This window comes from Halomonas sp. Mc5H-6 (assembly GCF_024124705.1).
GTDB classification, from domain to species: Bacteria; Pseudomonadota; Gammaproteobacteria; order Pseudomonadales; family Halomonadaceae; genus Vreelandella; species Vreelandella subterranea.
Window position 1 is genome coordinate 114257 of sequence record NZ_JAMXSI010000002.1, and the last position, 114990, is coordinate 229246.

107 protein-coding genes (2 of these 107 only partly in view) are annotated in these 114990 nt (G+C 59.1%); 65 read left to right on the plus strand and 42 right to left on the minus strand.

The window, feature by feature from the left end:
• The 5 genes from NH395_RS03970 to NH395_RS03990 all read right to left on the minus strand — a co-directional run.
• Window positions 1-292 carry the 5' portion of a heme-binding protein gene (locus tag NH395_RS03970; RefSeq protein ID WP_092826340.1) on the minus strand. The gene continues 110 nt to the left of window position 1, outside the view, so the window shows 292 of its 402 coding nt (coding positions 1-292); its start codon is at window positions 290-292; the stop codon falls past the left edge of the window.
• Window positions 293-364: 72 nt separating this feature from the next.
• Window positions 365-1594 carry a glycolate oxidase subunit GlcF gene (gene glcF / locus NH395_RS03975; RefSeq protein WP_092826338.1) on the minus strand — a complete coding sequence of 410 codons (1230 nt, stop codon included), beginning with the start codon at window positions 1592-1594 and terminating at the stop codon, window positions 365-367.
• Window positions 1595-1608: 14 nt separating this feature from the next.
• Entirely contained in the window at window positions 1609-2709 is a 1101-nt protein-coding gene (glcE, locus tag NH395_RS03980; protein WP_253022577.1) for a glycolate oxidase subunit GlcE, read from the minus strand.
• 33 nt (window positions 2710-2742) lie between these two features.
• On the minus strand, window positions 2743-4242 hold the full coding sequence (gene glcD / locus NH395_RS03985; RefSeq protein WP_253022579.1) for a glycolate oxidase subunit GlcD: 1500 nt from the start codon (window positions 4240-4242) through the stop codon (window positions 2743-2745).
• A gap of 143 nt (window positions 4243-4385) precedes the next feature.
• Window positions 4386-6083, minus strand: coding sequence for an L-lactate permease (locus NH395_RS03990; protein ID WP_253022581.1), 1698 nt, complete (start codon window positions 6081-6083; stop codon window positions 4386-4388).
• Window positions 6084-6472: 389 nt separating this feature from the next.
• Here NH395_RS03990 and NH395_RS03995 point away from each other — a divergent pair, with 389 nt between their 5' ends.
• Complete coding sequence (locus NH395_RS03995) at window positions 6473-7168, plus strand: glutathione S-transferase family protein (RefSeq protein ID WP_253022583.1); 696 nt, start codon at window positions 6473-6475, stop codon at window positions 7166-7168.
• Window positions 7169-7294: 126 nt separating this feature from the next.
• Window positions 7295-7651: a phasin family protein gene (locus NH395_RS04000; RefSeq protein WP_092826330.1), complete on the plus strand. Its 357-nt coding sequence runs from the start codon at window positions 7295-7297 to the stop codon at window positions 7649-7651.
• A gap of 105 nt (window positions 7652-7756) precedes the next feature.
• Here the strand turns inward: NH395_RS04000 and uraD are convergent, their stop codons facing one another.
• Window positions 7757-8305 (minus strand): 2-oxo-4-hydroxy-4-carboxy-5-ureidoimidazoline decarboxylase, encoded by a 549-nt coding sequence (gene uraD / locus NH395_RS04005; protein WP_092826328.1) that lies wholly within the window; start codon window positions 8303-8305, stop codon window positions 7757-7759.
• Window positions 8306-8429: 124 nt separating this feature from the next.
• On the opposite strand from uraD, the gene uraH reads away from it, so the two are divergent.
• From uraH to NH395_RS04030, 5 genes are all read left to right on the plus strand, one after another.
• The gene (gene uraH, locus NH395_RS04010; protein ID WP_066322625.1) at window positions 8430-8783 is read left to right on the plus strand and encodes a hydroxyisourate hydrolase; all 354 of its coding nucleotides are present in this window, start codon (window positions 8430-8432) and stop codon (window positions 8781-8783) included.
• Window positions 8784-8798: 15 nt separating this feature from the next.
• Entirely contained in the window at window positions 8799-10022 is a 1224-nt protein-coding gene (locus tag NH395_RS04015) for a urate hydroxylase PuuD (RefSeq protein WP_253022585.1), read from the plus strand.
• Between the two features lie 16 nt (window positions 10023-10038).
• Window positions 10039-10755, plus strand: a complete 717-nt coding sequence (locus tag NH395_RS04020) for a GntR family transcriptional regulator (protein ID WP_253022586.1) — start codon at window positions 10039-10041, stop codon at window positions 10753-10755.
• 151 nt (window positions 10756-10906) lie between these two features.
• Window positions 10907-11152 carry a type II toxin-antitoxin system CcdA family antitoxin gene (locus NH395_RS04025; protein ID WP_253022587.1) on the plus strand — a complete coding sequence of 82 codons (246 nt, stop codon included), beginning with the start codon at window positions 10907-10909 and terminating at the stop codon, window positions 11150-11152.
• Window positions 11152-11469 (plus strand): CcdB family protein, encoded by a 318-nt coding sequence (locus tag NH395_RS04030; RefSeq protein ID WP_253022588.1) that lies wholly within the window; start codon window positions 11152-11154, stop codon window positions 11467-11469. Before NH395_RS04025 ends, NH395_RS04030 begins: the two co-directional genes overlap by 1 nt.
• A gap of 154 nt (window positions 11470-11623) precedes the next feature.
• Here the strand turns inward: NH395_RS04030 and NH395_RS04035 are convergent, their stop codons facing one another.
• The 3 genes from NH395_RS04035 to NH395_RS04045 all read right to left on the minus strand — a co-directional run bounded on the left by NH395_RS04035 (window position 11624) and on the right by NH395_RS04045 (window position 15385).
• Entirely contained in the window at window positions 11624-13105 is a 1482-nt protein-coding gene (locus NH395_RS04035; RefSeq protein ID WP_253022589.1) for an NCS1 family nucleobase:cation symporter-1, read from the minus strand.
• A 28-nt stretch (window positions 13106-13133) separates the two neighbouring features.
• A complete protein-coding gene (locus NH395_RS04040) occupies window positions 13134-14504 on the minus strand; it encodes an NCS1 family transporter (protein ID WP_253022590.1) in 1371 nt (456 codons plus the stop codon).
• Between the two features lie 122 nt (window positions 14505-14626).
• Entirely contained in the window at window positions 14627-15385 is a 759-nt protein-coding gene (locus tag NH395_RS04045; protein WP_281244517.1) for an aspartate/glutamate racemase family protein, read from the minus strand.
• Window positions 15386-15699: 314 nt separating this feature from the next.
• Here NH395_RS04045 and puuE point away from each other — a divergent pair, with 314 nt between their 5' ends.
• The 13 genes from puuE (at window position 15700) to NH395_RS04110 (ending at window position 26822) form a co-directional block, all read left to right on the plus strand.
• Window positions 15700-16629 (plus strand): allantoinase PuuE, encoded by a 930-nt coding sequence (puuE, locus tag NH395_RS04050; RefSeq protein ID WP_253022591.1) that lies wholly within the window; start codon window positions 15700-15702, stop codon window positions 16627-16629.
• Between the two features lie 23 nt (window positions 16630-16652).
• Window positions 16653-17528 (plus strand): MurR/RpiR family transcriptional regulator, encoded by an 876-nt coding sequence (locus NH395_RS04055; protein WP_253022592.1) that lies wholly within the window; start codon window positions 16653-16655, stop codon window positions 17526-17528.
• A 305-nt stretch (window positions 17529-17833) separates the two neighbouring features.
• Entirely contained in the window at window positions 17834-18688 is an 855-nt protein-coding gene (locus NH395_RS04060; protein ID WP_253022593.1) for a transporter substrate-binding domain-containing protein, read from the plus strand.
• A gap of 8 nt (window positions 18689-18696) precedes the next feature.
• Window positions 18697-19374, plus strand: coding sequence for an amino acid ABC transporter permease (locus tag NH395_RS04065; RefSeq protein ID WP_092826302.1), 678 nt, complete (start codon window positions 18697-18699; stop codon window positions 19372-19374).
• Window positions 19371-20027 (plus strand): amino acid ABC transporter permease, encoded by a 657-nt coding sequence (locus NH395_RS04070; protein WP_092826300.1) that lies wholly within the window; start codon window positions 19371-19373, stop codon window positions 20025-20027. Before NH395_RS04065 ends, NH395_RS04070 begins: the two co-directional genes overlap by 4 nt.
• Window positions 20008-20736, plus strand: coding sequence for an amino acid ABC transporter ATP-binding protein (locus NH395_RS04075; RefSeq protein ID WP_253022594.1), 729 nt, complete (start codon window positions 20008-20010; stop codon window positions 20734-20736). The genes NH395_RS04070 and NH395_RS04075 overlap by 20 nt, the downstream gene beginning before the upstream one ends.
• An 86-nt stretch (window positions 20737-20822) precedes the next feature.
• A complete protein-coding gene (locus NH395_RS04080; protein ID WP_253022595.1) occupies window positions 20823-21665 on the plus strand; it encodes a bifunctional allantoicase/(S)-ureidoglycine aminohydrolase in 843 nt (280 codons plus the stop codon).
• A gap of 9 nt (window positions 21666-21674) precedes the next feature.
• A complete protein-coding gene (locus NH395_RS04085) occupies window positions 21675-22166 on the plus strand; it encodes an ureidoglycolate lyase (protein ID WP_253022597.1) in 492 nt (163 codons plus the stop codon).
• Between the two features lie 82 nt (window positions 22167-22248).
• Complete coding sequence (pyk, locus tag NH395_RS04090; RefSeq protein WP_092826292.1) at window positions 22249-23733, plus strand: pyruvate kinase; 1485 nt, start codon at window positions 22249-22251, stop codon at window positions 23731-23733.
• A gap of 2 nt (window positions 23734-23735) precedes the next feature.
• Window positions 23736-24518, plus strand: a complete 783-nt coding sequence (gene modA / locus NH395_RS04095; protein WP_253022599.1) for a molybdate ABC transporter substrate-binding protein — start codon at window positions 23736-23738, stop codon at window positions 24516-24518.
• A gap of 20 nt (window positions 24519-24538) precedes the next feature.
• The gene (gene modB, locus NH395_RS04100; RefSeq protein ID WP_245748397.1) at window positions 24539-25186 is read left to right on the plus strand and encodes a molybdate ABC transporter permease subunit; all 648 of its coding nucleotides are present in this window, start codon (window positions 24539-24541) and stop codon (window positions 25184-25186) included.
• On the plus strand, window positions 25179-26285 hold the full coding sequence (locus NH395_RS04105; protein WP_253022601.1) for an ABC transporter ATP-binding protein: 1107 nt from the start codon (window positions 25179-25181) through the stop codon (window positions 26283-26285). The genes modB and NH395_RS04105 overlap by 8 nt, the downstream gene beginning before the upstream one ends.
• A gap of 15 nt (window positions 26286-26300) precedes the next feature.
• Window positions 26301-26822, plus strand: a complete 522-nt coding sequence (locus NH395_RS04110) for a DUF192 domain-containing protein (RefSeq protein WP_253022603.1) — start codon at window positions 26301-26303, stop codon at window positions 26820-26822.
• On the opposite strand, the gene NH395_RS04115 is transcribed toward NH395_RS04110, so the two are convergent.
• Entirely contained in the window at window positions 26819-27679 is an 861-nt protein-coding gene (locus NH395_RS04115; RefSeq protein WP_253022605.1) for an EamA family transporter, read from the minus strand. The two genes, NH395_RS04110 and NH395_RS04115, sit on opposite strands and share 4 nt — an antisense overlap.
• Window positions 27680-27905: 226 nt before the next feature.
• On the opposite strand from NH395_RS04115, the gene NH395_RS04120 reads away from it, so the two are divergent.
• From NH395_RS04120 to NH395_RS04165, 10 genes are all read left to right on the plus strand, one after another.
• Window positions 27906-28916 (plus strand): DctP family TRAP transporter solute-binding subunit, encoded by a 1011-nt coding sequence (locus tag NH395_RS04120; protein ID WP_253022606.1) that lies wholly within the window; start codon window positions 27906-27908, stop codon window positions 28914-28916.
• A gap of 61 nt (window positions 28917-28977) precedes the next feature.
• Complete coding sequence (locus NH395_RS04125) at window positions 28978-29457, plus strand: TRAP transporter small permease (RefSeq protein WP_066322587.1); 480 nt, start codon at window positions 28978-28980, stop codon at window positions 29455-29457.
• The gene (locus NH395_RS04130; RefSeq protein ID WP_253022607.1) at window positions 29447-30754 is read left to right on the plus strand and encodes a TRAP transporter large permease; all 1308 of its coding nucleotides are present in this window, start codon (window positions 29447-29449) and stop codon (window positions 30752-30754) included. The genes NH395_RS04125 and NH395_RS04130 overlap by 11 nt, the downstream gene beginning before the upstream one ends.
• A gap of 280 nt (window positions 30755-31034) precedes the next feature.
• Entirely contained in the window at window positions 31035-32021 is a 987-nt protein-coding gene (locus NH395_RS04135) for a TAXI family TRAP transporter solute-binding subunit (RefSeq protein ID WP_253022608.1), read from the plus strand.
• 151 nt (window positions 32022-32172) lie between these two features.
• On the plus strand, window positions 32173-34776 hold the full coding sequence (locus NH395_RS04140) for a TRAP transporter permease (RefSeq protein ID WP_253022609.1): 2604 nt from the start codon (window positions 32173-32175) through the stop codon (window positions 34774-34776).
• Window positions 34777-34788: 12 nt separating this feature from the next.
• Window positions 34789-35217, plus strand: a complete 429-nt coding sequence (locus NH395_RS04145) for a universal stress protein (RefSeq protein WP_253022610.1) — start codon at window positions 34789-34791, stop codon at window positions 35215-35217.
• A 21-nt stretch (window positions 35218-35238) separates the two neighbouring features.
• A complete protein-coding gene (locus NH395_RS04150) occupies window positions 35239-35751 on the plus strand; it encodes a molybdopterin-dependent oxidoreductase (RefSeq protein WP_366065131.1) in 513 nt (170 codons plus the stop codon).
• Window positions 35741-37975 carry an ATP-binding protein gene (locus tag NH395_RS04155; protein WP_253022611.1) on the plus strand — a complete coding sequence of 745 codons (2235 nt, stop codon included), beginning with the start codon at window positions 35741-35743 and terminating at the stop codon, window positions 37973-37975. The genes NH395_RS04150 and NH395_RS04155 overlap by 11 nt, the downstream gene beginning before the upstream one ends.
• Window positions 37956-39119: a nitric oxide-sensing protein NosP gene (gene nosP, locus NH395_RS04160; protein ID WP_253022612.1), complete on the plus strand. Its 1164-nt coding sequence runs from the start codon at window positions 37956-37958 to the stop codon at window positions 39117-39119. The genes NH395_RS04155 and nosP overlap by 20 nt, the downstream gene beginning before the upstream one ends.
• Window positions 39091-40491: a hybrid sensor histidine kinase/response regulator gene (locus NH395_RS04165; RefSeq protein ID WP_253022613.1), complete on the plus strand. Its 1401-nt coding sequence runs from the start codon at window positions 39091-39093 to the stop codon at window positions 40489-40491. The genes nosP and NH395_RS04165 overlap by 29 nt, the downstream gene beginning before the upstream one ends.
• On the opposite strand, the gene NH395_RS04170 is transcribed toward NH395_RS04165, so the two are convergent.
• Window positions 40488-41177: a response regulator transcription factor gene (locus NH395_RS04170; protein ID WP_253022614.1), complete on the minus strand. Its 690-nt coding sequence runs from the start codon at window positions 41175-41177 to the stop codon at window positions 40488-40490. The two genes, NH395_RS04165 and NH395_RS04170, sit on opposite strands and share 4 nt — an antisense overlap.
• Window positions 41178-41294: 117 nt before the next feature.
• Here NH395_RS04170 and NH395_RS04175 point away from each other — a divergent pair, with 117 nt between their 5' ends.
• Both NH395_RS04175 and adhP read left to right on the plus strand, forming a co-directional pair.
• Window positions 41295-42815 carry an aldehyde dehydrogenase family protein gene (locus NH395_RS04175; protein WP_253022615.1) on the plus strand — a complete coding sequence of 507 codons (1521 nt, stop codon included), beginning with the start codon at window positions 41295-41297 and terminating at the stop codon, window positions 42813-42815.
• A 122-nt stretch (window positions 42816-42937) separates the two neighbouring features.
• Window positions 42938-43966 (plus strand): alcohol dehydrogenase AdhP, encoded by a 1029-nt coding sequence (adhP, locus tag NH395_RS04180; RefSeq protein ID WP_253022616.1) that lies wholly within the window; start codon window positions 42938-42940, stop codon window positions 43964-43966.
• 72 nt (window positions 43967-44038) lie between these two features.
• Here adhP and dauA read toward each other — a convergent pair whose 3' ends face one another.
• Window positions 44039-45787, minus strand: a complete 1749-nt coding sequence (gene dauA, locus NH395_RS04185; RefSeq protein ID WP_253022617.1) for a C4-dicarboxylic acid transporter DauA — start codon at window positions 45785-45787, stop codon at window positions 44039-44041.
• 81 nt (window positions 45788-45868) lie between these two features.
• On the opposite strand from dauA, the gene NH395_RS04190 reads away from it, so the two are divergent.
• Complete coding sequence (locus NH395_RS04190) at window positions 45869-46036, plus strand: hypothetical protein (RefSeq protein WP_253022619.1); 168 nt, start codon at window positions 45869-45871, stop codon at window positions 46034-46036.
• The gene (locus tag NH395_RS04195; protein ID WP_253022621.1) at window positions 46033-46698 is read left to right on the plus strand and encodes a methyltransferase domain-containing protein; all 666 of its coding nucleotides are present in this window, start codon (window positions 46033-46035) and stop codon (window positions 46696-46698) included. The genes NH395_RS04190 and NH395_RS04195 overlap by 4 nt, the downstream gene beginning before the upstream one ends.
• Here NH395_RS04195 and betT read toward each other — a convergent pair.
• Window positions 46695-48734, minus strand: a complete 2040-nt coding sequence (gene betT, locus NH395_RS04200) for a choline BCCT transporter BetT (RefSeq protein WP_253022623.1) — start codon at window positions 48732-48734, stop codon at window positions 46695-46697. The two genes, NH395_RS04195 and betT, sit on opposite strands and share 4 nt — an antisense overlap.
• A 247-nt stretch (window positions 48735-48981) precedes the next feature.
• On the minus strand, window positions 48982-49368 hold the full coding sequence (locus NH395_RS04205; protein WP_253022625.1) for a hypothetical protein: 387 nt from the start codon (window positions 49366-49368) through the stop codon (window positions 48982-48984).
• Between the two features lie 176 nt (window positions 49369-49544).
• On the opposite strand from NH395_RS04205, the gene NH395_RS04210 reads away from it, so the two are divergent.
• The gene (locus tag NH395_RS04210; RefSeq protein WP_253022627.1) at window positions 49545-50426 is read left to right on the plus strand and encodes an alpha/beta hydrolase; all 882 of its coding nucleotides are present in this window, start codon (window positions 49545-49547) and stop codon (window positions 50424-50426) included.
• Between the two features lie 13 nt (window positions 50427-50439).
• On the opposite strand, the gene NH395_RS04215 is transcribed toward NH395_RS04210, so the two are convergent.
• The 4 genes from NH395_RS04215 to NH395_RS04230 are packed head-to-tail and all read right to left on the minus strand — an operon-like array spanning window position 50440 to window position 56891.
• Window positions 50440-51138: a response regulator gene (locus NH395_RS04215; RefSeq protein WP_066322555.1), complete on the minus strand. Its 699-nt coding sequence runs from the start codon at window positions 51136-51138 to the stop codon at window positions 50440-50442.
• A 31-nt stretch (window positions 51139-51169) separates the two neighbouring features.
• Window positions 51170-52588, minus strand: a complete 1419-nt coding sequence (locus NH395_RS04220) for an ATP-binding protein (protein WP_253022629.1) — start codon at window positions 52586-52588, stop codon at window positions 51170-51172.
• Window positions 52588-55686: an efflux RND transporter permease subunit gene (locus tag NH395_RS04225; protein WP_253022631.1), complete on the minus strand. Its 3099-nt coding sequence runs from the start codon at window positions 55684-55686 to the stop codon at window positions 52588-52590. Before NH395_RS04225 ends, NH395_RS04220 begins: the two co-directional genes overlap by 1 nt.
• A complete protein-coding gene (locus tag NH395_RS04230; protein WP_253022632.1) occupies window positions 55686-56891 on the minus strand; it encodes an efflux RND transporter periplasmic adaptor subunit in 1206 nt (401 codons plus the stop codon). Before NH395_RS04230 ends, NH395_RS04225 begins: the two co-directional genes overlap by 1 nt.
• Before the next feature lie 214 nt (window positions 56892-57105).
• On the opposite strand from NH395_RS04230, the gene NH395_RS04235 reads away from it, so the two are divergent.
• Window positions 57106-57696 (plus strand): TetR/AcrR family transcriptional regulator, encoded by a 591-nt coding sequence (locus NH395_RS04235; protein WP_253022634.1) that lies wholly within the window; start codon window positions 57106-57108, stop codon window positions 57694-57696.
• On the opposite strand, the gene NH395_RS04240 is transcribed toward NH395_RS04235, so the two are convergent.
• Entirely contained in the window at window positions 57693-58493 is an 801-nt protein-coding gene (locus NH395_RS04240; protein WP_253022636.1) for a helix-turn-helix transcriptional regulator, read from the minus strand. The two genes, NH395_RS04235 and NH395_RS04240, sit on opposite strands and share 4 nt — an antisense overlap.
• Window positions 58494-58601: 108 nt before the next feature.
• Window positions 58602-59612, minus strand: coding sequence for a zinc-binding alcohol dehydrogenase family protein (locus NH395_RS04245; RefSeq protein WP_253022638.1), 1011 nt, complete (start codon window positions 59610-59612; stop codon window positions 58602-58604).
• A 285-nt stretch (window positions 59613-59897) separates the two neighbouring features.
• Between NH395_RS04245 and NH395_RS04250 the strand changes: the two genes are divergently transcribed.
• The 3 genes from NH395_RS04250 (at window position 59898) to NH395_RS04260 (ending at window position 64860) form a co-directional block, all read left to right on the plus strand.
• Window positions 59898-62081, plus strand: coding sequence for an OsmC domain/YcaO domain-containing protein (locus tag NH395_RS04250; protein ID WP_253022640.1), 2184 nt, complete (start codon window positions 59898-59900; stop codon window positions 62079-62081).
• Window positions 62082-62330: 249 nt separating this feature from the next.
• Window positions 62331-63794 (plus strand): alanine/glycine:cation symporter family protein, encoded by a 1464-nt coding sequence (locus NH395_RS04255; protein WP_253022642.1) that lies wholly within the window; start codon window positions 62331-62333, stop codon window positions 63792-63794.
• A gap of 43 nt (window positions 63795-63837) precedes the next feature.
• On the plus strand, window positions 63838-64860 hold the full coding sequence (locus NH395_RS04260) for an asparaginase (protein WP_253022644.1): 1023 nt from the start codon (window positions 63838-63840) through the stop codon (window positions 64858-64860).
• Between the two features lie 13 nt (window positions 64861-64873).
• Here the strand turns inward: NH395_RS04260 and NH395_RS04265 are convergent, their stop codons facing one another.
• The 7 genes from NH395_RS04265 to NH395_RS04295 all read right to left on the minus strand — a co-directional run bounded on the left by NH395_RS04265 (window position 64874) and on the right by NH395_RS04295 (window position 73008).
• Window positions 64874-65806: a lysine exporter LysO family protein gene (locus tag NH395_RS04265; RefSeq protein ID WP_253022646.1), complete on the minus strand. Its 933-nt coding sequence runs from the start codon at window positions 65804-65806 to the stop codon at window positions 64874-64876.
• A complete protein-coding gene (locus tag NH395_RS04270) occupies window positions 65807-66523 on the minus strand; it encodes a hypothetical protein (RefSeq protein ID WP_253022647.1) in 717 nt (238 codons plus the stop codon).
• 53 nt (window positions 66524-66576) lie between these two features.
• On the minus strand, window positions 66577-67926 hold the full coding sequence (locus NH395_RS04275; protein ID WP_253022649.1) for a nicotinate phosphoribosyltransferase: 1350 nt from the start codon (window positions 67924-67926) through the stop codon (window positions 66577-66579).
• The gene (locus NH395_RS04280) at window positions 67923-68492 is read right to left on the minus strand and encodes a nicotinamidase (RefSeq protein ID WP_092826229.1); all 570 of its coding nucleotides are present in this window, start codon (window positions 68490-68492) and stop codon (window positions 67923-67925) included. The genes NH395_RS04275 and NH395_RS04280 overlap by 4 nt, the downstream gene beginning before the upstream one ends.
• Window positions 68493-68569: 77 nt before the next feature.
• On the minus strand, window positions 68570-69505 hold the full coding sequence (locus NH395_RS04285) for a glyoxylate/hydroxypyruvate reductase A (protein WP_253022651.1): 936 nt from the start codon (window positions 69503-69505) through the stop codon (window positions 68570-68572).
• Between the two features lie 122 nt (window positions 69506-69627).
• On the minus strand, window positions 69628-71670 hold the full coding sequence (locus NH395_RS04290; RefSeq protein ID WP_253022653.1) for a CocE/NonD family hydrolase: 2043 nt from the start codon (window positions 71668-71670) through the stop codon (window positions 69628-69630).
• Window positions 71671-71706: 36 nt separating this feature from the next.
• The gene (locus tag NH395_RS04295) at window positions 71707-73008 is read right to left on the minus strand and encodes an ATP-grasp domain-containing protein (protein WP_253022655.1); all 1302 of its coding nucleotides are present in this window, start codon (window positions 73006-73008) and stop codon (window positions 71707-71709) included.
• Window positions 73009-73370: 362 nt separating this feature from the next.
• On the opposite strand from NH395_RS04295, the gene doeA reads away from it, so the two are divergent.
• The 15 genes from doeA (at window position 73371) to NH395_RS04370 (ending at window position 90301) form a co-directional block, all read left to right on the plus strand.
• A complete protein-coding gene (doeA, locus tag NH395_RS04300; RefSeq protein ID WP_253022657.1) occupies window positions 73371-74570 on the plus strand; it encodes an ectoine hydrolase DoeA in 1200 nt (399 codons plus the stop codon).
• Between the two features lie 14 nt (window positions 74571-74584).
• Window positions 74585-75616, plus strand: a complete 1032-nt coding sequence (gene doeB / locus NH395_RS04305) for a N(2)-acetyl-L-2,4-diaminobutanoate deacetylase DoeB (protein ID WP_253022659.1) — start codon at window positions 74585-74587, stop codon at window positions 75614-75616.
• Between the two features lie 8 nt (window positions 75617-75624).
• Entirely contained in the window at window positions 75625-76095 is a 471-nt protein-coding gene (locus NH395_RS04310; protein ID WP_092826211.1) for an Lrp/AsnC family transcriptional regulator, read from the plus strand.
• A gap of 306 nt (window positions 76096-76401) precedes the next feature.
• A complete protein-coding gene (locus tag NH395_RS04315; RefSeq protein ID WP_066322515.1) occupies window positions 76402-77280 on the plus strand; it encodes a carbon-nitrogen hydrolase family protein in 879 nt (292 codons plus the stop codon).
• Between the two features lie 32 nt (window positions 77281-77312).
• Window positions 77313-78941: a biotin carboxylase gene (locus NH395_RS04320; RefSeq protein WP_253022661.1), complete on the plus strand. Its 1629-nt coding sequence runs from the start codon at window positions 77313-77315 to the stop codon at window positions 78939-78941.
• Between the two features lie 2 nt (window positions 78942-78943).
• A complete protein-coding gene (locus tag NH395_RS04325; protein ID WP_253022663.1) occupies window positions 78944-79981 on the plus strand; it encodes a C45 family peptidase in 1038 nt (345 codons plus the stop codon).
• 60 nt (window positions 79982-80041) lie between these two features.
• Entirely contained in the window at window positions 80042-82819 is a 2778-nt protein-coding gene (locus NH395_RS04330) for an aminotransferase class I/II-fold pyridoxal phosphate-dependent enzyme (protein WP_253022664.1), read from the plus strand.
• A 195-nt stretch (window positions 82820-83014) separates the two neighbouring features.
• Window positions 83015-84511, plus strand: coding sequence for an NAD-dependent succinate-semialdehyde dehydrogenase (locus NH395_RS04335; protein ID WP_253022665.1), 1497 nt, complete (start codon window positions 83015-83017; stop codon window positions 84509-84511).
• 71 nt (window positions 84512-84582) lie between these two features.
• The gene (locus tag NH395_RS04340) at window positions 84583-86016 is read left to right on the plus strand and encodes an aminotransferase (RefSeq protein WP_253022666.1); all 1434 of its coding nucleotides are present in this window, start codon (window positions 84583-84585) and stop codon (window positions 86014-86016) included.
• Window positions 86017-86131: 115 nt separating this feature from the next.
• Window positions 86132-86809, plus strand: coding sequence for a haloacid dehalogenase type II (locus NH395_RS04345; protein ID WP_253022667.1), 678 nt, complete (start codon window positions 86132-86134; stop codon window positions 86807-86809).
• A gap of 16 nt (window positions 86810-86825) precedes the next feature.
• Window positions 86826-87284 carry a DUF302 domain-containing protein gene (locus NH395_RS04350; protein ID WP_253022668.1) on the plus strand — a complete coding sequence of 153 codons (459 nt, stop codon included), beginning with the start codon at window positions 86826-86828 and terminating at the stop codon, window positions 87282-87284.
• Window positions 87285-87371: 87 nt separating this feature from the next.
• Complete coding sequence (locus NH395_RS04355; RefSeq protein ID WP_092826199.1) at window positions 87372-87719, plus strand: antibiotic biosynthesis monooxygenase; 348 nt, start codon at window positions 87372-87374, stop codon at window positions 87717-87719.
• A 52-nt stretch (window positions 87720-87771) separates the two neighbouring features.
• The gene (locus NH395_RS04360) at window positions 87772-88239 is read left to right on the plus strand and encodes an S-ribosylhomocysteine lyase (RefSeq protein ID WP_253022669.1); all 468 of its coding nucleotides are present in this window, start codon (window positions 87772-87774) and stop codon (window positions 88237-88239) included.
• Window positions 88240-88442: 203 nt separating this feature from the next.
• Window positions 88443-89495: a CNNM domain-containing protein gene (locus NH395_RS04365; RefSeq protein ID WP_253022670.1), complete on the plus strand. Its 1053-nt coding sequence runs from the start codon at window positions 88443-88445 to the stop codon at window positions 89493-89495.
• A gap of 155 nt (window positions 89496-89650) precedes the next feature.
• On the plus strand, window positions 89651-90301 hold the full coding sequence (locus tag NH395_RS04370) for a peroxiredoxin (RefSeq protein WP_253022671.1): 651 nt from the start codon (window positions 89651-89653) through the stop codon (window positions 90299-90301).
• An 89-nt stretch (window positions 90302-90390) separates the two neighbouring features.
• Here the strand turns inward: NH395_RS04370 and NH395_RS04375 are convergent, their stop codons facing one another.
• From NH395_RS04375 to NH395_RS04410, 8 genes are all read right to left on the minus strand, one after another.
• The gene (locus NH395_RS04375) at window positions 90391-91662 is read right to left on the minus strand and encodes a PAS domain-containing methyl-accepting chemotaxis protein (protein WP_253022672.1); all 1272 of its coding nucleotides are present in this window, start codon (window positions 91660-91662) and stop codon (window positions 90391-90393) included.
• A 224-nt stretch (window positions 91663-91886) separates the two neighbouring features.
• Window positions 91887-92543, minus strand: a complete 657-nt coding sequence (locus NH395_RS04380) for a DUF3047 domain-containing protein (RefSeq protein WP_253022674.1) — start codon at window positions 92541-92543, stop codon at window positions 91887-91889.
• A 10-nt stretch (window positions 92544-92553) separates the two neighbouring features.
• A complete protein-coding gene (locus NH395_RS04385) occupies window positions 92554-92754 on the minus strand; it encodes a zf-HC2 domain-containing protein (RefSeq protein WP_092826187.1) in 201 nt (66 codons plus the stop codon).
• Window positions 92738-93340, minus strand: coding sequence for a sigma-70 family RNA polymerase sigma factor (locus NH395_RS04390; protein ID WP_253022676.1), 603 nt, complete (start codon window positions 93338-93340; stop codon window positions 92738-92740). The genes NH395_RS04385 and NH395_RS04390 overlap by 17 nt, the downstream gene beginning before the upstream one ends.
• 95 nt (window positions 93341-93435) lie before the next feature.
• Window positions 93436-93993 carry a carboxymuconolactone decarboxylase family protein gene (locus NH395_RS04395; protein ID WP_253022678.1) on the minus strand — a complete coding sequence of 186 codons (558 nt, stop codon included), beginning with the start codon at window positions 93991-93993 and terminating at the stop codon, window positions 93436-93438.
• Between the two features lie 261 nt (window positions 93994-94254).
• On the minus strand, window positions 94255-94806 hold the full coding sequence (locus NH395_RS04400; protein WP_253022679.1) for a DinB family protein: 552 nt from the start codon (window positions 94804-94806) through the stop codon (window positions 94255-94257).
• A 77-nt stretch (window positions 94807-94883) separates the two neighbouring features.
• Complete coding sequence (locus NH395_RS04405) at window positions 94884-95111, minus strand: hypothetical protein (RefSeq protein ID WP_253022681.1); 228 nt, start codon at window positions 95109-95111, stop codon at window positions 94884-94886.
• A gap of 57 nt (window positions 95112-95168) precedes the next feature.
• Window positions 95169-97460, minus strand: coding sequence for a PqqD family peptide modification chaperone (locus NH395_RS04410; RefSeq protein ID WP_253022683.1), 2292 nt, complete (start codon window positions 97458-97460; stop codon window positions 95169-95171).
• Between the two features lie 252 nt (window positions 97461-97712).
• Between NH395_RS04410 and NH395_RS04415 the strand changes: the two genes are divergently transcribed.
• The 3 genes from NH395_RS04415 (at window position 97713) to NH395_RS04425 (ending at window position 100306) form a co-directional block, all read left to right on the plus strand.
• Window positions 97713-98669, plus strand: coding sequence for a sulfurtransferase (locus NH395_RS04415; RefSeq protein ID WP_253022685.1), 957 nt, complete (start codon window positions 97713-97715; stop codon window positions 98667-98669).
• A 223-nt stretch (window positions 98670-98892) separates the two neighbouring features.
• On the plus strand, window positions 98893-99477 hold the full coding sequence (locus NH395_RS04420) for a TetR/AcrR family transcriptional regulator (RefSeq protein ID WP_253022686.1): 585 nt from the start codon (window positions 98893-98895) through the stop codon (window positions 99475-99477).
• 49 nt (window positions 99478-99526) lie between these two features.
• Window positions 99527-100306, plus strand: a complete 780-nt coding sequence (locus tag NH395_RS04425; RefSeq protein ID WP_253022687.1) for a ZIP family metal transporter — start codon at window positions 99527-99529, stop codon at window positions 100304-100306.
• A gap of 12 nt (window positions 100307-100318) precedes the next feature.
• Here NH395_RS04425 and NH395_RS04430 read toward each other — a convergent pair whose 3' ends face one another.
• The gene (locus NH395_RS04430; protein WP_253022688.1) at window positions 100319-100783 is read right to left on the minus strand and encodes a helix-turn-helix domain-containing protein; all 465 of its coding nucleotides are present in this window, start codon (window positions 100781-100783) and stop codon (window positions 100319-100321) included.
• A 68-nt stretch (window positions 100784-100851) separates the two neighbouring features.
• On the opposite strand from NH395_RS04430, the gene NH395_RS04435 reads away from it, so the two are divergent.
• Window positions 100852-103005: a heavy metal translocating P-type ATPase gene (locus NH395_RS04435; protein WP_253022689.1), complete on the plus strand. Its 2154-nt coding sequence runs from the start codon at window positions 100852-100854 to the stop codon at window positions 103003-103005.
• Here NH395_RS04435 and NH395_RS04440 read toward each other — a convergent pair.
• Window positions 103002-104015 (minus strand): isocitrate dehydrogenase, encoded by a 1014-nt coding sequence (locus NH395_RS04440; RefSeq protein WP_066322444.1) that lies wholly within the window; start codon window positions 104013-104015, stop codon window positions 103002-103004. The genes NH395_RS04435 and NH395_RS04440 overlap by 4 nt on opposite strands.
• A gap of 534 nt (window positions 104016-104549) precedes the next feature.
• Between NH395_RS04440 and NH395_RS04445 the strand changes: the two genes are divergently transcribed.
• The 4 genes from NH395_RS04445 (at window position 104550) to NH395_RS04460 (ending at window position 109284) form a co-directional block, all read left to right on the plus strand.
• Window positions 104550-106040 carry a SulP family inorganic anion transporter gene (locus NH395_RS04445; protein WP_253022690.1) on the plus strand — a complete coding sequence of 497 codons (1491 nt, stop codon included), beginning with the start codon at window positions 104550-104552 and terminating at the stop codon, window positions 106038-106040.
• 35 nt (window positions 106041-106075) lie between these two features.
• Complete coding sequence (locus NH395_RS04450; RefSeq protein ID WP_253023075.1) at window positions 106076-106936, plus strand: universal stress protein; 861 nt, start codon at window positions 106076-106078, stop codon at window positions 106934-106936.
• 151 nt (window positions 106937-107087) lie between these two features.
• Window positions 107088-108248 carry a cyclopropane fatty acyl phospholipid synthase gene (gene cfa / locus NH395_RS04455; protein WP_092826169.1) on the plus strand — a complete coding sequence of 387 codons (1161 nt, stop codon included), beginning with the start codon at window positions 107088-107090 and terminating at the stop codon, window positions 108246-108248.
• Window positions 108249-108312: 64 nt separating this feature from the next.
• On the plus strand, window positions 108313-109284 hold the full coding sequence (locus tag NH395_RS04460) for an arsenic resistance protein (protein ID WP_253023077.1): 972 nt from the start codon (window positions 108313-108315) through the stop codon (window positions 109282-109284).
• A 21-nt stretch (window positions 109285-109305) separates the two neighbouring features.
• Here NH395_RS04460 and NH395_RS04465 read toward each other — a convergent pair whose 3' ends face one another.
• Window positions 109306-109689, minus strand: a complete 384-nt coding sequence (locus tag NH395_RS04465; protein WP_253022691.1) for a CrcB family protein — start codon at window positions 109687-109689, stop codon at window positions 109306-109308.
• The gene (locus NH395_RS04470; protein WP_253022692.1) at window positions 109686-110075 is read right to left on the minus strand and encodes a CrcB family protein; all 390 of its coding nucleotides are present in this window, start codon (window positions 110073-110075) and stop codon (window positions 109686-109688) included. The genes NH395_RS04465 and NH395_RS04470 overlap by 4 nt, the downstream gene beginning before the upstream one ends.
• Before the next feature lie 149 nt (window positions 110076-110224).
• Between NH395_RS04470 and NH395_RS04475 the strand changes: the two genes are divergently transcribed.
• Window positions 110225-111079, plus strand: coding sequence for a universal stress protein (locus tag NH395_RS04475; RefSeq protein WP_253022693.1), 855 nt, complete (start codon window positions 110225-110227; stop codon window positions 111077-111079).
• Here the strand turns inward: NH395_RS04475 and NH395_RS04480 are convergent.
• Complete coding sequence (locus NH395_RS04480) at window positions 111076-112269, minus strand: MFS transporter (RefSeq protein ID WP_253022695.1); 1194 nt, start codon at window positions 112267-112269, stop codon at window positions 111076-111078. The two genes, NH395_RS04475 and NH395_RS04480, sit on opposite strands and share 4 nt — an antisense overlap.
• A 91-nt stretch (window positions 112270-112360) precedes the next feature.
• Between NH395_RS04480 and NH395_RS04485 the strand changes: the two genes are divergently transcribed.
• Window positions 112361-112702, plus strand: a complete 342-nt coding sequence (locus NH395_RS04485; RefSeq protein ID WP_253022697.1) for a TraR/DksA C4-type zinc finger protein — start codon at window positions 112361-112363, stop codon at window positions 112700-112702.
• Window positions 112703-112739: 37 nt separating this feature from the next.
• The gene (locus tag NH395_RS04490) at window positions 112740-113099 is read left to right on the plus strand and encodes a RidA family protein (RefSeq protein WP_066322422.1); all 360 of its coding nucleotides are present in this window, start codon (window positions 112740-112742) and stop codon (window positions 113097-113099) included.
• Here the strand turns inward: NH395_RS04490 and NH395_RS04495 are convergent.
• Window positions 113096-113956 (minus strand): MurR/RpiR family transcriptional regulator, encoded by an 861-nt coding sequence (locus NH395_RS04495; RefSeq protein ID WP_066322417.1) that lies wholly within the window; start codon window positions 113954-113956, stop codon window positions 113096-113098. The two genes, NH395_RS04490 and NH395_RS04495, sit on opposite strands and share 4 nt — an antisense overlap.
• Window positions 113956-114990: the 3' portion of an EAL domain-containing protein gene (locus tag NH395_RS04500; RefSeq protein WP_253022699.1), read on the minus strand. Its footprint extends 723 nt past the window's final position; only the last 1035 of its 1758 coding nucleotides appear in the window; its start codon lies off the right edge, out of view — the gene reads right to left on this strand; its stop codon occupies window positions 113956-113958. The genes NH395_RS04495 and NH395_RS04500 overlap by 1 nt, the downstream gene beginning before the upstream one ends.

The following is a 114990-nucleotide window of genomic DNA, read 5'->3' on the forward strand; positions in this document are numbered from 1 at the left end:
CGCCCGAGAGCAGCCCCTGAAGCGGTGCGGATACAAAGGCGGTGCGGCCGCCGTTGATCATTTCTTCAAAGACCTGGGTCTCTTTACGACCCACTGCCGCGCTGCGCGCTTTCTGGGTAGCCACATCGGCGCTGAAGGGTGCCGCGCCATCCAGGCGGCGCAGGGCAAGCAGGTGGCCGCCGTCATCAGCGACGGCAATGGTTACCGCCCAGCCATTGCTGTCGGCTTCTTTCTGGGCGGCATCAAGTACCTGGGTAACGTCTGCTTGGGATAAGACTGCTTTAGTTTGCATCAGGTTGTCCTTTGGTGGGTTTGCCGTTAAAAAAGCCCGTGCCATTCGCTGGGCACGGGGTGATGTGTGGAATCAGTGTAACGCAGCATCGACGATTTCCACCCAGTGGCGAACCGGCGTGCGGTTGGCACCGGCCAGATGGGTTTGGCAGCCAATGTTGGCGGTAACAATCATTTCCGGGTTGCCCGCTTCCAGGGCGTTGAGTTTATTGTCGCGCAGCTGGGTGGCCAGTTCAGGCTGGGTAATCGAGTAGGTGCCCGCCGAGCCACAGCAGAGGTGAGCGTCCTGCACCGGGGTCAGCGCAAAGCCAAGCTTGGTCAGTACGCCTTCTACCGCGCCGTTGAGCTTCTGGGCGTGCTGCAGCGTACAGGGGCAGTGAAACGCCAGGCGCTGGCTGGCTTGCACATCCAGTGACTCAAGCGGTTCGTCGCGCAACACTTCGACGATGTCCTTTGCCAGGGCGCTGATTTTCTCGGCCTTGTCGGCATAGTCCGGGTCGTCTTTGAGCATTTCGCCATACTCTTTGACGAAGGCGCCGCAGCCGCTGGCGGTTTGCACGATGGCCTCGGCACCTTGCTCAACGTGTGGCCACCAGGCGTCAATATTGGCCCGCACCCGGGCGAGGCCGGCTTGCTGGGCATTGAGGTGGAAATCAATCGCCCCGCAGCAGCCCACCTCGGATACCGGCGTCACGCTGATGCCCAGGCGGTCCAGAATCCGCGCGGTGGCGGCATTGGTGTTGGGCGATAACCCCGGCTGCACGCAGCCTTCCAGCATCAGTACCTGGCGGCTGTGTTGGGTGCTGGGTCGCTGACCCGCGTCGACCGGCGCGCCCGGCATCTTGCTGCGCAGCTTGCCGGGTACCAGCGGTTTGAAGGTTTGACCCAGCGCCAGCAGTGCCTTGAAGCGCTGCGGGTCGACCAGCATCTTGCGCAGTGCATAACGCTGCGCCCGTTCAGCCGCGGGTCGCGGTACGCGGCGTTCGATTTCAGCCCGGCCAATGTTGAGCAGCTTGTGATATTCCACGCCAGACGGGCAGGTGGTCTCACAGTTAAGGCAGGTGAGGCAGCGGTCCAGGTGCAGGCGGGTTTCCTCGGTCACCTGATCGTCGTCATCACGACTCTCAAGCAGTTCCTTCATCAAGTAGATGCGCCCACGGGGGCCGTCGCGCTCATCGCCCAGCAACTGATAGGTCGGGCAGGTGGCGTTACAGAAGCCGCAGTGCACACAGGTGCGCAGCACCCGGTCGGCTTCCTGGATGTGCGGCTTTTCAAGGTCGGCATCGGTAAACTGCGTTTGCATGTCAGCTCTCCTGATTAAAACGCCGCATAGAGACGTCCCGGGTTAAAAATACCCTGGGCGTCCAGTTCTGCTTTCAAGTTACGGTGGTATTTCTCCACCATGCTGGGCAGCGGCGTGAAGGGGCTCTGCGCGCCACCCTGCGCATAGGGGGTATAGCAGGTGGCGTGGCCTCCAGCGGTGCGGCAGGCATCGCGCAGCGTATCGGCATCCAGCGAGGTCTTCACCCAGCGCTGGCTGCCGCCCCAGTCGTAGAGCATATCGGCGTCAGGGATATCAAGCGCCAGAGGCGGCGTGTTAGGGGGCAGCGACAGCCGCCACAGCGCCTGGCCTTCGCTTGGGGTGAAAAATGCCTGCTGATGGTCGCGCAACTGCTGCCAGAAGCTGGCATCAAGGTCGTCACCCCCCAGGCGTTCACGCGTGGCTTTCACCGAGCTATGGCCCCCTTCCAGGCGGATAAAAAGCTCGTTCTGGTGCCATGCCGCCGCGGTGATTGGCAGCGGCTGACGGCCCAGTTCGGCGAGTTTTTTCAGCGCATCATCGATGCCCATGGACAAGCGCAGGCTGTGGCTGGCGCTGGGCAGCGGCAGTACCTTGAAGGAAATATCGGCCAGCACGCCCAGCGTGCCTTGGGCGCCTGCCATGAGGCGGGAGAAATCGTAACCGGCGACGTTCTTCATGACCTCGCCGCCAAAGCGCAGCAGTTTGCCTTCCTGGGTAATGACTCGTGTGCCGAGCACGAAATCGCGAGCGGCGCCTGCCCAGGGACGGCGTGGGCCGGAAAGCCCGGTAGCCACAGCGCCGCCAATGGTGCTGGCCTCGCCAAAGGCGGGGGGCTCGAAGGCGAGCATTTGGTGGTTCTTGGCCAATTCGGCGTCTAGCGCACTTAACCGGGTGCCGGCGCGAACGGTGACCACCAGCTCGACCGGGTCATAGTCGACAATGCCGCTATGACCGGCAAGGTTGAGCGCCTGGCCTTCCACCGGGCGGCCGTAAAAGGCCCGTGTGTCGCCGCCGACAATGCGCAGCGGGGTGCGCGAAGCATGGGCCTCGCGGACCTGGTCGCACAGCGCCTCGGCGATGTCGCCATCTGCAGTCTGAGTCACGGTGTTAGTCATGGTCTTTCCTAGTCAGGGTCTTTGCCTGGCGCGTTAGAAACGTGGCAGTTCAGGATGCGGTAATTCGTTGTTATGGACATGCATCGCGCCGAACTCGGCGCAGCGCGCCAGAGTAGGAATGTTTTTACCCGGATTGAGCAGCCGCAGTGGATCAAACGCCGCTTTCAGGGCATGGAAAACGCTCAGCTCGTCGGGCTGAAACTGGCTGCACATCTGGTTGATCTTTTCGCGGCCTACGCCGTGCTCGCCGGTGATCGACCCGCCAGCGGCCACGCACAATTCCAGGATCTTGCCGCCGACGTCTTCCGCCAGCGCCAGTTCGCCCTCCTTGTTGGCATCGAACAGGATCAGCGGATGCATATTACCGTCGCCAGCGTGGAACACGTTGGCCACCAGCAAGCCGCTTTCTTCGGACAGCGCGGCAATGCCCTTGAGCACCCTGGGCAGTTCACGGCGGGGAATAGTGCCGTCCATGCAGTAGTAATCCGGTGACATCCGGCCAACCGCCGGGAAGGCATTCTTGCGGCCCGCCCAGAACTTGGCGCGTTCGGCCTCGTCGCGGGCCTGCTGAATGTCGGTGGCCCCGGCATCGGTGAGCACCCGGCGAACGGTATCGCAGTTGTCGTCCACATCGGCTTCCACTCCGTCGAGCTCGCATAGCAGGATGGCCTCGGCGTCCAGCGGATAGCCCGCCTTGACGAAATCCTCGGCAGCCTTGATGGCCAACTTGTCCATCATCTCCAGGCCGCCGGGAATAATGCCCGCGGCAATGATATCGCCCACTGCGCGACCTGCTTTCTCGACGTCGTCGAAGCTGGCCATCAGGACCTTGGCGGTTTCCGGCTTGGGCAGCAGCTTGACGGTGATCTCGGTGACGACCCCGAGCATGCCCTCGGAGCCGTTCATCAGCGCGAGCAGGTCAAAGCCGGGGGCATCCAGCGCCTCGGAACCCAGCGTCATGTGTTCGCCTTCGATGGTCAGTATGTCGACGCGCATCACGTTGTGAACGGTCAGGCCGTATTTCAGGCAGTGAACGCCACCGGCGTTTTCCGCCACATTGCCACCAATCGAACAGGCGATTTGCGATGAAGGGTCCGGCGCGTAGTAAAGCCCATAGGGGGCGGCGGCTTCGGAGATCGCCAGGTTGCGTACGCCGGGTTGCACCCTGGCCAGGCGAGCCTCGGGGTCGACCTTGACAATCTGATTGAAGCGGGACATGACCAGCAGGACGCCCCGCTCAAGAGGCAGTGCACCGCCGGATAGCCCGGTGCCAGCGCCGCGGGTGACCACGGGAACGCTCAGCGCGTGGCAGCGTTTCAGCAAGCCCTCGACCTGTTCGAGGGTCTCCGGAAGAGCGACCAGCATCGGCAAAATACGGTAAGCGGCAAGACCGTCGCATTCAAACGGGTGCAGGTCCTCCTCGCGGTGGAGCAGAGTCAGCGTGGGGACTGCTTGCTGCAGGTCGGTCAACACCTCGGTTTTATCGCGGCGAACCAGTTCGCCGTCGAGGCGCTCATCAAAGAGGATATTCATGATAGCTCCTGAAGATGAGGAGAGCGTGGGAAAGCCAGTGGCTCTATGTTATGGAAAAGATTTCCATAAATCCATCCTGTGATGGTGGAAAGCTTTTGCATAATGTCGCCGGGGTTCTCCCGGCGACGTTATGGGGTCGAGTCTTACGATCCGACGAGCGGGTCGGTAACGCCGAATACATAAAAGGCAATCAAGCCGATCAAGCCTGTGGCAACCAGGTAGTAGATCGTCGGCAGGATCGTCTTACGAATGGTAGCCCCTTCGCGGCCTAATAGCCCAACGGTTGCCGACGCAGCGACCACGTTGTGAATCGCGATCATGTTACCGGCGGCTGCCCCAACGGCTTGCAGCGCCACCATCATGGCGGTGGACAGGCCAAGGGTTTCCGCGACACTGAACTGGAACTCTGCCAGCATCAGGTTGGACACGGTGTTCGAGCCGGCAATAAAGGCGCCCATGGCACCGACGGCAGGTGCAAAGAACGGATAGATATCACCCACACCGCTGGCAACGGCCTGCGCCATCATCACCGGCATGGAGGCGATATCGGCGCCGTTAACCCCTGAGTTGATCAGAATCCGCACCATCGGCACGGTAAAGATCAGCACGAAGCCTGCACCGAAGATGGTCTTGGTCGACTCCGAGAGCGCCGCGCTCATGTTGCGTGTGCTCATCCGGTGCAGGAAGAAGGTAACGGCGACCACGGCGATGATGATACCGCCGGGCAGGTAAAGCGGCTCGATGCTGCCGCTGATGCCTTCTTCGCCGAGAATGTTCGACCAGCTCATGCTGATCGACGTCAGCGCCGCTTTCAGCGGTTCGATGGTGCGTGAAGCGACCAGGAAAACGGCCAGCAGCACATAAGGCACCCAGCCCTTGAAGGTCGACATCGGTGCCTGCCCGACAACGTCTTCAAGCTTGATCTGCAGGTTGCCGATCCACTCGTCGGGCCATGAGGTCGACTCGGGGAAGTCCCAGGTGTCCTTGGGCAGCAGAAAGCCTTTGCGTGCCGCCGGTACGACGATTGCGAGACCCACCATGGCACCGATCATGGACGGGAACTCTGGCCCCAGGAACACGCCCACCAGCATATACGGAACCACGAATGAAATACCCGTGAAAATAGCGAAGGGCACAATCGACAGACCCTCTTTCCACGATTTGTTGGCACCGAAGAAGCGCACCATGATCGTGACCAGAATCAGTGGCATCAGGATGCCAACAATACCGTGGGTGATGGCAACACCGCTGGTTACCTGCTGGAAAAATATATCCCAGGTGGAGCCGGCGGCTTCGAGCTCTGAGGTAATGCTCGAGCGGTTAAGGCCACTACCCACGCCCACCACGATAGGCGTGCCCACGGCACCGAATGATACCGGCGTGGACTGGATCATCATGCCGACCACAACCGCTGCCAGCGCCGGGAAGCCTAAAGCAACCATCAGCGGTGCCGCTACAGCCGCGGGGGTACCAAAGCCGGACGCCCCTTCAATAAAGCAGCCAAACAGCCAGGCAACGATCAGCGCCTGGACGCGACGGTCAGGGCTGATGCCCGAAAAACCGTTACGAATAGCAGTGATACCGCCCGAGTGCTTGAGCGTATTGAGAAGCAGGATGGCGCCGAAAATAATCCACAACAGCCCCGCCGTCTGGATCAGTCCCTGGATTGTCGAGGCAGCTATCCGCGAGAAGGACATGTCCCAAGCGGTCAGGCCGATAATGGCCGCCGCGAGGAAGACGATAGGCATGGCGATCCTGGCGGGTATTTTAAAGCCAATGAGCAATATCCCCGCCAATAACAGCGGTGTGAATGCCAGAAGTGCAAGAAATGATTCATTCATGGGAAGAACTCTACTCCTTGTTGTTGACCGTTTACTCCACAATGATGACTCGCCGTATTCAAGGCATCAGACGTCAGGACGAAAGATACGGCGCCACCGATATAATGACTACTGGTGGAAAATTGGTAAGACCAATAATGATCAGTCCAAATATTCGCTGATAACCTGAGGAATGTTATTTAATTATTTGTTTTTATTTACTTTTATTGAACCATGTTAAGCAGCTATACAGCGCTTCTCATTAGACTAATAGACAGTACGGTTAGCCTATCAAGCGTAAGTGCCATACCGCTGATCGTGGATGCTTGCGCCGTGGAAGACTTGCGGCCATGGTTAGTGGGTTAAGGTGTCCTACCATTATGACCAACAGCAACAAGGAGACGATGAAGGTGGCAATAAAACTTTATGACCTGTGCGGTCGCGACGAGCGACTACGTTTTTCCCCCTTCTGTTGGCGAGTGCGCATGGCGCTTGCCCACAAAGGCCTTGAATTTACCACTCAGCCCTGGCGATTTCTCGAAAAGGAAGCTATTGCCTTTGCCAATCACGACAAGGTGCCGGTGCTGGTGGATGGTGAGCAGGTAGTGACCGATAGCTTTGATATCATGCGCTACCTTGACGATGCCTACCCCCAGGCACCGCTTTTTGGCAAAGGGGCCTGCTATCAGCGGGCGCGGTTCTTCAAGCATTATGTTGAACGTAGCGTGACGCCAGCATTGTTCAGGATAGTCGCGCTCGACTTGCTGGCGGCGATCCATCCCGATGACCGCGACTATTTCCGTGAAACCCGCGAGGCGCGTTTTGGCTGCACGTTGGAAGCGCTTCACCAGCCAGAGCAGGGGCGTGGGCTGCTCAAGCAGGCGCTAGCCCCGGTTTACGCTCAATTGAAAGACGCCGACTTTATCGATGGCGATTCGCCAGCGGGCGCTGATTACCTGTTGTTTGGCAGCATGATGTGGGCATATACCGTGTCCCAAGAGTCGCTGGTTGAGGACGAAGACGAGGTGGATCAATGGTTTAAGCGTATGCTCGCAGTACACGATGGCATTGCGGGAAAGGCCACCACGGTACGGGACATCGCCTAGCCAAAAATTTATGTTGCACTGCACAAAATCGACTGCTAACGTGTGGTGTAGCAGAGGCGCTGACCTTACTGATGTTTCCTTTTCAAGGCGCGCCTATGTCGTTTCTCACTTCAAGGAGATAGCGCGATGAATAAAGCCGCCGAAAAAGCCAGCCAGCAAGTCGAGTCCATCTTTGTATCGCCGATGCGTTCTTACACGCTGACAGCGCTGGACTATTATGATCAGATCGTTAGTGCGCAGCTTGACGCTGTTCGTGCCTACTCGGATCTGAGCATTGCCCAGGCTCGCACCTGGCTGGACGTGAAAGATGCCGACAGCTTCAAGAAGGCAATAGAAAGCCAGCAGAAAGCCACCAGCGATCTGATGGAGCGCATGAAGGGAGATGGCGAAAAAGTCACTTCCATCAGCCAAAGCTTCATGAAAGACAGCCAGAAAATGGCCGAAGACACTACCAAGAAAGCGGTAGAGACGGCCAAGCAGTAAGCCTGGTCACTATCGTTTAACCGCTTGGTTTAATGACTGCGCTCTTTTTAGAGCGCAGTTTTTTATGCTGGGTGCTGTATACAACCGGGTGATAGGCCGCCATGCCTATTGCTGTTGTTCCGCGGCCCGCGCACGCAGGCGCAGCCGGGCAATGCGAATAATTTGCTCGATGGCGGTTTTGCGCTCCGTTGCCACGTCGTTCTCAAGGCGCTTTGCGAATGCCTCCAAAATGGCGTGTCGGTCCAGCCCTTTCACGGCGATCACAAAAGGAAAGCCGAATCTTTCCTTGTAGTCGGCGTTAAGCTGCTCGAAGCGGGCAAATTCTGCAGGCGTGCATTGATCAAGCCCCGCCCCTGCCTGTTCACTGGTGGAATCCTGGGTCAATTTACCTGCCATGGCGGCTTTGCCCGCGAGGTCGGGGTGTGCCTGTATAACGCGGATCTGCTGGTCGCTACCTGCCTGCTGCAGTTGAAGGCCCATCGCGTCGGCCAGGGCATCCGGGTGGTCGTGTGCCGAGGTCAGGCCGGTTTCCCAGGCGGCCTGTGCGACCCAGGGGGAATGCTCGTAGATATCGCCGTAGTGTTTGATGAAGGCGTCACGGGATAGTCCGCTCGGGCGGGGCTGAAGGCATAATTCGGCGGCAGGTGACGACATGGGGCGCTCCGGGCTAGGCTGAGAGTGTGATGGCTCAATGTATACAATAAAACAAGCTGGCGGTACTCTAAAACCATCGACACACGACGCTTAAACCACGATACAAAAGCAACAAGGAGCCACCATGGGATATCTGACAACGCACGTGCTGGATACCGCACTCGGCTGCCCTGGTCAGGGTATTGCCATCGACATACTGCGGCTAATCGGCAGCGAGCGGCATCATCTGCGCACCGTGATCACCAATCAGGATGGCCGTTGTGATGCACCGCTTCTTGAAGGCGATGCCTTTACACCCGGCGAGTACGAGCTGTGCTTCCACGCCGGCGACTACCTCCGCGCCAAGGGCGTCGACGCCGCTGAACCGCGCTTTCTGGATGTCATTCCCATCCGCTTCGGCGTGGCTGATGCCGAGCAGCACTACCACGTACCGCTATTGCTCTCGCCCTATGGGTACTCGACCTATCGTGGCAGCTGATGGCGGAGGCCTTTGATGCAAGCATATTTGATAGACGCGGTGAATGTCCTGCTGCGCTGGTTGCACGTGATTGCGGCCATCGCCTGGATCGGTGAATCCATCTATTTCGTGATGCTGGACAACAGCCTGCGTACGCCAAAGGCAGCAGCGGACCGCGAGAAGGGGATTTTTGGCGAGATGTGGGCCGTCCATGGCGGCGGCTTCTACCATAACCAGAAGTACACCACGGCCCCCGACAAACTTCCCAACGACCTGCACTGGTCGTTCTGGAAAGCCTACACCACCTGGCTATCCGGGTTTGCCCTGTTCGTCATCCTCTACATGGCCAACCCTGGCTTCTACCTGATAAACCCGGATAGCCCCTGGCAGTGGGCGGCCACCATGTCAGGCTGGCAGGCCAATCTGCTGGCGCTGCTGTTCCTGCTCGGCGGCTGGGTGGTTTATAACGAGCTGTGCAAACGCATCAGCCCCACCATGCAGCGCGACGGCCTGTTGAGCATCGCCGTGGCGGTGATGATGGTGGTGGTTGCCTATTTAAGCACCCAACTGTTTGGCGGGCGGGCCGCCTTCCTGCTCACCGGGGCGGTGATGGCCACCGCCATGTCGGCGAACGTGTTCTTCTGGATCATCCCCGGCCAGCGACGCATGGTGAAGGCCATGAAAGCAGGCGATGCGCCCAACCCTGTGGATGGCAAGCGTGGCAAGCAGCGCTCGGTGCACAACACCTATTTCACCTTGCCCGTGGTACTGCTGATGGTCAGCAACCACTATTCGTTTCTTTATTCCCATGAGCTTGCCTGGGTAGCGATGTCGCTGTTTATCTTCGCGGGCGCACTGATCCGTCAGTTCTTCGTGCTCATGCACGCCGGAAAGTGGCAGTGGGGCTACCCGGCCGCCGGGGTGGCGCTTATTGTGCTGGCGTTTTGGGTGGCAGCACCAGATGCCCGCACCGCCGACTCGGCCAGCTCAGATCAGACGAGCGATGCCCAGACAAGCGACGCCCCCGAAAATCAGATAAGCGGCCTGATAGAGGAACACTGCGTGCAGTGTCACGCAAGCGACCCGGAACATGCTGGTTTTTCTGCGCCGCCGGCGGACTATGCGTTCGACGACTGGGACGACATCCTGGCCCACAAAGCTGCCATTCAGCAGGTCGTTGAAAGCCGGTACATGCCGTTAGGCAATGTGACCAAGATGAGCGATGAAGAACGCGCTACCATAGCGGCCTGGGAAGAATGATCAACGAGGAGAGTCAATGAGCGATGCGCAGGCGGCGGTGAAAAGATCTGCATCAAAAGCGGAGGGCGATGAGCGCCACGAGGCGATTTATCGCGCGGTCAGCGACGCGATTGTGGAGCAGCGGCTCAAGCCCGGCGCGCGGCTGCGCGAAGATGCCCTGGCCGAGGTATTCGGCATCAGCCGCACCGGGATTCGCAAGATCTTGCAGCGCCTGGCGCTGGAGCAGCTTGTCACCCTGACGCCGCGCCGCGGTGCCAGCGTTACCCGGCCCACCGCCGACGAAGCCAAGGACGTTTTCGATGCGCGCCAGTTGATCGAGTGCGGGTTAATGCCCGACGTGGCAAGGCGCATGGGCGACAAAGAAGCAGCGGAACTGCGCGACATGGCCAAGCGCGAGCGCCAGGCGTTGCGCAACGGCGAGCAAAGTGTGGCGATACGCCTTTCGGCGGATTTTCACGTTCGCATAGCGCAGCTTTCGGGCAATGCGACCCTTGCGGCCTTCGTGGAAAGCCTGTGTTCCCGCTCATCGCTGATCCTGGCCGTCTATGGCCATCCCGGTCACCTGGGCTGCGAATCCCACGACCACGACGACCTCATCGGCTATCTGGAAGCCGGCAATGGCGAGCGGGCAAGCGCGTTTATGAGTCGTCACCTGAAAGCCATTGAAGCTTCGCTCTCCATGGTCGAGGAAGAAGACAGCGCGCCCGATTTGCATCAAATATTCGGGGGGTGAAAAGCCCTATCGCATAATTAAATGATACGGAGATGACACATACATATCAGGGGCTGGACGAGGGGGATTACGCCTGGGTTAAGCGCTTGAATGCGCATCGCTGTGCGCATAGACTGATGGTTGTGCATCAACCAGCTATTTGGAGGCTCTGATGGCCGAACTCTACAATGCAGCAGCGCCCAAAAAATCGGCAAACCTCTCCATCAACAGCGATCTTCTCCGCAAAACCAGGGACCTGAACATCAACCTGTCAGCAACCTTGGAAAGAGCCCTGAAAGAAGAGCTTTCCAAACGCGAAGCAGCCCAGTGGGCCGAAGAAAATCGCACGGCAATAAAATCTTACAACGATTTTGTCGAGCAACATGGATGCTTCGGCGACGACTTCAGAGCGTTTTGATGGCGCAGTTCGATGTGTACCCGAACCCAAGCAAAACCAGCAAAGGGCAATACCCTTACCTTATCGATATTCAGAGCAGCCTTCTAAACGAGCTGGCTACTCGCATTGTCATCCCTTTGAAAAAACGGTCCGCCTTGGGTGGGGACGCCATGCGAGGACTCACGCCGGAAATCAGGTTTGCCGACCAGGAGTTTCTGCTCCTAACCCCACAAATCTCCGCTATACCAGTGAAGCATCTCAAAAGCCCTGTTGGTTCGCTCTCACATTTCAGAGATCAGATTATTGGCGCTCTGGACATGGCGATTACAGGTGTTTGACGCCTTACACGCCCTTGAACTTGAATTCGAACAGCGAATTCACGTTGCGCCCCAAGGTGTTCTTTAGTCTTCGTGAAACAACAAAAAGCGCCATCGGACGTTTGCCGATGGCGCTTGTTCGAGCCGCTAAGCCTTCAGTGACAGATCAAAAGCCTCAACCTGCCTTCTGCTCAGCAAGGGTAGGGGTTGCCTTAAACTGCCGCATCAAACCGTAGTAGAAAAGCCCGCCAAGGCCCGCGCCCATGAGCCAGCCGTAGCCATTCAGGCTTGCAAGCGCGGGTACCAGCACGGTGGAAATCGAGAACAGTGCCGCTACGCCAAAGGCGATCAGCGCCCGGGTATTCCAGCCGTTGGTGTAGTAGTAGGCACCGCCTGGGTCGGAGGAAAACAGTTCCTGCATATTCAGGTGCTGGCGCTTGATCAGGTAGTAGTCGACCACGATGATGCCGTAGAAGGGCGCGACGATGGCCCCGACCGCATTCACAAAGCCGGGTACCCCAATCTGGCTGATGACCGAGACCCACAGCGCGCCGACAAAAAACGCGATGATCGCCGTGATCAGGCCACCCAGTTTGAAGCTCACCTTGCTGGGAAACAGATTGGCCAGGTCGTAGGCGGGTGGAATAAAGTTAGCCACCAGGTTGATCCCCACGGTGGCGGCGAAGAAGGTCAGGGCGGCGACGATCGTCAGCGCCAAGTTATCCACACGCTCGACGATATCGGACGGGTTGGTCAATGCGTCGCCGAACAAGACCAGCGTGCCTGCAGTGATGATCAGCGCGATAAACGAGAAGAACGCCACGTTAAGCGGCAAGCCCAGCAGGTTGCCCAGCTTCATCTGGCGTTCGGTTTTCACAAAGCGGGTAAAGTCGCCGAAATTGATCACCACCGCCGCGAAGTAGGCCACCATGGTGCCCACAATGGCCATGAAGGCACTAACCGGATGCGTGGTGGTATCGGCTTCGCCACCGCTGAAAATCGTGTCGATCGCAGGCAATAATTCGCTGCCAGCCTTGACCCAGACAATGACCATGAGCGCGATCATTACCAGATACACCAGCGGCCCCGCCCAGTTGAGAAAGTGCTTGATGCGCTCGATACCCGCCCAGAAGATCGCGATCTGGAACAGCCAGACGATGACGAACGACACCCAGGCCACACCGGATAATCCGAGGAAGGTGGCGCCGTCGCCGCCGCCGAATAGCGCAGCCAGCAGAAGTGTCATGGCGGTCGAGGCAAAATAGGTTTGTACCCCGTACCAGAAAATCCCCACGATCGCCCGCAACATGGCGGGCAGGTTGGCTCCACGCACGCCCATGCTGGCACGCACCATCACCGGGAAGGGAATGCCGTACTTGACGCTGGGCTTGCCGGTGAGGTTGACCAGGAACATCACGATCACGCCCGCCAGGATGATGGCGGCCATGACCGCCCAGCCATTGAGGCCGTAAGTCAAAAACAGCGAAGCGGCCAGGGTATAGCCAAACAGGCTCTGGATGTCGTTGGACCAGACGTTGAATATCTCGAACGCTCCCCAGTTGCGGTCCTGGGGCTTCAGTGGCGCGAGGTCCTCGTTATATAGCGTCGGATCGATATGCTTGATATCCAGATCGCCGACGTCGTTACGCTTGTTCATGGCATTAGCTCTTGTAGTGGCGAAGGATTCATGGGTTAAAGCGCTGGCAGGCTGGCCAGTGCTTCATCAGCAGGAAGTAGGTCAGCCCTGCGGGAATCAGGCTGGCGTACCAGGAAACGGCTGAGAACAAAAGCGCCGCCACAATGCCCACGGCGGTGGCGATCAAGGCCGCCGCATTAACGCCTCGGTATGGGCCGCTGGCATCGTAAAGCTTGTCAACATCCAGCGTACGGCGACGAATCACGTAATAATCCACCACCAGAATGGCGAAGATCGGGCCAAGGAAGGCAGAGTAGGTTTGCACGAAGAGCTGCAACCCTTCCGCAGACCCCGGCTGCACCAGCTTCCAGGGAAAGGTGGCGAATGCCAGCAGGCCGACGATCACGGTGGCCACAGGGAACTTGAGCTTGAAGATATCCATCAGCACGTAGGTGGGCGGAACGACATTGTTCAGCACGTTGGTCGTTACCTGGGCAAAGGCGATGAACAGTAGCGTGGTCATCAGCAGCGGGGTGTTATCCACGGCGTTGGCGAAGACCTGGATGGGATCGGCGGTGCCGGTGGCTTCCGAGACCATGAAGCCAATCAGCCCCATGAACAACGTGCAGGGCAGAATCGACATGGCGTAAAGCGTGGTCAGCAAGCCCGGCCCCGAGCCGGTTTTATGCTCGCGGGAGTAGTCGCTGACGTTAAGCATCATGGTGCTGTAGATACCCAGGAACAGCATGGTGGCGCCCCAGAACGGCATGCCCCAGGAGCCTTCCATGGTCAGCAGGTTTGCCGAGAGCTCATCGCCGTAGCGCTGAATGGTAGCCACAAACATGTAGACCAGTGACAGGAGAATGAACCCGCTGCCCAGGTTTTCCAGCCACTTGATGCCCTGAAAGCCGGTCACCGACAGAGCGATTTGCAGCAGTTGGAAGGTAATGAAGTAGAACACCAGATTATCAAAGCCAAACAGTGTCGCTGATACCATGTTCAGCGCCCCGGCGCCGATCCAGCTTTGAAACCCGTACCACACGATCGCCGGTACCGCCCGAACCAGCCCCGGCAGTCGGGTGCCCGCAAAGCCAAAGGCGCTGCGCGCCTGGACCATGAAGGGAATGCCGTATTTATAACCAGCGGCACCGTTGAGCGCCAAGGCAATGCCGATCACAAAGCAGCCAATGGCAATCGCCAGCGTCGCCTGAATCAGGTTGAGCGTGCCGACCACACTCGAGCCCATGGCGAAGGTGCCGATGGACACGCAGCCGCCAAACCAGGCCAGAAAATAAGAGGCGCGCCCCATTATTCGCGTACTCTGGGGCGCGAGCGATTCGTCGCCTATGCTTTTCCGGCCGTCGCTGGGTGCGACGGTCGCTGGGTCGTCCGACGTCAGACCCGATGGTGATGCACTCATGGTGTGAACCTCGCAAGATGGCTGTTATTGACCCTCAGCGGTGCTGGGGATGCTTGCGGCTGGCGTGTGTTTTCGATGCGATCATTGTTATTGGCTGGCATCGTGATGGTGTTGTTTGTGGGTTAGCCTCCGGGCGGCAGCGTCAGGTTTGAAAAATCGGCAAACTGACCGGTAAACGGTTTGGGCCGCGGGTAAGCCAGGTCGCCGTGTTTGCTGGTAAAGAGCCCCAGGCCGATAAGGGATTCAGCAAGTTTGAGCCCTGCGCTGACCCCTTCGACAATGGGCAGGCCCACCTCGCGGCTGATTTCCTGGGTGAGGTTGGCCATGCCGCCGCAGCCCAGCACAATGGCGCCAATGCCGTCTTCATCGCGGGCTCGGCAGCATTCCTGCACGATGCGTCGATAGGCGGCTTCGGGGTGGTGTTCAAGGTCAAGAACGGGGATTTCGGCGGCGCGAATGCGTCGGCAGTGCTGCCGAAAGCCGTACTGTTCCAGCAGGTGCTCGGCAATGATGCCGGTGCGGCCAAGCGTGGTGACAATCGAAAACCGCGTGCTGATAAGCGTCGCCATATGAAAGGCGGCTTCGGCAATGCCCACCACCGGGGCTCGGGTCAGCTCGCGGGCAGCGAGCAGCCCAGGGTCGCCAAAACAGGCCACGACGTAGGCATCGATGTTGCCTTCCTGCTCGCCCTTGATGACTTCCTGAGCGACGCCGACGGCGCTGATCGCTTCATCGAAATGACTTTCAATCGACACCGGGCCTGCTTCTGGCTGGCAGGCGCTGACCTGTGTGCCCGTGGCGGCGTAGTCGTTGGCGGCACGGTAGATCGAGGCAGTCATCGAGGCCGTCGTATTGGGATTGATAAGGCGAATATGGGCCACCCGATTATCCTCTTGGTCGTGATATTTGAAGTTCAGGTAAACAATTTATCGATTCTTGTATACAAAATAGGGCGGTTTTTTGCCAATCGCAAGTGCGGAATTGCGTCGAATATCAAGTTGTTAGTTGACCGATTGATCAACTTTTGGGCTTTTGGCGGCGTTTCTACGTACAAAAATGCTTCTGTCTCAAGCCAATAGCTGTGCTGTGCGTTGCGGTTAAGGTTTGATCGGGCTATTTTGTATACAAGTTAATAAAGCGTTGCTAATGATCACCTTACGTCGACGCATGTCAGGATTCATCCAAGGAGCCGTCTATGACACAGCCCCATTACCCTCGTGACTTGATCGGTTACGGGCGCAACCCGCCCCACGCCAACTGGCCCGGCAACGCCAAAATAGCGGTGCAGTTCGTACTCAACTACGAGGAGGGCGGCGAGAACTGCGTGCTGCATGGTGACTCAGGTTCCGAGCAGTTTCTGTCAGAAATCATCGGCGCACCGTCCTACCCTGATCGCCATCTGAGCATGGAGTCGATTTATGAATACGGCTCCCGCGCCGGGGTGTGGCGCATACTGCGCGAGTTCGAGAAGCGCGATCTGCCGCTGACGGTGTTTGGCGTGGCCATGGCGCTTGAGCGCAACCCGGATGTCGCCCAGGCGTTCAAGGAACTGGGCCATGAGGTCGCCTGCCACGGCTACCGCTGGATTCACTACCAGGAAGTGCCCGAGCACGTTGAGCGTGAGCACCTACAACAGGCCATGGAGATTTTTCAGCGTCTGTATGGAGAGAAACCGCTGGGCTGGTACACCGGCCGCGATAGCCCCAACACCCGGCGCCTGGTGCTGGATGAAGGCGGTTTCCTTTACGATAGCGATTATTACGGCGACGACTTGCCTTTCTGGACCCAGGTAACCGATAGTCAGGGCAGTGATCATGATCACCTGATCGTGCCTTACACACTGGACAGCAATGACATGCGCTTTGCTGCCCCTCAGGGGTTTAATACCGCGGATCACTTTTTCACCTATCTGCGGGATGCCTTCGATGTGCTCTACGCGGAAGGGGAAGAGGCGCCCAAGATGCTATCCATTGGCATGCACTGCCGTTTATTGGGCCGCCCGGGACGTTTCCGTGCCCTGCAGCGCTTTTTGGATCACATTGAAACCCACGACCGCGTTTGGGTGGCCCGGCGGGTCGATATCGCCCGCCATTGGGCGGCACACCACCCGGCGCCCGCACGCTAACCAAATAGTTCAAACAGGATGCCATGACGCCGCATATCGGACAGCGAATTACCGCCCAGTTTGACGCGCTAAGTGCCCAGGAGCAGCGCGTGGCAAGCTTTATCCTCGATCACTTCGATGATCTGGCGGTATATAGCGCCGCCGATTTGGCGCGCTTGACCGGGGTCTCAAAGTCGACGGTCAGTCGCCTTTTCAAGCGGTTGGGGTTCGAAAGCTACCGCAGCGTTAAAGACCACGCCCGCCAACTGCGCAACCTGGGGGTGCCGTTGGTGATCGATGCCAATGCTATGCAGGATGAAGCGGGCGCGCCATTTCAACGCCATTTGCAGCGCGAGCAGGATAACCTGCAGCGCTGCCTGAATGGCATCGCGGCGGATCAGTTTGCCGCGCTGGTAGAACGCCTGGCTAACGCGCGGCATGTGGTCATGATCGGGTTCCGTAACAGCTATCCCTTGGCGCTGCATTTTCGCCAGCAGTTGATTCAGGCGCGCTCCCAGGTGCGGGTGGCCCCTCAACCCAACCAATCGTTGGCTGAAGAGATTGTCGATCTCAACGATCAGGATGTGGTGGTGCTGTTTGGCTTTCGCCGCCGTCCGGCAGCATTTGCCTCGCTGGTGAATGCCCTCGAGCGCTCGCCTGCCAAGGTGGCGCTAATTGCCGACCCCACTGCGATAAATTTCGCCTCCCAGGTCGACTGGCTGATGGAAGCACCGCTGGAAAGCCTCTCGGCATTTGACAGTTACGCCACGGCCAATAGCCTGATCTGCCTGCTCGCCAACGGCGTTTTGCATCGTCGCCTTGGTGAGGGACGAGAGCGGATCAGTGCGATCAGCGATAGTTACGCCGACCTTGGTGAACTGGAATCACCCATCATGAGTGTTGATTGGAACGCCCAGTAGACGTCCCTCCTGTCGTAGTGCATACCGTTCTTTTGCTGGGTTGAAACTGCACCAACACCATGCAGGCCTCCTTCCTTCCTGGCGCAGCGACCGCAGCGTCATCGCCCGTGGTTTCAATAAAGTGCTGTTATAAATGTGGTTAGCGACTTCTGGCATCGCCATTGCTTCTATGTGAGTAGGTGAAACGAAAGTTTCTTGTTACTACTTTATGAAACAAAGCTTTCATTAGCCTTACGTGAATTGCCGCTTCGGCTTATGACAGACAACGCATCACTAAAAAAACGCGTCCCTGCCAGGAGAGTCCTATGAAATTGTTATCGCAGCGTCTCAACCACACTTTTAATGGCCGCTTAAAGCGACTGCAGTCCGGCATTCTAGCAACGGGCTTGAGTGCCGCTGTTGCTTTAGGGGCTGTCGCCACAAGCCCGGACGTTCAGGCGGATGCCCTTGAGGATATCGAGTCCCGGGGGACTGTTCGCATTGCCGTGCCGCAGGATTTTCCGCCATTCGGCTCGGTGGGTACCGACCTGGAGCCGCGTGGCTACGATATCGATATGGCCAACTACCTCGCCGACGAGATGGGCGTGGAGCTTGAATTGATTACCGTGACCAGCGCCAACCGCATTCCCTATTTACAGACCGGTCAGGCGGACTTGGTGATTTCCAGCCTGGGTAAGAACCCGGAACGCGAAGCGGCGATTGATTTTTCAGACGCCTATGCGCCGTTCTTTTTGGGTGTGTTCAGCGCCGATGAAGATGAAAGCGTGGAGAGCCCGGAAGGCTTGGCCGATAAAACCATCGGTGTAACCCGTGGTGCCGTGGAAGATATGGAGCTTTCCGAGATTGCACCAGACTCCACCACGGTGCAGCGCTTTGAAGATAACGCCACCACCATTTCTGCGTTTCTTTCCGGCCAGGTCGACTATGTCGCCACCGGGAATGTGGTAGCGGCCGAGATCGCCGAGCGCAACAGCGACCGAGCGCCCTCGCTGGTGTATCAGTTGAAAGATTCACCCTGCTACGTGGGTATGAACAAGAACGAACCGGCGTTGATGGAAGAGGTGAACCGCCTGATCGCCCAGGCGCTTGAAGATGGCACCTTGAATGAGATGTCCCAGCGCTGGTTCAGTGCCGACCTGCCTGAAAACTTCGGTAGCTGAGGGTCATCATGGGGCCAACACTCGATTTTCTTACCCTGTTGCCCTACGTCAGTGAGCTGCTCAAAGGTCTTACCACCACGGTCATCTTGACCGTGGTGACCACCTTGACGGGGCTGGCACTGGCGGTGGTCGTGGCCTACATGCGTGCGAACGCGCAGCCCTGGGTGCGTTGGGGGCTCGGCGGTTACGTCGAATTGACCCGTAACACACCCTTTATCGTGCAACTGTTCTTTATCTTCTTCGGGCTACCGGGGCTCGGCATCAAAATCGATGCCATTACTGCGGCGTTTATCGCCATGACGCTCAACCTGGCTGCCTACAGCGCCGAGATACTACGTGCCGGTATCAGTGCCACGGCCAAAGGGCAGCTGGAGGCCGGGCGGGCGCTGGGCATGACCACGCTGCAAAGCTATCGCCACGTGGTGCTGGTGCCCGCCTTTGCGCGGGTTTACCCCGCGCTCATCAGCCAGTCGATTATCGTCATGCTGGGTTCGGCGGTGGTGTCGCAGATTTCGGTGTTTGATCTGACCTACGCGGCGAACTTTATCCAGTCGCGCAACTTCCGCAGCTTTGAAGTCTACCTGCTGATCACGTTGATCTATCTGCTGCTCGCCTTTGGCATGCGGCGTAGCTTCATGCTGGTGGGCAAGCGCGTATTCGCCTATCAGCAAGGAGAGCAACGATGATCGAGTTCACCTTCTGGGATATTTTGCGCAACCTGCTGCTGGCGACTCGCTGGACCATCTTGCTATCGCTGATCGCGTTTGTCGGTGGCGCCACGGTGGGGTTGCTGTTGACCTTCATGCGCCTTTCCAGCAACCGCTGGCTGCAACGTTTGACCTCACTTTATGTCGACCTTTTCCAGGGCACGCCGTTGCTGATGCAGCTGTTTCTGATCTTCTTTGGCGCCGCCGCCATGGGCCATCAGATTTCAGCTTGGCTTGCGGCCTCCATTGCGCTCACGCTATTCACCAGCGCCTTTCTTTGCGACATCTGGCGGGGGTGCCTGGAGGCGGTGGCCAAAGGGCAGTGGCATGCATCGCAGGTGCTGGGGATGAACTATTTCCAGACCATGCGGCATGTGATTCTGCCCCAGGCGCTGCGCCTGTCCATTCCGCCCACGGTGGGGTTCTCTGTGCAGGTCATCAAAGGCACGGCACTGGCGTCCATCATCGGTTTTGTCGAGCTGACCAAGGCCGGCACCATGCTCAACAACGCCACCTTTGAACCCTTCACCATCTTTGCCCTCGTGGCCCTTCTTTACTTCGCGCTGTGCTACCCGCTTTCCTGCTATGCGCGCTATCTGGAGAAAAAGCTCTATGACGCTGGTCTGCGTTGATAACGTTCATAAAGCCTTTGGCGACCTGGAAGTGTTGAAAGGCATTAACCTTTCGGTTGCGCAAGGCGAAGTCGTCGCCATTATTGGCCGCAGCGGCTCGGGTAAAAGCACCCTGCTGCGCTGCCTGAATCAGCTCGAAAAACACGACAGCGGCCAGATCACCATTGCCGATAAAAAGCTTGATGCGGCTTCCATGTCACCCAAGGAACTGAGTGAAAATGTCGGCATGGTGTTCCAGAGCTTCAACCTGTTTCCCCATAAGACCGTGGGTGAAAACGTCTGCCTGGCGCCCATCGTGGTGCGCGGCGAGGGAAAGGCTGACGTTGAAAAAATCGCTGATGAAGTGCTTGAGAAAGTTGGCCTCTCGGATAAATACGATGCTTACCCGGCGCAGCTTTCCGGTGGTCAGCAGCAGCGCGTTGCCATTGCCCGGGCGCTCGCCATGCGCCCCAAGGTGATGCTATGCGACGAGGTGACCTCGGCGCTTGACCCGGAACTGGTCGGCGAGGTGCTGCGCGTACTGGAAACGCTGGCGGCCGAAGGCATGACGCTGATTCTGGTCACCCACGAAATGAGCTTTGCCCGGGACGTGGCCGACCGCGTGGTGTTTATGCATGAGGGACGCATCCACGAAGAGGGAGCACCTGGCGAGCTGTTTGCCGCGCCTCAAACGGCTGAATTGAAGCAGTTCATCTCGGCGGTCCTCTAGCGTAATATCGTATACAAGGACGCATACATAACAATGCTGCGCTGGCTGGCGCAGCCCATGACATATCGCTAGCTGATGAGGATAAAATGCCTGAAACGCCTTCTCCTACCTACTACGCGCCCACCGGCGGGCATCCGCCGCAAACCCAGATAACCGCGGACCGAGCAGTGTTTACTGAAGCCTACGCGCTGATCCCCAAGGGCGTGATGCGCGATATCGTCACCAGTAATCTGCCGTTCTGGGAAGGTACCCGGCTGTGGGTGCTGGCGCGGCCGCTGTCCGGGTTTGCCGAGACCTTCTCCCAATACATCATGGAAGTGCAGCCGGAGGGGGGCAGCGACAAGCCGGAGCTGGACCCTCAGGCCGAGGGTGTGCTGTTCGTGGTCGACGGGGAGTTAACCCTGACGCTGGCAGGCGAGCGCCATACCATGCGACCCGGTGGCTATGCGTTTATCCCGCCGGGTAGCCATTGGCAGGTGCGCAACGAAAGCCGTGACCCGGTGCGCTTTCACTGGCTGCGCAAGGCCTACGAGTATGTGCAAGGGCTGGAGGTGCCCAAGGCGTTTGTCACCAACGAGCAGGATATAGCCCCCATCGAAATGCCCGGCACCGAAGGCCGCTGGGCGACCACGCGCTTTGTTGACCCGGCGGATGTTCGCCACGATATGCACGTCAATATCGTCACCTTCCAGCCCGGGGGCGTGATTCCTTTCGATGAAACCCATGTCATGGAGCATGGCCTTTATGTGCTGGAGGGCAAAGCCGTTTACCACCTCAATCAAAACTGGGTGGAAGTCGAAGCCGGGGATTTCATGTGGCTACGTGCCTTCTGTCCCCAGGCCTGCTACGCCGCTGGCCCAGGGCCGTTCAGGTACTTGTTGTATAAAGATGTCAATCGGCATGCCTCTCTTAAACTGTCATCTCGCTAAGGAGCCGCAATGCTGGAACTCAAAGCCGAGCCGTTGACGCCGGAGGCCTTTGCCCCTTTTGGCGATGTGATCGATGCGCGTACTTCCGCGTCGTTTCCCATAAATGCCGGGCGCACCCAGCGCCACCATGACTTGGCCAAGGTGGAAACTCTGGGCGAAAACGCCCGTACCCTGATTAACATCTTCGTCAGCCAGCCGGTCACTCTGCCGTTGGAACTCACCTTCCTGGAGCGGCACCCGCAGGGCAGCCAGGCGTTTATGCCGCTGCATGAAGAGTGGTTTATTGTCGTGGTCGCTCCGCCGGGAGAGGTTATTAAGCCTGGCGATGTGCGTGCCTTTGTGACCGATGGCCGACAAGGGGTGAACTACCACGCGGGCACCTGGCACGCCATTCAATCGGTGCTGGACCGCGAAGGCGAGTTTTTGGTGGTGGATCGGGGCGGCGATGGCAACAACTGTGACGAATATCCGTTGTCGTTGCGTATTCACCTCGCCGATTAACTTGAGGTGTTGCATAGCGGTCATGTTTCGAGCGTTATACTGTTAGGCTAGTGATCATCAACGTCAAGCGCCTGGGAGCTTTATGAACGCACTGCACCATTCCTCCATCCGCCGCACCAAAATCGTCGCCACCTTGGGGCCCGCCAGCGACCGCGAGGGCGTGCTGGATGCCATGCTCGCCGCGGGCGTCGATGTAGTGCGGCTGAACTTTTCCCACGGCAGCGCCGAGGATCATCGGCGCCGACTTCAAGAAGTGCGTAAAGCTGCCGCCAAGCTGGGCAGAAGTGTGGCCGCACTGGGTGACCTCCAGGGGCCGAAGATCCGCGTCGCGCGCTTCAAAGAGGGCGCGGTCACCCTTAAGGAAGGTCAGCCGTTTATTCTCGATATGGCAATGGACGGCGAGGCGGGCGACAGCGCCCGGGTCGGTTGCGACTACAAGACGCTTGCCGATGACGTGGTGGCGGGCGACCGCTTGTTGCTCGACGATGGCCGCGTGGTGCTGGATGTCACCGGCGTCGAGGGCACGCAGATTCACACCCAGGTCGTGGTGGGCGGCAAGCTGTCCAACAACAAGGGCATTAACAAGCAGGGCGGGGGGCTCTCGGCCCCGGCCCTCACCGAGAAAGACAAGGAAGACCTGAAAACGGCGGTCGAGATCGGTGTGGATTACCTGGCCATCTCCTTCCCGCGCTCGGCTGACGACATGCTCGAAGCACGTCGACTGCTGGGTGAGGCAGGGAAAGATATCGGCCTGGTTGCCAAGGTGGAGCGCGCCGAGGCGGTGGCCGATGACGCCACGCTGGATGGCATTATCGAAGCCTCCGAGGCGGTGATGGTTGCGCGTGGCGACCTTGGCGTCGAGATTGGCGATGCCCAACTGGTGGGTGTGCAAAAGCGCATGATCAAGCGGGCGCGTACGCTCAACCGCGCGGTCATCACGGCCACGCAAATGATGGAAAGCATGATTGCGTCACCGTTGCCAACGCGTGCCGAGGTGTTCGACGTGGCCAACGCCGTGCTGGACGGCAGCGACGCGGTGATGCTTTCGGCGGAAACCGCTGCGGGGGATTATCCCGTCGAGACCGTCGACGCCATGGCACGGGTATGCCTGGGGGCCGAGCGCGAAAAAACCGCCCAGGAGTCGGGCCACCGCATCCACGAAGGTTTCACCCGCCCGGACGAGACCATTGCGCTCTCAGCCATGTACGCGGCCAACCACATGCAAGGTGTCACAGCCATCGCCTGTATGACCTCGTCGGGCTATACCCCGCTGATTGCCTCGCGAATCCGCTCGGGGCTGCCGATTGTCGGTCTGGCGCATAACCCCATCGCCCAGCGGCGCATGGCGCTCTACCGCGGTGTGGTATCACTGCCGTTTGATACCTCTGAAATGAGCGCCACTGAGCTTAATGACCGCGCCCTTGAGCTGTTGGTAAAACAGGGGGTCGCCAAGCCTGGCGATTACGTGATTCTGACCCGCGGTGATCATATGAATGCTCATGGCGGTACCAACACCATGAAAGTGATGGAGATTACCGAACAACACCTTCCCCCACAGGCGGGCTAAGCGTGCGTGGCTTGTGTGGGTGTGGCCTGTGGATGGCGTGGCTGCTGGCGGTGGCGATGCCCGCATCGGCGGGGACTGCAACGGTGGCGGCGGCTTCGGATTTGCAGTTTGCGCTGACGGAGGCCGCCGAACGCTTCGAGCATGAAACCGGCCACACGCTGCGGCTGAACTTTGGCTCGTCGGGCAATTTTCGCCGCCAGATTGCCCAGGGCGCGCCCTTCGAGCTTTTTCTCTCCGCCGATGAGCGCTACGTAGAAGCGCTGCACGACGAGGGTTATACCCGTGATGAGGGTGTGATTTACGCCGTCGGGCGTTTGGTGTGGCTGCAGCGGGCGGGGCAAGGCGAGGCGCCTGGCGAAGACATGCCATTGGCCGGGGTTGAAAAGGCGCTGGCGCGCTATGCGAACGGTGAACGGCCGCGCATTGCGCTTGCCAATCCCGAGCACGCACCCTATGGCGTTGCCGCGAAGCAAGCGCTTACCCATGCGGGGCTTTGGTCTCAAACCGAACCGCTGCGGGTGCTGGGCGAAAATGTTTCCCAGGCGACGCAGTTCGCGCTTTCCGACGATGCCCAAGGCGGACTGGTGGCCTATTCACTGGCGCTGGCGCCGCCGTTAGCGGAGCGAAGTGAGTACATGCTCATTCCGGAGGGCTGGCATGAGCCACTGCGCCAGCGCATGGTGCTCACCCGCCAAGCGGGCGAGGCAGCGCAGGCCTTCTATGCCTGGCTCCAGCAGGCAGAGGGGCGGGCGATCTTTCAACACTATGGGTTTAGTACAGACTGATGGATTGGTCGGCGCTTTCTGTGTCATTCCGCCTGGCGGCGCTGACGTGTGCTTTTTTGCTGCCGTTGGGGATCTTTCTGGGCCGCTGGTTAGCGAGTGCCCGCTTTCGCGGCAAAGGCCTCTGCGAGGCGCTGGTGGCACTGCCGCTGGTGCTGCCGCCAACCGTATTGGGGTTTTATCTGCTGCAGAGTTTTGGCCGCGAAGCGCCGGTCGGCCAGCTATGGATGTCGCTCACTGGCGGGGGGCTCAACTTCACCTTCAGCGGTATCCTGCTGGCCTCACTGGTCGCCAACCTTCCCTTTGCCGTGCAGCCGATTCAGCGCGCCTTTGAGAATATCCCCCATAACCTGCGCGAAGCGGCGTGGTGCAGCGGGCTAAGTCCGTGGCAAACGCTGCTGCGCATCGAGTTACCGCTGGTGTGGCCGGGCATCCTGTCCGCTACCGCGCTGACCTTCGCCCACACCCTGGGCGAGTTTGGCGTCATTCTGATGGTCGGTGGGGCAATAGACGGCGAAACCCGCACGCTGGCGATTGCCATTTACGACCGGGTGCAGGCCTTTGACGAGCAGGGGGCGGCCCTGATGGCAGCGTTGTTGCTTTTGGTGTCGTTCACCACCCTGGGCGTGGTCTATGGCCTGGCGGGTCGCCGGAGGTGGGGGCGTGGCTAGGTTGATGGTGAGTGCCCAGCAAAGCGGGCCGATTCCACTCAACGCCGAGTTCAGCTGCTTGCCCGGCGAGCTGTTGGCCCTAGTGGGGCCGTCGGGGAGCGGTAAAACCACCCTGCTGCGCGCCGTTGCCGGGCTTTACCGCCCGCAGCAGGGGCGCGTTGAGTGTGCAGGGCAGACGTGGTTTGATTCCCGGGGTAAGCGCTCGCTATCGCCCCAGCAGCGCCGGGTCGGCATGGTGTTTCAGGACTATGCGCTGTTTCCTCACTTGACCGCCCTGGCCAACATTGCGCTTGCGCTGCGGCATTTGCCGTCCGCCAGGCGCCGCCTTCAGGCGGAACAATGGCTTGAAACGGTGCGCCTGAAAGGCCTGGAAAATCGCTATCCCAGCGAGCTCTCCGGCGGCCAGCGTCAGCGTGTGGCCCTGGCCCGTGCGCTGGCTCGCGAGCCTCAGGTGCTGCTGCTCGACGAGCCGTTTTCGGCGGTGGACCAGGTAACCCGGCGACGGCTGCAGCGCGAGCTGGCCAGGCTTCGCCAGCAAATCTCGATCCCCATCGTGTTGGTCACCCACGACCTGGAAGAAGCCGCCGCGCTGGCGGATCAGGTCTGTGTGCTGCATAACGGTCGCAGTTTGCAACAAGCGTCGCCTGACACCCTGTTCAGAACCCCTGCCTCGCCTAACGTCGCCCGGCTGCTGGATCGGCATAACGTCTTTGAAGGCCAGGTGGTCGAGGTCGGTGGAGCGCGCCGTTTGCGCTGGGGCAACGATCAACTGGACGTTGCCTCGGGGCTCGACGGGCTTAATATCAATGAGCATGTGGCATGGTACCTGCCACCCTCGGATATCGTGCTCCATCGTCGCGGCCGTCCTTCGCTTGGCGATCGGGAAAACCCGATTGCCGCGACGGTCGATGAGCTGGTCGTGCTAGGCGGCATGACCTCGGTGGCATTGCGCGTTCAACACGGCGATCTGCTACGTTTCGATATTGCCACCCATGCGGCACGACGTAATCAATTGACCCCCGGCGCGGCGGTGCATGTATCGCTATTGGCAGGGGGCATTCACCTGATGCCCGGACACGGCGTTAATAGCGCCCGATAAGACAAGGAAAACATCATGACCATGAACCGCCGGTCGCTGCTGAAAGCATCCATCATACTACCGCTGTCGTTATGGCTACCCGGGGCGTCACTGTGGGCGCAAGCGACGCCGGACGACGCCGAAACGCTGTCGTTGGCGATCCATACCCAGCAAGGCCCGCATCGCCTCGATGTCGAACTGGCCGATACATTGGCTGAACGTCAGCGGGGGTTGATGCAACGCGAGCACCTCCCCGCAAAGCGCGGCATGCTGTTTGTTTTCGACAACGAACGGTCGGCCAATAATGGGTTCTGGATGTATCAAACGCTGATTCCGCTGGACATCGCCTTCATCGACGCCGCAGGGCGTATCGTCGCCATTGATACCATGCAGCCCTGCGAATCGTCGTCGCCAGCTGACTGCCCCTCTTATGCGCCGGGGGCTGCCTATCATGCGGCCCTTGAGGTCAATGCGGGTTACTTTGCTGAACGGGGAATTGGCGTGGGTGACTGTGTATCGGTACCCGCCCTGACCGGGTTTTGTCAGCCGGAAAATTAAGTTGGCCGGGGGCGAGGGCCGATATTAAGCACAATCAGGGCAATGCCTGCGACCACCAGGCCGCCGCCCGCCAGTTTATGCACACCCAGACTGTCACCCATCAATAGCGCCCCGAGGCCGACCGCCAAAACCGGTACGAGCAGCGTCATGGGGACCACGCGATTGACCGGGTGGCGGCGTAACAGGGCGTACCAGATGCCGTAGGCAACAATCGATGACATCACGGCGGTGTAAATCATCGCCCCCCAGCCCAACCAGCTCGCCTGCTGAATTGCCTGCCATTGGCCGCTCTCAAACAGCCAAGACCCCAGCCCTACCTGAGGTACCGCGAACAGCGCGACCCAGCCCGCCAACGCCAGCGGCGCAATGGGTGGGCCGCGTTTGATTAACAGCTGCGATACCGCCCAGCCCATGGCACTGCACAGAAGAATCGCCAGGGGGAGAGGCGTCGGTAAGGTGGGGCCACCCGCCAATACGATAATGCCCGCAAACGAGAGCAGCAGCCCAATAACGCGTTTGGGGCCGAGCTTTTCTTTCAGAAAGATCACCGCCAGTAGCGTGGCAAAGGGCGTGCCCATCTGCACTAAAAGCGCACCCGTACCCGCCTCGGCCTGCTGTAAGCCAATAAACAGCAGGCCAAAATGCAGGCTGCCGAAGGTGAAGGAAAGTAATAGCAAAAATGGCAGTTGGGCTCGCGACACAGGATAAAAGGGCACCAGCAGTACAGCGACCAGCGTAAAGCGCAGCGTGGTCAGCAGCAGCGGCGGGAGTTCTGTGACACCGACCTTGATGACGATGATATTCAACGCCCAGACAGTGATGACAAAGAGGCCGAGCAGCAGGTCGCGTAGGGGCACGTTAATGTCCGTTGACAGATGGAGATGCTCGCCATTGTATCAGCTTGGGAGACTGCCAAAATGATAGTGCCGTAAGTCACCGCATTTCCGTCTCCTTCTAGGTGAACGATGCCGACCTTCGGTGTCTTCCTTTTGTTAGTGAAGTGCTTACAATGAAGCGGGGCACTGTCAGCGGCGTTGCGCCGTTGAACACGCCACCATAAAAACCGATAAAAAAGGATCTATCATGACGCTGACACGCTCAATGGCTTGCCTGTCTACCGGCTTGGCCGGTGCAATGTTGCTGTCTTTCTCGCTATCTGCCCAGGCGCGCGAACTCTCGGTTTCAACCGTTTTGTCTGACGCTTTCCCTTGGGGGCAGGCGGCGGAGAAGTGGGCAGAACTGGTCGAGGAACGCAGCGATGGCGAACTGACAATGCGGGTGTATCCCAACTCTCAGTTGGTATCCGGTGATCAGACCCGCGAATTCTCGGCCATGCGGTCGGGGCTTATTGACGCTGCTGTGGGCTCGACCATCAACTGGTCGCCGCAGGTGCCCGAGCTCAACCTTTTCTCGTTGCCGTTTTTCATTCCTGACGAAGCCGCGGTGGATGCGGTCACCGGTGGTGAGGCCGGAGAAATGGTATTTGAAGCGATTGAGTCACGGGGAGTTATTCCGCTGGCCTGGGGTGAAAATGGCTTTCGCCAGGTATCCAATTCACAAGGCCCCATCAGTGAGCCGAGTGATTTGGACGGCTTGAAAATCCGCGTAGTGGGCTCGCCGCTGTTCCAGGATACGTTCTCCGCGCTGGATGCCGACCCGACACAAATGAGCTGGACCGACGCTCAGCCAGCGTTGACGACCGGTGCGGTTGATGGCCAGGAAAACCCGCTCTCGGTATTTGATGTGGCGCGCATTGACCAGGTCGGCCAGGAGCATCTGACGCTCTGGAACTACATGAATGACCCGCTGATTTTTGCCGTCAACCAGCAGGTGTGGCAATCATTGAGTGAAGAACAGCAAACGCTGCTGCGCGAAACCGCGGTTGAAGCCGGCGAGTGGGAAATCGCCATGACCCGTGAACAGGAAAGCGAGCGGCTTGAGGCCATTAAAGAACGCGGCGTGACGGTGACTGAGCTTACCGATGCGCAGTACCAGGCGTTTGTCGACGCAACGCAGTCCGTCTACGAAGAGTGGGCACCCCGCATTGGCGAAGACCTGGTCGAGGCCGCACAAGCCGCTATCGACGCACGTTAGTCACCCTTGATGTTGTGTCTCCCAGTCGTCAAGGCTGGGAGTTTTTCGCTGTGAGGCTGCCATGAAAGGCTTTCCTGATGCGCGACCTGAGCGCTGGCTGGGCGCGCTGGCATTGATCATTATTGCATTGATTAGCCTGGGCAACGTGATCACGCGCTATTTAACCGGCGGGTCGTTTTCCTTCACCGAGGAGTTTTCGGTGTTCCTGCTGGTCGTGCTGACCTTCGCCGGGGCGTCGGTGGCGCTGCGGCGTAACCGCCATATCCGGATCAGCTTTCTGGAACGCGCACTGCCGCTCAAATATCGACGTGCCCTGATTTTTTTTCAGGCGCTATGTGGTGCCATCGTACTGGGCTTGATCACTTGGTACGGCGGCAAGCTTGCCTGGCAGGAATACCAGTGGGAGTCGCTGTCGCCTGGGCTTGGCCTGCCGCAGTGGTGGTATATCGTTTGGCTGCCGGTGTTGTCTGCCGCCATGCTGTGGCGTTTGCTGGAGCAAACACGCGATCGTCTGACCGGGAGGTTTGGCGATGACGCCTGACGTGTGGATGATTCTGGCGTTCGCCGGATTGCTGATCGCGGGTGTGCCGGTGGCGTTTTCGCTAGCGCTTTCGGGGGCGGTGGGGATCGTTATAGGGCTGTCGCCGGATATGCTGGCGACCCTCGGCACCAACACCTACAACAGTATTGCCAAATACCCGCTGATCGCGATTCCGCTATTTATCTTAACCGGGCTGATTTTCGAGCGTGCCGGTGTCGCGCTGCGCCTGGTGCGTTTTGCCCAGGCGTTGATTGGCCCGCGCCATGGCGGTTTGGCGCTGGTCGCGGTGCTGGTATGCATGATTATGGGGGGCATGAGCGGTTCTGGTCCCGCAGATGCGGCGGCGGTGGCGATGGTGATGCTGCCGAGCATGACCAAGGCGGGCTACCCAAAGCCGTTTTCTGCCACCCTGATTGCGGCTTCGGCCTCCACCGCGATTCTCATACCTCCCTCCGTTGCGTTGATTCTCTATTCCATTGTCGTGCCGGGTGTCGATCTGCGTGCCTTGTTTGCCGCCGGGTTGTTTCCGGGGGTGCTCGCTGGCCTGGCGCTGTTGCTACCGGCACTGCTGGTAGCCAGACGCTACGGATGGGAAGGGGGGACACCATTGGAGGGCGCTGAGCGGCTGACGGTAAGAGACACCTTCAGGCAGGCTTTGCCCGCATTATTCGCACCGGTGCTGATCCTGGGCGGGCTACGCTCCGGGCTCTTTACTCCGACGGAAGCCGCGGTGGTGGCGGTCGCCTACGGCGCCGTCGTCGGGCTTTTTCTCACTCGCGAGCTGTCATGGCGGGACTTATGGGAGCTGTTTGGCGAAGCGGCCATTATTTCAGGCGTGGTGATGCTGATTATCGCTCTGGCGGGTATCTTTGCCTGGGCGGGCACCATGCTGGGCACGTTTCGCCATTTGGCGGAGTGGATTATTGGCTTGACCGATAACGGCGTGCTGCTGCTGATTCTGGTGATGCTGGCCGTGCTGGTGGCCGGAATGCTGCTGGATGCGATCTCGATTTATCTGATCATGATGCCGATCCTGATTCCGGTCATGCAGCACTTTGAATGGAATCCAGTGTGGTTCGGCATATTACTCGCCATGAATATTGCCATCGGGCAGTTTACACCACCAGTGGCCGTGAATTTGATGGTCACCACGGAGGTGGCCAAAATCCGTCTTGAACAGACACTGGGCTGGGCCTTGTTGTTCGTGGTGGCGATGGGCTGCGCGTTGGCACTGGTGGCCATTTTCCCGAGCATCGCGCTGTGGCTGCCGCGTGTGCTGGGCTATAACGTTGACTGATACCCCACGGCCCATGCCAAAGCGGAATAGTGGTTAACGCTCCCTAAACGGTGAAGACCGCTACACTGAACCTATAAATGGGTAAACGAAGTTTGCTGTCAGGTGTATCTGATTTCGCCAACGAGGTTTTTTTTCGCTAAAGTAGTGAAAGCCGACAGAAACTGTCGATGCTGATAACAGATTGTCTTGAAAACGTTTTGGATCCATCAACCTGCACAAATAAGGCGCAGGTGGGGGCCAACGCACAATCCTCATAACATCAAGATAAAGAGGTGTATTCATGAAACGCCATGCATTTTCTACCGCTGCCTTCTCAGGCTCGCTACTTGCTGCTACTGCCTTTGCTTCTCCCGCAATGGCACAGGAAGACGAACAATTCATTACCATCGGTACCGGTGGCCAGACCGGGGTTTATTACGTCGTCGGCCAGTCCGTCTGTCGCCTGGTCAATCGCGGCAGCGACGAGCACAACATCCGTTGTAACGCACCATCGACCGGTGGCTCGGTTGCCAATATTAACGGCATCAAATCCGGCGAGCTGGATATGGGGGTTGCCCAGTCCGACGTTCAGTTCCAAGCCTACAACGGTACCGGGAATTTCGAGGGAGATGCGTTTGAGGAACTGCGTGCCGTCTTCCGTATTCATGGCGAGCCGTTGACACTGCTGGCCCGTGAAGACTCCGGTATCGAAACGCTGGATGACCTCGAAGGCAAACGCGTTAATATCGGCAACCCGGGCTCAGGTCAGCGCAACACTATGGAAGTTGTGATGGATGCCAAAGGCTGGGACGAAGACACCTTCTCCCTGGTCTCCGAGCTGGATGCCGCTGAGCAGGCTGCTGCACTGTCTGACAACAACATCGATGCCATGGTGTATGTGGTCGGCCACCCGAACGGTTCCATTCAGGAAGCGACCACCACGGTGGACTCACGCCTGATCCCGATGAACGACGACGATATTCAGGGCATTGTTGACGAATATCCCTACTACTCCACGTCTGTGATTCCCGGCGGTCTGTATAAAAACAACCCCGACGATGTCGAGACGTTCGGTGTGGCTGCGACGTTCGTGACCTCCGCGGATGCCGACGACGATGTGGTCTACGAAACCGTTAAAGCGGTATTCGACGACTTTGACCGTTTCAAGCGCCTACACCCTGCCTTCGAAAATCTGGATGCTCAGGACATGGTGACGCAAGGCCTGTCTGCACCTCTGCATGATGGTGCCAAGCGTTACTACGTCGAGCAGGGCTGGATCGAAGAGTAAGGTTATCGGTACTGGGTGTTAATCACCGATTGAAAGATGTGCGCGCGGTCTCTCACGGGGCCGCGCGCTGTGTTTGGAATGTCGCCTGGATTGCTCCAGGGCCTCTTATTGGCATTCCTCATTGTCATCCATATTTTTGCAGGGCATGCATATGACAACGGATAACACCAAGACCGGTGGGTCAAATGTTGATCTTGAAGATCTGGTGGCTTCTACGGATTCCGGGTCTCGTAAACCGGCGGGAATGCCTGGCAAGCTGCTGGTAGGGATCGCCGCGGTGTGGTCACTTTTTCAACTGTGGATCGCGTCGCCGTTGCCTTACATCGTTGGCTTCGGGGTATTTAACGCAACTCAATCCCGTTCGATTCATTTGGCTTTTGCGCTGTTCTTGGCGTACATGGCATACCCTGCGCTCAAGCGTTCGCCCCGCGATCGTATTCCATTGCAAGACTGGGTGCTGGCGGCGGTGGCCGCGTTTTGTGGCGCCTACATGTTCATCTTCTACGAAGGCTTGTCGGAGCGCCCTGGCGCGCCATTGTTGATCGATGTCGTCGTCGGGGTGGCGGGGATTTTGCTGTTGCTGGAAGCGACACGACGTGCTCTAGGGCCGCCGCTAATGATTGTTGCCTCCGTGTTTTTATTCTATTCGCTGGCCGGGCCCTGGATGCCAGGCATGCTGGCCCACGGTGGTGTCAGTCTTTATGGACTGGTTAACCATCAATGGTTAACCACCCAAGGGGTGTTCGGTATTGCGCTAGGGGTGTCCACCAGCTTTGTCTTCCTGTTCGTATTGTTTGGTGCCTTGCTGGATAAAGCGGGCGCCGGTAACTACTTCATTAAAGTCGCGTTTTCGCTGCTTGGGCACTACAAGGGCGGCCCGGCCAAAGCGGCGGTGGTGGCGTCGGGCATGACCGGCTTGATTTCGGGCTCCTCGATTGCCAATACGGTGACCACCGGTACCTTTACCATTCCCATGATGAAACGCGTGGGCTTCTCCTCGGAGAAGGCCGGTGCTGTCGAAGTCGCCTCCTCGGTCAACGGGCAAATCATGCCGCCCGTGATGGGGGCCGCCGCGTTTCTGATGGTCGAGTACGTGGGTATTTCGTATGTCGAAGTCATCAAGCACGCATTTCTGCCCGCGCTGATATCCTATATCGCGCTGATTTATATCGTTCATCTGGAAGCCCTGAAAGCCAATATGCAGGGGCTTGAAAGCAGCAACCCACCCAAGCCGCTCGTCCGCAAGGTGACGGGCTTTTTGGCTGGCCTGTTGCTGATGATGATCACGGCGTTTGCGGTGTATTACGGCCTGGGCTGGTTGCAACCCGTGCTGGGACCGGCTGCGCCCTGGGTCATCGGTCTGGCGTTGGCGGCGGTTTATGTCGCATTGCTCAAACTGGCTTCGGGCTATCCTGAGCTGGAAGTCGATGACCCCAATGAGCCGGTGCTCAAACTGCCGCAAACCCGCCCCACGGTGCTGGTCGGTTTGCAATACATTCTGCCCGTGATCGTATTGGTATGGTGTTTGATGGTCGAGCGCCTGTCGCCAGGGCTATCCGCTTTTTGGGCCACGGTGTTCATGATCTTTATCATGCTGACCCAGCGCCCGATTACCGCGTATTTTCGTGGTCGCAGCGATATTGCCTCCGACCTGCGTGAAGGCGCTCTGGATCTGTGGAACGGGCTGGTGACCGGTGCCCGTAACATGATCGGTATCGGCATTGCGACGGCGACGGCGGGTATCATTGTCGGGGCGGTTTCCCAGACCGGGGTCGGGCTGGTGTTGGCCGATGTGGTCGAAACCCTGGCAATGGGCAACCTGTTGCTGATTTTGCTGTTTACCGCGGTACTCAGCTTGATTCTCGGCATGGGGCTGCCTACTACTGCCAACTACATTGTGGTATCGGCCTTGCTGGCGCCAGTGATCATTCAACTGGGGGCTCAAAATGGCCTGCTGGTACCGCTGATCGCCGTGCACCTGTTTGTGTTTTATTTCGGCATCATGGCGGATGTTACGCCACCGGTGGGGCTTGCCTCGTTTGCAGCGGCTGCAGTGTCCGGGGGCGATCCGATTCGCACCGGTTTCCAGGCGTTTTACTACAGTCTGCGCACCGCAGCCCTGCCCTTCCTGTTCATCTTCAACACCGACCTGCTCTTGATTGACGTGACACCGCTGCAAGGGGTGTTGATCTTTGTGGTGGCGACGGTGGCGATGCTGATTTTTGCGGCCGCGACTCAAGGCTTCATGATTACGCGTAACCGCTGGTATGAGTCGGTCGTATTGCTTGTGGTGGCCTTTGCGCTTTTCCGTCCAGGCTTTTTCATGGATATGATTCACGATCCTTATCGGTCTACCGAGCCCACCGAGTTCGTTGAAACCCTGGGTAATGTCGATGAGGGATCGTCGCTAAGAGTCCAGATTAGTGGCCAGGATGATTATGGCGATCCCTTGACCACCTACATTTTGGTGCCGGTGCCGGAAGGTGATAGTGGGCAGGAGCGCCTGGATAACCTGGGACTGATGCTGCTGACAGAAAACGATGAAGCCATCGTCGATATGGTGACCTACGGCAGTGATGCAGCAGACCTGGGCTTTGATTTCGATCAGGAAATCGTCGAAGTGCTGGCACCGGTGGACCGCTGGACAAAAGAGTGGATCTGGATACCCGCTCTCGCCATGTTCGCTCTGATCGTCATGCTACAGCGCCGTCGGCGGGACGCCGAGGGTCGCACTACCAAGGCCAATGCCGCGTGAGGAGGGGCTGTCATGTACTACAAAATTTTACTGCCCGTTGATCTCAATGAAGAGAGTTCATGGGGCAAGGCGTTGCCCACGGCCATCAAACTGTGCCAGACGTTTGACGCGTCGCTACACGTGGTGACGGTGCTGCCGGACTTCAAGATGCCCATGGTGGGGGCGTATTTTCCTAAAGACTTCTCCAAGAAGGCGCATGAGGCCGTCAAGGACGCCCAACATGCTTTTATAGAAGAGCACGTGCCTGAAACAATCAATACCCAAAGCGTGATTGTCGACGGTTCACCATGGGAGGCGATCATCAAGGTCGGTAAACAGCTGGATATCGACCTGATCGTCATGGCCTCGCATACCAAGCGCAAGTTTGTCGATTACGTACTTGGGCCCAACGCCGAGCACGTGGTACATCATGCCAAGATGTCGGTCATGATTGTCCGCTAGTTGCCCGAAGGGGATATCGCAGTGAAGGCATTTTTATTGAGAGCCGTCCTGCTGGCGTTCAGCATTCCGCTGGCGGGGGTCGCGTCCTCGTCAGTTGAAAGCCATGCGCCGACGGGGCCGGTGATTCTGAAAGTTGTGGGTGATATTGCCCACACGAATGTCGATGACGAAGCGCATTTTGATCGCAAGATGCTGGAGCAACTGCCGCAGCATGATTTTGCCACGAGCACGCCCTGGACCGACAGCCGGAATCATTATGAAGGCCCGCTGATGCGCGACTTGCTGGCACACTTGGGCGTGGAGGAGGGCAACGTCAATGTCCTGGCGCTGAATGGCTACGAGGCTGAAATCCCGGTCAGTGATTTTTATGACTACGATGTCATTCTGGCACTCAAACGCGATGGTGAGGCGATTCCAGTCCGAGAATACGGCCCGCTTTGGGTCCTGTATCCCTTTGATCAGGATGACGCCCTGCTGAGTGAGAAAATGCGCTTTCGAGCCGTCTGGCAGGTGATGCTGATTAATGTCCTCTAGCGTTCCCTTGACGCATTATCCTCGTTTGCTGCGCTACCCTTGGCGCTTCAAACTGGTTGCCATGGCCGCGGTAGTGCTGTTTGCGGCAGCCCTGGTCGTGGCGACAATCGCCGCCTGGCGGCAGGATAACCTGACCCAAACACTGCGTGAAGACACTTCCTGGGTGGTTTATAAGCTGGACCGCGATGCGGTCCAGTTGCTCAATCAGCTACTCAACGCAACCCGGGGGCCGATAGCGCCGAGTGCTCAGGATGAATTGGAACTGGGATTTGAGCTGCTCTATAGCCGCCTTACCTTGCTCAATGAAGGAGAGGTCAGCGAGTTGCTCAACCGCATGGAGCCTGCGCGCCAGCTACTCGATGATATCCAGCAGCAGCTTGACACTCTCGACCCGATGTTCGAGCCCCACGAAACTCTCGAGCAGATGCCGATCACCGCGTTGGAAACCGAGCTGCAAGCGCTGACTCGGCTCACCGAACGGCTGGTGATCACCATCAATGGTTATCTGGCAGAGTCTGCCACGGAAGAGCGCGCCCAGCTTAGCCTGCTGTACAAGCTGTTGATGAGCCTGATTATGGCAATGAGCCTGGCGGCATTGCTGGTGGTGGTCTTTCTGGTGCGGGAAATGCGCGAGAGCGCCGCTGCACGGCGAGACCAGGAAGCGATGAGCCGCCAATTGGAAGTCACCGCCGAGCAGGCCCAGGCAGCCAATCAGGCGAAATCCGACTTTCTCGCCATGGTGAGTCATGAAATTCGCACGCCGCTCAATGGCGTCATCGGAATGAGCGAATTGTTGCGGGAGCCCGCCAATCGGAGGCAGGTCGAAGATTACGCCAATACGATCTATGACAGTGCCAATCAGTTATTGGCGATGATCAATGAAATTTTGGACTTTTCCAAAATTGAAGCCGGTCATCTTCGTCTTGAGACGACAGCCACTGCGGTCAAGCCGCTGCTGGAAAGCGTCGTGGCGCTGTTCAAGCCAAGGGCTGAAGCCAAGGGGCTGATGCTCACGACCGAGGTGGATGAACAGGTGCCTACCTGGGTAATGGTGGATGCCGGTCGTCTACGGCAAATTCTGCTCAACCTGCTGGCCAACGCCATCAAGTTCACCGATGACGGGGCGGTCTCTGTGCGGGTCTCGGCCACGGCTGACCATTTACTCTTCGACGTCAGTGATACGGGCTGCGGCCTGACCGATGTACAACAACAGCGTCTGTTCGAGCCTTTCCAGCAGGCCGATGCATCGGTCGCCCGGCGTTTTGGCGGCACCGGCCTGGGGCTGGCCATTTCCAAGCGGTTAAGCGATGCCATGGGGGGCCAGTTGAGTGTTGATAGTCAGCCGGGTGAGGGCAGCACCTTCCGCTGCCAACTACCCCTGGAGGAAGCGACGCCCCAGCAGCGCACGGAGCTTCCAGCCCCTTCGGCCCAGCCACATTTCGCCGGTACGTCACTCCTTCTGGTGGAAGACAACGCTATCAACCGCAAAGTCGCCACTGAATTGCTGGCGCGTCTGGGCTGCGATGTGGTCTGTGCTGAAAGTGGCCATGATGCGCTGGCCATGGTGGCGGCTCAGCGTTTCCACCTGATTTTTATGGATATTCAGCTCCCCGATATGGATGGCCTGGATGTCACCCGCAAGCTGCGTGCACAGGGCGGTTGGCTGGCCGAGGTGCCCATCGTGGCCATGACCGCCGGTGGTGTTGAGGACGACCGGCAGCGTTGCCTGCAGGCGGGCATGAACGACTACATCACCAAGCCGCTATCAACGAATGCGTTGAGCAACGTTCTCGCGTTTCAGTTGGGTGAGGCTACGGACGCTTCTCTGCAATCCACTGCGTCTTCAAGCGATGACACTCTGCTCAATGGGGACACCTTGGCCAGCCTTTCCAGTAACCTTGACGAGGATCATCTGCGCGAGCTTATTGCCCTGTACCACCGGCAAGTCGAGGATTATCTGGCACAGTTTACGGCTTACCTCGAGTTTGACACCTTGTCTGACGAGCACACCCAACAGGTTGCACGTCTGGCCCATCAACTGCGCGGTGAAGCGCTGAGTATCGGGGCGCATCAGGTGGCGAAGCACGCCAAGCGGCTCGAGATACTGGTCGCCAAGACGACGGCTACCGGCGAGCTGAATCACGCCCTGGGTGAGCTGCGTCAGACGGCCGCCCGTACGCATTTGGCGTTGGAGAAATGGCAGCGTGACGACTTCTCTCGCTAACCACGGCACTGTGGTGGTCGCCAGCCGATCGGCAAATGCCGAGCAGGCAGTGCAAGCATTGGCCGAGGGCCTCAGCCATGCCGATCTTGGCGGCGTCATTTTTTTCTGCAGTGCCGAGTATGATCTGGATCGTTTATCGGCCGCGCTGGACCGCGCTTTTCCGACGGTACCGGTCAGTGGCTGCACCACAGCAGGCGAGATTACCCCCGAGGGATATGATCGCGGCAGCATTGTAGCGATTGGCTTTGATCAGCGGGTATTCGCCATGGAAGCGTCGCTGGTCGACGATCTGGACCGTTTTGCGCTGAGTGACGCCCAGCCGCTGGTCGATGACTTGACCGAGCGCTGCCGTCGTCGGGCGCTGGCACCGGTGAACGAGCACAGTTTTGCGCTGACCTTGCTGGACGGGCTTTCAAGCCGTGAGGAGCAGGTGTTGGCGACCCTGGACGCAGCCCTGGGGCGTATACCCAGCTTTGGCGGCTCCGCCGGTGACGATAACCACCTTGCCCACACCCATGTGTATGCCAACGGGCGCTTTCACAGCCGTGCCGCCGTGGTCGTCATGATCAATACGTGTCTACCGTTTGAAGTGTTCTCGACCCATCATCTGTTGCCGTTGGTGCATAAGCTGGTCGTGACCGAAGCGGACCGCGATCGCCGCCGCGTGGTGGAACTGAACGGCCTTCCCGCGGCCAGTGTCTACGCTGACTTGGTCGGCGTCTCGCTAGAGGCCCTCGTGCCCGAGGTATTTGCACGGCACCCCCTCGCGGTACAACTTGGGGGACAGCATTTCGTGCGCTCGATTCAGCGCGTGAACGACGACGGTAGCCTAAATTTTTACTGTGCGGTGGAAAACGGCATTGTCCTGACGGCAATGCAGCCTGCTCCGTTACTGGATGATCTCAATCGCATGCTTGAGGGGGTGACGGCACGGTTGGGGCCACCATCGCTGATGATTGGCTGCGACTGCTTCTTACGCCGCATGGAGCTGGAAGCGGTCGACCATCTAGAGCAGGCCTCGGCACTGCTGCGCCGCTCGCGGGTGGTGGGGTTTAACACCTACGGTGAGCAGCACCACGGCATGCATGTCAATCAAACCTTTACAGGAGTGGCACTTGGCACTCTTCCAACTCTCGACGAGTGACGACACGACACTCAGCCCCGAGGCTTTACGCGAAGAAAATCGCCGTCTGCGCAAAGTGTGCCAGGCGCTGATGAGCCGCGTGGAATCGGGCAGCGGTGCCGATGGCGCGCCTTACGCGGCTTTCGAGCGCTCCGTTCTGCTGGCCGAACAGGTCAAGGAACGCACCGATGCGCTGCACCGTGCTCTGGACGAGCTGGGGCAGGCCAACGCCCGTCTGCAGGCGGCAAAAGCCGACGCCGACGCCGCCAATCTGTCGAAAACCAAGTTTCTCGCGGCCGTCAGTCACGACCTGCTGCAGCCGCTTAACGCCGCCCGGCTGTTTGTCAGTGCCCTGGAAGCTCATTCCTTGCCCGAGGCATCGACTACCCTGGTCGGCCATGTGGGGCGCTCGTTGAAAGATGTCGAAGGCTTGCTGGGCACGCTGGTGGATATTTCGCGTCTGGATGCGGGGGTGCTGCACGCCGACAAGGCACCCTTTGCGGTCAGCACTCTGCTGGATGCCTTGGCGGAGGAGTACCGCCAGGTGGCGGCCGTGCGAGGCTTGAGCCTGCATTACGTGCCGTCGCATGTCATGGTGGAGTCAGACCTGGCGCTGCTGGCAAGGGTGATCCGTAACTTCTTGAGCAACGCCGTGCGCTATACCGAGCAAGGCCACGTGCTGTTGGGCTGCCGCCGCCGCCCAGAAGGCGTGGAGATCATGGTCGGTGATACCGGCCCAGGGATTGCCGAACAGCAGCGCGAAGCGATCTTCCTCGAGTTTCAGCGCTCCCCGGAGGCCCAGCGCCATCACAGCCGAGGGCTGGGCCTCGGCTTGGCTATCGTCGACCGCATCAGCACCATGCTGGAGCAGCCGGTAACGCTGGCCTCTCGGTCCGGGCATGGCTCGCTGTTTTCAATCACCGTGCCGTATGCGTCTTCCCATGCCGCTTCGTCTCGACGCAGTGCTGAGCCGAGAGGTGCCGTGGCAGACGATGACCCCGGGTCGCCGCTTGCTGAGTGCGTGGTGTGGGTCATCGATGACGATGAGGCGATTATCGACGGCATGCAGGCGCTGCTGGGGAGCTGGGGCTGCCGGGTCAGGGCGGCGGCCACGGCCAGTGCGCTTGAAGCCACCAGTGATGGCGAGACCCCTGACGTCTTGCTGGTTGATTATCATCTTGGCGATCACCGGGAAACAGGCTTGGCGCTGGCGGCGCGCCTGCGCCGTCGCTATCCAGGCTTGGCAGCGGTGGTGATTACCGCCAACCATGATGCGCAACTCAGCCGTTCCGCCCGCGAGGCGGGCATGCACTGCTTGTTGAAACCGTTAAAGCCGATGCGCCTGAGGATGCTGCTGGTCAGCCTGTTAATCCCACAGGGCAGCCAGGGTTAGCGCGTCGTGCGGCTGGCCAAGTAAAGCGGCAGGTTCGCCTCGCCCGCCATCACGATGGCATGGACGCGGCTGGTGGCTTCCAGTTTGCGCAAGATCGCCGAGACGTGGGTTTTGACGGTCGTCTCGGCAATGCTTAGTTCGCGGGCGATCAGCTTGTTCGACATGCCCTGGGTCATGCAGCTCAACACCGCAAGCTGCTTGTCGGTCAACCGGGCGAGCTTGTCACCGGCCGGGTGTTCGGTGGCTGCCGATGGCCTGGATTCGGCCGGCGGCCTTGCGGAGGGAGGGCGGCGCATGACATCGGAAGGCAGGTAGAGCTGCCCTTCGAGAATCTGGGTGAGCGCACTAATCATGGCCTCTCTAGGGGTTGATTTGGGGATGTAACCCACAGCGCCCAGGCTGATCGCATCCAGTACTAGCTGACGCTCCTGATGCGCCGAAATAATCGCCACCGGCAGCCAGGGAAACGCCTCGCGCAGGTGGGTCAGGCCGTCGAGGCCTTCCGCATCGGGCAAGCTCAGGTCGAGCAGCAGCAAGTCCAGGCCGTCGTGCTCGCTAATCAGGGGGATGGCAGAGGCGAGGCTATCGGCTTCCAAAAGTTGACTATGCGGCAAGCCGCTGCTGACGACCACCTGCAGCGCGTCGCGAAACAGCGGATGATCGTCTGCCACCAATAACGAATACATGGCGTCTCCTACCAAGGGATGAGGGCGCATCCTGCCAACGGGGTATATCGCGTTGCGCCCGTCTGACCAACACTGCATGAGCAACCTTTAATAATCATAATACGCAGGAGCTCAATAATGATATACGCCAATCCTGGTGATGCTGGTTCACTGGTATCGTTCGAAAAACGCTACGGCAATTACATCGGCGGCGAGTTTGTCCCCCCGGTGAAGGGCCAATACTTCGATAACGTCAGCCCGGTTAACGGCCGAGTGTTTTGCGAAATTCCCCGCTCAAGTGCCGAGGATATCGACAAGGCCCTGGACGCGGCCCACAGCGCGGCACCTGCCTGGGGCAAAACGTCGGCACAAGAGCGCAGCAATATCCTGCTCAAGATCGCCGACCGCATCGAACAGAACCTGGAAATGCTGGCCGTTGCCGAAACCTGGGATAACGGCAAGGCGGTGCGCGAAACCCTGAACGCTGACCTCCCGCTTGCCGTTGACCACTTCCGCTACTTTGCCGGCTGCATACGCTCCCAGGAAGGCACGGCGGCGGATATCGATGCCAACACGGTTTCTTATCACTTCCACGAGCCGTTGGGCGTGGTAGGCCAGATTATCCCCTGGAACTTCCCGATTCTAATGGCGGTTTGGAAGCTGGCACCTGCACTTGCGGCGGGTAACTGCGTGGTGCTCAAACCTGCCGAGCAGACGCCAGCATCGATTTTGAAAGTCGTCGAATTGATTGGCGACCTGCTACCTCCAGGCGTGCTCAATATCGTCAACGGCTTTGGTGCCGAAGCAGGCCAGGCACTGGCCAGCAGCAAACGTATCGCCAAAATCGCCTTTACCGGCTCCACCCCGGTCGGCTCGCATATTCTGAAGTGCGCAGCGGAGAACATCATTCCCTCCACCGTGGAGCTGGGCGGCAAATCCCCCAATATCTACTTCGCCGATATCATGAACGCCGAGCCGACGTTCATTGATAAAGCGGTCGAAGGCCTGGTGCTGGCGTTCTTTAACCAGGGCGAGGTGTGTACCTGCCCCTCTCGAGCGCTGATCCAGGAAAGCATGTACGATGAGTTCATGGCCAAGGTCATCGAGCGTACGCAGACCATCAAGCGTGGTAACCCGCTGGATACCGACGTACAGGTAGGCGCGCAGGCGTCTCAGGAACAGTTCGACAAGATCATGTCGTACATGGATATTGCCCGCGACGAAGGCGCCGAATTCCTCACGGGTGGTAACAAAGAGACCCTGGACGACAGCATCAACAGCGGTTACTACATTCAGCCAACGCTGCTGAAGGGTAATAACCAGATGCGTGTCTTCCAGGAAGAGATCTTTGGCCCGGTGGTAGCGGTCACCACCTTCAAGGACGAAGAAGAAGCGCTGGCGATTGCCAACGACACCGAGTTTGGTTTGGGCGCCGGCGTGTGGAGCCGCGACATGAACGTCGCTTTCCGCATGGGTCGGGGCATTCAGGCCGGGCGTGTCTGGACCAACTGCTACCACCAGTACCCCGCCCACGCGGCCTTCGGTGGCTACAAGAAGTCTGGCGTTGGCCGCGAAACCCACAAGATGGCACTGGAACACTATCAGCAGACCAAAAACCTGCTGGTCAGCTACGACATCAATCCGCTGGGCTTCTTCTAACCAGCTCCGTAAGTCACACCGTCCGGCATAAGCCGGGCGGTGTCTCACTCTCCCTGACGCTGAATTTTCCGATAATGGCCATTCTTGCAATGGCCGTGTCGAAAACTATTAGGAGTTGCATCATGGATAGCACAATGCGCGCGGCGGTGGTTCGTGAGTTTGGTCAGCCATTGGCGTTAGAAGAAGTTGACGTACCCCGCCCCAAGCAGGGTGAAGTATTGATGAAAGTGGCGGCCTCTGGGGTTTGCCATACCGATTTACACGCCGCTCACGGCGATTGGCCGGTGAAGCCCTCTCCGCCGTTCATTCCCGGCCATGAAGGCGTGGGTCATATCGTGGCGGTGGGGGAAGGGGTCTCCCATGTCAAAGAGGGCGATCGTATTGGTGTCCCCTGGCTCTATTCGGCCTGCGGTTACTGCGAGCACTGCTTGGGCGGTTGGGAAACCCTGTGCGAGTCCCAGCAAAATACCGGTTACAGCGTTAACGGTGGGTTTGCCGACTATACCCTGGCGGATGCGGGCTATGTCGGCCGCCTGCCGGACGCCGTTGATTTTGTTGAAATAGCCCCGGTACTGTGCGCAGGGGTGACGGTCTATAAAGGCTTGAAAATGACCGATACCCGCCCTGGCCAGTGGGTGGTGATTTCGGGGATTGGTGGCTTAGGCCATATGGCGGTGCAATACGCCAAGGCCATGGGGCTTAACGTAGCGGCGGTAGATATCGACGACGGCAAACTGGCCCTGGCCGAGCGCTTGGGCGCTACGGTAACCGTCAACGCCATGCAAACCGACCCGGCGGCCTATCTGAAGAAGACCATTGGCGGTGCTCACGGCGCACTGGTCACCGCGGTATCGCCGAAGGCGTTCGATCAAGCGCAAAACATGCTGCGTCGCGGCGGCACGCTGGTACTTAATGGCCTTCCACCCGGTGACTTCCCGCTGCCGATCTTTAGCACGGTGCTCAACGGTATTACCATTCGCGGCTCCATCGTCGGCACGCGCAGCGACTTGCAAGAAGCGCTGGACTTCGCCGCCGAAGGCAAGGTTAAGGCCACGGTGGCCACCGACACGCTGGATAATATCAACGATGTCTTCCAGCGTATGATCGACGGCAAGATAGAGGGCCGCATCGTGCTCGATATGGCGAGCTGAAGGGCTATGTGAGCAGACGGGGGAGGCAAACTCCCCCTTTTTATCGCTAACGTTGTCATGGCACCGATGCGATTAATTCCCCGCCGTTACCGAACTGCTATTACGCCAGCCCAACCAACGGCGCGCCATGCGCTCGGCGTGGGCAAGGTTGCTGACGACCGCTAACTTACCCGCTTCACGCTTAATGCCTGCACGTTTGATTTTCAGCGCCATACGCGGCGGCAGCCCAACGAATATAACGCCTACGTCTTGCTCACCCAGTTCCCGTCGCAGGCTGTCCAGCGCCACCATGGCGGTGGTATCCAGGCTCGGCACATCGCGCATATCCAGCACGACAATCCGAATGCTGTGATCAATGGCTCTTAGCGTGGCAATGGCCTTTTCGGCCGCGCCAAAAAACATCGGGCCACTGATCTTATAAAGCGCCACTTCCAACGGGAAGTATTCAGCGGTGTCGGGTGCGGTCAAGCGCCGGGTATGGGTCAACTGGGCCATACGGCGAATAAATAACGCCGCTGCCAAGCCAATGCCGACCGCCACTGCGATAACCATGTCGAAGATCACCGTCAATGCAAAGCAGATTACCAGCACGGCGACATCGCTGGCGGGGGCGCTTTTCAGCGTATGCACAAAGTGGCGCGCCTCGCTCATGTTCCAGGCAATGATAAACAGCAGGGCGGCCAGGGCGGCCATGGGAACGTAACCCAGTACACCCGCCAAAGCGACCACGGCAAGCAGTACCACCAGCGAATGCACCACCGCGGCGACAGGGGAGCAGGCACCGCTTTTGATATTGGTCGCGGTGCGGGCCAGGGCCGCGGTAGCGGTAATGCCGCCAAAGAAAGGCACCACCATATTGCCCAGGCCCTGACCAATTAGCTCGGCGTTAGGGTCATGGCGGGTGCGGGTCAGGCCATCCGCCACCGCGGCACACAGCAGTGACTCAATGGCCGCCAAGAGCGCAATCGCCAGTGCCGGACCGAGCAACGACTGAATCAGCGCAAAGTTGATCTCAAGGGGGGTGCCATCCGCCCCAGGAAAATGCCATGGTGCTGAAAAAACAGGCGCGAAGGGGGGAATGCCACCGCCGGTTTGGCCTTCGAACTCCCAACTGAAACGTGAGGCGATGGTATCGACTTCAACGCCACTCATCATCATCAGCGCGGCCATCAGCGTCCCCATCGCCAAACCGACCAGCGGGGCCGGGACGGGGGTATTCAGGCGGGGCCAGATGATCAGCGTCGCCAAGGTGATAAGCCCGACACTGACCTCTGCGGGTGAAAGACGGGGTAGCGCCTGGCCGATCAGCATCAGGTTATGCAGGGTGCTATCGCCAAGCTCGATGCCAGACAGACCCAGAAAGTCCGGCAGTTGCAATAGCGCAATCACCACGCCGATACCCGCTGTAAAGCCGAGAATCACCGGATAAGGCACGTACTGAATCAGGCTGCCCAGCCGCGACACCCCCAGTGCGACCAAGATGGCACCCGCCATCAGTGTGGCAATCAGCAGCCCGCCCAGGCCGTGGCTGGCCACGATGGGAAACAGGATGACCACAAAGGCGGCGGTAGGGCCGGAGATATTGAACCGCGAACCGCCAGTCAAGGCGATCACCGCGCCTGCCACGATGGCAGTGTAGAGCCCATGTTGAGGAGGAACGCCGGTGGCAATTGCCAGCGCCATGGAAAGCGGTACGGCCACTACGCCAATCGTGAGCCCCGCCATTATATCGCGCTTCAATTTGCCAAGGGTGTATCCTTCACGCCAGGTGCGGATGAGTGCGCTACCAGGCACCGGAAAAATGTAACGCGAACGGGACATGCGATAGGCCTCCTGGGTGGGCAAGCAAATCAACCTGTTACGTTACTCTGCTCATTGAATTTGCACAACGGGACGTTATGCATGATGGGCATTTTGCGATGGTTTGCCGCAGGCAGCTGTCCGGTGGGCGTCCAGCTATTGCCGCTTGCGATGCAGTTGCATGGCGTTGCACAGGCTGACAGTTTCGCCAAGTGGTTCGATGCGGCCGATTCACAAAAGGCCTTTGACTTTACATTGGAGTCTGTGTGACCGATATAGAAACGCCGGATCTTCACCAGCAGCGCCTGCTATACGTCGCCGAGCAGCTCCGTGCAACCCAGGCCCAGAACGTATTGGATTTAGGCTGCGGCTCTGGAGGGTTGTTGCAATATTTATTGCAGGTGGAGCAGTTTGAGCGCGTCGTTGGCGTGGAACTGGACGGTGAACTATTAGCGCAAGCCAAATTTCGTCTGGCGGATTTACCCCGAGCAAAGCAGTGTCTAGAGCTAATCTGTGGCTCGTATACAGATGACAAACAACCGCTCAAGCACTTTTCAGCCGCGGCGATGGTGGAAACCATTGAGCATATCCCACCTGCGCAACTGTCGGCTTTGGAAAAAGCGGTGTTTGCCAACTTTCGGCCTGCCTACCTGGTGATTACTACGCCCAATGCCGACTATAACCCGCTGTTCGGGTTAGAAGAGGGCGAGTACCGAGATCCGGACCACAAGTTTGAATGGTCACGGGGGCGTTTTCAGCAGTGGGCAAGGGGCGTTGCCAAGCGCCATGGCTATCGAGTGCGCTTCACCGGTATTGGTGAGTGGCATGACGCACTGGGTCAGCCGACCCAGTTGGCCCACTTTACCCATCAGTTGACAGAAAAAACGCCCTCTCAGCCATCGGGCCGGGAGGGCGTGGGACGCTTGGTTTAAGGTTGAGTGGACTCTTCCGGTGGTTCACCGATAGTGCCCGGCATAGCCTGTTGATGGCCTGCCAGCGTCAAGAAGTGCAGGTGGCGTTCGTACTCGGCCACCAGGTCACCAATCACCTGACCACGGGTATAGCCGTTGAGGTCTTTATCCTGGCCGCCTTCGGCAAGGAAGACATCCAGCCGCACGTAAAAGTCGTCGTCCGCCGGGATGAAGCTTGGCGTCCGCATGCGGTGTGGGCAGACCTGGTAGACAAAACTGGTGGCGTCGCCAAAGTCGACCTGCAGCATCAACTTGGGCAGTGATTCGCCCTCCAACTGCTCTTCGCTGACGTTAGCGGTCTGTCCACGGCTTTCCAGTTCCTGGGCAAACTGCGTCATGGCCGGACGAATCGAGTGCTCGATGGTGGCCGCCGCACCTGCACGGTTGGACGTGTCCAGCGCCCGGTCAAGGCGCTCGCGCCAGTCACCGCCGGAGGCGCCGCCGGCAATCATGCGGCGTGCGTCGGCCTTGCTGCCTTCAAGCTTCAGGGCTTTGACCATGCCCACCATGATGGCAAAAATCACCAGTGAGAACGGCAGGGCGGTAATCACCACGGCACTTTGCAGCGCGTTCAAGCCGCCTGCCATCAGCAGCGCAATGGTGATCAGGCCAATGATGGCGGACCAGAAAATGCGCAGTTTGATCGGCGCGTCGTGGTTCACGTCGCTGAGAATGGAGGTGAAGTTGGCCAATACCAGCGCGCCGGAGTCTGCCGAGGTAATAAAGAATACAATCCCCAGGATAGTGACCACAGCCGCCGTAATGCCGACGTACGGATAGTATTCAAGCAGGGTGTAGAGGGTGGTTTGCGGCGTATTGAGTGCCTGTTCGCCAAGCTCCGTGATGCCCTGGTTGGCGACGAGTTCGATACCGCTGTTGCCGAAGATCGACATCCATACCATCATGAACGCCAGCGGGATGAACAGCGCACCGGCAACGAACTCACGAATGGTGCGGCCACGTGAAATACGCGCCAGAAACAGGCCGACAAACGGCGTCCAGGCAATCCACCAACCCCAGAAGAAGATCGTCCACCACATTTTCCATTCTTGAGCGCCTTCACCGTCAAACGCATAGGTATTGAAACTGGCGGCCACAAACCCGGATAGGTAATCACCCGCGTTGTTGACCACTTTATCCAGCAGCATCAGCGTATCGCCGGAAAACAGCACAAACAGCATCAGCGCCAGTGCCAACAGCATATTGAACTCGGAGAGTCGGCGGATACCTTTCTCAACGCCAGTGACCACGGAAATCGTCGCTAACACCACGACCAGCACAATCAGGATGATCTGCACGGTGAGGGTTTCCGGCACGTCGAACATGTAGTTCAGGCCGTAGTTGAGCTGCATGACGCCAATGCCCAGGCTGGTCGCGATACCGAACACGGTGGAAATCACCGCGGTAATATCAACAGCGTTACCGATAGGACCATGGATACGCTTGCCCAGTATGGGATAGAGGGCACTGCGAATTGCCAACGGCAGGCGGTGGCGGTAGCTGAAGTAAGCCAGCGCCATACCCATCAACACGTAAAGTCCCCAGCCGGAGAGTCCCCAGTGCAGATAGGTTTGAACGACGGCATTACGCATGGCGGCCTGGCTTTCCGGGGTCAGATCCGGTGGCGCCAGATAGTGGGCAACCGGCTCGGCAACGCTGAAGAACAGCAGATCGATACCGATGCCCGCGGCAAACAGCATGGCCGACCACGACAAGAGGGAAAACTCCGGTCGTGAATGGTCAGGCCCCAGCCGAATGCTGCCGTAGCGCGACATGCCAATTAGCGCGACGAATACCAGGTACGCGACAATCGCCAGCATGTAATACCAGCCAAAGGTTTTGCTCACCCAGGCAAGGCCAGCATCGAAAAAGGCGCCGGCCTGCTCGGTGAAGAGCATGGTCAGTACCAGAAAGACCACAATGCCTGCCACGCTACCGTGGAATACCACGGGGTTGAGGCGGTCTCGGGAGGGGAGAACGGGGTTGTCTTTCGCCATGGAGGCGGACTCCTGTTGTTAGACAATAATGGAATAGCGATCAAGCAATTTTATTTTGAATGAACGTTCAAATAAAATACGCGCTTTACCCTTTGCCTTCAAGTCCGTGTTTCAGTTCCCCGTATTGCTGCGTTGACTGGCACCAAGGGCGAGCCTTGGGTGATCAAGCGCGCTACATGGTCAGGCTAGAAATAGAAATGCCCGGCAGAACCGGGCATTAAGCGTATTGGCGATGGCATAAACGCGCTTATTGGCTATCGTCTTCGTCACCATGATGACGTTTGCCGTGGCCTTGGCGGTATTCTTCACGGGCCTCGTGCATGGCGTTGCGCAGGGCTTCCTGCTCGTCCTCGGTCAGAATCTCGTTCATACGCGTTTGGTGGGCATCGCGAACGTCTTTCATTTCATCACGAAATGTTTCGTGGGCCTCGTTCAGTGCTTGCTGCTTATCCTCGCTGAGCGCCGCACGTTCGTAAACGTCCTGACGGTGCTCTTCCATCCTTTCTTCCATGCGCTCGCGGTCATGGTGAGGTTTCTCGCCGTCGTGATGATCCGCCTGGGCGGTCGCGGCCAATGGCAATAAGGCGGCGGCGAACAGCGCCGAGGCAGCGAATTGACGAAGTGAAAGGGTCATGACGTATCTCCTGGTGGGTTGACGCTATGAGTATTGTCCGGCCGGGTGCAAACCCTTTGCAGGGAGTGTGCAATAATCGTGATCTTGGTAGGCTCGCTGCGGGGGCAGGGGATCTTTCAAGGAGAAATGCTGTGTTGAATATATCGCGGTGGTCTTGCTTACGACGTTGCAGTGCCGTGAGTGCCTTGGCATTGCTGTTGAGCGGCTGCGGTGTCACGCATCTTGCCAGCCAAGGTGAGCCCGCCAGTAGCGCTGACGAAGATACCCATCAGGCGCTGCCCTACCAGCGCCTTCCGCCCACCCCCTATACGCCTGATGCATGGCCTGAAGCGCTCAACGCCGAGGTCTTTTTACCGGCGTCACCTAACCGGAGCCGTCGCCCCGCGGCGCTGATTGTCCACGGTGGGGGGTGGCGCAATCGTGGCCCAGAAGATATGCGAGGGATTGCCGAGCAGCTGGCTGCGCAGGGTTATGTGGCGGTGAATATCGAGCACCGCTTTGCGCCGAGCTACAAGTTTCCCGCGCAGTTGCATGACCTGCAGCAGGCGATGGCCTGGATACACACCAACGCGGATGAGTGGCAAGTCGATACGCAGCGCATCGTGGGCGTAGGCTTTTCATCCGGCGCGCACTTGGTGAGCCTGCTGGCACTGGCAGGATCGGAAGGGCCGCTGGCGGAGCCCTACGGAGGGGAGCAGAGCCGCTTAGCCGCCGTGCTGGCCGGTGGCCTGCCCAGCGATTTGCTCAAATTTGATGACGGTCGCTTGGTGGTCGACTTTATCGGTGGTACCCGCGCTGAAAAAAGTCAGGCTTACCGTCTCGCTTCCCCCGAGCGCCAGATAACGCCGGACGCGCCGCCGTTTTTTCTCTTTCACGGCACCTGGGATCAGTTAGTGCCGGTGGACCATGCGGAAGACTTTTATCAAACGCTGGTCGACAACGGCGTTGAAAGCGAGCTTTACCTGTTGCATGGGCGTGGCCATTTCGCCAGCTTTCTGCTGCGCGGTGGCGCGATAGAGGCGGGGATTGCGTTCCTTAACGACCAGGTTTCCCCCTGAGCAGTACTGGCCGCTAACCTTCCGGCTGGTACTTGTAGCCGACCCCGTACACCGAGCGGATAATCTCCTGCTCGGGGAGCGCTTCGTGGATTTTCTTGCGCAGCTTCTTGATGTGGCTGTCCACGGTGCGCTCCGAAACGATCCGGTTGTCTCGGTACATGTGGTCCATCAGCTGCTCGCGGCTGAAGATACGCCCCGGTGCCTGCATCATCACCCGCAACAGCTGAAACTCCACGGCGGTCAGCCCCAGGTCGTGACCCTGTGCCAGCGCTTGCCAGCCGTCTTCGTCAAGTGTTACCAGCGCCTTGCTCGCCGCTTGCGGGGTATTGTCGGCGGCCGCCTGGCTTCGCCGCAGTACCGCCTTGACACGGGCAACCACCTCGCGCGGGCTGAACGGCTTGCACATGTAGTCGTCGGCGCCCAGTTCAAGCCCCAGCAGGCGATCCACCTCCTCGACCTTGGCGGTCACCATGATAATGGCGATATGCGGCCACTGGTGGCGAATCTCGCGGCACAGCGTCAGGCCGTCTTTGCCGGGCAGCATCAGGTCGAGCAGGATAAGGCTGGGGGTCTGCTGGTCAAGCCACGGCATCACATGGTCGCCGTGGTCGAGGGTGGTCACCTCAAAGCCATGGGTGGTCAGGTAGTCTGCCATCAGGCGGGCAATTTTGGGTTCGTCTTCCACGACCAGTAAAGAGGCATTATCCATCATGGGCAAGCTCGCTTTAAGAAAAAGGACTGGATCAATTATCGGTGTTCAGCAACGGGAAGCGAAGTGTCCAGCATAATCCACCCAGCGTCGAATGAGAGGCCGAAAGGCTGCCACCATGGGCATGCACCAGGGCACTGGCGATCGACAGGCCCAGGCCGCTGCCGCCGCTTGAACGGTTACGCGAGCCCTCGACCCGATACAGCCGTTCAGTGAGCCGCGCAAGTTCGCTATCGGGCACCCCAGGCGCACTGTCTTGCCAACTGACCACGGCCTCGTTTCCCTCCTGGGTCAGGGTGACGTTGAGTGAGCCCGGGGCGCTGGTATAGGCGCAGCTGTTATCCATCAGGTTATCCCATAGTTGGCGCAGGCGCTGGGCATCGCCGCGAATCATCATATTGGGGTCGATCTGCCGGGTCAGGCTCATGTCGCTGTCGTTCAGCCAGCGTTCGGCATCTTCCAGACGTCCCGCCAGGGCATCGCTTAGGTTCATTGGCGCCAACTGGATATCCAGCGCGCCAGCATCGCTTTGCGAAAGCAGACGCAGGTCGGCGACCAGCCGTTCAAGCTGATCCACTTCCTGGCCGAGGGACCCAAGGCTCTCCTGATTCAGCGGACGAATGCCATCCTGCATGGCTTCAATTTCACCGCGCAACACCGCCAGCGGGGTGCGGAGCTCATGGGCGGTGTCAGAGACCCAGCGGGCACGGGCGTTGCGACTTGCCTCCAGGGTGGCTGCCAATACGTTGAAATCGCGGGCCAAAAGAGAAAGTTCGTCACGGCCACGCTCAGGCAGGCGGCTGTGGTAATCACCTTCGGTCAAGCGCTGGGTGGCAGTGGCGAGCGCCCGCGTGCGCCGACCCAGCCACCAGGACAGTCCGCCGGCCAGTAAGAATGAGGCGACGCCCAGGGATAGAACGATAATCAGCAGATTGCGCTGCTGGCGTTCCAGGAAGCGGTTTTCCATGCGCTCCATGACTTGTTGGGGCGGGCGAAACCCGAGCTTCCCGATCTCTTCGTCGTCGCTGCGTAGCGTGAGCCAGTGCCAGTTGCTCTGACTAGCATTATGGGGTGGTATCACAAAACGTTCATCGGCATCGCGCAGAACAAAGTCCTGTGCCTCGCCGAGGGGGCTAGGGCGATCACGGTGCTCCTGGCCCAGGGCGTGACGCACGACCATCGGCCAGCGTTCCGGTGAGCGCTCGAGCCATGCCCAGCTTTGCCGGGGCTGCCAGCGCGTGACCAGGCTGTCGGCCAGCAAGGTGGCCCGGCGCTCCTGAGCCTGATTAAGATACTCAAGAAAGCCTCGGTCGATGCTGTACGAGACGGCCAGAAAGGCGCCAGTGGAAATCGCCACATTGACGCTCAGGATGATCAGGAACAACTTCAACCCCAGCCGCGAGAAGCGCCAGCGAAAGCGACCCAGGGATGAGCGCAACGAGATCAACGACATTAGTTAGCTCCTGCTGAATGCGGCTGTGGCGGGGTGCGTGTCCGCTCGCGCAGATTCTCGAGGCTCAGGTAGAGGCACGGCACCAGAATCAGCAGAATCAGCGTGGCGAAAAGCATGCCAAAGCCCAGCGAGATCGCCATGGGAATCATGAAGCGCGCCTGCCGGGACGTCTCCAGAATCATCGGCGCCAGCCCCAAAAACGTGGTCAGAGTGGTCATCATGATGGGGCGCAGCCGACGGGTGGCGGCGGTGACGATGGCTTCACGCGCTGCCATGCCCTCGCGCCGCTTGCGGTTGGCATAATCAATCAGCACCAGGGCGTCGTTAATCACCACGCCGGAGAGTGCCAGCATGCCGAGCAGGCTGATGATCGACAAGCCAAAGCCCATGAGCATGTGGCCGACAATGGCCCCGACGATACCAAAGGGGATCGCGGCCATCACCAGTAGCGGTTGCAGATAGCTTTTGAAAGGGATCGCCAACAATGCATAAAGTGCGGCAATCATCAGCCACATGGAGGTGCGCAACGTCGCTAGGTTATCGGCGGTATCCTGCTGGCGCCCGCCCAGGGTGACCTCAAGCCCCGGCCAGTTGGCTTCCAGGTCGGGGAAAACATCCGTCTGTAGGGTGGCGAGCACCTGGTTGATGGGGAGATCATCCTCGGCATCCGCCGTGACGGTGATAACCCGCCGGCCGTTAATCCTCTCAAGGCCGCTGGAGGCCTGGCTCAGCGAGATATCCGCAACCCGGTAAAGCGGCACGCTGAGGCCGTCGGGCGTGCGCACCGGTAGGCGGTAGAGTTCGTTCAGGCTATTGCGGTTTTCTTCGGGCAGGCGTACCTCGACGCTGACTTCGCTGCGCCCGACAAACTGCTCCAGGGCCGTGGCACCCTGGAGGGGGCCGCGCAGTGCCTGGGCCAGGTCGCTGCCGGTAAGGCCCAGCGAACGGCCTTCGGAGGATAGGCGCATTTCAAGTTGCGGTTTGCCATCGCCCAGGCCGCTGTCGATATCGATCAAGCCGTAGTTGCCCAGTGAATCAGCCAACTGGTTGGCCGCCCCTTCGAGCACCTGGGTGTCAGGGTGTGACAGACGTAAGCTGAGCGCCGCACCGCTACCGGGCCCGCCTGCATCTGAAGCAAAGCGCACCGACTGAGCGCCAAGTAAATCGCCGGTTAGCTCGCGCCACTCCCTGGCAACTCGGGAAGGCGGCCAGTCCTCAAGGCTTTCTGGCGCAATCTCCAATTCTACCTGCAGACTCTCACCGTCCAAGCGGGTATGGGTGCTGCTGAAGTGCAGAGACGCCTCACGTTGACTCAGTCGATCGCCAGCCTCCAATAGCTGTTGGCTGAGCTCGCGGCTAACGCTGATATGGCTTCCAATGGGCAGTGTCACGCTGGCTTCGACCTCATCGGACTCGACCCGAGGCATCAGCGAGAAGCCAAGGCGTCCGCTCATGCTCCAGGCAAGCGTCACCAGCAAGATGACGATTCCCAGCACGACGGTCAGCCAGCGGACATTGAGCGCCCGCTGCAAAAAGGGCTCGAACTGATGATAGGTAAAGTGATGAAGCCCGCCTTGCATGCGTTGGCGCAAGGCTTCCAGCGGGCGTTGCCAGGTGGGTGTCTGGCGGGGTTTGCGACTATGGGCCAGGTGCGCGGGCAGAATGAACAGTGCTTCGGCCCAGGAAATCAGAAAGACGGTGATGACCACTACCGGAACGGTGGCAAAAATCAGCCCCAGGAAGCCGGGCAAGAACAGCAGCGGTAGGAAGGCGACGATGTTGGAAAGAATCGCAAAGGTCAGTGGCGTGGCGATTTCCCGGGCCCCCTTGACCGCCGCATCGCGAAGCGAATAGCCCTCTTCTCGGTAGCTGTAGATATTTTCACCCACCATGATGGCGTCGTCGACCACAATGCCCAGCGCGATGATAAACGCGAACATCGATATCATGTTCAGCGACACGCCGATCCAGGGGAGGAATAGCATCGCGCCCAGAAATGCCGTGGGAATGCCAAGCGTGACCCAGAAGGCCAAGCGCGCTTCCAAAAACAGCGCCATTAATACCAGGACCAAGGCCAGACCCATCCAGGCGTTTTTCAGCAGCAGGCTCAATCGGTCTTCGTAGACAGCCGAGCTGTCCCGGGAAATTTCCAGGCTGACACCTTCGGGTAAACCGGCACGTAGGCGCTCGAGCTCGCCGTTGACGGCTTCTGAAATGCTGGTCGGCGTTTGGTCGCCAATCTGGTAGACATCCACCGAAAGGCCGGGTTGGCCGTTATAAAATTCCTCACGGTCGGTCTCGGCAAAGCCCTCGCGGACATCGGCGATATCGCCCAGGCGAATTGGCATACCCTGGGTGCTGGTGAGAACCGGCAGCTCGGCGAAGGCAGCGGCGCTGTTACGTCGCCCCTGGTAGCGCACTAGCCATTCACCTTCGTCGGTGGTCAGTTGTCCGCTGGCCAGGTCCAGCGCTTCCTCACCAATCACATTGGCAAGCGCCTGGTGATCAAGGCCGTAGCGCTCAATGGCTTCGTCATCCAGCAGCACCTGGATTTCCCGGGCGCGATTCCCCGATAGCTCGGCACGGGAAAGGCCGTCGGTGGCCTGTAGTTCGGCGCGGACGTTTTCCGCGGCATCGTGGAGCGTGCCCAGGTCGGCCTGACCGAAAACCTGCAGGCTCAATACGCTTCGCGCACGGCCGGCCAGGGTGAAGCGGGGTGGGTCAGCGGCGTTGGGCAGCGTCGTAATTGCGTTAACCGACTGCTGAATATCCTGATAGGCGCGCATCACGTCGATGCCATCCACCAGTGTGGCGCTGATATTGGCGCTACCCTCGCTGGCGCTGGATGTCAGTTCATCAATGCCTTCGACGTCGGAGATGGCTGCCTCAACGGGCAGCAGCAGGCTCTGTTCGATATCTTCCGGCGTGGCGCCCGGGTAGCTGATGGTGACCTGGACCACCTCGGTTTCAAATGCCGGGAAGATCTCTTTCTTGATCGCCAGCGACGCCATGAGCCCGCCGACAATAAACAGGATCATCAGCAGGTTTGGGGCAACGCCATGGTCGACCATCCACGCCAGGGGGCCTTTTCGCAGCATCAGCTGTCACCCCCGGTGTCGTTCGATGGGGTGTCGCCGCGTTGTCGGATACGAACGCGCTGACCTTCCCTGGGTTGGGCCAACCCCGCTGTCACGACGCGTCGGCCATCGGCCAGGCCGCTGCTGACCAATGCCTGATCCTGGCCGCGATAGGCGAGCGTGACGTGACTACGCTGCAGGCGGTCATCATCGTCGACCCACCACACCTGTTCGCCCGGCCGCAGCGCGGCGGAGGGCAGGGCGATGAGGTCAGGCTGGGGGCTGGTGGCAAACGAGACGCGCAGCACATCACCCAAGCGCAGAGCCGGGCCTTCGGTGTTAAGCGCCAACGGGTCATCAACGGCAATCAGTAGCTGTGCCTGCAGACCGTTTTCTTCCAGCGCGGGAAGGATGGAGACCAGCGTTCCTTGGCGCTGCGCGTCCGTAGGCCAGCCGCTGCTGGACAAGCTGACACGGCTGCCTTCCTGCAGCCAGTCAAGCCACTCTCCCGGCAGCGAGGCACGCACCCAGAACTGCTCGACGCCCACCAGATGCAACACCTCGGTGCCCTGGCTCAGCAGGCTGCCCGCGCCGACCAGGCGCTCCTGTACCATCGCCTGCCAGGGCGAACGCAGGGTGGCCCTGTCCAGGTTCAAGGCGGCCTGGTCGCGGGCAACGCGGGCCTGGGCAACCAGCGCCTGGGCCTGGCGCAACTGGGGTTCTCGGAGTACCAAGGCGCGGCGTTCGGCGGAAAGCTGGCGTCCGAAAGACTCATACTCACTGCGGGCGCGTTGCTGCTCTGCCTGTTCAAGTGCCAACTGCGCCTGGGCATCGGCTAGCTGAGCCTCGGCATCTTCCAGTGCCAACTTTAGGTCAGCCTGGTCGATGTACGCGACGGGGGTATCCTGTTCGACCACCTGTCCAGGCACCACGCCCTTGGCAAACCGTTCGAGCTGACCGGCGACCCGGCTGGCGAGCATGGCTTCCTGCTCGGCCTCAACGCGGCCAAAGCCCTGCAGATCAGGCGAACGGGCAGCGGATGATACGCTGACCACATCGACCAGGGGAGGCGTCGGTTCGGGCGGGGGCTGGCGTTCGATACGCGGGGGCTGAGTGACGATCCACCATGCCAGTGCCGCCCCCCCTATCAAAACAAACAGCGCGACCACCGCGCTTGGCCGAATGCGACCATGTTGTGATGGTGAGGGAGGTTGATGATCTGTCATGGTCGCGGGTTATCCATTGGCCGAAATCGAAACTTAGAGCTATTGGGGCGTATCATGCTAGCATCACCCTGTGTCACGCAGCGATTAGGTAAGCAATGTGTAAATTGCGTGCAACTCGCCCCGCGCAGCGCCCATCTTGTCGCAACGTGGCTCAAGGCTACTTGGCTGACACTTTATTTGCTAACAATAGACTGACTGGTCTACTTTTGACGATATGAAAAATACCGCTACGCGCGACAAGCTCATTGAGACCGGTGCCGAACTGATTGGCCAGCACGGCTATAATGCCACGGGCATCAATGCCGTTTTAAAAACCTGCGGCGTGCCGAAGGGGTCGTTTTACCACTATTTCTCGAGCAAAGAGGCGTTTGGCCTGGCGGTGATCGATCAGTTTGCGACGGCCTATGACGCCCAGCTTGCCGAGCTTCTGGGAGACTCCACCCTACCTGCGCTTGAGCGGCTCAGGCGCTATTTTGCGGCGGGTCGTGAGCATATGTGCGATTGCAATCATGCGACCGGCTGCCTGATTGGCAACCTCGGGCAGGAGCTTTCCGGGCAAAGCGATACCTTTCGCGACGCTCTGGATCGCGTTTTCCAGCGCTGGGAACAGTATTTTGTCGCCTGTCTGAAGGACGCTCAAAAGGCCGGCGAACTCAGTGCGGCGTTGCCTGCCGATCACCTGGCCAGCTTTATTCTCTCCGGCTGGGAGGGCGCGATTCTGCGTGCCAAAACGCTCAAGTCTGTCGAGCCGATGGAGCAGTTCGAGACGATCCTGTTTCAACAGGTGCTGGTTTCTGACGATTAATGCCTGGCTCTGAAGTGATGCTCATCAGCTGCCACATCGTTTTGGGTGGCAGCGATCAGGGCGTCATCCAGGGAAGGGTCCTCCGGGTTTATCAAGCCGCACTGTGCCAGCGCTTCGCGTAGGCTGACCTGTTCATCCAGGCGCTGATACACCACCCGCACACAGCAGGGCATGCGTTCGCTATTATCCGCCACGCCCATTTTCAAGCCCGTCAAACGCGTCACCTGACTCTGAAAGCTCGGAAACAGAATCGTCTGGGTGATTTCATGACCGTTGAGCGTTTCGTGGTCGACCAAAAAGAGCCGATCAGCAAGCTTGACCGCGGTGCCTACATAGCGGTTGTGGCACGAGCGAGCGCCAGGCAGGGTCTGCATCCGCTCGGTGCGCTGATAGACCACGCCGCCCTCCCGTGCTTCCAGGCAAACCAGGGTCCGCATTAACAGCCCCGGCCGCGACATCGAGCGATAAAGCTCAAAGTAGCGGCCGATATAGCGTTCCATGCCTTCGCGGCCACGCTGAATCAGTGCGTTAGGCCATGGCAATGTGGTTGGGTCTTCCCTGTTGAGCTGACCGGTTTGGACCAGGGCACGAAAATCAGAGTGGGGAAGGGCAATATCACCGGTGGTGACACCAAAAAAGTGGCAAATGCGCTGAAGCGCCGCGTGGCTGGGCCGATAGCGCCCACTCAGGTAGCGGTTAAACTGAGCACGATTGATCGCCAAACGCCGACAAACTTCAGCAATGGACGGGTAGTAGCTGCAGAGTAGGCGCAGATTGGCCACAAAATCGTCATGCATGGGGTGACTCGATTCTCTCAGTGTCGTGACATGTCTAATGTCAGGTTCACGCCTCAGAGTGCGACGGCCCTGGGCCAGGGCCGCCGCGTCAATTAAGCGGTAGCTTGATTAAAAGCCTTCCAAGACCAGTTTGCCGATCGTGCGGTTGCTCTCAATAAGTGCGTGCGCGCGTTTTAAGTTCTCTGCATTAATGGGGCCTAACACCTCTCCCAAGGTGGTTACCAGCTTTCCATCATCGACCATGGTCGCCACTTCTGTGAGCAGATCGTGCTGCTTGGCAATGTCGTCAGTGGTGAATAACGGGCGGGTAAACATCAGTTCCCAATGCAGTGAAAGACTCTTCATTTTGAGCTTCCGTACATCGATCAGTTCAGGATCATCAATCAGTGCCAATTTGCCCTGAGGCTTAAGGGCTTCAATTATGGCATCGAAGTGGTGATCGGTCTGGTTAAGGCTGACCACCATATCCACCCCGTCAAAGCCCGCCGCTTTAAGCTCTTGATCAAGTGGCTGGTGGTGATTAATCACCGCGTCGGCGCCTAGCGACTTCACCCAGGCCTGGCTTTCGGGCCGAGACGCTGTCCCGATGACGGTAATGTCGGTGAGCTGTTTGGCAAGTTGCACCAGGATTGAGCCCACGCCGCCTGCTGCGCCAATCACCAACAGGCTTTTGCCTTGGGTGTTGCGCATACCCAGTTCCAGACGATCAAACAGCAGTTCCCAGGCGGTAATCGCAGTCAGCGGCAACGCGGCGGCTTGAGTGTCAGAGAGGCTTGTCGGCGCCAGGCTGGCGATGCGCTCATCGACCAGTTGAAACTCGGCGTTAGAGCCCTGGCGGGCAACGTTGCCCGCATACCACACTCGGTCGCCCGGCTGAAAGCGCGTAACGGCGCTACCAACGGCATCCACGATGCCCACCGCATCATAGCCCAGCACGCGCGGCTCGCCGACTTCCGGCAGGGCGCTACTGCGCACTTTGGCATCCACGGGGTTAACGGAAATGGCGCTCACTGCAACGCGAATATCGTGGGCTTCCGGGGCTGGGGTGGGTAAGTCGATAGTCTGCAGCGCATCGGGGTGATCAATGGGCAGGCTTTGGGTAAAGGCGATCGCTTTCATAATGGTGGGTTCCCATGAGTTTAAGTAGCGCCATCATGCCTGGATATCGGGTTGCTAAAAAGGGGACTAGAGATTGCGCGCTCGGCCCGCGGTCATGGCTGAGCGCCACCCGCCGTTTGCGATCATCCCCGGCGAGCGCGCATTCTACTTGTTAACGTTACGGAACAGGCGATTCGCGAGACTCCCCAAGACGAAGCGGGTGAAAAACTGGATAATGGCGGCCATTCGCCGACCGGCTCATGTATTTAACCGCCCAGGCACACTCATTACCCCGGACACCCGCTCATGGAAATCAAAGTCAACTACCTCGACAACCTCCGTCTGGAGGCCAAGTTCGACGATTTTACGGTCACCTCCGACCAGCCGATTCGCTACAAGGGCGACGGCTCGGCCCCAGGCCCTTTTGACTACTTCCTGGCCTCATCGGCTATGTGCGCCGCCTACTTCGTCAAGGTGTACTGCAACGCGCGGAACATTCCCACCGAAAACATCCGCCTGTCGCAAAACAACATTGTCGATCCGGAAAACCGCTATAAGCAGATTTTCAAAATCCAGGTCGAACTGCCGGAGGATATCTCCGACAAGGATCGCGAAGGCATGCTGCGTTCCATCGACCGCTGTACGGTGAAAAAAGTCGTCCAGACCGGCCCCGAGTTTCAGATCGAGGTGGTCGAGAACATCGACGAAGACGCCCAGGCATTGCTGATGGGGGCGCCGGAAGGCAGCAGCACCTACATCGAAGGCAAGGACCTGCCGCTGGAACAGACCATTGCCAACATGAGCGCGATTTTCGCTGATTTGGGCATGAAGATCGAGATCGCCTCCTGGCGCAATATCGTGCCTCACGTGTGGTCGCTGCATATTCGTGATGCGGCCTCGCCGATGTGTTTTACCAACGGCAAAGGCGCCACCAAGGAGAGCGCGCTGTGTTCGGCGCTGGGCGAGTTCATCGAGCGCCTGAGCTGCAACTTCTTCTATAACGACCAGTTCTTTGGCGAAGAGATTGCGAACAGCGAATTTGTTCATTACCCCAATGAGAAGTGGTTCAAGCCGGGGCCGAATGACGAGCTGCCCGCGGAGATTCTCGACGAGCACTGCCTGGCGATCTATAACCCGGAAGGCGAGCTATGCGGCTCCCACCTCATTGATACCAACTCGGGTCGCGAAGACCGCGGTATTGTCTCTCTGCCCTATGTGCGCCAATCCGACGGCGAAACGGTCTACTTCCCCTCCAACCTGATCGAAAACCTGTTCCTCAGTAACGGCATGAGCGCGGGCAATACCCTGGTGGAAGCCCAGGTGCAGTGCCTTTCGGAAATTTTCGAGCGGGCAGTGAAGCGGGAGATCCTCGAACAGGAGTTGGCCCTGCCGGATGTGCCCCAGGAGGTGCTGGCGAAATACCCCAGCATCGTCGAGGGTATCAACGCTCTGGAAGCCCAGGGCTTTCCTGTGCTGGTCAAGGATGCCTCCATGGGCGGGCAGTTCCCGGTCATGTGCGTGACCTTGATGAACCCACGCACTGGTGGCGTGTTTGCCTCCTTTGGCGCCCACCCAAGCTTTGAAGTGGCGCTGGAGCGCAGCCTGACCGAACTGCTCCAGGGCCGCAGCTTCGAGGGGCTGAACGACCTGCCGCTGCCCACCTTCAACTCGCAAACCGTGGCCGAGCCGAACAACTTCGTTGAACACTTTATCGACTCGGTGGGCGTGGTCTCCTGGCGCTTCTTTAGCGCCAAGCCCGACTTTGAGTTCAGCGAGTGGGACTTCTCCGGCAGCAATGAGGAAGAAGCCGGGACGCTGTTTGGTATCTTTGAAGAGCTGGGTGCCGAAGTCTATATGGCGATCCACGAAGACCTGGGGGCGCCGGTGTGCCGTATTCTGGTGCCGGGCTACTCGGAGGTTTATCCCATCGAGGATCTGATCTGGGACAACACCAACAAGGCGCTGGATTACCGCGAGGATATTCTCAACCTGCACCGCCTGGATGACGACCAACTCACCGACCTGGTCGAGCGCCTGGAAGACAGCCAGATGGACGATCACACCGATATCATCACCTTGATCGGTATCGAATTTGATGAAAACACCGTGTGGGGGCAGTTGACCATTCTGGAGCTGAAGCTGCTGGTCTATCTGGCGCTGCAGCGTCATGAAGAGGCGCTGGACTGCGTGCAGATGTTCCTGCAGTACAACGACAACACCGTCGAGCGTGGCCTGTTCTATCAAGCGGTGAACGCGGTGCTGGAAATCGCCCTGGATGACGAGCTGGAGCTGGATGATTACCTGCCCAACTTCCAACGCATGTTTGGCGAAGAGACCATGGCAGCCGTTGTTGGCTCGGTGGAAGGCGCCGTGCGCTTCCATGGCCTAACGCCCACTAACATGCGGCTAGAAGGCCTGGAACGCCACCAGCGCTTGATCGAAAGCTATAAGAAGCTTCACGCGGCACGGGCGGCGAGGGCGGAAGTGTAAAGAAATAACGCCACTCCTTACATCACGCTAAACAAAAAGTGCGCGGCCCCAAAAGGCGCGCACTTTTTTTTGTGATGCACTCTGGTGCACCCGCTGATGCAGTCACTGCATACAACTGCAACGCTGCGCCAAATTTCATCCTGCCCCACGCTTGGTAAAACGTTCTCCGCGGCGCGCATTCCAAACGCGCGATTTTAAATAGCCACGTATTCCAACATAACGCTAATACAACAACGCGGAGAGAATCACATGCTCGATATGCTCAATGACCTTCTGTGGGGGAAGGTGCTGCTGGTGCTGCTGGTGGGGGTTGGCATCGGTTTTACCGTTGCGTCTCGCTTTGTGCAGTTTCGCTATTTCAGTGAGATGTTTCGTATCCTGGGCTCCGGCCAGGCCTTCAAGCGCAACCAACACGGCCATTTAAGCTCGTTCCAGGCGCTGGTGCTGTCTGTAGCCGGGCGTGTCGGTGGTGGCAACATCGCCGGTGTGGCGGTGGCGATTACGCTGGGTGGCCCGGGGGCAATTTTCTGGATGTGGCTGGTTGGCTTGATGGGCATGGCCACCAGCTTCCTGGAGTGCACCCTGGCGCAGACGTATAAAGAAGCCGAAGGCGACGGCACTTACCGTGGCGGCCCGGCATACTACATCGTTAAAGGGCTGGGTAAGCATTGGCGCTGGCTGGCAGCGTTCTATTCGGCACTGCTGCTTTTGACCTTCGGCTTTGCCTTCACTGCACTGCAATCTTATTCGGTGGCGACCTCTTTTGGTGACGCCTTCGGCGTGCCGGTATTGTATAGCGGCATCGGCCTTGCGATGCTCGTCGGGCTGATTATCTTCGGCGGTATCAAGCGGATTGCTCGAATTTCCGAGTTTTTGGTGCCCTTTATGGCGGTGAGCTATATCGCCATTGCGCTGTTGGTCATTGCCATGAACATCGGTGAAATCCCGGGCATTATCGCGCTGATTGTGAAAAGTGCTTTCGGTCTTGAACCCCTGATGGGTGGCGGGATCGGCGCGGCCATCATGATGGGCCTGAAACGCGGCCTGTTTTCCAACGAGGCGGGCCTGGGTAGTGCGCCCAACGTGGCGGCCGTTGCCTACGTACCGCATCCGGCTAACCAGGGTATCGTGCAGGCATTTTCGGTCTTCATCGATACCGTGATCATCTGTTCCGCCACGGCGTTCTTGATTCTGCTTAGCGGCGCTTACGACCCCGCTGTGGGCGCTGGCGTTGAGGGGATCGCGCTAACTCAGGCCGCATTGGCCGACCATGTGGGCGAATGGGGACGCACCTTTGTCAGCCTGGCGCTGCTGCTGTTTGCCTTCAGTACTATTCTGTACAACTACTATCTGGGTGAGAACAGCCTCAACTTTTTCAGCCGTGACAACCAGAACCTGTTCAATGCCTTCCGCGTGGCCATCGTGCTGCTGGTGTGCTGGGGAGCGACCACCGATTTGGGCACCGTGTTCGGCTTTGCCGATGTCACCATGGGGCTTCTGGCCGTGGTCAACCTGCTGGCGCTGATCATGCTGTTCAAGCGCGGCCTGCGCATTTTGAAAGACTTCGACGGGCAGCGTCGTCAGGGCATCAAGCAGCCGATTTTTGATGCTAACCAGCACCCGGATCTCGATCTGGATCCCAAAGCCTGGGAACTGGACCCCGAAGAGGCCGATGCATTAAAGCAGCGCCTGGAAGGGGTGCCTGCGAAGTAAGCAGTTAACTGGAACGTATTGCTAAGACAGAATAGGAGAACCCATGCCCCGCGTACTGATGCTCTATACCGGTGGGACCATTGGTATGCAGCCATCGCCACAAGGTTATATACCCTGCGCGGGGCTGGCCGAACGCCTGGCGGCGCACTTGGCGCTGGGTGACCCTTACCGGCTGCCAGCGTTTGATGTGATTGAGATGCAGCCGCTGATGGATAGCGCCGAGCTAATGCCAGTTGCCTGGAACCGTCTGGTGGCGCTGCTGGAAAGCCACTGGCCCCACTACGACGCCTTTGTGGTACTCCACGGCACCGATACCATGGCGTACAGCGCCGCAGCACTTTCGTTTATGCTCGGCGCGCTTAACAAGCCGGTGATCTTCACCGGTTCCCAAATTCCCTTGGGTGAGCCAAGAAGCGATGCGCTGAATAATGTGGTCAGCGCGCTACAGCTTGCGGCTCACCCCGCGACACCTTGCGAAGTCAGCCTGGCGTTTCATGACCGGCTATTGCGCGGTAACCGGGCGCGCAAGGTGCGCACTCAAGGCCTGGATGCCTTCGACTCTCCCAACTTCCCCTGGCTCGCTGAGCTTGGTATTGGCGTAAGTTTCCCCCAGCCCTCGGCACTGCTGAGCGGTCTGCCCAACTTTGCCCCTATTGAGGTGGACGACGAGGCGGTCGCGGTACTGCCGCTGCATCCGGGGATGTCGCTGCGCCGGGCAAAGGCGTTGCTGGAGGATAAAACGCTGAAAGGGCTGGTGCTTTACAGCTACGGCGTAGGCAACCCGCTTAGCTTTGACGGCGAGCTGCTTGACGCCCTGAAAGCGGCCAACGAGCGCGGCGTCGCGCTGCTCAACGTGACCCAGTGTGCCCAGGGCAAGGTGGTACAGGGCGCCTACGCCACCGGAGCCGCGCTTAATCAGGCGGGCGTGATCGCTGGAAGCGACATCACACTGGAAGCCGCCCTGGCAAAGCTCACCGTTTTACTCGGCCGCGGACTATCGGGCCTTGCATTGCGAGACTGTCTGAAAAGCGCGGTAAGGGGTGAATGCCGTCATACTGATCAATGAACGTCGGGTATCGCTAACCCGAAAGCGACAGAAAGAACAGAATAAGCGGCGGTGACAGCAGCGAGAGAATAAACCCGCTGACCACGGCGATGGGGACGCAGGCCACGCCGCCGTGTTGTTGAATGACGGGCAGGGTGAAGTCCATGGAGGTGGCGCCGCCGTAGCCGATGGCCAGCGCCGTGTGGCGGTGGATCACCAGCGGAATCAGGATAAATGCCAGCAGCTCGCGGGTCAGGTCGTTGAAAAATGCCACGCCCCCCATCAATGGCCCCAACTGGTCGCCAATCAGGATCGCCGACAGCGAGTACCAGCCAAAGCCTGCGGCCATGGCGAGGCCTTCGTTCCAACTGAGTGACAGAAGCGGGGCGGCCAACAGGCCTGCCAGTAGCGAGCTAAGCGCCAGGGTGACGGCAATGGCCAGCCCCAGGCGATTGAGCAGGATCTGCTTGAGCGGCATGCCCGAGTTGCGCAGCTGGCAACCGATCAGCGCCAGAAGGCCATAGAGAACCCACTCGGCCAATAAATCGGCCGTGGAAAACAGCCCTTCCCCAAACCGCGGGCCGGCCAACAGGCCGGTCGTCACCCCAGCCGCCACTACGGCAACCAACAATAACGAGCCCTGCATCGCGGCGAGCTTGCTGGTAGGCGCATCCTTGACCACCGGTGACTGGCCTGCCTTCAGCGCCACCCTGCGCGACAGCCACCATAGCGCGACCAGATTAAGCAGCGTGGTAATACTAAACAGGAGAAGGGCGTTGCCGCCCAGCTTGGCAAGCTGGTTGGACAGGTTTTCAAGCCCGGCCAGGCTAATGCCCATCAGCAGCAGGATGATGTAAACGGCACTGTTGACGGCATGGTTGATGCGCTGTTGCCAACGCAACGCGGGGACGGGTACCAGGTAACCCAGCAGCAGCGGGAGAAGGACAATCAGTAATCCGGAAAGCATTTACGGCGTGTCGCCCCCGCTTGGGTTGAAGTCGGTCAGGGCAATCTGCGTTTCGCGCTCGCCGTCCTTGAAATATTCCGCTGAAAGCAACAGTCCGGGCCAGTCCGGATGAAAGCTCAGGTGAAGCTCACGGTCATCTTTTTCTGCATTGAGCATGATGACATTCAGCGCGTCGAACTCACCGGCGGGGACGTTGATGGGGGCTTGGCTTTCCATATAGTACTGGTAGTGCTCTTCTTCTCCCTCGTGATCGAGAAAGCGCAGATCGCAGGGGGCCGTTTCGCTGCAGTTTTCCTTCCCCGCGCGGCGGGATAGGTCGAACAGGGCCGTTTGCCGATCAAGCGTCGTGAGCTGTTCTTCCTTGAGCTGGTAGTCGTTGCCGATGCCAAACAGCGAGTAGCGGCTGTTATAAAGCAATGCGTGCGTGGCATCGTCAGCGACGCTGAAGCGGCTGCGCTCTTCACCACTGACGATGGCAATCGAGAAGCGCATGTCGCTGCGCCAGTGGCTTTCTTCCTGGCTCAAATGGTGAGTGATGGTAGCGCTTGGCCAGCCGTCAACCTTGAGCCGGTAGTGTGCCTCAAAAGGCTGGGGCGTCGAGAAAGCCGTGCCGGGCGATGCCTCGGCAATGGCCGCCGTCACGCCGATAAAACACAGCGTGATTGCAACCGCGAGGCAGCGAGGGTACTGAATAGAGGGTAATAGAGCGCATTGCATGTTGAGTCTCCCTGACAAGTAGTAGTCCAGCCAACGGGGGTAGCCTAGTGCTATCACACCGTGGACGATAGATGCTTCAGGGTGTCACTCAGTTCCACCGGGTAATCGCTTTCACCTTGCTCCAATGCCGTCACCGAGGCAGGAAAACGCGGTAGGGCATCCGCCACGCGAGCCCTGGCTTGATGTGCTTGTGCCATCGTGTCGGGGATGATAACACCGTTTTGTACCACCGGGCTCAGAAGGGCTTCTCCGGGAATGTGGGTGTCATCGCGTTGGGCAATCGTGTCGCCAATATACCGCCCGGCAGCATCCTGGCGGCGGTATATCTGTTTGCGTGTCGGCAGGCTGATTTTGCCGGGGGAGTGTTTGGCCCTTGGCTGCCCGGCGTATTCAACCAGCTTGTACGAGAGATCGATGACCGGGGCATCTGCCGAAACGCCCATTTGAGTACCTACGCCAAAGGCATCGATGGGGGCTTCCTGGGCGACAAGCTCGGCAATGCCATGCTCGTCCAGACCGCTGCTGGCAATGATCTTGATGTCGGTGAAACCGGCATCGTCCAGCAAGGCGCGGGCCTTGCCTGCAAGCTGGCCTAGATCGCCGGAGTCGAGGCGAACGGCACCCACCGATAAATCGGGTAGGTCGCGGAGCATGTCAATCACATGCCTGACGCCTTCCAGGGTGTCGTAGGTGTCGACCAGTAAGGTGGTGTTGGGGTAGTGACGGGCGAATGCACGAAATGCCGACGGCTCATCGTCATGGGCAAGAACATAGCTGTGCGCCATGGTGCCACTCAGCGGCAGGTCATGACGCAGCCCGCCGAGCACATTGCTGGTACCGTTCAGCCCGGCGGTCTTGTAGGCCCTGACCCCACGCACGGCAGCATCGATGCCGTGTACACGGCGCATGCCAAAGTCGACCACCGGACGGTTGCCTGCCGCCCACACGATGCGGGCGGCCTTGGAGGCGAGCACGGTTTCCAGTTGCACGAGGTTCATGATGAGGCTTTCCAGCAGTTGTGCCTCGGCGATCGGCGCGTCCACTTCAAGCAGCGGCTGATGGGGAAAAAGCGGCGTCCCTTCGGGCACGGTCCAGATGTCCCCGGAAAACCGCCAGTTCGCGAGCCAATTCAGAAAGTCGTCGTCGAAGCGCCCGGTGGACGCGAGTTTTTCAATGGCCGCATCGTTAAAATGCAGCTGGCTGAGTTTGGCCGCAGCGTGCTGCTGGCCGCAGGCGAGGATAAAGCGGCGTGACGGGGGTAGCTGGCGGAAAAACAGGCTGAAAGTGGCGGGCGTGTCATGTATGCCCTCCTTCCAGTACGCCTGGATCATGGTCAGTTGGTAGAGGTCGGTTAATAGCGCCAACTCCTCGTCTGCAACGCTCAGCGTTAACGGTTCATTCATGCGCGTACCTCGGCCCCGGCAGCCTGCATTTCATGGCGGCAGCGCTCGACGGCGTCAGGGTCAGCCGCGGCGGATAGCGTTTCCAGCAACAGGGTCGTAAAGCCCTCGCGGCAGGCGGCAAGCACCGTGGCATGAACACAGACATCAAGCGCCAGGCCGCAGACCACGACGCGCTGGATACCGTTTTCGCGCAAGTACTCGCCAAGCCCGGTGCCATCGAATGCCGAGTAGGCGTCGGCGTTGAACGCCGTGGCCTTGCTGACGCGGATGACCTCATCGGGCAGGGTGAGGTCGGGGTGGAAAGCCGCTCCCGGCGTATCCTGAACGCAGTGTATCGGCCAGGGGCCGCCCCGGTGGCTAAAGCTGACATGGTCCACCGGGTGCCAGTCGCGGGAAGCCACCACGGTGGCACCGGCGTTCAGGGCGGCGGCAATCTCGGTATTAATGCCCGGCACCAGAGCGCTGCCGCCGTTAATCGCCAGCGCACCGCCTTCACAGAAGTCGTTTTGCATATCGACGACCAGCAGGGCGTCGTGGCGTTGATAATCATGGAGGGGCGACGTCATGGTACGTTTCTCCTTCGTTTACAAGGGTTTACTGCCTATCCCGCAGGGACAGGATAGCACGCCGTCTGTTTCGGCCTTCAGTAACCGGCCTCAGGGTCAATAGTGGTGACGGTTTCCCCTGCTTCAAAGGCCTTTACGTAATCAATCACTTGGTCGATAGCGTCACTGAGGGGCGTGGGGGCGGCCATGTGCGGCGTGATGAGGACCCTGGGATGCTGCCACAGCGGATGCTCGTCGGGTAGCGGCTCTTCCTCGAAGACGTCCAGCAGGGCACCGCGGATATGGCCAGGTTGGCTGTTGTTGCCCAGCGCTTCCAGCAGTGCCTGCTCGTCAATCAGGCTGCCGCGACCGGGGTTGATCACGCTGGCGCCATCGGGCAGCTTGGCAAGCCGCTCGGCGTCAAGAATATGCCGGGTGGCAGAGGTATCGGGCAGTATGGTGACCACCGTCTGCACCTGGCCCAAGAGCTCGTCAAGCCCGTCATCGCCATGGTAGCAGCGTACACCGGTGATCTGTTTGGGTGAACGGCTCCAGCCAAGCACCGGGAAGCCCGCCTGGTGCAGCAAATCGGCCACATAGCGGCCAATCGCCCCCAGGCCGAGTACGCCCACCGGCCATTGAGACTTCGCCACGACGTGCTGCGGTTGCCAGTTGGCGTGCTGCTGTTGAGCGGCATAGCGGTCCATGCTGCGGTAGAAGTGCAGCACGCCATACAGCACATAGTCGGCCATCAGTTCGCCCATGCCCGCATCGCGCAGCTTGACGATGGGCACATCCGTTGGCAGGCCCGGGGTTTTGAGCAGGTAGTCGACGCCTGCGCCGAGGTTGATAATGCCTTTAAGCTGGGTCTGCTCCTCGAGCAGATGCGCAGGCGCTTTCCAGACGGCCAGATAATCGGCGTTTTGACGCTGATCTGCTGGCGCATCGCTGGTGACGACCTGGGCATCAGGAAACGCATCGGCCAGCGCTTGTTGCCACTCTGCAGCCTCGTCTATGTGTACGACGATCTTCATTGCCTAGTCTCCCTCAGACGCTTGTTCGTTGCATCCATGATGGGGAGCTTCGTAGAGCGCTGCAAGCAGGGGTGAGCGTTTATGTGTCAATTGCCCCTGCCATTCAGTGCGCCCGGATCGTCTTATACCAGATCCCGCGGGATCTCCTCGTCCCAACTCTTGGAAAAGACCCGGCTGTCGCCCTCGAAGGCATCCAGGGTGGCCCGCAAGCGAAAGCTGGTGGCATTGGAGGTCATCAAGGTGCGGGTCAGGCTGCGGACCTCCCAGTCACCGCGACGGAAACGGCGCTCCCACTCGGTCCAGCCGCTGAGGCTGTCGTAGTTGCCGTAAGCATAGGTGTAGCGCTCGATCACCCGTGACGAAAGTTCGAGATCGATATCATCCAGGCGGAAGGTGCCTTCGTCATTGATGACCTCAAGCGTGGTCTGGTCCTGGGCCAGGTCGCGTATCACCCGCCAGCTTTCCTGACTGGGCTGTAACAGGCTCACGGCGAGTGGCGGTGCGCCTTCCGGTTCGCCAAAGGCGGGCAGCGCCGCCTCTTCCCGGGGCTGGGGCTCACGGCTGGGCAGGATCAACTGGCAGTCGGCAGGGTGCACGGTCAGCTTGACGGGAACCGGCGACGGCCAGGCCAGCGGCCAGTAACTGGTCGAGAGCGACAGCCGTATGGTGTGGCCGACGGGAAACTTCTGGGCGATGTGCTTGAGCGATACCCGCACGCGGTAACGCTTGCCGGGCTCCAGGGGCTGGGGGAATTCGTCGCTGTCGCGGTGGGTCAGGTTGAGCAGACCGTAGGAAATCCGGGTGGCCTTGTCATCCTCGGCAATATCGCTGAGCCGGACCGCCACCATCGCCACCGGCTGATCGGCTTCGATGTCGAGTTCCACAAACGGCTGCCCGCATATCTCGATGTCGTGATCGAGCCGGGCGGTCTGGAAGACTAACGCGCCGCCGTCCTCGTCGCGCTGATCGTGGGGTAAATCCGGGGGCGCATTATAAGAACACCACTTCCCGGCAAACAGGCCCACCGACAGCGGTGAACGTATGCTGAGCGGCACCTCGTCGTCCGCGCCCAGCCCGGCGGGGCTCTGCACTAAAGGCAGCAGATCGTGACCGCTGGTCAGCCGGAAGTGTTTGGGCTCAATCCGCGGCGAGGGCCAGCTCGGTTCGGCGACCCAGCGCCCCGGGCGTTCCTCGTAGCGGGCCGACGGGGGCACTGAATCCTGCATCCATACGCGCAGCATGGGCTCGTCCATGATCCCTGTTTCCTTGCCTTTCAACCAATGGTCCCACCAGCGCAGCGTCTCCTGTAAAAAGCCGATCGCCGGGCCGGGAACGCCAAGGTGCGGGTACTTGTGTGACCAGGGGCCCACCAGGCCTTTGCGCGGCACGTCGAGCCCCTCGAGCAGGCGGAAAACGGCGTTGCAGTAGCCATCGGCCCAGCCGCTGACGGCATAAACGGGGCAGCGAATGCGCGAGAAGTCTTCGCACACCGAGCCATGCTTCCAGTAGTCATCCCGGCGCTGATGCTGGAGCCAGGTCGACAGCCAGAGCCCGCTTTTTTCCAGGCGATCCATCCACATCTCACGCCAGCGCTCGCCGACCAACTGCGGGTCGGGGGGGCAGGTATTGCCATCGAACATGGTCGAGGCCCAGGACAGGTTGTCGCCCAGCAGGCAGCCGCCCATGTGGTGAACGTCATCGGCGTAGCGGTCGTCGGTGGAGCACAGCGTGATGACGGCCTTCAACTCGGGCGGCTGGAGCGCCGCGATCTGCAGGCCGTTGAACCCGCCCCAGGAGATGCCGATCATGCCGACGTCACCGGTACACCAGGGCTGTTTGCCGAGCCACTGCAGAATCTCGACGCCATCGTCGAGTTCCTGCTGCAGGTATTCGTCGGTCAGCACGCCGTCCGACTCGCCGCTACCGCGCATGTCGACCCGCACCCCGGCGTAGCCGTGGCCAGCCCAATAGGCGTGTGTCTGTGCATCGCGCATCGCTGTCAGGTCGCGTTTGCGATAAGGCAGGTATTCGAGAATGGCGGGTACCGGGTCGCTTTCGGCATCCACCGGGCGCCAGATACGGATGGCCAGTCGGCACCCATCGGACAGCGTGATCCAGTCTTCTTCTTCCTGCACGTTGCGCGGAAAATCGCTGACGATGTGCATGGGCCTGTTCCTTATTGTGAAAAGTGGCGCAAACCCTCAGCCGACGATGTCTTCGAAGGCGAAATGGAGCTGCTCGGCAAGCCGCGCGTAGTTGTCTTCCAGGGCGAGGTCGTCGTCGGCGCCCATCCACACGTATGCCAGGGCATAACTGTAGCTGTCCTGCTCTGGCAGAGAGGATAAACGCATACCGGCTTCGACCTGGAGGGTGATCACGGTGCCGGGGAACGCCTGCTGCAGCGTTTCGATCTCCTCGGCACTGGGGACCTGGCTGACAGTGGCGTCGCTGAAGAATACCCGATAAAAGAACTTGCCGGCGACTTTAAAATCTCCTTGGCGGTGGGGCATGTCGGGCAACTGCCCCAGTGCCAGATCCACCGTTATCTGCTGGTGGCTGACCCCGTCGACCTTTTCGAACAGGTCGCAATGCGACTGGGCCACGCGGGTATTGATCTCCAGCAGCCAGATGCGGTCCTGCACTTCGTCCCAGAAATACTCGATGTTGAAGGCCGCATTGTCATAGCCGATATGGGCCATGATCTGACGCGTAAGCTCCTGCATCTTGGTTTGAATGGCATCGGGAAGGCGCGACGGATAGCGATAGTAGAAAAAGCTCAGCACCTGCGGATAGCGGATCGAATCCACAATGCCATACGGGACGACATCCCCCTGGAAGACGTAGCCCTCGACCGTGCATTGCCAGCCGCCGATGATTTCTTCCGCCATGCAGTGGCCGCCATCGACCGAGCGGACGTTTTCCGGCAGCCGGGCATGTTCCAGCACGTAATTAAACGGCTCAGAAATTGTCCCGATCCCTTCGCACAGCCGCTCGACGGCATAGGCGAAGTCTTCGGGGCTTTCGATACGAAATCCCAGTCGTGAGCCTGACGACTTGATCGGCTTGACGAAGAAGGGCATATACAGCCCGGCTTCGCCGATGCGCTGAAGGGCACCGGGGTCGAAAGGGTCAAAGGCGGTGAAGCGGGGAATGTAGTCGCCGATCACCTCTTTCTGAACGAGTCGACTCCAGTACTTGTGCTCGCATTTGAGCAAGCTTTCAAGGCTGGTCGACGGTGTGCCCAGCCGCTCGCAGAGCAGCGGCAGCATGGTCGAGACGGGAAAGTCCATATAGCCCACGATGGCATCGATAGGCTCGCCAAATGCTTTCAACTGGGTTTCGGCTCGGGCCAGCATATCTTCGATAGGAAAGATTTCCGTATCATTGACTTCCTCTGGCTCGATCACACCATGGAAGCGGTAATGTTCAGCCCCGCGTATATGCTCAAGTCGTTGACGGTTATAGTCATCCATTCCGACAACAAAAATATTCCGAACGCTCATGATCGCCTCCTGGCGCAAGCGTTGCGATCGCAGCACTCGCCGCCGAGATGAAACAGATAACAGGCACGGGAAAGGCTATTGGAAAGTATAGCGGCTTATTCTTGCTGCGCTCGGCCCATTCGCAAGAGCTCAGATGCTTTCCAGCAAGGCGTTGAATGAAGATAAAGTGACTTTATAAGGATGTTTCAGCACCGATTCGCATGCCGTATGCACATTTTGTAATAAAGGCTTTGACCGGCAACCAAGGGTGAGTGCTAGTATCGGCTCAAGACGACATTGGCGGGCCTACTGTGGCGGTGGCCAGGTCGATCCTGTGGCCCAGCGGCGCTGGTTCTTAGTGATCTTTAATGGCGAGTTGCCCGATGACTCAGGTTTCCCTGCCCTTCACTCGTGAAGAGTATGCTAACCGCCTCTGGAAGGTGCGTGCTGAAATGGCCGTTAGAGGCATTGATGTATTGATCGTCAGTGATCCCTCTAACATGGCGTGGCTGACCGGTTACGATGGTTGGTCGTTTTACGTGCATCAGTGCGTGCTGGTGGGCCTCGAGGGTGAGCCGGTATGGTTTGGTCGCCGCATGGATGCCAACGGCGCGTTGCTCACCTGCTGGATTGATCCTGAGAACATCACCTATTACCCGGATTACTATGTCCAGAATCCGGACATGCACCCCATGGAATACCTGGCCCAGTCGATCATGCCCGACCGGGGCTGGCACCTGGGCGTGGTGGGCATGGAAATGGACAACTACTATTTCTCCGCTCAAGCCTACCTGAGCCTTTTGCGTTCGTTGCCCCACGCCCGCTTCATGGACGCCAACGCCCTGGTCAACTGGTGTCGGCAGATCAAGTCACCCCAGGAAATCGCCTACATGCGAATTGCCGCCAGGATCGTGGAAGGCATGCACTCGCGCATTCTGGAAGTAATGGAACCCGGGGTTCCCAAGAGCAAGCTGGTATCGGAAATTTACCGCGTCGGCATCGAAGGCTGGAAAGACGAAAACGGCAAGGTGTTCGGCGGCGATTATCCTGCCATTGTTCCAATGCTGCCGACGGGGAAGGACGCCGCGGCGCCGCACCTGACCTGGGATGACACGCCGTTTCGTGAAGGTGAAGGCACGTTTTTCGAGATCGCCGGTGTGTTCAAACGCTACCACGCCCCGATGTCGCGCACGGTCTTTCTGGGCAAGCCGCCGATGGATTTTATCCGCGCGGAGTCGGCGCTGCTGGAGGGCATCGAGAACGGCCTGGCAGTGGCCAAGCCGGGTAATCGGACGGCGGATATTGCCATGGCGCTGGGGGCGGCCATGGATAAATATGGCTTTGACCGCGGCGGCGCTCGCTGTGGCTACTCGATCGGACTCTCCTATCCGCCCGACTGGGGCGAGCGTACCATGAGTCTGCGCCCGTCAGACGAGACCATCCTGCAGCCGGGCATGACGTTTCACTTCATGCCCGGCCTGTGGGTGGACGACTGGGGCCTGGAAATTACCGAAAGCATCTTGATCACCGAAGACGGCTGCGAAACCCTGGCCAATTTTCCGCGCCAGCTGTTTGTTAAGTAATTAAGGAAGACACCATGACGATAACCTCCAGCCAACAGCGGCCCAGCCCGATTTCGGCCACCGTGGATTTTGACGCCGACGGCGTGCAGCACGGCTTTTTAAAGCTGCCCATCTCCACTGATGAGTCCGCCTGGGGCGCGGTGATGATCCCGGTCACCGTGGTCAAAAACGGTGACGGCCCCACGGCGCTGCTGACCGGTGGCAACCACGGCGACGAGTACGAAGGCATTACCTCGCTGTTGAAGCTGTCTTCAACGCTGAAGGCGGAAGACGTCACCGGACGGGTGATTATCGTGCCTTGCATGAATACCCCGGCCGTCATGGCCGGCAAGCGCACCTCGCCGATGGATAAAGGTAACCTTAACCGCAGTTTTCCGGGGGACCCCAATGGCGGTGTCACCTCTCAAATCGCCGACTACTTCACCCGTGTGCTGGTGCCGATGAGCGATGTGGTGCTCGACCTGCACTCAGGCGGCCGCACCCTGGATATCCTGCCTTTCGGCGCTTCCCATGTGCTGGACGACAAAAGCCAGCAGCAGGCAGCTCTTGAAGGCGCCAAAGCCTTCGGCGCGCCCTACGCCATGGTGATGTTCGAGCTGGATGCCGAGAAACTCTTCGATACCGCCTGCGAACGCCAGGGCAAGGTGTTTGTGGCTACCGAGCTTGGCGGCGGCGGCACCTCCACCCCCGAAAGCATCGCCATTACCGAGCGCGGCGTGCGCAATTTCCTGATCCACTACGGCCTGATAGAAGGCGAGGTGGAGATGCCCGCAGGGGGGCAGACGTATCTCGATATGCCCGATGCCAGCTGCTATGTGCAGAGCCAGCACTCAGGCGTGCTGGAGCTGTTGGTGGCGCTGGGTGACACGGTGACAAAAGGCCAGACCCTTGCCTACGTGTACGACATGACCCGCAGCGGTACCGAGCCGGTCGCTTACAAGGCGGAGCGCGACGGTATTCTAATGGCCCGCCGCGCGCCCTCGCTGATCAATATGGGGGACACCCTGGCGGTGATTGCCGATGTTGTTGAGCGTCTGGAGGCGTAACATTCACCGTGATGAAACTTGACCGTTACGATCTGAAAATTCTCGACATCCTCTCCCGCGATGGGCGGATCACCAAGTCGAAGCTGGCCGACGCGATCAACCTCTCGGTCAGCCCGTGCTGGGAGCGGGTAAAACGCCTGGAAAATGCCGGTATCATTCAAGGTTACAGCGCCCGCATCGACACCGACGTACTGGTGCCGCGCAATCCCGTCTGGGTTCAGATCGAGCTCAAGCAGCATAACGCCGACAGCTTTGCGCGCTTCGAAGCTCTGGTGATGCAAACCCCGGAAGTCACCGAGTGCGTGGCGGTCGGGGGCGGGGTGGACTACCTGGTCAAGTTCGAAGCGCGCACCATTGATAGCTATCAGCGCCTGATGGACAAGTGGCTGGTCTCGGACGCGGGTATCGAGCGCTACTTTACTTACATTGTGACCAAGACCGTCAAGCGGGAGTCTATCGGCATCGATATTGATGTATAGCGAGCCGCCGCATCAGCCGTTTAAAACGCATCTGGTGCGGCGAATTTGCCTTCCCTCATTTCGTTAGCCATTCTTCTAGTCCTCGCCCGAGCTTCGACCCGGCAAGCTTATTGTGGCAGTGCGTCAAAAAGTTGAAATATTGATATTGCTAGGTGCTTGGTCAACGCCAATTCAGCGTTTCGTTGGCTTACTATGAGATAAATGACATTTCCTCATTCACCTAATGGCATATACGCACCTGAATCATCGAGCTGTATCGTCAAGCTAAGCTTTAATAATTCGTTCGCCTAACGCAGAGAGAACCCGATGTCTTACTTCACCATTGCTGGTGTCCAAATGCATGCCCTGCACCACGGCGATAATACCGAAGCCATGCGTCATAGAGTTGACGCTCTGATGGCTCGTTTTCCTCAGGTTCAGATGGTGCTGTTCAGTGAACTCATGCCTATGGGGGCTTCCCCCCACCATGCCCAACCCTTGCCCAGTGATACCGAGGCGATGTTCTGCCAACTGGCTTTGCAGCATCGCATCTGGTTGATACCGGGTTCCATGTTTGAGCAGGTCGGCGAACACATCTACAACACCTCCGTGGTCATCAACCCCATGGGTCAGGTGGTGGCGCGTTACCGCAAGATGTTCCCGTTCCGTCCCTTTGAAGCCGGTGTGGAAAGCGGCAGCGAATTTGTTGTCTTTGATGTTCCAAACGTCGGGCGCTTTGGGATCTCCATTTGCTACGACATGTGGTTCCCGGAAACGACCCGCACATTGGCCGCCATGGGCGCCGAGGTCATTCTGCACCCCACCATGACCGATACCATTGATCGGGACCTGGAGCTTTCCATTGCCCGCACCAACGCGGCGCTCAATCAGTGTTACTTCTTCGATATCAACGGAGCTGGGGCCTTGGGCAATGGCCGCTCGATTGTGGTCGGGCCTTCTGGCGACGTCATCCACCAGGCAGGCAGTGGTGAGCAAGTGATACCCATCGAGATCGACCTGAACCGGGTGAGACGCGAACGCGAGAGGGGCCTGCATGGCCTTGGCCAGCCGCTCAAGAGCTTCCGCGACCGGAAGGTGAACTTCTCCCTCTATGCAAACGAAGGCGGCTCTTCCGCCTTCCTGGACACCTTGGGGCCGTTGGTAAAGCCCGGACGCGCTGATCTGGAGACGCCTCCAGAACATTAATCCCGGCAATGGCCGGCAAAGGGAGACCATCGATGAAATTTCTGTTGGATCTGATGCGTCGGCTATTGCGCCCCGCGCAGAACAATAAGGCCGCCAGCAATGCTGTTGAGCCCTCAAGCGCTCCGTCGTCCTCACAGACGACGCTTGATAACACGCGCACTCCTTCCGCCACCCAGGGAGCATCAACCATGAGCAAGATCACCTCCATTGCCGATGTTCGTCGTCACTTTCGCAATAACCAGGAACCGATTTACTTCATATCAGCGACCAACTTCAACCTGTTGGGGATTGGCGACTGGGTGAGTAATTTTCGCCATATCAACTACATCGACTGTTTTGAGGGGCAGCAGCGAAACATTTTCGTGCCTAAAGAAAAATTCCCACGTGATTTTGAAGGCATTGAAGATATCAACAACTACCTGCTGGAACATAAGGAGGTGATTGACTTCATTCAGTCGCGATCCACCGGTGATAACGCCGGTATTGCGTCTTTCCTGATGTTCGATGAGCATACCGAAGACATCTGCAAGCAACTGGGGCTAAAGATTGCCTTTCCCCCGGCGACGCTACGCCAACGCATGGATAACAAGATCGAGACGGTGCGCATCGGCAATAAAGCGGGCGTGCCCAGCGTGCCCAACGTACTGGCGAAGGTCGGCAGCTATCAGGAGCTTTGTGAGGTCAGCAAGGAGCTCGGCAGCGACCTGGTGGTGCAGACCGCCTTTGGCGACTCCGGGCATACCACTTTCTTCATTGCCAATGAAGAAGACTATTACAAGCACGCCGAAGAGATTGAAGCCGAGCCCGAAGTCAAGATCATGAAGCGGATCAATTGCCGCGGCTCGGCCATCGAGGCATGCGCCACCCGCTGCGGTACCGTCGTTGGCCCCTTGATGACAGAACTTGTCGGGTTCAAGACATTGACACCCTACAAGGGTGGCTGGTGCGGCAACGAGATGTTTTCTGGTGCCTTTACCCAGGAAGTGCGCGACAAGGCGCGTGACTATACCTTCCAATTCGGTGAGGCGCTTCGCGAAGAAGGGTACCGCGGCTATTTCGAGCTCGACTTCCTGATCGACATGGATACCGACGATGTCTACCTGGGGGAGCTCAATCCGCGCGTTACCGGCGCCAGTTCGCTGACTAACGTGGCGGCGTTTGCCCACTCCGATATCCCGCTGTTTCTTTTCCACTTGCTGGAGTTTTCAGACCTCGATTTCGACCTTGATATCGATGATATCAATGAGCGCTGGGCGCATCCCGAAAGCGTCGACAGCTGGAGCCAGCTGGTCATCAAGCACACCGACGAGAGCGTGGACCTGCTTACCCAGGCCCCCAAGACAGGGGTATGGCGTATCAGCGACGACGGCAGCATCAACTATGACCACTACAGCTACCATCCCCACGCCGCTGAAAACGAGCAGGAAGCCTTCTTCATGCGCATTAGCGGTGCCGGTGACTTCCGCTACGAAGGCGCGGATCTTGGCATTCTCATCACCCGCGGTCGCCTGATGGACGACGATTTCAATCTCAATGAGCGGGCCAAGGCCTGGATCAAAGGCATTCGCGGTGAATATGCGGGTCAGGCGCTGCAAGATCCTGTGGTGGAGGGAGTTGCCGTCAGCCATGCGATTGGCGGTGGCAACTTCAAAATTCTGTGAGTATGGACGGAAATTTATCAGCGGGCCGTGCGCCAGGGATCGAGCTGGACAAGGCATTGACGTTTCGCACCGTTCATGAAGAGCAGGCGGGGCCCAAGTGGCAATCGTTGTTTGAGTACCACTGGCCTGCCTATGAGCCCTGGTACCTGTCCGAAGGTGAACGTGAACGGCCCTCCTATCTGGAGTGCTACAACGCTTTTCGTCATCACATGCCGGAGCTGCTGGATACCTATCGCACCCTGTGCACACTGACAGGTGGCGGCGATCTGGCATCGCGGCTGCTCAGTCTGTACCGGCCGCCGCCCTATATCACCGGCTGTTCCCAGGCGGTGTTGGCAAGGCCGACGTCTACCGTGCTGGCACGCAACTATGATTATCCACCGGAGCTGTGCGAGGGCACGATTCTCTACACCCGTTGGAATCAGCGCCGGGTGATTGCCATGTCGGACTGTCTGTGGGGCGTGCTGGATGGGATGAACGATTCGGGGCTTGCCGTCTCCCTGGCGTTCGGTGGGCGCAAGGTGGTCGGGGATGGCTTCGGCGCGCCGATCATTCTGCGCTACATCCTTGAGTTCTGCGATACGGTGCCCGAAGCGGCGGCGGTACTTGAACGCGTGCCCACGCACATGGCTTACAACATTACCGTGACGGATGCCTGTGGGCGCTATGTCACGGCGATGATTGCGCCGGACCGACGCGCCAATATCCGGCGAGTTGCGGTTGCCACCAATCATCAAAAGAAAATCGAATGGTATGCCCACGCGCTGGCCTCGGAAACGCTGATTCGCGAGCGTCAGCTTTCGATTCTGGTGGACGATGACGAGACCACGAACGATCGCCTGATAGCGGCGTTTTCCGCGCCTCCCCTGTTTCGCCACGACTACCAGCGCGGCCTTGGAACCGTCTACACCTCGGTGTATTACCCTAAGGAAGGGCGTGTTGAGTTTCGTTGGCCGGGCAGGGTGCTGGACCTGAGATTCGATAAATTTTGCGAAGAACAAATGATCGTGCGCTACGGCTCGCGAGGGCTATACAGCTGATTGACGCGTTGCCCATGCCAATGCGTTGCTAGATAAATACCAACAAAGGATGGTGTCGTCATGTCAGAGAACAATCCCACCGAAACGTCCTACACCGCCCTGGGTTTTTATCACAAAATCTCCCAACTGCGGGCCGACACCTGGAATGCCCTTAAACGTGACCTGGGAATTCTGACCCGGCTCGACGACGAGAATCGCGCCAAGAACCTGATCAAGTCCATCGACGTCAAGCTGACTCGTCTGGAAATCATCGAGGATTATCACGCCTTTCCCTCCAAGGAAGATTTCCGCCATCTGTGGACACTCTTCAACCGGGGTGAATACGCGCTGCTGGATAAAGTCGTAAAACGTCTGGTAAGAGCGTTGATCAGCGAATCCTACCGTCGTCGCCATGTCGACCTCTCCGAGACGGATGCTGGGGCAGAGGACATGGAAGCACTCGATGCGCTCAATCAACTGCGCCGCGGACACCCGGCTTCCAACAGTTCGGCACAGCCTTATTTCGAGCTGTTGATCGTCGACAACCTGTCCAACCAGGAAGAGGAGGTGGTGCGCGAAGCGTTTCACAACATGCGTCGCCCCGAGGATCGTTTTGTCTATGACGTGGTGACGGTCAAGAGCTTCGAGGATGCGTTGATTGCCATCCTGGTCAATCCCAATATTCAGGCCTGCCTGATCCGCTACGAGTTTCCCTACAAGTCGAAATACAACCTCAGTGCCCTGCGTAATTACCTGGAAGGCCTGTCGGAAAAGGAACTGGAGCATCAAACGGAGGCCGAGCGCAGTATCCTGCTGAGCTCGATGATTCATGAGCTGCGCCCGGAAATCGATCAGTTCCTGGTCACCAGCGGTGATGTGGAGGCCACGGCGAGCCGGGATATTCAATATTTCAACCGTATCTTCTACCGTGAAACGGATTATATCGAGCAGCACCACACCATTCTGCGCGCGATCGATAGCCGTTACCGCACCCCCTTCTTTGATGCCCTGCGTGAATACAGCAAAAAACCCACAGGAGTGTTTCACGCCATGCCCATTTCCAGGGGCAAGTCGGTGACCCGCTCCCATTGGGCGGGCCACATGATCGACTTCTACGGCATCAATATATTTCTGGCTGAAACGTCGGCGACGTCGGGTGGGCTCGATTCTCTTCTACAACCCTTCGGGCCGATTAAAAAGGCACAAGAGTATGCCGCCCGGGCCTTCGGCGCGCGTCGTAGCTTCTTTGTCACCAACGGCACCTCAACCGCCAACAAGATCGTGGTGCAAGCCCTCATCAAGCCGAAGGACATCGTGCTCATCGACCGCGACTGCCACAAATCGCACCACTACGGGATGGTGCTGGCCGGTGCGCATGTCAGTTATCTGGACTCCTATCCGCTCGACGACTACTCCATGTACGGTGCTGTGCCGCTGCGCGACATCAAGAAGACACTGCTTGACTACAAGCGCGCTGGCCAGTTGCACAAGGTGAAGATGCTACTGCTGACCAACTGCACCTTCGACGGCATTGTGTATAACGTTCGCCGCGTCATGGAAGAATGTCTGGCGATCAAGCCTGACCTGGTGTTCCTCTGGGATGAAGCCTGGTTCGCCTTCGCGGGCTTCAATCCCACTTATCGGCCGCGTACCGCGATGAACACGGCAAGCACCCTGCGGTATCGTTATCGCAGTGAAAGCTATCGTGAAGAATACGCGGCCTGGAAAGCGGAGTTCGACAAGCTCGACCCGCAAGATGACGCGACCTGGCTCGACCAGCGACTAATGCCCGACCCGGACGAGGTACGCATTCGTGCCTATGCGACCCACTCGACCCATAAAACGCTGACTTCCTTGCGACAAGGCTCGATGATTCACGTCTGGGATCAGGATTTTCGCCAGAAAGTGGAGGCCTCTTTCCATGAGGCCTACATGACGCATACCTCGACCTCACCCAATTACCAAATTGTGGCGTCGCTGGACGTGGGACGGATGCAGGCGGAAATGGAGGGTTTCGAGCTGGTGCACGCCCAGGTCGAAACGGCGCTATCGCTCCGCGAACAGCTGTATACGCATCCGTTACTGCAAAAGTATTTCCGCGTACTGAAAAATAGCGACATGGTGCCTGCGGCTTACCGTGAGTCGGGTGTCGAGTCTTATTACGACCCGGTAACCGGCTGGAACAAGATGGAGGAAGCCTGGGCGCGCGATGAGTTCGTGGTGGATCCTTCCCGCGTGACCATCGCGATCGGCAATACGGGGGTCGATGGCGATACCTTCAAGAACGAATACCTGATGAACAAGTACGGTATTCAAATCAACAAGACATCGCGCAATACCGTGCTCTTCATGACCAATATCGGCACGACCCGCGGATCGATTGCTTACCTGTTGGATGTGTTAATCAAACTGGCTAAAGAGTTCGAGTATCGCCTGGAAGACAGCAGTCGCCCTGAGCGCAAGATTATCGAACAGCAGGTGTATTCCCTGAATCATGACCTGCCACCCTTGCCGGACTTCAGCCGTTTTCATGATGCATTCCGTCCCAGTGCGGATACCCCCCAGGGCGATATTCGCACCGCCTACTTCCTCGCCTACGACGAGGAAAACACTGAGTATCTACGTTTCGATAACGGCAAATTGCAGGCGCAGATGCGTGAAGGGCGAGATGTGGTGTCGGCAAGCTTCGTGATTCCCTATCCGCCAGGCTTCCCGGTATTAGTACCCGGACAGGTCATCAGCGAAGAAATTCTCGACTTTCTCCAGGCGTTGGATGTGACCGAGATCCATGGCTACCGGCCGGAGTTAGGGCTGGTGGTCTTCACCGAGGAGGCATTGCTGAACCCTTCAGACGACTGATCAACGGCGCTGCCAAAAAAACACAGTGTTAAGTCACTGTTCGCCAAAAAAGGGCCAGAATTATCCGGCCCTTTCAAAAACACTTCGTGCGCAATCTCCCTTAGGCTAGACACATCGAAACACGACGGCTCAGGCCGTCATTTTTAATGTGCAACGGCTGTCGCCCACGCTAGGCGTCAACCAGGGGAGGTTTCCATGACCACACTATCGACAACGCTCGCCAAGCGCCTGGAAGACCCACGCCTGTTCCGGCAGTATGCCTACGTGAACGGTAAGTGGACCCATGGTGAAGGCGGTCGCGAAGAAGCGGTGATTGATCCGGCAACCGGTGAAGCCATTGGCCATATTCCGCTGATGGAAGCCGAACAGATTACCGCCGCGGTTGATGCCGCGGAAGATGCCTTCGTTCAGTGGCGGGCCCTGCGTGCCGATGAGCGCTGCGAGAAACTGCTGGCGTGGTACGACCTGATTCAAGCCAACCGCGAAGACCTGGCAACCATCATGACCTTGGAGCAGGGCAAGCCGCTGCCGGACGCGCGCGGTGAGGTCGAGTATGGTGCGAGCTTTGTGCGCTGGTTTGCCGAAGAAGGCAAGCGCACCTACGGCGATACCATCCCAAGCCCGATCCCCAATGCCTCGCTGGGCACCATCAAGGAGCCGGTGGGCATCTCGGCCATGATTACGCCGTGGAACTTTCCGCTGGCGATGATTACCCGCAAAGCCGCAGCGGCACTGGCAGCGGGCTGCCCGGTGGTTATCAAGCCCGCCAACGAAACCCCGTTTTCAGCCCTGGCGCTGGCGGAACTGGCCGAGCGCGCGGGTATTCCGGAAGGCATCTTCAATGTGGTGCTGGGCGACCCTGCGGAAGTGTCCAAGATTCTATGTGCCGAGCCGCGTATTCGGGCGCTGTCGTTTACCGGGTCCACCCGCGTCGGACGCATTCTGATCGAGCAAAGCGCCAACACCGTTAAGCGACTCTCATTGGAACTCGGCGGTAACGCGCCATTTATTGTCGGTCCGGATATGGACCCCAAAGAAGCGGCCTATGCGGCGGTAGCGGCCAAGTTCCAGACCGCCGGGCAGGACTGTCTCGCTGCGAACCGTATCCTGGTACACGAATCCATCCACGACGAGTTCGTCGAGCAGTTCGCCGAGCGCATGTCTGCGCTCACCGTGGGCAATGGCCTGCAAAGCGAAATCGACCTGGGCCCCTTGATCCATCGTCAGGCGGTAGAAAAAGCCGCCTCGATCGTCGATGACGCCGTCTCCCGCGGCGCCACCATGGTAGCGGGTGATCAGAGCCAGGCACCTGGCGAAAACTTCTTCATGCCCGTGTTGCTGACCGATGTCACGCCACAGATGAAAGTATGGCGGGAAGAAAACTTCGCCCCGGTGGCCGGTATTACCGCCTACCGCGATGATGATGAAGCGATCGAGATGGCCAACGACACCGAGTACGGCCTGGCGGCCTATATCTATACCCACGATATCCGCCGCATCTGGAAGCTGATGCGCGCGCTGGAGTATGGCATGGTCAGCGTCAACTCGGTGAAGATGACCGGCCCGCCGGTACCGTTCGGCGGTGTGAAGCAGTCCGGCCTTGGCCGTGAAGGCGGCGCCACGGGTATCGATGAGTACCTCGAAACCAAGTATTACTGCCTTGGCGCCCTGGGCTCCGTGTCCGGGAGCTAGCCCCAAAGGCTTGGCACATTTTCAATATCCTCCCCGCTGATCGGGGAGGTTTACCGTATAGAGGGAACACCATGAGCTTGCACCAGGATCTGATCGAACGTGACCGCAACGTCACCTTTCATGCCTCCACTCATCTGCGTGATTTTGCCCACGGCGATGCGCCGGGCCGGGTGATTACCGGCGGTAAAGGCATCAATATCGTGGACAAGGATGGGCGTGAATTCATCGACGGCTTCGCCGGGCTTTACTGTGTCAACATCGGCTATGGCCGCACCGAAGTGGCCGAGGCGATCTACAAGCAGGCTCTGGAGCTCTCTTACTACCATACCTATGTGGGCCATTCGAACGAGCCGCAGATCGAGCTTTCCGAGCAGATTCTGAAAATCGCCGGCATGAACATGTCCAAGGTTTATTACGGCATGTCCGGCTCGGACGCCAACGAAACCCAGCTCAAGATTGTGCGCTACTACAACAACGTGCTCGGCCGCCCGCAGAAGAAGAAGGTCATTTCGCGGATGCGCGGTTACCACGGTTCCGGCATTGCCTCGGGTTCGCTGACCGGCCTGAAAGCCTTCCACGACCATTTCGATCTACCGATTGAAACGATTCGCCACACCGAGGCGCCGCACTACTACCTGCGTGCCGCCGAACAGCACGGTATGTCCGAACTCGAGTTCTCCGCTTTCTGCGCCGACAAGCTGGAAGCGATGATTCTGGAAGAAGGGCCGGATACCGTCGCTGCCTTTATCGGCGAGCCGGTACTCGGCACCGGCGGGATCGTACCGCCGCCGGAAGGTTACTGGGATGCGATTCAGGCCGTACTGGCCAAATACGATGTGCTGCTGATCGCCGACGAAGTGGTATGTGGCTTCGGCCGCACCGGCTCTGATTTCGGCAGCCACCACTACAACATGAAGCCGGATCTGGTGACCATCGCCAAGGGCCTGACCAGCGCTTATCAGCCGCTCTCCGGCGTCATCGTTGGCGAGAAAGTCTGGCAGGTGCTCGAGCAGGGCACCGGCGAGTACGGCCCCATCGGCCACGGCTGGACCTACTCCGGCCATGCGCTGGGCTGTGCGGCCGGACTTGCCAACCTGGCGATCATCGAGCGTGAAAACCTGGTGGGCAACGCGGCCGAAACCGGCGCCTACTTCCAGCAGCAACTCAAGGCCACCTTTGAAGGCCACCCGCTGCTGGGCGACGTGCGTGGCGTCGGCCTGATGGCCGCGCTCGAATTCTCGCCGGATGCCAAGCAGCGCCTGCATTTCGATCCGGCGCTGAAAGTGGGGCCCCGAGTAGCGGCCGCCGCCATGGAAGAGAACCTGATTGCCCGCGCCATGCCCCAAGGCGATATCCTCGGCTTTGCACCGCCGTTGACCATCAACCGTCATGAAGTGGACGACATGATCGGCCGCGCCAAGCGCGCCATCGACCGTGTTACCGATGAGCTGGTGCGTGCAGGCGACCTGAAAACCGGTGAAAAGGAAGCCGCGTTCACGGTGTGATTGAGAGGACCGACAAGATAATGCCGCTGCCTGAGAACGGTGCAGCGGCATTTTTGTTTTTCAACGCCTCGACTATGCTAAATACACGTCACGTCCGTCAATCTAAGGAGTTTCCATGCAGCCCGTACTAGCCTTTGATGTATACGGCACGCTGATTGATACCCAGGGGGTCAAGGTCGAGCTCGAAAGACGTTTGCCCGACCGGGGAAAAGCGGCCGAATTCGCCCGCCGCTGGCGCGACAAGCAGCTGGAGTACAGCTTTCGCCATGGCTTGATGGGTGCCTATGTACCCTTTGTGGAATGCACCCGGGAAGCCTTGGTGTTCACCGACCGGGCCTTGCAGACCGGCCTCTCCGATAACGACTATGATCACCTGATGGCGGTTTATGCCGAATTGCCCGCCTTTCCGGATGTCGTGCCAGCCCTTGACCAGCTCCGCGATGCCGGTATGCGTTGCGTGGCCTTTTCCAATGGCACGTCTGACGCCGTCTCGGCGTTGTTGAAACGCGCAGGCGTGGACCAGCATATGGATGACGTTGTCAGCGTTGACGACATCAAACGCTTCAAACCCGACCCGGCGGTGTATGCGTTTTTAAGAACCCGGTTGGAAACCCGCCCTGAAAATACCTGGCTGATTTCCAGCAATCCCTTTGATGTGATCGGGGCAACCCATGCGGGATTACGTAGCGCCTGGGTACGCCGCAGTTCTGATGCCCCCTTCGACCCCTGGGGCATCGAGCCCGACATGACGGTCACCGATCTGGAGACCCTGGCCAACCGGCTGCTCAAGTAATTGATAAGGAGATACCATGCGCTTTTTTTATGGATTGGGAATCGCGGTAGTTGGCGGACTGTTGAGTCAACCGGTTCTTTCCGAGGATAGCAACGGCATTGAACATGTGATCAGTGATTCAGCTTATGGCACTGTCGTGAGGCAGCTTAATACGGCCCTGGAGGACAATGGTCTGAACATCATGGCCACTGTCAATCACGCTCAAAACGCGGCAAACAACGACCTTGAGCTACCGCCTACCATGACGTTCATCTTTGGTAATCCCAAGGCTGGTACGCCCATGATGGAGTGCCAGGGCAGCGTCGCATTGGATCTTCCGCAAAAGATGGTGGTGCGCGAAACCGCCGACGGCGTGCGTCTGGAGTGGAACGACCCTCACTATCTTGCTAAACGCCACGGTTTGGAAGAGTGCGATCTACCACTCGATAATGTGGCGGATGTACTGCGCGACGTCGCAGAGAGCGCCGCCCAGTAAAACGGACGAACCTTGGCCGAGTCGCATTGTCCAGGTGGCGTGACCAAGCGCATAATAGCCAGTCGTTCAATGATTCAGGGTCCAAGCATGTCAGAAAAGATCTATTGTGTGGCGGGTTTCAAACCCAAGCCCGGTAAAGAGGAAGCGGTGTTTAAAGCGCTTCAGGCGTTAGAACCCAATGCGCATCGTGAAGATGCCTGCATCCACTACACCGTGACGCGTCAGATCGATAACCCCTTCGCGCAGGGCTCCAGTTACCCGATTGTGTTCCATGAAATCTGGGCCAGCCGCGAAGAGTTCGAGGCGCACTGCCAGCGCAAGGAAATCCAGGAGTTCTTTGCCCAGCACGTTGAAGCCCCCGACGGCGATATTGAAGATGCCAACGTCTGTGTTTACACCGACGAACCCTGGAACTTCGACGCGCCAAAAGTGTAGCTTGAAGGTGTAGAATAAGACTTAGCCAATACGCAAACGGAGAGGAGCCAACATGGCCGAGCAAAAAATGAACGTTGAAAGCTTTAACCTGGATCACACCAAGGTGAAAGCGCCCTACATCCGTTTAGCTGATATCAAAGAAGGCGAAAACGGAGATCGTATTCACAAATACGACCTGCGCATTTGCCAGCCCAATAAAGGCCATATGGACATGCCGGCGCTACATTCGCTGGAGCACCTGCTGGCCGAAAAGTCGCGCAACCACACCGATAAAGTGGTGGATATCAGCCCGATGGGCTGCCAAACCGGCTTCTACATCGCGATGATCAACCACGATGACTACGATGAAGTGGTTTCCATCGTCGAGAAAACGCTGAACGATGTACTGGAAGCCACCGAAGTACCTGCCTGCAACGAAATGCAGTGTGGCTGGGCAGCCAGCCATAGCCTGGAAGGTGCCCAAGAGCTTGCCAAGGCCCTGCTTGAAAAGCGCAGCGAGTGGAAGGATGTGTTTGCCTGAGGGGTAATGAGCAGGACCTAAAGACTGCTATCCAAACGCCTCCTGCCGGGAGGCGTTCTGGTTTTATGACGTCACCGTTGGCCGCATGGCAGATTCAGCGGTTCTTGGCTGCGGCAGATGAAAAGGTTCTTTATTGAACCGCCTGTTGATTCTGGCGGTCCATGCCTCTATAACACATCCATCGCCCCTAACATGAGCCTTACATGGTCCTTCTGATCACGATTGCCGCCTTATCCATCGGTTTTTCCTTTCTATGCTCGATTCTTGAAGCGGCATTGCTTTCTATCACACCAAGCTATATTGCCAAGCAGAAAGAAGATAACCCCAGACTTCATGCGTCGCTGACGCAGTTGAAGGACAATATCGATCGCCCGCTGGCGGCCATTCTGACCCTTAATACCATTGCCCATACGGTGGGTGCCACGGCTGTTGGCGCGCAAGCTGCGGTGGTGTTTGGCGAGTCGTCCATCGGCATTGTCTCAGCCGTGATGACCATGTTGATTTTGATCCTCTCAGAGATCATTCCGAAAACCATCGGGGCAACTTACTGGCGAGGGCTGTCGCCGATGTTGCCGCGTTTCCTCAAGCCGATGATCATCATTCTGCTGCCATTCATCTGGATGTCGGAGCAAATCACCCGTCGCCTGGGCAAGTCCGAACACGATGTCGACTTGCGTGAGGAAATCAAGGTGCTTGCCCGGGTGGGGCTGGAAGAAAAAGTACTGGATGCCGATGAGACGCGCACCATCGTCAACATGCTCAACCTGCACGAAATTCCGGTAGGCAAGGCAATGACGCCGCGTACCGTCTGCAAAACGGTGCTGCCCCATCTTACGGTGGGAGAATTTGAAGAAGCCTACAGCCATACACCGTTCACTCGCTTCCCGGTCATGGATAATGGTGAGCAGGCCTTTGGCTATGTGCACAAAGCGGATATGTATCACGCGGATGAGCACAGCATCATGAAAGACATGATGCATCCGATTGCCAGTGTGGATGTCTCCAGTAATGTGGAGCAGGTGTTTGCGTCAATGCTCAGTGACCGGCTGCACATGCGCGTGATTTACGACGAGCATGGCACCTTCGTTGGCCTGATTACCCTTGAAGACATCATTGAAACGATTCTTGGGCAGGATATCGTCGACGAGACCGACGATGTTGATAACCTGCGCAGCTACGCGAAGCAGGTGTGGCTCAAGCGGGTCAAGCGAGAAACCAAAGCCGCTGAAAAGTCGGCCGGTTCGCATAGCGTCTAGTTTTATCTATCGTCCAGTGACGCTATGCCTTGGCCTGGGCCGTTTTTTATCACGGTAAGACGGTTTTGATTGGCTTGCTTAGCACTTTATGTTCTATAGTGATGGACCTGAAAGACGCTTAAAGCATTAGGGTTTTTGACCCACAGGAGGAAAACATGTCACTACGTATCAATGCCGTGGTTCCCGACTTTGAAGCCGAGACCAGCCATGGGCCCATTCGCTTTCATGATTGGATTGGCGACAGCTGGGCGATCCTGTTCTCCCACCCCAAAGACTTTACGCCTGTGTGCACCACCGAATTCGGTGCCGTTGCCACCTTGAGCGAGGAGTGGAAAAAACGCGGTACCAAGGTGATCGGCGTCTCGGTAGACGGCGTGGAAGATCACAAACGCTGGTGCGACGATATCAAGAGCGTCAGCGGCAGCGACGTGGATTTCCCGATCATTGCCGATGACGGCCTGACCGTCTCCAAACTCTACGACATGCTGCCCGAAGACGCCTATCTGCCGGATGGCCGCACGCCCGCTGACAGCGCTACGGTGCGTTCGGTATTCATCATCGGGCCGGACAAGCAGCTCAAGCTGTCCATGACCTACCCGATGACCGTAGGCCGCAACTTCGCTGAGATCCTGCGTGCTTTGGATGCCTTGCAAGCCACGGCCAAGCACGGTGTGGCGACACCGGCAGACTGGACAGTCGGGCAGGATGTGATTATTCCGCCCAGCGTGTCAGACGAAGACGCCAAGCAAAAATTCGGCGATTACGAGACGGTGCTGCCGTATCTGCGTAAAACCACGCTGAAGTAAGTTGCATCATGAAGGCGGGGTAATGAAAACCTGCCAATAATAAAGTGCCAGCCTTTAAAGGCTGGCACTTTATTATTGGGCCAGGAAAGCTAGCTGGTTTCCTTGAGCGTTAGTTGGTCGATGGATGACGATACATTACGCGACCCTGTCAGTATTTCATTTACGATCGTTTCTATTTCGCTGATGCTTGCCTGACTCGACTCGCTGCGGTCTATGACTTGCTTCATGGTCTGAGTGGTGCGTGTCACAAGGTCGCTGTTTTCCCTGAGCACCAGGGTAATGCTGTCGACCGCTTCACTCGATCCTTTGGCCAGCTGGCGAACCTCATTGGCAACAACGGCAAAGCCGCGGCCCTGCTCTCCGGCGCGAGCGGCTTCCACCGCCGCATTAAGCGAAAGTAAATTGGTCTGGTTGGCAATGTTGGCGATGGCCTCAGTAATCATGTTGATATTTTTTGCCTGCTCGTTGAGCGATTCAACCAGGCGTTGCGCCTCAACCAGCGCCTGGGCTGATTGCTGGGCGTCCTCCAGTACACGCTGCAAGTGAGACAGGCCGCTCTGGGCAATCTGCTCGGTTTCCGATGATGTCGATTGCGCCGTCAACACCGCTTGATTGGCGGCATGGGCTTCCTGCATGGCCGAGGTGATATCGGTGGCAAACTTGACCACTTTGAACACCTCGCCGTTGGCATCCGTAATCGGGTTATAAGTCGCCTCCAACCAGAGGCTGTGGCCTTGCGAGTTCAGTCGCTCAAACTTGCCTTGCTTGAACTCGCCTCTGGCCAGTTCTTCCCAGAAATGCGGGTGTTGCTGGTAAAACGAGGGTGGGCATAACTGGCGATGATGCGAACCTGCCAGCTGCTCGTTGGTATAGCCCACCGCTTGCTCGAAGTTGGTATTGGCATTGATTATTTCGCCTGCCGGGGTGAATTCAATCACTGCCATGGAGCTATCAAGCGCCTGCAGAACAGCGTCCTTGCGCGCCGCTTCCTGGTACTTGGCCGTCACGTCATTGGCGACCTTGAAGACGCTGACGACACGGCCTCTGCGGTTGCAAACAGGCACATAGGTTGCCTCGAGCCATATGTCCTGGCCTCTGGCATCTATCCGCTTGAACGTACCCTGATGGCTTTCTCCTTCAGAAAGTGAACGCCAGAATGATCGATACGCGGAAGAGCTCGCCTCGTTTTCAGTGCAGAACAGTCTGTGATGCTGGCCCTTGATGGCGTCCAGCGAATAGCCAACCGCATCCAGGAAGTGTTGGCTGGCGTCCAGAATAATACCGTCAGGGGTAAATTCGATGCAGGCGGTGTGTAGCATCAAGGCACGTCGATGGGCGTTATTCGTGTTGTCAAAAATCATGTCTTAAGTCCCGGTGTCTTCTAAACCGCCTGAGTAATGAGTGTATTGCGACTTTTTTTTGATAGTTATACACATCCTATACGAAAGCGGCAAGGCTGACATCCTCAGTCACCTTGAAGACCGAGCGGCAGGTCAAAAACTGTTTTATATACCTCAACGGTAATATCAATGGGCGGTATGGAGGCGTCTGCTATCAGGTGTTGGGGGAATTCGAGAAACCGTTTTTAAGGGCAGTTTGGCAGCTGTCTAGTCGCGGAGAACCCGAGTTGGCTAAACCAGGCGGTGGCGTCATTGCCTGAGTTGTCGCCATCGCTCATCAAGGCAACCCCGTCAATGGTGGTTACTGTGTCGCCAAACAAGGTGGCAAAGTCGGCGCGCACGTCGCGTACCTCGGCGACCCATTCGCCCACCTTTGAGGCGCCGCCTTGTAGGGCCATCAATTCGGCGCGGTCGGTAAATGCATTGGTCCAGGCGCTACCCGCGTCCTGCGTCGACGACCAGACATAATTGATGGATTGAACTTGCCAGGGCAGCAGCCCCGTTTTGCGCGCCACATAGACACGAGCAGGGTAGTCGTCGCCCGCCTTGGTGGTCTCATCGAGTCCCGGGTAGGTGGAGTCCACCTGCCAGCACCAGTGCAGGTAGGGCGTTTCATTGAGGTCGATTTCGCGCTCCAGATAGCGTGCCGATGCCTGGCCCTGTGATTGGGCCATCAGCACCCTGGCACCATCCTTTTCGACGATCTCGTAATGGGTCTCACCGTCAAAACTGCGGGTGGGCCAGGTCATGATCTGGTTGGGTGTCAACAAGATGTCTGCCGTGGCCGTGCTGCTGATCATCAGCAAACCGGCGATAACCGCAACGCCGTGAAGTGGGCGCATAGGGCAACTCCTAGTCATCCTGTGTCGATGACGGTTTCAAGGCAGCAGGATGGTGTTCACCGATGGCATGCAGAAGATCGAACTGACGCGCGCAGGCACGGCAGGCACCACACATGGAAAGGTGAAAACGCAGCGCTGTTTTTTCCCGGAGGGTAAGCACCCTATCCTGTTTGAGCGACATCAAGCGTGTGGCTTCACGGCACATCAGCATGGTTAACTCCTAGGCTAGCTTGCAAAAACCAGCTTTTCTCGATGCAGTCGCGCAACTTCAACCGCGCGCGGTGCAGGATGACCCAACAGTTGGACTCTGAGATATCGAGCACATTGCATATTTCCGGTGTTGAAAGCTCCATGAGTTCACGCATCGTGAACACGCGGGCCGTGTTTTCCGGCAATGCCACCAGGCAGGCATCCAACACTTTCCAGAAAGCCGTGTTTTCGAGCACCTGATCGGGGTCGCCCCATGGCGTTGGACGTTTCGTCGCCTGCCAGCGGCCGTTTTCCTGGAACAGGTTTTCCAGCGCGTCGTCGTCACTTTGATCATCACTCTGCCACGCGACAAAGCGGCCTTGCTGGCGGAACCTTTCGAGTATCTTGTTTTTGAGGATGCCGAAGACCCAGGTTTCAAACGCTGAGCGCCCGCCAAAGGCATCGTGCTTTTCCAGTGCGGTGACCAGCGTGTCCTGCACGGTATCCTCGGCTGCGGTGTTATCGCGCAGCTGTAAGCGAGCAAAGGCGACAAGCTTGGGTCGTAGCGCCGCAATATGTTCATCGGGTGAATGCGTGGCGGTTATCACGGCAGAGAGTCCTCATGGAGACCGGGTTGCAGTAGCGTTCCCATTTCCAGGCAGCATCCGTCTGTGGCCGCAAGGCGGCCACCGGTAGACAGGCGTTATGATGCGGGTGCTTCCCACGCAAGCGGCTTGAGCTCTTCGTTGAGCGGCGTGCCGGCAACGTGGTTGGTGTAGTTCGAGAGTGTTTTCAGCGCGCAGGCAATGACCAGCTCCAGCACCTGCTGATGGGTGAAACCTGCTTCGAGGAAGGCATCCAGCTCGGCTTGCTCGGCCCAGCCACGCTGAGCGTTCAAGTGGCGCGCAAAACGCGTCACGGCAGCCAGCTTGGCATCGTTAGGTGTCTTGCGATCGCGCAGATCCTTGACGGTCTCGTCGTCGGCACCGGCTTGTTTAATGCCACCGGTATGGGCGGCGACGCAGAACGCACAGAGGTTATCAGCACTGATGGCGAGCAGGGCCGCCTGCTGTTCCACCGGACTCAGGCTGGTCTTGGCATAGATGCCGTCAAGGGTCAGATAGGCGTCGAGAAGCGTCGGCGCCTCGGCCATCTTGGCAAAGATATTCGGCAGGAAGCCCATTTTCTTTTCGGCGGCTTTCAGGTTCGCCTGCGCTGCTTCGGGTGCGCTATCGACGGTATGTAATGGAAAATCGGCCATTTCTCTCTCCTTGGATCGATAAAAGACGGCTGATGCAGGATCGCCGTATGTCTGTATTGATTATGGAACAATTAGTCCAAAATTGGCAACAAACGCGACGGAATTTCTGTCATGCATCTTTCGTTGAGCGTTGGTGGCCGGAGTCTTTGTCACCACGCCAAGGCGATAGAGTGGTGGCCCACCGGAATTGAACAGGGGGCGAGGAGGTGATGTGGCGGATGGAAACGCGCTTGGAAGCGGGGGCGGCAGCGAGTACATTTCTCAAGAGACTGAACGCTGCTGCTCCCAGTAACGTAGCGTCGATGGATGAACGCCGAAGTGCTCGGGTAGCGTAATGCCCAGCTGTTCGCAGAGCAGGCCGAGCAGCGCCATGTGGTGAATGCTGTGGCTGGTTAAAAACGCCAGTTCCCGGCCCAGGCTGGTGGGCAGGGCCAACGAATCGTCGGCGCCATCCACCTCAACAGGGTAGCTCAGCGTCAGGGCGGCGTCGTGGGGCCTGTCTGCCAGTGCCTCGAGCTCCGCCTGGAACGCTTCGACGCGCTCACCCGCGTAACCGGGCCGGGTTTCCAGCGCCGCTTCCCGCAGGCGTTCTTCATAGTCCAATACCGCCTTTGTGGGTGCCGTCGCGCAGGCATCCAGCAGCGTCTGGTAGTGCTCAAGAATATGTCGGATGTGTTTGCCCAGTGACTGAGTACCCTTGGCGCCAAGCGGGCGCTGGTAGTCGTGTGCCGAGACGCGGCCAAGCAATTGGGCGAGTTGCGCGAGCGTTTGCACGTTTTCGTCTATCAGTGGCGACAGTGATGATGTCGACATGGTCATTAGCCTCCCGGTGAAGTGTGCCGGTGCGTACACCGGCACAGAAGCAGTTAGTTTGACGGGCAGGGCCGGTGTTAGCCGGCTTCGGCACCGCCTTCGCCTTCCGCTTCAGCTTCGCCCTCAGAGCCACCTTCGGCCAGCATCATGGGCGCTTCCTGCATCGAGGTGAATCCTTCGGTGGGTTCGTCAGCCTGGGCCTGAAAGGCCAGACCACCCGCGACCAGCGCCAGGGCAGGGGCGGTATAGCCGAACCGGCGGCCAAGGCGGCTCAGTAAACGACGTTTCGCTTCGTGTTGAGACATGAGGCTTCTCCTTATAGTGTCATAAGCAAATGCGCCAGATGGCGCGACTTCCTGCCGCTATACAGCGGCCTGGGAAGAGGGTAAAAGCGGTGTCCGGTCAAGCCATTGGGTAACGGCCTCGACCTGGTTGCTGGCCAGCCGCGCGCTGTGCGCGCCCTGGGCCATGTGCTGCAGCGCGGTCAAGGCGTCAGGGCTTAACCCTTGCGGTTGATCTGCTGTTTCCTGGGCCCTGGGCAGCAGGGCGCCAAGCAACTCGAGCGACGACGGTGCTTCGGAGCTGTCGCTCGGGGCGTCATCAAGCCATAAAAGCCCAACGCAAGGGGCGCGTTCCTGAAACAGGAACCCGGCATCCTCAAGCGGTAGATTAAGCGGTTCCAGGGTGTCCGGTGTGGCCAGCGAGAGGCGTGCGCCGCGTGTCAGGGCAAGGTCATGCTGGGCCGCCACTGTTTTCAGTGTGCCCATCGCCTGGGCAGGCGCCTGGTTGGGCACAACGCAGACGACGTGCCCCTCCGCCCGACTCAGCAGGGCGACATCGAGCACCAACTGGCCGTTACTGGCAGCGTGGGACAGGCAGAACTGGGTGATGGCGGGGACGATGTCGTCGAGGCGCAGGCGCGAGCGAATGACTCGGCTGTCGCTGGTCAGGCAGTAACCGTTGGCGCTTTCCAGGACATGCAGTGATGTGTCGGCGGTGTTGCCGTCGGTGTCCAGCAGCGGCGTCAGTGTCTCGGCAATCGTGGCTGACACGGGGCCCTCGGGCGCGCTGATCGACCAGCGGCGCTGATCGAAGAACAGCGTACTGCGCCAGGTGGCGGGACGCTGGCGAGCGGGGGAGGCCGTGTCGGGCGCGGAGGTGTCGCCATCCCCGGGCGCCAGCAGGCCGTGCTGCCACCATTGTGCAAGCGTCGCCCAGAGGTCGCTGGCCAGGGTGTCGGCATCGACCTGCCCACCGCTTGCCTCTTGGAGCTGTTCAATCACGCTCTCGATCGGTGCGCCGTCGCTGACCAGCAGCCAGATCAGCGCTGCGCTGTCGTTGAGCTGAAAATAGTGCCCGCTGGGGTGGTGATAAAGCGCCAGACGATCATCGTCGATCAGCTCACTGACGTCCTGGCCTTGGAAAGACAGGCTCAGCGGAGCGAGTTCGGTCGCCAGCCGGTAATCGGCAAGGCTGGGTAGCCCGATAAAGGGCAGGTAGCGATGGGCGTCCTGGGTCGGGTAGAGCGGCACGAAGCCACCCGCCCGTTCGCGCTCGGCCGCCAGCGCCGCGGCATCGAAGGTCGCCGTGTCCCGGGGCGGCTGAGTCAGCCCGGTCAGGGCGATCATGTCTTCCACCAGCCCGGTCTTGACGGCCTCTTCGACCACGCCGCCGTGTGCCGGCTTGGCGCAGGTGCCCAGCGAAGGGCTCAAGTTGCACTCCAGAATCCAGGGCTTGAGCTGGTCGTCCACCAGGCAGTCCAGGCCGATCAGCTCGTAACAGCCCCGCGGGTCGGCGCCGTCTTCCCGGGAGCGGGCGCGCATCGCTCCGACCCCGGAGAGCGCGGTCAGCGTGGCCAGATCCTGCAGTTGGTCAAACAGCGCCTGATCGTCGTGGCCCTGCTCCCGCAACCAGTGGCGGTAGCGGTCAAGGTCGATAAACTCAACCGGAATCTCGGCGTCCAAGTTGAGCGCGTTGATGTCGGGATTGGTCAGCTGGCTGAAGGGGTTGTCGATGTCGTCTGGGCTCCACGGCGCCGAGGCCAGCTTGGCAAAGCCCTGGTCGTAGAGATAGACGCGTAGCGGGTCGATGCTGGCGATCAGCATATACAGGCGCAGCACGTACTTGTGGCCGCGGATGGTATGCGGGTTGGCCACGTATTCCTGCACCAGCCAGTTGGGTTCCAGCGGGGCACGGACCGGGTCGCGCAACACCTGAACCCCTTGGCCCTTGGACGCATTGGTGGGCTTCAGGATCCAGCGCTTATCGGGATGCGCGGCGGCGTCTTCGACCAGCGCCGGGTAGTCGTGGGGCATTTCATAGGCGCGGGGGAAGAAATTAAGCCGCTTCGTGTTGGGGTGCACCTCCCCAAAGTGGCGCCGGGTGCGGTCACGCAGCGCCTTCAAGCCCGCATGCAGGCGGCTTTTGACCGTGAGCGCGGCGTTGCCGGGGATGTGGTTCATCACCTGGCTGGGGGAGGTCGACTTGAACGCTGACTTCGGCGGCATGCCGGTGACCCAGGCCGCCTGCCACTGCGTTTCGTCGCCCGGCTCCCAGCCTTCGGCTTCCAGGGTCTGGCGGAAAAAAAGGTCCTGCTCGGCGTGGCGTTTGCCGCTCAGCCAAAAGCGTGGTGGGGGAGTAGCGTGCGCGCTCATCCTGGGCTCCTTGTCGGGTCGTTACCAGGAGTGGTCGATCAACGCAATTGCTTACACAACATTTCCAGCGATTTTGAAAAGCAGGCCCTGCATCGATGCCACGACTATTGGTACCTTTATCTATACGGTTATGCCAAAAAAGCATTTTAATAATGGTTTTATATCACCCACTATCATATTAATGTACCAAGCGTTCTTTTGCCTGTTTTACTAAAGTCGATGAGCGTTGCTCGCGACCGCAATGGAGGTTTTATGTCCCGCTTACTATTGGGCCTGATCGGCGCCCTGGGGGTTTCCGCCCAGGCCTATGCGCTTGAAATGACACCACTGGTGGATGCCCAGTGGCTGAACGAGCACCTCGATGAAGAGGAATTGGTGGTGTTGGACGTGCGTTCGTCCATCGACGATGGCGGCGATGCCGAGAGCTTTGCCGAGGCCCGCATTCCGGGCAGCCGCTATTCAAACTACACCGATGACGGCTGGCGCGAGACCCGCGACAGCGTAGCGGGCTTGATGCCCGAGGTGAGCGATCTGGAAACGCTGGTTGGCGACCTGGGGATCGATAACGACAGCGCGGTGGTGATTGTGCCCGCCGGTACCGGCGCCACCGATTTCGGCAGCGCGGCGCGAGTGTATTGGACGCTCAAGGTCCTCGGCCACGACGATGTTGCCATCCTCAACGGTGGCTTTGCGGGCTGGGAGCAGCAGGGCTTTGACGTGGCAAGCGGCGAGCCTGAGCCTTACGATGCCGCCGAATTCGAGGCGACGCTTCGCGAGGAGTTGATCGCGTCAACCGAGGACGTGGAAGCCGCCCGGGAAAGTCAGGCACAATTGGTCGACGCCCGCCCCGCTGACTATTTCGCCGGTGACAACCAATCCCCCGCGGCGCGGGTCGCCGGTACGATTCCCGGCGCGCGGAGCCTGCCCCACCAGTCGCACCTGAACGACCAGAACGGCGCCTACTACCTGGACGTCGAGGGTCTACAGTCGCGCATTAATGCCGTGGAGCTGGATAGCAGCGAGCGCACGATCGCCTTCTGCAACACTGGTCACTGGGCCGCGACCGACTGGTTTGTGCTCAGCGAAGTCGCCGGGTTCGACAACATCGCCATGTATGACGGCTCGATGGCCGCCTGGACCGTCAGTGATTCCCGCCCGGTGCAGCTTGCCCGCGAAGGCATCAAGCAGGTCAGAGAGCTGCTGAACTAAGCCTTCAACGGCTTCTAAACGCACCCCATCCCCGGTTCGGCCAGACCGCGCCGGGGATGAGCGTTGCTGTGTCCCCATCGGCTGCCACGTGCAGCTTTTTCTTTGCCCCGCGGTCGCGAAGGGGTGCTGACTCCCCTAATCCCCCTGCAACATGTTAAATTAAACGGCTAGAGAGTGATTTGCCCCGTTGAAGTGTGGGCGACAGTTTCCAAGAGTGGTGACAATGACCATCGGCAGACCCTTACAGCATCAGCCGAAAGAAGCGCTAAAGGCGGCGGTTAACACCTTCTGGCGCTCTGGCTACTATCATACGTCCATGCGCGATCTGCTGGACGCCATGGCGCTGTCGCGCAGCAGCCTGTACCAGGCGTTCGGTAACAAAGAGGCGCTGTTCCTGCTAGCCCTGCAGAATTACCGCGAAGAGCTGTTGGCGTCGCTGTCCGAGCAGCTGGACGCCGAAGATAGTGCCTGGTCGTTTATCGAGCAGCTGTTGTATTCAGCCGCCGATACCGACAGTCAGCAGGCATCGCTTGGTTGCCTGCTGTTCAACTCTGCCACCGAGCTGGGCGGAGAGGACTCGCTGCCAGCACAGACCGCTCGTGATAGCGTGGCGAGCGTGACGGCTTTCTTTCATGGCGTCATCAAGCGCGCCCAGCGCGAAGGCAGTATCGCTGAGGCCCGCGATCCGCAAAGTGCTGCCCAGTTTCTGACACTGTCGATGTCAGGGCTGCGGTTATTGATGAAGAGCGGTAGCTCGAAGCAGCAGGCGCAGCAAACCGTCGACTTTATTCTGCGCGGATTGGGTTAGCGATAACCCCCGCCGCGCTGACCCTCTTGATACAAGGCCCTTTTGGCGCATGGAAAATACCTTTTTACTCGGTTTCTTGGGTAGCCTTGCCGCTGGCTCGTTAACGGCCGTCGGTGCGCTACCGGTACTGCTGGGCAAAACCCCTGACCGCGGGTTTCGAGACCTGGCGCTGGGTTTTGCCGCCGGTGTCATGCTGGCAGCGTCGTTCTTTTCGCTGATCATTCCAGCGCTGGACGCCGCCGAAATCTATTACGCCGGTGGGCCGGTGCCCGCTGCCATTGTCTGCGCGGCGATCCTGCTGGGCATGGGGGCGATTGCCCTGCTCAATGAGCGTCTGCCTCACGAGCATTTCCAGCAGGGTCGCGAAGGCCCCGAAGCCGCCTCGCTGCGGCGGGTATGGCTGTTCGTCTTTGCCATTGCCATTCACAACCTGCCCGAGGGCATGGCGGTGGGCGTGGGGTTCGGTGCCAACGGTCTCGAAGGCGGGATGCCGTTGGCGATCGGCATTGGCCTGCAAAACATGCCGGAAGGGCTGGCCGTGGCGATCGCGTTAATGGGCGAGGGATATTCGCGGGTTCGCTCATGGACGATTGCCGCGCTCACCGGGTTGATCGAGCCCATCGGCGGCCTGTTCGGCGCCAGTATCATCAGCGTATCGCAGATATTGCTGCCCTGGGGCATGGCCTTTGCCGCCGGGGCGATGCTCTATGTGATCAGCCATGAAATCATTCCCGAGACGCACCGCTGTGGGCACCAGAAGAAGGCAACCTTTGGTCTGGCCATCGGCCTTGTGATCATGCTGTTCCTCGACGTGTGGCTGGGGGCGTAACGCGCCGCCGCATCAACGGAGCGCCTCCGCGCCGCCATGGGCGGCATCGTGGCTGCACAGCCGGTGGTCGCTCAACACCTCGATAATCCGGCACTGGGCCACGCTGTCGCCGTCGCACTGGGCAACCGTGCGCTTCAGCTCGTCGCGCAAAACCATCAACCGCTGAATGCGCGACTCCACCTCCGCCAGGTGCCGACGTGCCAGTTGATCGACCTGGTCGCAAGGCTGGCTCGGGTGGTCGGCCATATCGAGTAGCTCCCGCACGGCCTCCACCGAGAAGCCGAAATCCCGCGCATGACGAATGAACATCAAGCGCTGCACCGTTGCCTCGCTGTAACGCCGCTGGTTGCCCTCATTGCGCGGGGCGGCGGGCAGCAGGCCGATCTTCTCGTAATAGCGCACGGTTTCCGGCTTGCAGTGGGTGCGGGTGGCGAGTTCGCCGATGCCGATAGCGGCCTGGCTTGACGTGCGGGTCATGGGTTGAACCTCTAGTGACTACAGGTATTAGGCTGATCCCAATATAGTCGACTGGGAAGGACGATGCCATGACCACTCGCCAGCAAGAGACCCGCGACACCGCACGCCTGAATGTCCAGGGCATGGACTGTGGCGGCTGCGAGCGCAAGGTAGAGGCAGCGCTTGAAGGCTTGTCGCAGGTTGAACGGGTCAGCGCCTCCAGCATGAGCGGTACCGTGAGTGTGACCGCCTATGCCGACCAGGCGCTGGACCATGACAGCTTGAAACACACGCTTTCCAGGCTTGGTTATCCGGTGATTGAAGCCTCGCCATCGACGGCATCGACGCCGCGCTGGTGGCACACGACAAAAGGGCGGCTGGTACTGATTAGTGGCGTACTGCTGGTCATGGCGTGGTTGTTGGCCTGGCGTCTGCCTGAAGTGGGTGCCTGGCCATTCGTATTGGCCACGCTGATCGGTTGGCTGCCCATCGGGCAGGTGGCCTGGCGCTCGCTGCGCATGGGCAATCCGCTGACCATTGAAATGCTGATGAGTATCGCGGCCCTAGGGGCTTTAACCATCGGGGCCGCCGCTGAAGCAGCCATGGTGGTGTTCTTGTTCGCGGTGGGTGAGCTGCTCGAAGGCGTGGCGGCCGGGCAGGCGCGACGCCGGATTGCCGCGCTGGGCAATTTGACGCCAGCGACGGCGCGTCTGCTTGAGGGGGAGGCCACCCGCGAGATAGCGGCTGATGCGTTGACGCCAGGCCAGCGGGTACTGGTGCGCCCCGGCGATCGCGTGCCTTGCGATGGACGTATCATCGCGGGTACCTCCCAGCTCGACGAGTCACCCATCAACGGTGAGTCGGTGCCCCGGCAGCGGGCCACCGGCGAGGAGATCTGGGCGGGCACGGTCAATCTCGACGCGGCGTTAGAGGTAGAGGTCACCCGGGGGGCTGCCGACAATACCATTGCCCGGATTATCCATCTGGTCGAAGAGGCGCAGGCCGCCAAAGCCCCGGTGGCGCGCTTTATCGATCGCTTTGCCCGTTGGTACATGCCATTGGTCGTCGGGGTGGCCGTGCTGGTGGCGGTGGTGCCCCCCTGGTTGACCGGGCTTGCCTGGTCCGAGTCGGTCTACCGGGCCTTGGCGCTGCTGCTGATCGCCTGCCCGTGCGCACTGGTCATCTCGACACCCGCCGCCATTGCCGCCGGGCTTTCAACCGCGGCGCGGCGTGGGCTGTTGATCAAGGGTGGCGCCGTACTTGAACAGCTGGGCAAGCTTCAGCGCGTGGCGGTGGATAAAACCGGCACCCTGACCGCAGGCGCGCCCAGCGTGACCGATGTGGAAGGCTGGGACGAGCCCAGTGAACAAGAGGTCGTCCGCCTGGCCGCTGCACTGGAGCAGGACTCGAGCCACCCGGTGGCGCAGGCCATTGTGCAGCATGCAGAGCAGTTGGGGCTGTCGCTGGGCAGGGCATCCGAGGGGCAGGCTCAGGCCGGGCAGGGGGTCAGCGGTCGGTTCGAGGGGCAGGCGTTGACCCTGACAAGCCCGCGCCACTGGCAGGGGACCGAGACCCAGTCAGCGCGAATTGCCGCGCTGGAAGCAGAGGGTAAAACGGTGGTCCTGTTGCTGGCTGAAGGTACCGCGCTTGGCATCTTGGCGCTGCGCGACGAACCCCGCGAGGATACGCCAGCCGCGATTGAAGCGCTCAAACGCCTGGGCGTCAGCGTGGTGATGCTCAGCGGCGATAATGCACGCACGGTAGCGGCCATGGGGGAACAGCTGGGCATTGAGGCCGAGGGCGAATTGATGCCCGAAGCCAAGGCACAGCGGGTCCGTGATTGGCAGGCACATGGGCTTGGGCCGGTAGGTAAAGTCGGCGATGGTATCAATGATGCCCCGGCGCTGGCGGCGGCAGACGTGGGGATCGCCATGGGAGCTGGAACCGATGTGGCGCTGGAAACCGCCGATGCGGCCTTGCTGAAGAACCGTGTGATGGGGGTTGCCGAACTCATCGCGCTGTCCCGGGCGACGCTGAACAACGTCAAGACCAACGTGGCGCTGGCGCTGGGTTTCAAGGCGTTGTTTCTGGTGTCGACCGTGCTGGGAATCACCGGGATGTGGGTGGCGGTAATGGCTGACACCGGCGCTACCGTGTTGGTGACGCTTAACGCAATGCGCCTGTTGGGCTACCGGTTTCGCTCACCGGCCGTTACCGCGGCCGGTGAGCGGAAGCTTCATTAGCGGCCGACGTAGTCCACCAGTGCTTCGGCAAAGGTGTCGGTGGTGCCGGTGCCGCCCATGTCCGGGGTGACCATATCGCGGCGGTTTTCCAGCACGTCGCGAATCCCCTTGCGGATGGCGGTGGCTTTGTCGTCCATGTTCAGGTGGTCGAGCATCTGCGCCGCGGCCAGCAGCAGCGCGCAGGGGTTGGCGATCTTCTTGCCTTCGATATCCGGCGCGGAGCCGTGCACAGCCTCGAAGATCGCCGCTTTTTCGCCGATGTTGGCGCCCGGTGCCAGGCCAAGCCCGCCGACCAGACCCGCGCACAGGTCCGACATGATGTCGCCAAACAGGTTGGTGGTCACCACGACGTCGAACTGATGCGGGTTCATGACCAGCTGCATGCAGGCGTTGTCGACGATCATCTCCTGGAATTCGATGTCGGGGTATTCTTCGGCGATTTCCCGGGCAACGTCCAGGAAAAGCCCGGAGCTTGTCTTGATGATGTTGGCTTTATGTACGGCGGTGACTTTCTTGCGGCCGTTGCTTTTCGCCAGTTCGAAGGCATAGCGCACGATGCGCTCGGAGCCTTTGCGGGTCACCTTGATCACCGACAACGCGGTATTGCCGTCGTCGATGTATTCCTGGCCATCGGCGAGGTAAGCCCCTTCGGTGTTTTCCCGCACGGTGATCATGTCAATGTTGTCGTAGCGTGACTGAGTGCCGGGAAAGCTGATCGCAGGGCGCACATTGGCGTAAAGGTCGAAGTGACGGCGAAGCTGCACGTTGATGGAGGAGAAGCCCTTGCCGATCGGCGTGGTAAGCGGGCCCTTGAGCGCGATACCGTGTTTTTCGATGGCGTCCAGCGACGCCTGGGGAATCAGAGTGCCGTGTTTGTCCAGCGCGCCCAGACCGGCGTCGATAAATTCGTACTCCAAACCGCAATCCAGGGCATCCAGCACGCGTAGCGTGGCGTCCATGATTTCGGGGCCGATACCGTCGCCTTTGATCACTGCTATGGAATGGCTCATCTACTGCTCCTCTTCTCTCGGCGGGGGCCGCTTCAACGTGGAAAGTTGGGACTCGATCAGTCGGTATATTGCATTGCAATGGTACGCCAAAGTGGTGGGCTTGGGCACCCTGCAGTCGTCGAACATGGTGCCTGCCTGACGGCTGTCACGGAACGCCAACGGTGATGACTGGGTGCAGGGTGGTAAAATTACTGTTAGAATCCTGCGCCTTCCGCTGGCGCCTTTATGGTTCAGGGCAGGCCAGCGAATCCGTGTAGATGACACAGTGACCTTGTTTATGACGTTACCGGCACTTGCCACCTCAGGGCTGATGACTCCGCCCTAGGCTTTCCTTCCTAATTTGCTGTGCATGACGCCTTCACCCGGCTGTCATCGCCTGGCGGTATCCTTGCATACCGTTTTTGCTATGCCCTGACGTCAGCGTACGTCGCTCTCTCAAGCACCATCTTGTATCAAGCGCTTCACGTGCCGCTGTCGGGTGTTTTACGCCCCACGCTTGCGGCCTGTCGTTAACCTTCAACCATGGACCCCCGCATGTACGAAAAATTTAAACAGTCTTGGCTCTCGAACCTCAAGGGCGACACCCTGGCGGGTATCGTGGTGGCACTCGCCCTGATTCCCGAGGCCATCGCCTTCTCGATCATTGCAGGGGTCGACCCGAAAGTCGGCCTCTACGCCTCCTTCGCCATCTGCGTCATTATCGCTTTCACCGGCGGGCGCTCGGGCATGATCTCGGCTGCCACCGGGGCCATGGCGCTGCTGATGATCACCCTGGTCAAGGAGCACGGGCTCGAGTATTTGCTGGCCGCCACGCTGTTGACCGGGGTGTTCCAGATCATCGCCGGCTACCTGAGGCTTGCCGACCTGATGCGCTTTGTCTCGCGCTCGGTGGTCACGGGGTTCGTCAACGCGCTGGCGATTCTGATTTTCATGGCCCAACTGCCTGAACTGACCAATGTGACCTGGCACGTATACGCCATGACGGCGGCGGGCCTGGCGATCATCTACGGCTTTCCCTATGTGCCCGTTATCGGCCGGATGATTCCCTCGCCTTTGGTGTGCATCGTGGTACTGACCGCGGTGTACATGATTACCGGCATGGAGATTCGCAGCGTGGGCGATATGGGCGAACTTCCTGACAGCCTGCCGATTTTCCTGTGGCCGGACGTGCCGCTGAACCTTGAAACCCTGATGATCATCCTGCCGTACTCACTGATGCTGACCGTGGTGGGGCTGCTGGAATCCATGATGACCGCGACGATCATCGATGATCTGACCGATACCAAGAGCGATAAAAATCGCGAGTGTAAAGGCCAGGGCATTGCCAATATCGGCTCGGGCCTGATCGGCGGCATGGCGGGCTGTGCGATGATCGGTCAGTCGGTGATCAACGTTAAATCCGGCGGGCGTCGGCGTACCTCGACCCTGATTGCCGGTGTTGCCCTGCTGTTGATGGTGGTGTTCCTCGCCGACTGGGTCTCGCAGATTCCCATGGCGGCGCTGGTTGCGGTGATGATCATGGTGTCGGTGGGCACCTTCAGTTGGGAGTCCATCCGCGATCTCAAGAAACACCCCATGAGCACCAATATCGTGATGGTGGCGACCGTGGCGGTGACCGTGGGCACCCACAACCTGGCGATAGGGGTTTTCGTGGGCGTGCTGCTGGCGGCGATGTTCTTCGCCAACAAGGTTGGCAACATCATGTACATCGGGTCTAAAGAAGTGGAACCCGGCACTGAGCGTGAATACCAGGTCGTGGGTCAGGTGTTCTTTGCGTCTTCCGAGCGCTTTATCGAAGCCTTTGATTTCAAGGAAAGCATCGACAAGGTCACCATCAATCTCTCCCGGGCCCACTTCTGGGATATCACCGCCGTGCAGGCGCTGGATCGGGTGGTGATCAAGTTCCGCCGCGAAGGCACCGAGGTTGAGCTGATTGGCCTCAACGAGGCGAGCGCCACCGTGGTGGATCGTTACGCCGTGCATGACGACCCCGTGGCGGTGGAAAAACTCATGGGCGGCCACTAACCAGCAAGGAGTGCATGATGTCTGATCAATTCTCAATGTCCGGTCAGGTACTGGCCGCCATCGACGGCTCATCGTTTTCAGAAAGCGTCTGCGATTACGCTGCCTGGGCCAGCCAGGCGCTGAATGCGCCGCTGGTGTTTGTTCACGTCGTGGACAACCATTCGCAAGCGCCCGAAGACCCCAATTTATCGGGCAGCCTGCGCCTCGGGGCGCGGGAAAAGCTCATGGAAGAGCTTTCCGACCTTGACGAGCAGCGGGCCAGGATCAACCGCGAACAGGGCAAGCTGATGCTCGAGGCGGCCAAGGCGCGTGCCATTGAAGACGGCATCGCCGAGCCTGCCACCCGTCAGCGCAACGGTACCCTGGTGGAGACCCTGGTAGAGCTTGAAAACGATGTGCGTCTGCTGGTCATGGGCAAGCGTGGTGAAACCGCCGACCAGGCCAGCGGTCATCTGGGGTCAAACCTTGAGCGCGTGGTACGCGAAATGCACCGGCCGATCCTGATGGTGCCGCGCGGCGGCTTTAAAGCCCCGGCAAAGGTCATGATGGCGTTCGACGGCAGCAAGACGGCGCGGAAGGGCATTGAAATGCTCGCCAAGAGCCCGCTGTTCAGCGGCATTGCCTGCCATGTGGTGATCGTCGGTGCTGATACCGGCGAGAACAGCTCGCAGCTCGAGTGGGCGCTGACCACCCTGCGCGAGGCGGGCCACGAAGCCGAAGGGGCGATTCGCGCCGGTGAAGTGGAGGCCACGCTTCACGCCTACGCCAAAGACAATGGTATCGACATGATGGTGATGGGCGCCTACGGCCATTCGCGCATTCGCCACTTGCTGGTGGGCAGTACCACCACCGACATGCTGCGCAAGAGCACTATTCCCGTGCTGATATTGCGCTAAGCGCTGCCCCAACCGGCCCCTTCCGATGGAAGCGTGGCCGGTTTTTTGTGGCTGAAGAAAGTGCCGCCAACTTCACCAAACGTCGATCTTGGTTCTATGCTTAGTGAAGAGGTGTTACCAATTCACTCATAGGCAAAGGTGGGGTGTAACCTTGAATTTACCAACCTTGGATACGCAGAAAACGGTTTTTGACGAACGCTCATCATCCCATCGCTTCGTCGCGGATTTATTGAAACAGGCGGATATTGCGATTAATGGCCACCGCCCTTGGGATATCCAACTGAAAGCGCCAGGCGTTATCGATAGCGCCCTTTCGCGAGGCAATCTGGGGCTTGGCGAAAGTTATATGAATGGCGACTGGGATGCCAAATCCCTGGACCAGTTCTTTTATCGCCTGATGCGCGCCCAGCTCCACCAGCGGATCCGGCCCACGCAGCTTGTCTATCACTCACTGCGCTCCCGGCTGCTCAATCGCCAGAACGCCAAACGGGCCTGGGAAGTGGGCGAAAAACACTACGATCTGGGCAACGAATTCTACGCGGCCATGCTCGACAAGCGTATGACCTACACCTGTGGCTACTGGAAGGACGCTGCAACGCTTGATGATGCCCAGGAGGCCAAGCTCGATCTGATTTGTCGCAAGCTGGACCTCAAGCCCGGTATGCGGGTGCTGGATATCGGCTGCGGCTGGGGGAGTTTCATGGCCTACGCGGCCGAGCACTACGGCGTTGAATGCGTGGGCCTGACGATTTCCAAACAACAGGCGGAGTTTGGCAAACGCTTGATGAAAGCCGGGCTGCCGGTTGAGTTCCGGCTGCAGGACTACCGCGATGAAACCGAGCAGTTTGATCGTATCGTCAGCGTGGGTATGTTCGAGCACGTAGGGCGCAAGAACTACCGTGAATACATGGAAGTCGCCAACCGCTGCCTGAAAGAAGATGGTCTCTTTCTGCTTCACACCATCGGTAAGAATTTAAGCACAACGTCAACCGACCCGTGGATTGATAAGTATATTTTCCCCAATGGCGAACTCCCCACACTCGGTCGAGTGACCGACGCGGCGGAGGGGTTATTTGTGGTCGAAGACGTCCATAATTTTGGTGCCGATTACGACAAGACGCTGATGGCCTGGCATAAAAACTTTGAAGCCAACTGGGCGCAATTCAAGGAGCAGTTTGATCACACCTTCTACCGCATGTGGCGTTATTACCTGCTAAGCTGCGCTGGCGCTTTTCGCGCTCGTGAAACCCAACTGTGGCAGTTTGTGCTCAGCAAGCAAGGTGTGGTGGGCGGATATGAGCGCGTGAGCTAATCATATCTCGGGCATGACCCGCCCCCTGCAACGGTCATTTGACTCAGGAGCAGACGCTACCTTGATGCGCGACACCCTGGAAAAGTATCAAGTCTGGCTTTATCTGTTGGCCATTGTTGCCGGTATTGGTCTGGGGTCGCGTTGGGAAACGGTTCAGGCATGGGACCTCGCCCTCTGGCCGCTACTTGGCGGGCTGCTATACGCCACCTTTACCCAAGTGCCCCTTTTGAATATTTCCCAAGCCTTCAAAGACCGGCGCTTTATGGGCGCGCTAGCGTTGGGCAACTTCATCGTCATGCCGTTGGTCGTGTGGGGATTGACCACGCTGTTTGGGTTGGAGGGCGCTGTGCTGCTCGGCGTCCTGCTTGTTTTGCTGGTGCCCTGCACCGACTGGTTTATCAGCTTTACGCATCTTGGGCAGGGAGACAGTGCCAGGGCAATTGCCGCGACTCCCGTATTGCTTCTGCTGCAGATAGTACTTTTGCCGCTTTATGTCGCGTTAATGATGGGCGAGCAGTTTGTCGGTGCCCATCTGCTGAGCGACTTGTTGCCTGCCTTTTTAGGGCTGATCGTGACGCCGTTGCTACTTGCCTGGCTGACCGAAAAAGGGGCCGCGCAATCCGCTGCACTCAAGCGAGGCGTTGAAGTGATGGGGTGGCTACCCGTGCCACTGCTGGCTACGGTGGTGTTCTTGATTGCGGCCTCTCAAGTACATGTGATTATTGAATCACAAGAAGTGCTTTGGCGAATCGCCGTGGTCTTCGTGCTCTATCTGTTGGCGGCAGCCTTGGTCAGCAAGACACTCCACACCCTGTTTCGTCTTCCCGCGGCGGCCGGCCGGACGCTGATGTTCAGCCTCGGCACCCGCAATTCCTTTGTGGTACTCCCGTTGGCGATTGCGTTGCCCGATATCTGGGCCGCGGCGGTGGTGGTCATTGTCCTGCAGTCACTGGTCGAACTGCTGGGCATGGTGGCCTACCTCGCCTGGGTACCGCGGCTGGTAAAACAGTCACCGGCCGAGTCGGGAGCCGGTTAAGCGCGGATCAAGCAGGATGACTTAACCGCTATGGGCGCAGCGTTGCCCCACCCATACGGCCACCAACCATAAAGGCAGACTGACAGCGATATAAGCAAACGCCAGGCGGGGTTGGGTCTGGGCAAGTGAAACGACCTCTAGGCTGAACAGGGAAAAGGTGGTGAACCCGCCGCAAAAACCAGCCACCCAAAAGGGCTGCCAGCGTTTGCGTTGCGCATCGGGTGCGCGGGCAATGCGCCCGGCAAGCCAGCCGATCAGCCCTGAGCCGACGACATTCACCAGAAGCGTCCCCCAGGGAAAGGCGCTACCGAAACTGCCTGCCATCGATAACGAGATGACGAAACGCAGCGCACTGCCGAGACCGCTGCCCAGGCCCACCGCGGCATAGGTGGCAAGCGCCTTCATAGTCCCCCTCCCGCTAACCATGCACCTAACCCCAGCGCCGCCACGCCGAATGTCAGCGTGCTGATGATATTGGCGAGTGCCTTGCCTCCCATGCCGTTTTCCCACAGCCCCAGGGTTTGCAGGCTGAAGGACGAGACCGTCGTGAAGCCGCCCAGTAACCCGACGGCGATAATCAGCCAGGCACCGCCTGAAGGTGTGCTGCCCTGATGGAGTGTGCTCGCCAACCCGCCAAGGGCAAAAGCGCCCAGCAGGTTAACGGCCAGGGTGCCCCAGGGAAAGGCGATACCCAGCCATTTGGCAAATAGATTAGAGAGGGCGACGCGGGCCATGCCGCCGAAAGCCCCGCCCAACGCCACCAGCATCATGCTACCCCAGCTAATACCCAAGATACGTCCCCTTGCCAATTCGCCCGAGAGGTCATCAAGCTTATCATGTTGAGGTGTCGGGGCCGTCGCTGTTGCCGGTCAATAAGTTCGTGTAAAAAGGTAGGCGATAACAATAATGTTTATTGCACCCGCTCAAGTGAGGTTAATCAATGTCCGATCGAGTATTGGCGGCTATCGACAGTTCCCAGTTTTCCGAAGGGGTATGCGACTACGCTGCCTGGGCGGCCAGGGCGCTCGATGCACCGCTCGCGTTTATTCATGTGCTGGATAACCGCCCGCAAGTCTCCGAGCCTGACCTGACCGGCAACCTGGGACTGGGCACCCGCGAGCATCTACTGGAAAAGCTATCCGACGTCGAAGAACAGCATGCCAAACTGGCGCGTGAGCGAGGCAGGCTTGTGCTGGACGATGCCAAGCAGCGAGCCCTGAAAGCGGGTGTCGCAGCGCCGGATACCCTGCAGCGCAACGGTACCTTGGTGGAAACCCTGGTCGAGCAGGAAAATAGTGTACGCCTGCTGGTGGTGGGTAAGCGCGGTGAAACCGCGCACCAGGCCAGCGGCCATATAGGTTCAAACCTGGAGCGCGTGGTGCGCGAAGTGCACCGGCCTATCCTGATGGTGCCCAGGACATTCACCCATCCCGAAAACGTCATGATGGCCTTCGATGGCAGCAAAACAGCGCGCAAGGGCGTTGAAATGCTCGCCAAAAGCCCGTTGTTTAACGGCACGACCTGCCACACTGTCATCGTTGGCGCAGAAACCGCCGAGCATCGTTCACAGCTGGATTGGGCACTGTCGACCCTGACGAGCGCGGGCCATACTGCCGAAGGCGCCATTCGAGCAGGTGACGTCGAAGAAACCTTACGCGCCTACAAAGAGGAACATGGCATCGATATGCTGGTCATGGGCGCCTACGGCCACTCGCGGATTCGCCATTTGCTGGTTGGCAGCACCACCACCGCGATGTTGAGGAAGGCCCAGCTGCCGGTGCTGATCCTGCGCTAGGGGCTGGCCGCTTGGTTGGCCAGCTGCAAGACGCCTTGGGCAAGACACCAGGCGGCGATGATAAACGCCAGCATGGCACTCAATACGGCCGTGAATGACAGGCCGACACTCAGCGCCATGCCAATGGCGGCCGGCGCGATGCCGGTGGAGAATACCATGGCGGCGCTCAGTGCGGAGCGCACGCGCCCCAGGTGCTCGATGCCCCACAGCTTGATCAGCAGGCCCGAGGCAATCAGTTCTTGAGCGCCCATTGCCAGGCCGCCGCCCACCATCAACGCCCACACGCTTGCGTTACCCCCGACCAGGGTGGCGAATAGCATCGCCGCGGCATAAGGGAGCAAGTAAATGCGGGCCAGGCGCACTGGGCCGATTTTATCGATCCAGCGGCCGCCCAAGAGTGCCCCGGGAAGCTTGGCGACCCCCATACCGGTAAGGGCCAGCGCATAGACGCCAAGCGAACTGTCCAGGGCATCGGTCAACTGCGCCTGATAGATGAACAGCCCTGTCATAGTGATCGGCAGCGACATGAGCAGCGGCAATAACGTCCAGAAGCGAAACTCGCGAAAGGGTTGCGGCCCGGTGGCATCGTGTTTTTGGGGTTTTTTGCCCGGCGCGTTGGACCAGGGGGCTCGCTTGAGCAGCCATAGCCATGGCAAGGCCAGCAGAGCACACAGCAACCACCAGAAAGACTGCCAGCTAAGCCAAAGTAGTGTCATCGCGACAAGCGGCGGAAGTAGCGCTTCGCCGAGTGGAATTCCCAGGCTTGCCAGCCCCATGGCACGTCCCCGCTGGGTGCTGAATTCCCGGGCAGCGAGGGTGTTGCCCAGGTGGGTCAGCATGCCTTGCCCGCATAACCGCACCAGGCCCAGGCCGAGAACGCCAAGCCACCACCAGGGGGAAAGGGTGAGCAGGGCGACGCCCGTCACCAAGGCAAGCAGCACGGTAATCGCGAAGCGGCGGGGGGATATCCAGTCGATGGAAGGGCCGTAATACAGCATCACAAACCCTGCAGCGAGCGTCACGATGGTGTAGGCGGTACCGAACTGGCCAGCGCTGAACTGCCAATGGTCGGCCAGGGGCGCCTGAAAAAGCCCGACAAAAAAGCTTTGCCCGAGGCTCGAACTGAACATCGCCAAAAAGGCGATACTTAACACACTACGATGGTCGCGCAGCAGGGTACGATAGCCCATGATGCAGTATCCTTTGCGAAACAAGCGGGCGTAGGGGCGCTCGTAAAAGGTTAATTCCCCTAGTATAACAGCAGATCATAAGGAGGCGGCGATGAACCACCCCGATGTGGACGTGGAGGCCATGAAGGCCCGATTAATCACGCTGCGCGAGACGCTGATCGACGAAAGTGCTGGCAGTGCCGAGGCTCGGGATACGGTGACGCTGGACCAGACCTCTGTCGGCCGACTGTCGCGCATGGACGCCCTTCAGGGTCAGGCCATGGCCAAGGCCGAAGAGCAGCGTCGCCAGCAAAACGTGACGCGTATCGCCGGCGCCTTGCAACGTCTCGAGCAGGGTGCCTTCGGTGAATGTATCGAATGCGGCGAATGGATTAACATTAAACGACTGGAAAGCGATCCGCTGGTGCTCAAGTGCATCGACTGTGCTGAGTAGCTGGATGACAACGGATTCAACGACAATGAGGAAACCAATGACGATTGAACGCCACGACACCAAAGCCCGCATGAGCCGAGCGGTCATCCATCAGGGTGTGGCCCACCTGTGTGGCCAGGTCGCCGGGCCAGAGGCGCGTTACGATGATATTACGGCACAAACCGAAAGCATGCTGACGCGGGTGGATGCTCTTTTGAGCGAGATTGGCTCGTCGCGCGAACAGCTGCTGACCGCCACGATCTACCTCAAGGACGGCAGCGATTTCGCGGCGATGAATGCCGTTTGGGATGCCTGGGTACCGGAAGGTCATGCCCCGGCCCGCACCTGTGTATGCGCGCCGATGCCGGCCGACGAACTCAAGGTCGAGATTACCGTTTCCGCCGCGGTGACCGGTTAGGAGCTTTTGGGCACAGGGAAGCGTGTCTCCCTCAGGCTGTCCTTTATCTTTTTAAGGTGCGGCAGGAAATCCTCGCCGCGCCGGAGGGTTACCCCCGTGGCCAGCGCATCGATCAGCGTCAGTTGAATCACGCGTGACGTCATGGGCATGTAATGGTCAGTGTCTTCCGGCGTCGCGACTTCAAGAGTGGCGGTGCACTCCAGCGCCAGCGGTGAATCCGGTGCGGTAATGCCCAGTACGACAGCGCCCGCTTCGCGGGCGACGCGCGCGATATCGACCAGTTCACGTGTTCGCCCGGTGTAGGAAATGATCACCACCACATCCCCTGTGTGGCAGGCAGCGGCAATCATGCGTTGCATCAGCACATCGATGTGCACCATGACCGGCAGGTTGAAGCGGAAGAACTTGTGCTGGGCATCCTGCGCCACCGCACCGGACGCGCCGAGGCCGAAGAAGTGGATCTGCTTGGCCTGGGTCAGGTAATCCACCATGCGCTCCACGGCGCCCATGTCGACCTCGCGTTGGGCTTCATCCAGGGCAGCAATGGTGGCACCAAAGATTTTCTGGGTGTACTGGGTGGCGGAGTCGCCAGGTTCCACCGCCCGGGTCACGTAGGGGGTGCCGCCCGCCAGGCTCTGGGCAAGTTTGATCTTGAAATCTGGGTAGCCCTTGGCGCCAAAATTACGGCAAAAACGGTTCACCGTTGGCTCGCTGACGCTCGCCGCCTGTGCCAGGCTGGCAATGCTCAGGCTGGTGGCGGCCGCAGGATCATCGATAATCACGTTGGCGACCTTACGCTCCGAGCGATTGAGATCTTCAAGGCGTTGGCGTATCCGGTCGAGCAAGTCGTGAGCCATTAAACGGTCTCCGTGGCTTTTGGTGGCAAGTTTGGCTGCCAATTATCGCACCAGGCGAGGAACTCGCTGGCCGGTAATGGCCGAGAGAAATAGTAGCCTTGAGCAGTTTCACAGCCAATACCCCGTAAGTACATGGCCTGATACGCGGTTTCAATGCCTTCCGCGACAACGTCACTGCCCACGCTATGCGCCAGTTGGGCAATGGTGCGGGCCAGCTGGCGTTCTACGTCGCTTTCTTCCAGGTCCATGACAAAGGCGCGATCAATCTTCAGCGTTGAAAAAGGCAGTGTCTTGATATACGCCAACGAAGAGTGGCCGGTGCCAAAATCATCGATGGCCACAGCGATATTGGCCTGTGTAAACTGCTCGAGCTGCTGGCGGGCGTTCTGCATATCACTCAATAAACCGGATTCAGTGACTTCAATGGCCAAGAAGCGCGCGGGGATTTGGTGGTCCTCCAACTGCCGCAATACACTTGCGGCGAAATCCTTGCGCGCCAGCTGCCGGGCGGCTACGTTCACGGCGATGTGAAAGTCATCACTTAGCACGTTTTTCTGCCGCCAGTCGGCGATCGTCCTGATGGCCTCTTCCAGTACCCACTCGCCAACCGAAAAGATATCTCCGCTGGCTTCGGCCAGGGGAATGAACATGCCTGGCGATATGTGCCCCAGGTCGGGATGGTGCCAACGCAGTAACGCTTCGGCACCGGTAATACGCTGATCACTCAGGCGCAGCTTGGGTTGGAAGACGAGCGACATTTCACCGCGCTCGGTGGCGCCGCGCAAGGCTTGACGGACGTGTAGCCGATGACGCTGCTGGGCCTCGAGCGTTTCGCTATAGCACTGGACCGACCTGCCATTCTTCTGGGGCAGCGCCAAGGTCGCCATATGGACCAACCGCTCAATATCAAATCCCCCGCGGGTTCGGCTAATGCCGACTCTTGCCTCCAGCGGCAGCAGCAAATCGTCAATCTGCTGGTCGGTTTCGAACGTTTCCATCAGGTAATGGGCCAGCGACACAAGCTCGGACGTGTC

Coding starts and splice junctions, on each gene's coding strand:
- glcF (WP_092826338.1), bottom strand. CDS start 1,594: ATGCAAACGCAGTTTACCGATGCCGACCTTGAAAAGCCGCACATCCAG.
- glcE (WP_253022577.1), bottom strand. CDS start 2,709: ATGACTAACACCGTGACTCAGACTGCAGATGGCGACATCGCCGAGGCG.
- glcD (WP_253022579.1), bottom strand. CDS start 4,242: ATGAATATCCTCTTTGATGAGCGCCTCGACGGCGAACTGGTTCGCCGC.
- NH395_RS03990 (WP_253022581.1), bottom strand. CDS start 6,083: ATGAATGAATCATTTCTTGCACTTCTGGCATTCACACCGCTGTTATTG.
- NH395_RS04000 (WP_092826330.1), top strand. CDS start 7,295: ATGAATAAAGCCGCCGAAAAAGCCAGCCAGCAAGTCGAGTCCATCTTT.
- uraD (WP_092826328.1), bottom strand. CDS start 8,305: ATGTCGTCACCTGCCGCCGAATTATGCCTTCAGCCCCGCCCGAGCGGA.
- uraH (WP_066322625.1), top strand. CDS start 8,430: ATGGGATATCTGACAACGCACGTGCTGGATACCGCACTCGGCTGCCCT.
- NH395_RS04015 (WP_253022585.1), top strand. CDS start 8,799: ATGCAAGCATATTTGATAGACGCGGTGAATGTCCTGCTGCGCTGGTTG.
- NH395_RS04020 (WP_253022586.1), top strand. CDS start 10,039: ATGAGCGATGCGCAGGCGGCGGTGAAAAGATCTGCATCAAAAGCGGAG.
- NH395_RS04025 (WP_253022587.1), top strand. CDS start 10,907: ATGGCCGAACTCTACAATGCAGCAGCGCCCAAAAAATCGGCAAACCTC.
- NH395_RS04030 (WP_253022588.1), top strand. CDS start 11,152: ATGGCGCAGTTCGATGTGTACCCGAACCCAAGCAAAACCAGCAAAGGG.
- NH395_RS04035 (WP_253022589.1), bottom strand. CDS start 13,105: ATGAACAAGCGTAACGACGTCGGCGATCTGGATATCAAGCATATCGAT.
- NH395_RS04040 (WP_253022590.1), bottom strand. CDS start 14,504: ATGAGTGCATCACCATCGGGTCTGACGTCGGACGACCCAGCGACCGTC.
- puuE (WP_253022591.1), top strand. CDS start 15,700: ATGACACAGCCCCATTACCCTCGTGACTTGATCGGTTACGGGCGCAAC.
- NH395_RS04055 (WP_253022592.1), top strand. CDS start 16,653: ATGACGCCGCATATCGGACAGCGAATTACCGCCCAGTTTGACGCGCTA.
- NH395_RS04060 (WP_253022593.1), top strand. CDS start 17,834: ATGAAATTGTTATCGCAGCGTCTCAACCACACTTTTAATGGCCGCTTA.
- NH395_RS04065 (WP_092826302.1), top strand. CDS start 18,697: ATGGGGCCAACACTCGATTTTCTTACCCTGTTGCCCTACGTCAGTGAG.
- NH395_RS04070 (WP_092826300.1), top strand. CDS start 19,371: ATGATCGAGTTCACCTTCTGGGATATTTTGCGCAACCTGCTGCTGGCG.
- NH395_RS04075 (WP_253022594.1), top strand. CDS start 20,008: ATGACGCTGGTCTGCGTTGATAACGTTCATAAAGCCTTTGGCGACCTG.
- NH395_RS04080 (WP_253022595.1), top strand. CDS start 20,823: ATGCCTGAAACGCCTTCTCCTACCTACTACGCGCCCACCGGCGGGCAT.
- NH395_RS04085 (WP_253022597.1), top strand. CDS start 21,675: ATGCTGGAACTCAAAGCCGAGCCGTTGACGCCGGAGGCCTTTGCCCCT.
- pyk (WP_092826292.1), top strand. CDS start 22,249: ATGAACGCACTGCACCATTCCTCCATCCGCCGCACCAAAATCGTCGCC.
- NH395_RS04110 (WP_253022603.1), top strand. CDS start 26,301: ATGACCATGAACCGCCGGTCGCTGCTGAAAGCATCCATCATACTACCG.
- NH395_RS04120 (WP_253022606.1), top strand. CDS start 27,906: ATGACGCTGACACGCTCAATGGCTTGCCTGTCTACCGGCTTGGCCGGT.
- NH395_RS04125 (WP_066322587.1), top strand. CDS start 28,978: ATGAAAGGCTTTCCTGATGCGCGACCTGAGCGCTGGCTGGGCGCGCTG.
- NH395_RS04130 (WP_253022607.1), top strand. CDS start 29,447: ATGACGCCTGACGTGTGGATGATTCTGGCGTTCGCCGGATTGCTGATC.
- NH395_RS04135 (WP_253022608.1), top strand. CDS start 31,035: ATGAAACGCCATGCATTTTCTACCGCTGCCTTCTCAGGCTCGCTACTT.
- NH395_RS04140 (WP_253022609.1), top strand. CDS start 32,173: ATGACAACGGATAACACCAAGACCGGTGGGTCAAATGTTGATCTTGAA.
- NH395_RS04145 (WP_253022610.1), top strand. CDS start 34,789: ATGTACTACAAAATTTTACTGCCCGTTGATCTCAATGAAGAGAGTTCA.
- NH395_RS04155 (WP_253022611.1), top strand. CDS start 35,741: ATGTCCTCTAGCGTTCCCTTGACGCATTATCCTCGTTTGCTGCGCTAC.
- NH395_RS04170 (WP_253022614.1), bottom strand. CDS start 41,177: ATGTATTCGTTATTGGTGGCAGACGATCATCCGCTGTTTCGCGACGCG.
- NH395_RS04175 (WP_253022615.1), top strand. CDS start 41,295: ATGATATACGCCAATCCTGGTGATGCTGGTTCACTGGTATCGTTCGAA.
- adhP (WP_253022616.1), top strand. CDS start 42,938: ATGGATAGCACAATGCGCGCGGCGGTGGTTCGTGAGTTTGGTCAGCCA.
- dauA (WP_253022617.1), bottom strand. CDS start 45,787: ATGTCCCGTTCGCGTTACATTTTTCCGGTGCCTGGTAGCGCACTCATC.
- NH395_RS04190 (WP_253022619.1), top strand. CDS start 45,869: ATGATGGGCATTTTGCGATGGTTTGCCGCAGGCAGCTGTCCGGTGGGC.
- betT (WP_253022623.1), bottom strand. CDS start 48,734: ATGGCGAAAGACAACCCCGTTCTCCCCTCCCGAGACCGCCTCAACCCC.
- NH395_RS04205 (WP_253022625.1), bottom strand. CDS start 49,368: ATGACCCTTTCACTTCGTCAATTCGCTGCCTCGGCGCTGTTCGCCGCC.
- NH395_RS04215 (WP_066322555.1), bottom strand. CDS start 51,138: ATGATGGATAATGCCTCTTTACTGGTCGTGGAAGACGAACCCAAAATT.
- NH395_RS04220 (WP_253022629.1), bottom strand. CDS start 52,588: ATGTCGTTGATCTCGTTGCGCTCATCCCTGGGTCGCTTTCGCTGGCGC.
- NH395_RS04225 (WP_253022631.1), bottom strand. CDS start 55,686: ATGCTGCGAAAAGGCCCCCTGGCGTGGATGGTCGACCATGGCGTTGCC.
- NH395_RS04230 (WP_253022632.1), bottom strand. CDS start 56,891: ATGACAGATCATCAACCTCCCTCACCATCACAACATGGTCGCATTCGG.
- NH395_RS04235 (WP_253022634.1), top strand. CDS start 57,106: ATGAAAAATACCGCTACGCGCGACAAGCTCATTGAGACCGGTGCCGAA.
- NH395_RS04240 (WP_253022636.1), bottom strand. CDS start 58,493: ATGCATGACGATTTTGTGGCCAATCTGCGCCTACTCTGCAGCTACTAC.
- NH395_RS04245 (WP_253022638.1), bottom strand. CDS start 59,612: ATGAAAGCGATCGCCTTTACCCAAAGCCTGCCCATTGATCACCCCGAT.
- NH395_RS04250 (WP_253022640.1), top strand. CDS start 59,898: ATGGAAATCAAAGTCAACTACCTCGACAACCTCCGTCTGGAGGCCAAG.
- NH395_RS04255 (WP_253022642.1), top strand. CDS start 62,331: ATGCTCGATATGCTCAATGACCTTCTGTGGGGGAAGGTGCTGCTGGTG.
- NH395_RS04260 (WP_253022644.1), top strand. CDS start 63,838: ATGCCCCGCGTACTGATGCTCTATACCGGTGGGACCATTGGTATGCAG.
- NH395_RS04265 (WP_253022646.1), bottom strand. CDS start 65,806: ATGCTTTCCGGATTACTGATTGTCCTTCTCCCGCTGCTGCTGGGTTAC.
- NH395_RS04270 (WP_253022647.1), bottom strand. CDS start 66,523: ATGCAATGCGCTCTATTACCCTCTATTCAGTACCCTCGCTGCCTCGCG.
- NH395_RS04275 (WP_253022649.1), bottom strand. CDS start 67,926: ATGAATGAACCGTTAACGCTGAGCGTTGCAGACGAGGAGTTGGCGCTA.
- NH395_RS04280 (WP_092826229.1), bottom strand. CDS start 68,492: ATGACGTCGCCCCTCCATGATTATCAACGCCACGACGCCCTGCTGGTC.
- NH395_RS04285 (WP_253022651.1), bottom strand. CDS start 69,505: ATGAAGATCGTCGTACACATAGACGAGGCTGCAGAGTGGCAACAAGCG.
- NH395_RS04290 (WP_253022653.1), bottom strand. CDS start 71,670: ATGCACATCGTCAGCGATTTTCCGCGCAACGTGCAGGAAGAAGAAGAC.
- NH395_RS04295 (WP_253022655.1), bottom strand. CDS start 73,008: ATGAGCGTTCGGAATATTTTTGTTGTCGGAATGGATGACTATAACCGT.
- doeA (WP_253022657.1), top strand. CDS start 73,371: ATGACTCAGGTTTCCCTGCCCTTCACTCGTGAAGAGTATGCTAACCGC.
- doeB (WP_253022659.1), top strand. CDS start 74,585: ATGACGATAACCTCCAGCCAACAGCGGCCCAGCCCGATTTCGGCCACC.
- NH395_RS04315 (WP_066322515.1), top strand. CDS start 76,402: ATGTCTTACTTCACCATTGCTGGTGTCCAAATGCATGCCCTGCACCAC.
- NH395_RS04320 (WP_253022661.1), top strand. CDS start 77,313: ATGAAATTTCTGTTGGATCTGATGCGTCGGCTATTGCGCCCCGCGCAG.
- NH395_RS04325 (WP_253022663.1), top strand. CDS start 78,944: ATGGACGGAAATTTATCAGCGGGCCGTGCGCCAGGGATCGAGCTGGAC.
- NH395_RS04330 (WP_253022664.1), top strand. CDS start 80,042: ATGTCAGAGAACAATCCCACCGAAACGTCCTACACCGCCCTGGGTTTT.
- NH395_RS04335 (WP_253022665.1), top strand. CDS start 83,015: ATGACCACACTATCGACAACGCTCGCCAAGCGCCTGGAAGACCCACGC.
- NH395_RS04340 (WP_253022666.1), top strand. CDS start 84,583: ATGAGCTTGCACCAGGATCTGATCGAACGTGACCGCAACGTCACCTTT.
- NH395_RS04345 (WP_253022667.1), top strand. CDS start 86,132: ATGCAGCCCGTACTAGCCTTTGATGTATACGGCACGCTGATTGATACC.
- NH395_RS04350 (WP_253022668.1), top strand. CDS start 86,826: ATGCGCTTTTTTTATGGATTGGGAATCGCGGTAGTTGGCGGACTGTTG.
- NH395_RS04355 (WP_092826199.1), top strand. CDS start 87,372: ATGTCAGAAAAGATCTATTGTGTGGCGGGTTTCAAACCCAAGCCCGGT.
- NH395_RS04360 (WP_253022669.1), top strand. CDS start 87,772: ATGGCCGAGCAAAAAATGAACGTTGAAAGCTTTAACCTGGATCACACC.
- NH395_RS04365 (WP_253022670.1), top strand. CDS start 88,443: ATGGTCCTTCTGATCACGATTGCCGCCTTATCCATCGGTTTTTCCTTT.
- NH395_RS04370 (WP_253022671.1), top strand. CDS start 89,651: ATGTCACTACGTATCAATGCCGTGGTTCCCGACTTTGAAGCCGAGACC.
- NH395_RS04375 (WP_253022672.1), bottom strand. CDS start 91,662: ATGATTTTTGACAACACGAATAACGCCCATCGACGTGCCTTGATGCTA.
- NH395_RS04380 (WP_253022674.1), bottom strand. CDS start 92,543: ATGCGCCCACTTCACGGCGTTGCGGTTATCGCCGGTTTGCTGATGATC.
- NH395_RS04385 (WP_092826187.1), bottom strand. CDS start 92,754: ATGCTGATGTGCCGTGAAGCCACACGCTTGATGTCGCTCAAACAGGAT.
- NH395_RS04395 (WP_253022678.1), bottom strand. CDS start 93,993: ATGGCCGATTTTCCATTACATACCGTCGATAGCGCACCCGAAGCAGCG.
- NH395_RS04400 (WP_253022679.1), bottom strand. CDS start 94,806: ATGTCGACATCATCACTGTCGCCACTGATAGACGAAAACGTGCAAACG.
- NH395_RS04405 (WP_253022681.1), bottom strand. CDS start 95,111: ATGTCTCAACACGAAGCGAAACGTCGTTTACTGAGCCGCCTTGGCCGC.
- NH395_RS04410 (WP_253022683.1), bottom strand. CDS start 97,460: ATGAGCGCGCACGCTACTCCCCCACCACGCTTTTGGCTGAGCGGCAAA.
- NH395_RS04415 (WP_253022685.1), top strand. CDS start 97,713: ATGTCCCGCTTACTATTGGGCCTGATCGGCGCCCTGGGGGTTTCCGCC.
- NH395_RS04420 (WP_253022686.1), top strand. CDS start 98,893: ATGACCATCGGCAGACCCTTACAGCATCAGCCGAAAGAAGCGCTAAAG.
- NH395_RS04425 (WP_253022687.1), top strand. CDS start 99,527: ATGGAAAATACCTTTTTACTCGGTTTCTTGGGTAGCCTTGCCGCTGGC.
- NH395_RS04430 (WP_253022688.1), bottom strand. CDS start 100,783: ATGACCCGCACGTCAAGCCAGGCCGCTATCGGCATCGGCGAACTCGCC.
- NH395_RS04435 (WP_253022689.1), top strand. CDS start 100,852: ATGACCACTCGCCAGCAAGAGACCCGCGACACCGCACGCCTGAATGTC.
- NH395_RS04440 (WP_066322444.1), bottom strand. CDS start 104,015: ATGAGCCATTCCATAGCAGTGATCAAAGGCGACGGTATCGGCCCCGAA.
- NH395_RS04445 (WP_253022690.1), top strand. CDS start 104,550: ATGTACGAAAAATTTAAACAGTCTTGGCTCTCGAACCTCAAGGGCGAC.
- NH395_RS04450 (WP_253023075.1), top strand. CDS start 106,076: ATGTCCGGTCAGGTACTGGCCGCCATCGACGGCTCATCGTTTTCAGAA.
- NH395_RS04460 (WP_253023077.1), top strand. CDS start 108,313: ATGCGCGACACCCTGGAAAAGTATCAAGTCTGGCTTTATCTGTTGGCC.
- NH395_RS04465 (WP_253022691.1), bottom strand. CDS start 109,689: ATGAAGGCGCTTGCCACCTATGCCGCGGTGGGCCTGGGCAGCGGTCTC.
- NH395_RS04475 (WP_253022693.1), top strand. CDS start 110,225: ATGTCCGATCGAGTATTGGCGGCTATCGACAGTTCCCAGTTTTCCGAA.
- NH395_RS04480 (WP_253022695.1), bottom strand. CDS start 112,269: ATGGGCTATCGTACCCTGCTGCGCGACCATCGTAGTGTGTTAAGTATC.
- NH395_RS04485 (WP_253022697.1), top strand. CDS start 112,361: ATGAACCACCCCGATGTGGACGTGGAGGCCATGAAGGCCCGATTAATC.
- NH395_RS04490 (WP_066322422.1), top strand. CDS start 112,740: ATGACGATTGAACGCCACGACACCAAAGCCCGCATGAGCCGAGCGGTC.
- NH395_RS04495 (WP_066322417.1), bottom strand. CDS start 113,956: ATGGCTCACGACTTGCTCGACCGGATACGCCAACGCCTTGAAGATCTC.